This is a genomic window from Nonomuraea sp. NPDC005650, from assembly GCF_040605375.1.
Lineage (GTDB): Bacteria > Actinomycetota > Actinomycetes > Streptosporangiales > Streptosporangiaceae > Nonomuraea.
In genome coordinates, this window is sequence record NZ_JBEXCR010000022.1 from 53,556 (window position 1) to 161,343 (window position 107,788).

Below are 107,788 nucleotides of genomic sequence, written 5' to 3' on the forward strand. Positions count from 1 at the left end.
CGGGCCAATATTCGACGACCCATTCGAGGTTCGCGACCACATTTTTCAGCATGGGATGCCTCCTCAGAATTGCGGGTCGTCGGGGGTGGACACGTTGAATGGAATGAATAGCTCAATCGGGTTCGAGGGTGGTGGCGGGAAGTGTGGGCCTGGCGGGCACACGTGCTGCGCTAAAACCTGCCATTTGCGTTCGCCGAGGATTCGGAATGATGTCCGGTGCCACAGGTACGGGCGGCGCGGTAGTCCGAGGGGCTGCAGGTCGTACGTGAAGTGGCCGGCCTGGATGGCGGCCAGCTCCTGGGCGGCGTCGATCGGTGCCGGGTTGGCGCGCACCCACACGCCCTCGCTGTAGCCGCTGAGGATGGGCCGCCCGCACCGGCGGCAAATCGCGAGCGACACCGGGCTGGAGATCATTTTCCGCCCCCGATGACGGATGACACTTCCGCTCCGGTTGACGCCATTGTGCGGGCGCGCATGCGTACGCGCACACACACGCGTAAGGCGTTAACCGGAGGAAAACTGTCACCCGTCACGATCATGGATCGCCGGGCGGAATCCTGGCTGGTGGGGGGTCGAATCGTGGCAATGACGGATGTGTCACCCGAACCTGTCACGACGATCTTGGTCACCATCCGGGGCCGCCGATCTTGTCGGAGTCGTCCGGCTGCGAGAATCCCGGCCGTGACAGATCCGCGGAAGGCGATGACAGATCCGGGGAGGGCTCGTCGGCCAGGATCGTGATCCCCGTATAGGACCTGGCGGACGCGGATCGGGTCTGCCCAACCCCGTACCTTCTGGCGAGCTCCTGCGTCAGCTTCTTGGCGCTCACCGGAGTCTCGCCCTCCTGGAAGCACCAGCGTTCGTATCCTTCGCGGAGTTTCGTGATCCGGATCTGCACCTGGTCGGACGCGGCCGTGTGGCAGCAGTCCTCAACGAAGCGGGCGACGGTGTCCTGGTCGGCCGCGTAGTTGTCGGTGGCCGCCTTGACGCTGTCCGGCTCTTGGAGGCCGTTGGCGGCGTACTGGGCCGCGCCCTGCACGATCCACGCCATCAGCGCCGGCCCGTGCTCGCTGGCGAGGATGCCTTGCAGGTCGTCCACCATTTTCTCCTCAGGCACCTCATTCAGGAACGGGATCAGGCGGAGCCGCCGCCAGAACGCGCGCCCGCCTGCCCGGACGGCGGGCTGGTGGTTGCCCATCAGCCACAAATGGTGTGACGCCTTGAACGTGAAATGGTCCTCCCTAATAAACCTGGCGGTGATCGTGTCGCCGCCCGTCAACTGCTGCACTTTTTTCTCGTCAAAGCGTGCGTCATCAGATACTTCGGAGCAGACAACCATGCGCATGCCGACGAGGCGGGCCAATTCGGTGGGGTGCTCGGAGTGCGATTTCGCCATCAGGAAATCGGCCGGGGCGGTGGTGGCGTAATCGCCGAGCACGCTCATCAACGATTCGAGAAAGACGCCTTTCCCGTTGCCGCCGGAGCCGATGCAGAACGGCAGCCGATGCTGCGCGACGCTGCCTGTCGCGCTGTAGCCGACGAGGCGTTGCAGGTAGCCGACCAGCTGGTCGTCGCCGCCGAACGTGTCAGCCAGGAACTCCAGCCAGCGAGAAGCGTCGGTGTCCGGGTCGGGCGCGCACGCAGTCATCTTCGTGTGCAGCCTGGACGCGTCCGACGGCAGCAGCTCGCCCGTCTCCAAGTTGATGATGCCGCCCGGCGTGTTCAACTCCATCGCATGCGCGTCCAACTGGTCGAACCCGACCGTGACGCGAACATCGGTTTGTGCCTGGGCGAGGATGGCGCCCGTCCCCAGCGAGGAGAGCGCCTTCTTCTTGTGGGCGATCGCGGCCTTATCCACTTCGGGCAGGCCGCGGGCGATCCTCTTGGCGTACTCGCGTACGAGGCCGCCGCCTTTCGGCTGCCACTCCCAACGCACCCCGGTCCAGGTGATCCACCGGCCGCGCTCGGGCACGAACCTGATCACCTCGCCGAACCGGTCGACCAGCTGGAGTGCGTTGCCGTCGTCGGATTCGGCGTACGTCTTCTCTTCCACCACCTGCAGTGGCGGCGCGGGCGGCCCGTCGGCGTGCAGCTGGTGCACGGTGGCCAGGTTCCCGTCAACGAGCGGCGGCGGGACGGGCGCCGGCGCCGGGACGGTGCGTTCGACGCGCTGCCCGTACCCGGCGGCGGAGAGGGCGCTCGCCGCCGCGCTGTGGTCGTCGCGGTGCTCGACGTGGGCGTAGGCGCCGAACCGGTCGTAGGGCCGTTCAGGCTCGAACTCGGTGCTGGTGCTGAAGACGTACAGGTTGTCGGCGCCGCCCTTGCCGGTGGTGGCCGAGACGCCCATACGCTTCCCTGGACGACACCAGTAGGTGATCCCGGCCGAATCCGTCCACAGGCGTGTCCACCCCCTGGGGACGAGCAGTTCCTCCCACGTGGTGCGCGCGTTGAAGTCGGCGCCGGGTGACACGCCGCCGTCGTCGTCCCAGGCGGGCGCGGGCTGCGAGAACAGGGTCGACGTGGGCGGCGCGGAGGTCTCTCCCGCGGCTGGCATCTGGTCGAAGACGGCCGCCAGGTGGTGGAGGAGGTCGCGCTCCTCGCTGGTGATGGTGGGGATCGTGTCGGGGCTGCCGGCGAGCATGTGCCACGCCCGGCCGGTCTCGTGCGTAGCCCCGGCGGAGGGGGCGAGAACAACCCAGCCGCCCTCCCCGCGCGTCTCAATCAGAACCTTGATTTTGTCGTCGGGGTTATCAGCCAGCTCGGCCGCGGTGGCGGGACGCCGGGCGAGTTTCGTGTTCCCGGCCACGGGGCTGCCGGTGACGCGGTAGAGGATGTGGATGCCTCCGCCGGGAGTCAGCTCCATATATCCGGTGGTGATGCGCTGCCACAGGTCTCCGAGCCCGGACGCGTGCGCCAGCTGGGTGGCGTGTTCGGCAACATGTTCGGCGACGGCCCGGCCTTCGAATTCGAGCATTTCGAGGTTGCCGGAGACGGCGCCGCACACGGTGCCGAGCCCGTCGTATTCGTCGGCCTGGAACCACTCCTGCAGCTGGTCGCGGCTGGGCCTCTCGGCCTGATATCGCTTCCACATGATGGCGGGGCGTTTGCTGCCGTCGGCGGCGGCCGGGAGGACGCACAGGCCGGCCTCGTGGAGTTGGAGGGCCGTCGGCAGCAGCTGGTCGTTCAAGTTCGGCCCCGCTTTCCTTTAATGACTAACTGACTTGATTCAGGTGGAGATGGGTTCGGCCCCGACAGGAGGGAGGGGTCCTGTCGGGGCCGGTCACGGGGGGCCGCCTTACGCGGTGGCGGGCGGGGCGGGCGGCATCTGGGTCATGCCGAGCGCGGCCATGGCCGCCATCGCCTCCGCCTGGTTAGGCACCGCCTGCGGCACCTGGGCGACGGGCGCGGCGGCCGGAACCGGGGCCTGGGGGGCGGCCCACGCGGGCGGGGCGGCCGGAACGCCGGGAGCCTGCGGCAGCGGAGCCGACGCCACCGCGGGAGCGACCGGCGCGGGCGCCGCCACCGGGATGGGCGCGGCGACCGGGACCGCGGCGGGCACGGGCGCCTGGGCAACCGGCACGGCGGTAGGCACCGGCTGCGGAGCCGGGGCGGCGGCGGGCTGGAAGGACGGGAACGGGTTGCCGCCGACGCTGTTCAGGTACTGGGTGGCGTAGGCGGCGTCGTTCTGGTCGAACTCGTTGAGCACGTACGGCGCGGACTGGCCGGGCTTGGCGACACCCCGGGCGAGGCGGCCGAGCACCGGGTCCTGGCCGATGCTCCCCTTCAGGGAGCCGATGAGCACCTTCTGGAAGACGAGCACGTTGGCTTCGGCCTTGGGCCCTTCGGGGTGGGTGAGGATGACGACGTCGGTGACGAGCGGGTCGGCGATGCCGTTGGTGGTGACGACGCCGGAGCGGATGGAGCGCGGGTAGAAGAGGAGGAGGTGGCCGACGTAGTCGGCGATTTTGACGTCGGAGGCGGGGGCGGGCTGGGAGAACGACATGAGGTGAACCTTTCGACTTGGTGTTGCGTTGCCGTGCAGTGACGACGGTACAAGATGAAGCATTATGAAGCAAGACGGTACAGCGATGGGTTTTTGGGGGCCGGTTCAGCGGGGGCGGTGGCCGACGTGCCAGGCCAGGCAGAAGGGGCACCGGTACACGTTCAACCTGGTGTCAACCGCCTTGTTGGCGGCGGCGAGCGCCCGCAGGTGGCCGAGCGCCCGCCGCCGGTTCGGGTGGCGGATTTTGCCGCCGCACATGCGGGCCACATCGTCGTTCACGACGCCCCCGGACAGCCCCTGGAAGCGTCCGTGGAGCCGGGCTGGAACCAGGGGCAGAACGTGCAGTACGCGTCCGAGGCCGGGAACATGCTCCAGGCGGCAGGGTTGTTGGGCGGGTCGAGGTGGGTGAGCGTCGTCATGACGTTGTCGAGGCGGTCCAGCGCGGCCAGGGCGATGGAGCGGTCGTAGGGTTCCGTCCAGACGTGGAGGCCGTCGATGCGGCCACCCCTGGGCAGGAACACCACCGACACGTCGTTGACGTGCTCGCCCGCGTTCTCCTGTCCGAGCCCGTACAGGTGGGCTTGGATCCGGTACTGGTCGCCGGGCCCGTGCTGGCGGTACTTCTTCACCCGGTCGGGGCCGGTGATCTTCCAGTCGATGTTGCAGCCGTGCGCCCGGTCGAACAGATCCGCCGAGCCGTAGATGTTGCCGCGAATGTGCAGCCGCCGTTCGATCACGTACCGTTCGTGGCCGAGCCGCTGGTTCTCGGCGCGGAACGTGTCCTCCATCCAGGCGTGCACGCTGGTGCCGATGATCGACGCCCACGGGTCGCCTTCCGTGTTCACCTCAGGCCAGTCGCACAGCTTGAACGCGAGACGCCTGACGCACGGGGTGCCGATCTCGGAGGGGCCTATCACCCGCTGCAGGGATCGGGGCGCGCGGGCGCCGGCCTGCTTCACCGTGGAGACGACGTTGGTGGCGATAGCAGCGGCCAGCCCGGACAGGGGCGGGGTAGCCCAGCCCGCATCCGGCTGCGTGAAAGCGATCGTCATGCTGTCACCTCGACCGGGGCCAGGCAGCCGCAGTGGAAGGCGCTGCACTGCCTGGTGAACGTCTTGCTCGGCTCCCGCTCACCGAACTTCCGCCCGGTGTGCTCGTTGACGACCAGGTGGCCACACTCGCAGCGCGCTCGAAGGTCGTCCTCGTCGGACCAGAAGTCCCCACGCTTGTCGGCCGAGACGACCGCGTCGACGCTGTAGCCGACGCACTCGCCCTTGTCGTCGAGTCCGCCCTCCTCCATGAGCCGCTCGGCCTCGTCGGCGTTCTCGGCAGTGACGCGGTACTCGAATTCGAGCAGCGCGCGGATGACGAACTCCTGCCCGGCCGTCACGGCCGCTCCTGGAAGGTGGTGACGGCGCCGGGCGCGTTGAGCACGAGGTCGCCGACCGTGGTGACGTTCTCCGGGCTGGCGAGGGTTTCCGAGTGCGGCTGGCCCAGCTTCTCGGCCAGCACGGCGGCGATGAACGCCCGATCGTCCTCGGTCAACCGCCATGTCTGCATCAGCGCCGACCCATCAGGCCGGAACCCAGCCACCGTGATCACGCCGTACGGGGCGTTCATGGGGTACCTCCGTGGGCTTCGTCGTAGGCGGTCTCAACCGCCTTGGGGATGCGGCCGTTGGCCGGGCAGTCGAGGCCCTGCGAGGCGGCCCACGCCCGGATCCCGGGCCGCTTCGTTTTCACCTTCACTCGCCTGGACGCGGGGGCTGCCGGCGGCGTGGGCGCCTGCTCGCCGGTCAGCTCGCAGTACCGGGCCTCCTTGGCGGCGAGCTGCTTCTTCAGCTGGCGGATCTCGGCGGCGAGGGCGGCGGCTTCGCGGGCGTTCGCGAGCCGTTCCGGGATCTCTCTCATGGCGTCACGCACGGTGGCGGCCAGCCTCCTCAGCTGCGGATCGTTGGAGGCTTCCGCCCGGGCGAGGAGTTCGAACGGGAGATGCTGGTCGGCGAGCTCGGCCACCCCGGCGGGGAGGGTGACCGTGTTGCGGCCGGGCTCGTATACGCGGTCCGTGTCCGGGTGCAGCAGCCACCCCTTCTGCCCGCGGGCGAGCGCCGTCACACGCTCGCGCGGCCACGAGGAGGCGTCGGCCGCCTCCTGGGTGGTCATCCCGGCGGCGAGGAGCTTCAGCACGCGGGCCGCATCCGGCGTCACTTCCACCTGCCGAGGAAGTTGAAGGGCCTGCTGGCCTTCTTGGGCGTGTAGTACTTGGCGTAGATGTCGGGGTGGTCGGCCTTGAGCGCCTTACCGTCGAGCTGGCCGCCCGGCTTGTTCTCCTTGTAGGAGCAGGCGGGCTGCCCGGCGACGGTCGGCTCGTCGACGCCGTTGGCGTCGCACCAGTCCTTGATCTTCTGCTGGGCGGCCTCCTTCACCTCCTTCCACGACTTCTCGCTGTCGGCGGCGTGCTTGGCGTAGTCGAGCCAGCCGACCATGTCCGTGGGGAGGTCCGTGTAGATGCGGGGCGGGTCCGGGACGACAACGCCCTGCATGAGCTTCTCGGGGACCTTCCCGGTCCACACGTTGTGGACGTCGTAAGGGGCCACGGTGCACCCGTCCCGGTGGTTCTGGCCGGGGCCGACGTTACAGCCGGGACAGTGCACGCCGTCCACGTGCACCTCCTCCACCCCGCCGCCGCGCCCCGGGATGAGGATGTATTCAGGCTCAGACGTGTTCATGTTGGCAGAGCCTTCACCGTCGGCCACCGTCGAGACGGGGCCGAGCGGCGTTCTGGGGATATCCCCACCCTGTTCGGCAGGGCTGTGGATAACGGCGGCCCGCTCCCGCGCCGGGATGTGGCCGGGCTCGTCGAGGGCGGCCCGCTCCTCGTCCTCGACAAGGTTCCGGAAGCCGATACCGCCCGCCTCGGCCGCGTTCAGGTTGCGCCGGTCGAGCACGTCCTTGGCGCGGGTGACGGCCACGTAGGTGAGCATGGCTTCGCCGCGGTTGAGGCTGCCGTCTTGGTTGTACGGCTCAGACCAGTCCGCGGCCAGGCGCACTGTCGCCCACTCGCGGCCCTTGGCGCGGTGCGCGGTGCTGAGGACGACGTCGGCGTTGTGCTCGTCGACGAGCTGGTCGACGATGCGCAGGATCCGTTCCGGCCCGTGCCCATCCACCAGCTTCACCAACGTTTTCAGGTCGGCGCCGCCGGCGTCGTGCTCGGCGTACTCGCGCACCTCATCCCACGAGCTGAAGGCCATCAGTTCGGGGTGTTCGGTCGGCCTGCCGCGTTGCAGGTCCTGGCAGGCGCGGGCCAGGTTGCGGATGTCGTTGCCGCCGCCGACCAGGGCGGGGCGGAGCCCGGATCCGATGGCGGCCATCGCCTGCCCGATCGCCCCGGCGTTGGTTCGGCACAGGATCGCCTGGCCGGGGTAGACGACGCCCACCTTGGAGTCTTTGGCCGGGTTCCCGGACAGGCGGAGCGGCGCCTTCAGGAGCTGCAACCAGGTGTTGGCCTCGTCGGCGATGGCCTGCCCGAACCGGAACGACTGGGACAGGGCCAGGCGCTGGCCGGTGAACTCCTGCATGGCGTCGACGGCGCCCCGCCACCCGTAGATCGCCTGCGACTGGTCGCCGACCAGGATCCGCTGGGCGGACTGCGCTTCGACGATGCGGGCGATCACCGGATTCGCGTCCTGGGCTTCGTCCAGGAAGACGACGTCGGCGGGCAGTGTCGGCTGGGTGAGAGCCCACATTTTCAGGTAGTGGTCGTGCTCGAACTTGAGCCGTCCGCCACGCTCTTGGAGGTCCTCCCACGCCCGCTCCAGCATGGGCAGCACCTGAGCGCGCAGCTCGTACATGGCGTCTGGGTCGACATCGAGACCGGGAATCGTCGGGATGTGCGAGAAGGCGGGCAGGTCGTCGTCGGAGTAGCAGAAGCGGCGGATCGAGTCAGTGACGATCCGGGCCACCTTGACGCTCGTCAAGGCGTGCTTGCCGAGGTCGACGACGGCCGGGATCTGCAGGAAGCGGGCCACCTCGCGCGCGGGCAGTCGCGGACCGTTGAGCCGGTCCTTGAACTGGTGGCCCACCTGCCGGAAGGCGAGGCTGTGCGCGGTCGAGCACTGGGTGTTGGCCGGGAAGGAAGCGCGGGCGTCCTCCGCGATCGCCTTGTTGTAGGCGAGATACAGGGCGCGGGTGCGCGGTGCGGCGGCGGCCACCATCTTCAACGTGGTCGTCTTACCGGTGCCGGCGCCGGCCTCGATGACGAGCGGCTGGCCGGTGGCGGCGGCGTCGAGGATCGCCTGCTGCTCACTGGTGGGCGGGTGCTCGAACTTCACCGGTGCGGCCGGGGCGGCGGGGGCGGTGTGCACGGGGGGCTGCGGCACCGTGAACAACGGCGCCGCCGCCTCCGCGTACGGGGTGGGCTGCGTGAACAACGTCACTGGAGGCCCTCTCTCAACGTGATGTGCAGGTTGAACAGGGCGAGGGCGTCGGCCTGGTTGAGCGGCCCCTGGAAGTGCTTGTTGATGACCTTTTGCAGCACCTCGTCGGCCCGCCGCACCTGGCCGACGGTCATCCGCGGCTTGAGCGGGTTGAGGAGGCAGTTGGTGGCGCACCAGAACACCTGGCGGCCGTCGACGACCCCGGCGGGCTTCATCGGCTTGTCGATCCCCGGGGCCTCTCCGCACCGGATGCAGGCCCAGCCGTCGATTTGGCGGGCGAGCAGCCGCACCTCCCCGGGCTGCAGGTCGGGCTCGTCGTGCTCGGTCACGATCTATCTCCTTGGCTCGGCGGGTTGGAGGGGCGGCCCCACCCCCGATCGGGGGCCGCCCAACAAGAACGACGGTACAAGATGAAGCATAATGAAGCAATACGGTACATGCATCGTTCTGCTTCACCATGCGACGCGGGCTACCGGCGGTCGGCCGCCATGTTCGCCACCTGCAACCGCTGCACCAGCGCCTCCAGGGCGGCCGCGTGCGCGTGGGCCGCCGCCAGCTCCTCCTCGAAGGTGCGCGGCCGGGCCGGCGCAAACACGGCGTCGGCGCCCTGCTCCAGCTCCAGCGATTCGAGGAGCTGCTGTGTGGCCTGATGCTTGGACTGTTCGGTGCGCAGCAGTTTCAGGTAGTGGTCGCGGTCGGCGACGGCGACGTCCAGCATCTTGTCGGCGGTGACAGCCTGCTCGCGCGCCTCCGTCAGCTCGTCGAGCAGCTGCCTACGGCTGCGGAACCAGTCGACGATCACGGAGCGTCTCCTTGCAGGGGAACGAGGGCCAGGCGGTAGCCGAGCGCCCTGGCCTGGCGGTCGACTTCGGCGAGAGTGGGCATATGGAGGCCGGTCTCGCGCTTGCTGACTGCCTGGGGATTCAGGAACAGGGTCTTCGCGAGCTGGCGCTGGGTGACTTGCTTCTCGCTGCGGATGAAGGCGAGCTGCATCATGATCGGGCGACGCTTCACCGCGCCTCCTCCAGGGGGTCGCCGTATCCGGCGTTGCGCAGCACCACGCATGCGTCCGACAGCAGCAGCCGGATCGGGTAGTCGCGGCCCATTCCGGCGATCCAGTCGTCGCCCCGCAGGTACGCCCACCAGCGGTGCGCGTTGTCGGGGCCGACCCCGTGCCGCTGCAGCACGAGCACGCCGACGGTCGCGCGCGCGTTGGCGCGTTCCTCCTCGGTTTCGGCCATCCACTTGGCCACCTGCTCGTCGGACGGCTGGCGGGTCTGCTGGCCGCCCTTCACCTCCCACACGACGCCGGGACACCCAGTGATGTCACCCAGGTCGTGGGCGCCGGCCAGCGCGCGCCGCTCCGCGTACGGGAAGCCGAGCCGGCGGAGCGTGCGCACGACGGCGGTCTCTGCGGCGGTGCCGATGTCCTTCGGCCGCATCATCTGGCACCTGCCGTGGCGGGCTCGGGGTACTCGTTCCACTCGCGGCCGTCGAGGTCCCGGCCCGCCCGCTTCTTGCCGACCCGTTCCATATAGCAGTTGTCGCAGCCGGGGCTGACCTTCGTGCAGCCGCGGACGGGGTTCCAGGTGGCATCGGTCCATTCGATGCCGGTCTTGTCGGCCATCACCGGGTGTCCTCGCCGGTGTGCTGCTTCTCCAGGTGCCTGATGAGAGACCAGGCGGCGAGGCCGGCCAGGACGACGACGACCCAGGCTGCGACGATGGCCACCCACACCGGGATGGAGGGGGTGGAGGCGGCGACGGCGAGGAAGCAGCACAGGCCGGCGGCGACGAGGCAGATGCCGACCTCCAGCCAGCGCCGCATCCGGGCGGCGTACACGCCGAGCCTGACCGCGGCGAGGGCGACGGCGAACGCGAAGAAGGCGGCCTCGGTCACGACTCCCTCCGCTTCTCCACGTTGAAGACGGCCAGGATGTCGCGAGCCATGTCCTCAGGATCGTTATCCGCGCGAAGGTGCTCCTCGACCGTGTCCATCAAGGCGGACAACAGCTCGGGGTCCGGCTCGACTTCGGCCGCTTCCGCCAATTCCAGGAGGGCGGCGGCGACCATCCTGGCCGTCGTGATCGGCCAGGTGCGGCCCAGGAGGCGGATGCTGCGGCCGTCGCGCTCGACGAGCACCCCGTTGACGGCGGTCCGCTTCTTCTCGTGCAGCTTCGGGTTGTCGCCGAAGTAGACGCGTTCCACGCTGATCGTGCCGTTGTTCATGCCTGCTGCCATTTCTGCTCTTCGTCGCGCGCCCGCGTGGTCTGGGCGTAGGCGTCGTGCTCGGAGGTGATCGTCCCCAGGTGCGCCTCCTGCTGGGGCGGGAGTGTCCCGTCGAAGATGGGCGTCCCGCCGTCGGCCGGGTACGGCTCCCGCCCGGCGGCCGGGTGCGGTTCGCGGGGCCGGACCTGCTCTGGGGCATGCGGCCACGGCTCCGACAGCGGGGCCGGCCACGGGGTGGCGGCGGGCATGAGCGGGTCGGGCATGACCTGGCCGGCCCGCGCGCCCTGCTCGGCCACGCCGAGCAGGTACCGGTACCCGGCCAGGTCGCGCTCCGTCTGCTCGACCAGGTCGCGCAGCTGCTGGACGTGGATATCGCGGATCAAGGGGTGCCTCCTCAGGCGGCGGGGGTGATGACGGTGACCGGGAAATCCGCCGGCCGGTGGTACGGGCGGGCGCGGCCGGTCTCGATGTCGCGCGTGGTGACGACCCAGCACCCGCAGGTGCCGTCCGTGCACTGGTGCATGTCGGCCTCCACCTGCACGACCGGGGCCAGCTCGCCCAGGAGGGCGTGGATGCGGGCGATCCGCACCAGCTGGCCGGGCTGCAGCTCCTGGAAGGTCACCGGGACCTCCTGGCCATGAGGGCGCGCACCTCGGACTCGCGGTAGCGGCGGTGGCCGCCCGGGGTGCGTTCGGCGGTGAGCTTGCCGGCGTTGGCCCAGCGGGTGACGGTGAGCGGGTCGACCCCGGCCATCCGCGCCACCTTGCCGCGGGACAACTTCCGGTCGACCGTGGTGTTCTGGGACATGGGTTCCCCTCCTTTCAGGGGGTTTCAGGCGGAGGCCGCCAGGCGGGCCGCCTCCTGCTTGGCCGCCTTGTTGCGGCGACGGGACTCGGCACCGGCCCGGCCGCGCTCGGACATGACGAGGCTGAGCGCGGTCTCGGCGGCCTTGAGCAGGTCCTGTTCCGTCGCGTACTCGCGCTCCGACCGCAGCCGGGCGATCCAGTAGTCGAGCGATACGGGGGACGCCTGGGTGGCGGCCTGGGTGCGGGCCCGCCGGTCCGTGGTGTTCACCCACGACGTCCTGACCGCCTTGCGGGCGGCGGCGGAGCGGCGCTCCGCGGTCGCCATCACAGCCCCGTCTCGGAGGGCTGGAGGGCGGCCGCGATCTGGGCCTCGGTGAACTCCCAGGCGCCGGTGTGCTTGCAGACGGCCGGATCGGTGCAGACGACACCGCACCGGTGCCGCTTCACACCGGCCAGGCGGCCGTTCTGCATCCATCGGTTGGCGGTGGACCGGCTGATACCGAGCCGGTCGCACGCTTGGGCGAACGTCAAATCCATGAAGCCTCACGTCCATCTGTGAACCATTGCGTCCCAAGACGGTACACACAAGTCGCGCGATGGCGCAATACGGCGCATGAGGTTCCATGGCGGAGCAGTAAGTTTTTACAACCCCTGACTAGGCGGGTTATGAAGCAACATGATTCAATGCGGTACATGACGGACCAGGGACGATCCGAAGGGCCGCCGGGCCGCCCCCTCTGGCTGGCCGCCGAACAACAACGCGCCAAAGAGGGCGTCAGCAAATTCGACTGGGTCGCGCAGATCGGCATCGGTCGACGCTCCTACGACCGCCTCGCCATCCAGGAAAACAAGCCGATCACCCGCACCGTGAAGAAGGTCGCGGCCAGGATCCGCATGTCCTACGAAGACGCCATGCGCCTAGCCAACCTGACACCACCCGACGCCCAGGCCGACTCTGCCGTTGACGTCGTCGTCCAAGGCCGGGCAGGCGTGATCCGCATGCGGGGCCGGGCGGGCGAGATCCATGTCCAGGTGAAGCACTTTCAGCGCCCGCTGGCTGAGCAGCAGCTTGACGCCTTGCGGGAGGCCGGCGAGGAGACCGGGCGGACCCTCGGGGAGGTGCTGGTGCTGACCGGGCTTGCCGAACCGGAAGAGCTCAAGGTGACCCGAGACTCCGCGGGCGTGGATTCCTCGACGGCCATCGGCGGGGAAGACGCCGAAACGGCCCAGAGCCGTCGAGGACCCAGCACCTAGGCGACCTTCTTATGCTCCTGCTCCCTGGCCGCCACCAGTTCGGCGGTAAGGGCGCGCACTGCGACGATCGCCTGCCGGTCCTGGCGTAGGACCTCCCCCGTTTCGGCGACCGCGCTGTGGAGCTCGTCCGCGGCCTGCGAGACCGCGTCGTGCAGCTCGCCGGCGACGACGCGGAGCCGCGCGTCAATGACGAGCATCTTCAGCATGGTGAGGGTGGCGACGGCTGCTAGGAACGATCCAGTGAGGAGCGTCAGGTGCAGCCGGTTGTTGCCGACCTCGGTGACTGCTGATGCGATCGTTGCCGCCCACAGGGCGACGGTGCCGGCGATCGCGATCCGGATGAGGGTGTGTCGTCGGGCCAACGTGTAGTCCTTCCCCCATCGACCTCATCGTCATTGATTCGGTCGGTGCCGTTTTGCAGGGCGGCTGGAGTACTGTACGACGCCTCCCCGCCTGGTGAAAGATGTGTACCGGCCGTCTTGACAGGCGGCGATCTGGTACCGGAGCCATCCGAGCACCACAAATGTTCGAATACGTGCACGAATGCCCACATTCCGGTCAGGCGCTCCGCCTGCTGGGGGACGGAAACCTATCCGAGCGGATAGGCCCTGATTGATCGGGTAGGGCCGGGACTGCACGGGGTCGACCCTCGCGCCACCGGGGTCGCTGTCCCGTGCATGGGTGCCCCGCACGGCGGCCGGCGGCCACCGCCCTGCAGAGGTGAGGCCCCCACCGCCGTGCGGGTGCTCGGGATCCCTCGCCTTGGGCTTGACTCCACCGGACTCCGTATCGTAACGGATCAACGACCGCGAGTCACCCCTTCCGGTGGTGCTTTTCTTCCCATTTGACGCGAGACGGAAGGAAAACACCTATCCCAGGCGTCACAGTTCCGGCCATGACACATCCGTCACAGCCAGGAAACAGGCACCCACCTGCGCAAACGTCCGAAACGTGGCCATGATCGTGACGGATGACAGATTCTCTCCCGTTCACCTGATTGCGTGCGCACGTATACGCGCGCGCACACACGCGTAAGGCGTTAACCGGAGAAAAACTGTCACCCGTCACGATCATGAACTATGGGTGCGCATCCTTGCAGGTCAGGACGCGAATTCAGGCGATGACGGATCCGTCACCGATCCGTCATCGCGGCTTCCCCGCCGCGAGACGGTCGGCCGGCGAGTGGCGGGCGTGAATCTCACGGGCGCGTTCGTCGGCGAGCGCGTCCCCGTAGTGATCGACCATGTCGGCCGTCTTCCAGCCAAGGATGCGTTGCACGGCATCCTTGCTGGCGCCGTCGCGGAGCAGCTGGTGCGTCGCAGTGCCGCGATAGTCGTGCGGTGTGGGCTTCCAGCCGATCCCGGCCAGCTCCGCCCGCCGCGCCAGCATGTCCCGAAGCCCTTCAGACGTGAAATGATGCGTTCCCCGACCCTGGATGCCCAACCACAGCCACGGCGACGTGTGCGCCTTACTGTGGGCGCTCCTGGCGCGCACATAGCGGTCCAGGACCCTGACAGATTCCGCACCGAGGGGCACCCAGTGCTCGTCGCCACCCTTCAGGATGATGCGGATCCGCTTGCCTTTCAGGTCCACATCGTGCGCGTCCGGGTTTCTCGGCGTGTAGCGGGTGTTGGTGATGCCGGTCGCCCGCGGCCCGGCGTCGTACAGGATCGTCAACAACGCCCTATCCCGCCGGTCCTCGAAGCTGTTCGAGCTGGCCGTTGCCAGGATGCGGCGCTGCTCGGCTTCGGTGATGTACCGGCGCACCTTGGCCGGCACCTTCGGCCGGTCACCTTTCAGCACCGGCGACAGGGTGGTGCGTTCGGCGATCTCTGGCGAGCACATCCAGTTCCACCACACCCTGAGGTTGCGGAAGTGCACGTCGGCGGAGGCCGGGCTGGTGCGGTGGATTTCGCGGACGATGAACGCCTGCACGTGCGCCGCCTGGACCCCTTCGGCATCGCAGGGCAAAGAGTTGCTTTCCAGGTATTCGATGAATGCTTTCGCCGTGTCCGTGTAGGAGCGGAACGTCTTCTCGGCGACGTTCTTTGCTCGCAGGGCGAGCTCCCACGAATCCAGGCATACGTTCAGGTGGGCTCCGCGTGGGACGGGGATTGCGCGGCTGGCCGCGCTCGTTCGTCGCCGGGAGCGTCGTTCCGGGTTGAATTCGATGACGTTGTCTGGCACGCGTCAGACCTCTCGGGCTCGGAGCTACGGACGCGCATCTGCCGTCCCGTACCGCGATGCTTCATTCTGCTTCGTCTTGTACCGGCATGGCAACCCTGGGCCTGCGGTCAGACGGGCTAAAAGCACCGTACGACTCTGGTAGAGTCTTCATGTCGCCAGGATCAAGCAGGTCAGGGCGGCGATCGCAAGCGGCCGTAGCTCAATGGATAGAGCATCTGACTACGGATCAGAAGGTTACGGGTTCGACTCCTGTCGGCCGCGCACAGCATCAAGGCCCGCCACCAGGGACATCCTGGAGCGGGCCTTTGCATTTGTCAGGACAATCTCGAGATCTTGCTAACACCCCTGCTAACACGGGTCCTCCCCACTCGCCGATCGCTTCGGCGAAGGTGTCGGCGGCTATGCTTCAGCGGCGCGGAACACGCGGGTGTAGACCTGGAGGGTGATCGAGGGGTCTGCGCGCCCAAGTCGGGCTACAACGCAGATCGGAACACCGCCCGAGGCTGCCGAGCTTCTGGCGAGAGCTTGATTTTCTCGACCGAACTGGACGACAGAATCTCACCGACCTTCTCGGCGTAGTAGAGCCTTCCAAAGTCCGACGTTCGCGTAGTTGACCGTGCACGGGGAGTGTCCGACCATTCCTGCCACCTCCGGCCCTCCGGTCGCGAACAGTCCGGTGACCACCGATGCTCAGACGGCTTGTGCACAGTGCGCTGATGTCGGGCTACGAATTCAGTCTGAGTACCGCCGTCGCCGCACCACAGAAACCGCGCCTGAGATCAGAACTCCCACTATGAACCCGGCGCCGAGGGCCGCCATCGCCGATCGATCGCGAGTCATCTCACGCATGACCGGCTCCGGATTTGTACGGGTTTGAGGATCGCCGATGGATGCCTCAGCGTAGGCCCGATTAAGGATCTGAACGAACCTGCGATCTCTTTTTGTGACATAACGGGCGCCTTGATGAGGTCCAGCTACAGTCCAGTATCTTCGCCCTGGGGCGCCCGCGAACAATTCTCCCGCAAGGGCATGCAACTGCACTTCGGTGATCTTCCCTATCTCGAACATCGAACGCCAGAACGAGACAATCAGATTGGTGTAGAGGTGCTCTCGGTCTCGCTCGTCATCATTGTGGAAGGAGGGGCCCCAGCATGCACGGAGCGCCGGATCGTCAAGAGCCTTGATCAGAAGATCGGTATGAATGGTGCGTTGGGCAAGTTCACGGTTTGCCGCGGCCTCACGGGACTGGAGGACCAAAGAAGCGGCAACACCCACCAGGGCAAGCATCCCGAAGACAGACGCGACACCACCATAGGCCTCCCCTATATCACTAAGCATGGCCCAGCTCTCACGGTCGGTTCGCCCCACGCGTAGAAGTAAAAACGGGGCGCCGAGAAGAATCCCCGCCATGATCGAAATCACGGCAAGGGCAATGAGGAGCCGGCGAGCGAATCGTCTACGTGCAGCGGGGTCACCTGCCATGCCAGATCACCACGATCCAGACTTGTGTACCATCCCGATTCTTGTTTCCATGGATGCCAACACCTATAGCCAGAGGGCAAGATAGATGAGTGCAAGCCCTGCCAGCGTAGACTGGCGCAAAAGTAAGTACTGCCCAAACGGTAGAAACTGCGTAGAGGTCGCGAGCCTCCCAGGAGCGCGGGTTGCCATCCGGAACTCCACGCTGGGCGATCAGAGCCCGATGCTTGACATCCAAGACTGGCACGAGTTCCTGGCGAAGATCGCAGGCCGGGTTGAGGTTGGACACTGAACAACCCAGGCAGTTCTAGAGAGGTGTCAGAGACGGATGAGCGCGGACTTCACGAATGCGACGTGGCAGAGAAGCAAGGCGTGCACTGACGGCACAAGCTGCGTTGAAGTGGCGAAGTCAGGGAACCGGATCGGTATCCGAGATTCCAAGCAAGGTGGCGACCCTGCGCTTGTCGTCAGCGAGCGCGAGTGGCACGAGTTCGTGGCAGGCATAGTGTCCGGTGACTTTCAGTGATCCATTGGGTTTAGATCTAGCCTGTGTGGCTGTACAGCAGCACCACGCAGCAACACCACCTCCCGTGATCACAGTGCACCGAGCCACATCTACCGCGCAAGTCGGCCAAGTCCCCTCCATGAGCGAACTCCCAACTTGCACAGCACAAGGTTGGGAGTTCGAGCTCCGAGCCGCACAGCAGAAAGCCCGGTATCCAGGGGTTCCTGGGAGCGGGCCTTAGTGTTTATCAGGACGATCTCGGGACCTTGCAGCACCGGTCCTTCTCACTCGCCGATCGCTTCCGCGAAGATGTCGGCTGCCGAGGCTTCAGCGGCGCGGATCACGTGCGCGTACACGCGAAGCGTGATCGAGGGGTCGGCGTGGCCAAGCCGGCCCGCGACGACGTGGATCGGAACACCGGCCACAAGCAGGGTCGTGGCGTGGATGTGGCGGAGATCGTGGAGGCGGGCGTGCGGTAGCGGCGTGCGTGGGTTTGCCTGGTTGTAGCGCTTTGTCAGGATCGGGAAGAGCGAGCTGAGCGTGTCGGGGTGAACGGGCTCGCCCCATCCAGTCGTGAACACATGGTCGCCCGTACCGCGCCACTCAGGGCCGAGTTGGAGCTTATCTGCGGCCTGCTGGGAGCGCTGTGCACGGAAGACTTGGACCGTCCGCTCATCGAGGCTCACAACGCGCTTACGGCCGCTCTTTGTGGTGCCCTCGACCCGCTTCCCATCGATGAACGAGGCCGAGCCGCGGATGGTGATCTGCTTGGAGTCGAGATCGACGTCAGACCAGCGAAGGTGCAGCAGTTCGCCTCGGCGGGCACCGGTGTAGGCCGCGACGTGGAAGAAAGGCCAGAGGCGGTGCTCACGAGCAGCGAGGAGGAATGTCTTGAGCTGGTCCGTCGTCCAGACCGTGCCGGGCTCGCTGATCTCACGGCGTGGACGCTTGGCCTTCTCGACAGGACTGGATGACAGGATCTCGTCGACGTTCACGGCATCGCGAAAGGCTTTCCGGAGCACGGCGTGGACGTAGTCGACCGTGCGCGAGGAGAGCGGCCGTCCGTCCTTGCCGCCGCTGGCCCGTAGATCCCGGTACAGCTTCGTGATCGAGGACGCCCGAACGGCCTGCAGTCGCAGGGTGCCGATGTTGGGCTTGATGTACCGGTTGATCATGTGCCGGTAGTCGGCCAGCGTCTTGGGCTTGATCTCGACCGCGTGGGCCTCGATCCACTCGTCGAGATACTCGCGGACCGTGATGGTGTTGCGGTCGACGTACTCGCCACGGTGGGCCTTGACCCGTGCTTCATCGCGAGCGGCCTTGGCATCGTCCTCAGTGACGAAGCCGCCCACCCATCGAGGCTTGCTCTCCCCCGTTTCGGGGTCGCGGACTCTGATCACGTATGACCAGGTGGTGCCGCGCTTCATGACGCCGTCGCGCAGTTTGGGTGTCTTCTTCTTGCGCGGTTGCTCGTCCGGGGTGCCGACGAGTGTCTTGGTCATACGGCGATCTCCTTCCTGGTCAGGTGGGCGATGTAGTCGGTGAGGGCGGAGACGGGGATGCGGCGGGAGCCGTCGATGCGGATGGAGTCGACAGCGCCGGTGGCGAGCAGTTGGTAGAGCTTGCTGCGCGATATGGCCAGGGCTTCAGCTGCCTCGGGGACCGTGAGGAGTAGCCGCGTCATGGGCAGCCCACCGCCAGGGGCGTGTTGGTGATAGCCGCCGCAAGTATCTGGTCACCGACGGATAGGCCTTGTCCGGCGTACTGCCAGTGGGCGATGACCAGGACGGTGTCCTCATCGAAGAGGGGAAGCCGCCCCGTGGTGATCTCCTGGCCGCGCATGTGGTCTTCTCGGGCAGCGCGCAGGGCGCCGAGGGTGGTGGAGTATTGCCGGCTCTTGGTGGAGAAGTGGCCGCGGAAGCCGAGCATGTGGGCCCAGTGGGTGAGCCGGAGGTCGGTCAGGCCGGGGTGGGTGCCCAGGCGCATGCAGGCGGCGATCAGTTGGCGGGCGTGCTCGCGCACAGGTAGTGCGTCCAGGTCGTCGAGAGGTTGGATGCGCCGGTCCAGGGTGCCGACGCATTCGGCGGCCTTGGTGGCGTACTTTGCCACGTAGGCGGCGACAGCTTGTTCGGTCAGTTCGCCGTCCATGGTGATGCGGCGGGCGTCGAGTTGGGTGCCCCAGCGGAAGGTGCGGCTCAGTGGCTTGATCTCCGCTGTGACTGCCGCTGCCGCGTGTTGGACGGCTTGGGCCAGGGCGTCGGCCGTCGCCCAGGCCGGTGGCGGCGAGTCGGGGCCATCCGGCCCGTCGAGACGGATGACGGCGTGGAAGTGGACGACGCCGCGACGCTGGTATTCGGCGACCTTGGCGAAGGCGATGCTGGCCTGTTCGCGCAGGGCCTTGACGGTCAGGCCGTTGAGTCTGGCGAAGCGTCGCCGCAGGGCCAGGGTGAAGCGGCGCCATAGCTCGGGGCTGATGGCGTTGAACAGGACGGAGCCGTCGTAGTCGTAGCACTCGGCGCAGAGCGGCTCACCGAGTCGCGGATCATAGGCGCTGTGCCGGTCGGTGCAGGACATCACCTGCCCGTGCGGGCAAGTCTCGGCGTCACGGCGGGCGTGGCAGGGCAGGACCTTGCCGTTCTTCTCCCGTCGCACGTGCACAGCCCCGAAGGAGGGCGCGGTGAGGGTGACGAACAGGCACGGGTGCGCGCTGACTGTCTCGGGTACGCCCTTGCCACCGACGAGGCCGGCGCGGATGAGCTGGTAGGTGTCGGCGCGGTAGACCTCGGCGCATGCAGGGCAGCGGGTGGCGCGGCGGGTCTTGCACGGCACGCGCAGGACGCCGTCCGGCTCGCGGGTCGTGCTGTAGCGGTGCAGGAGCTGACCGGTGACCTGGTCGTAGTGTTCGACTTTGCCGCGCAGGTGGATGGGCTGGCGACAGCCGCCGGTCCGCTTGATCTGGCAGGCCCAGCGGTCGTAGTTCGGGTCATGGAGCCGGGAGATCATCCCGGCTATGGCGTGTGGGTGGTGCAAGATGGGATCCGTCCTATCCGGATGTGATCTGGAGTGGGATGGCCCCTCACCTGGCGCGGAACTTGGCGGTTGTGTGGCCAGGTGAGGGGATCTCGGCTATGCGCCGTGGTTGTCGATGCCGGTGCCGGTGCAGTCGTGGCAGGTGTTGCCATCTGCGTCGAGGCCGGAGCCGTTGCAGGTGCAGCAGCGGTAGTGAGCGAGCGGGACGGCGGCGAGGATGTGGGGCCAGTCGGCCCAGGGGTCTTCGGTCGTCATGGTCAGTGGCTCTTGCGCGGGGTGATCGTGACGTAGAGGCGATAGTGGCGGGGCCGGTTCCGGTTGGGGAAGGCCCGCGACATGGACGTGACGGTGAAGAGCCGGCGCAGGTGGATCATGCCGAGGGTGATCTCGGCGCGATTCCCTTCGAGGCAGATACGCATGGTGGTGACCTCCTAGAGGTTGTCGATCTTGATGGAGTCGCGGTAGCTGTCTTCGGCGGCGTGGCGGGCGCGGGCGGCGGCGAGGATGGCGGTGAATTCGTAGCGGACCGATCCGAAGGCGATGCTGGTCATGTAGTGGCCGTGAGGCAGGTGGTCGGGGTCGATCTCCGTGCCCAGCAGGGCGGCGACCTTGTCGACCTCGGCGCGCATCTGGTGGTCGGGGCCGTTGGCGGGGAAAGCGCGGATGATGACGGGCGCCACCGAGACCGGGATCGCAGGGTTGGCCTTGAGGAACCCGGCCAGGGCGATGAGTCCGGCGATGAGGGCGTCTCGGTCGTTGCTCATGGTGATGGCCTTTCAGGTGGCTTCCGAGATGGTCCGCAAGGTGCGGAGCAGGTCGGAGGCGAGTTGGTTGGACACGCCCAGGCGGGCGCGAAGCATGTCGCGGGTGATGGGTTTGCCGTGCCTGGCGTTGTGTTCGTCGGCCACCCGACGGGCGTAGTCGACGAGTGCCGGGGACGGTCCTGGTTGTTCGTCCTGGCCGTCCCGGGCTGGGACGAGGGCGGGACGATCAGCGGCGGGGACCACCGCAGGGTCCTCGGGACGAGGACGGGACGGTGAGACGTCTGCCGGGGACGTCTCGGAGACGTCCGGGGACGAGATGGGACGAGAGGCGGACGTCCGGCGTTCGAGCATGGAGATCGCGACGAGGAAAGCGGCTGCCGGGGTTGCTGCGGTGATCCATCCCCAGACGGTCGGGTCGGCTTGTTGCAGGTTTGCGGCCAGGGACAGGACGATGCCGCCGGTCAGGACGAGGACGGGCCAGGAGATCAGGCCGCGCCGCTGGCGGCCGGTTTTCTTGTCGCGTTGGCGTTCGCGGGCGGCCATGACGCAGGTGAGGTCGATGCAGACGGCGATCGCCCAGGCCATCCAACCGGACTGTCCGTGGTCGCTGGCGGTGTCGCGGATGTGGGTGAAGGACCCGGCACCGGCGATGAGGGCCAGGACGAGGACGGGGCCGGTGTCGAGCAGCCAGCGGGCGAGGCGTCGCATCGCGTCAGGCCTCTCTTGGGTCCGGGATGGAGTTGAGGAACTCGGCGAGGTCGGCGTCGCTCACCTGCGACGGGTGGCCGGAGATGACGTCGGCCCAGGCTGGGGTTTGGTCGGCGTAGGCGGTGGCGGCGTGTTCGGCGGCTTGCTCGCTTACGTAGAAGGAGCGGGCGCGGTACCACTGGCCGTCCTGGGAGGCGACGATCGCGACGCCTGGTGTCTCGGCGGGGATGGCGCGCGCCGAACCGAGAGCGGCGGGGTCGAGGTCGCCGAGGGTCATGGTGGCGGTTTCCGGATCGTTGACCCGGTGGCAGATCCGCCCGGAGCACTGGGCACGCAGGGCGGTGACGCCAGGTCCGAGGTCGGAGCCGATGCGTTGGCCGCAGCAGAACAGGTAGATGCCGAACGCGCGCCCGAGCTGGGCGACCCGGAGGAGCGCCGTCGAGGTCTTGGCGATCTCGTCTTTCTCGCTCTTGTCGGCCATTAGGTACAGCTCGGCCAACTCGTCGACCAGGACGACGATGGGCACGGGCCGCTGGTCGTCCGGGAGTTGCCAGATGTTGCGGGCGCCGGCCTCGCGGCAGGTGGCCATGCGGTTGGTCATCAGGGTGACGAGGTCGTCGAGCAGGGCGACGCATTCGGCTCGTGTGGTGCCCAGCGCTGAGAGGCGAGGGCTGTACGGGGTGAACTCCACGCCGCCCTTGAGGTCGAAGCCGACCAGCGCGACCGGTTGCGGAGCGAGCCCTTGGACCAGGGCATTGGCGAGGTTGGACTTGCCGGATTGCGTGGCTCCGGCGTTGATGTAGTGCGGGACGGTCTTGAAGTCGATGGTCCACGGGCCGCCGGTCTCCAGACGGCCCACGATGACCTTGAGCAGTTCGGGCGAGGTGGGCAGAGTTTCGACCCGGACGAGTGGATCGCGGACGGTGGCGGACAGGACGACCCGTCCGGGACGAGGGGACGAGACGCGGATCGCGTGCACGCCCCAGGAGTGGGCGAGCCGTTCCGCGGCGTCGGAGTAGTCGGCGGGGATCTGGCCCTCAAGGGTGTGCAGGGTGACCCGCCAGCCGTACCGGGTGGGCTTGGGCAGCCACATGAACGGCTTGGTGTCCACGGCGATGCGCTGCCACTTGCGCCGGACGCGGACGACGCCGGTTGAGGCGACCAGGCCGGGGACGGTGGTGAACCAGAAGCGCTGCCGCTTCTTGGTCAGGTTGCAGCCGAGGGCGACCTTGCGCCAGGTGGCTCGTACGCTGATCGCGGTCAGCGGAAAGGCGACCACGAGCCAGAACGACGAGTAGTGCCAGCGGCGCCAGGCCCAGAGCCCGGCCACCGAAGCGGCCAGGACTCCGAGCAGCAGGAGGGTGGTGTCAGACACGGAGCGGCTCCGTGTCAGCCGGTAGGAGGGCCGCGGCGCGGTAGGAGATGCCCCACCGGCCGGCGATCTCCCAGACGTAGCCGACCATGCCCGTGGGGTTGACCTGCTGACCGGCACCGATCGGGGGCTCGCCCGAGGTGCCGATCTTGACGAGTTCGATCCGGCCGAACTCGTCTTCCACGGAGACGGTGACCTCGTAGACGGTGTTGCCGTTCTTGTCGGTCTTGATCTCGCCGGTGTCCTTGTTGAGCAGGCGCGGCTTGGGCGCCTTCACGCAGGTGATCACGAGCTTGGTGGTGTCGACAGGGATGGGGATGGTGCGCATGAGAGCTGGTCTCCTTCTGAGGTAATGTTCTAGATACAAAGATACCTAGGTATCTAGCTCTGTAAACCGAGATAGCTAACTTGGCTTGAGATTGCTTACAGGTTGCCCAGAGACCTAGGCACCTAGAACCGCTAAAGTTGAGTCATGGCAACCGCTGACCGGCGCCGGCCGTACCTGAGGATTGCCGAAGACCTCCGGCGCGACATCGCATCAGGCCGGTATGCAGTGGGAGAGCAACTCCCCGTGGCACGCGAGCTGTCCGAACAGTACGGCGTGGCCATGATGACCATCGGCAACGCCCTGGCCGTGCTGCGCGACGAAGGGCTCATCGAGACCCGCCAGGGGTCGGGCAGCTTCGTCACCCGTACCCCCGACGACGTCGACGTCTCCCCCGCCCCCGGAGAGCACAGCGAAGAGTTCCGCATCATCTCCGAGCAGCTGCGCGAGATCCGCCAGCACATGCAGAAGCTGACGGTCAGGCTGGACGAGCTAGACGCTCGGACTCGTCCTGATCAAGCCTAGAAGAGATCCTGATCGCGCGCCGCTGGAGTTCGGCCAGGTCGACCGCGATCTCCGCCAGCTCACGTAGCAAGATCTGTCGTTCGATCTCACTGAGACCCACGTACTACCCTATTCGTGTAGGCAGGACGCCGAAGCGCCCCCGGGTTACCTGACGGGTGGGGAGCCAATGCGCGGATAGGCCCACCGTTGTTGGGATCAGAGCAGCCGCATCACCTTGGCGAGGTTGAGAATCTCGCGCTGACGGTGCAGCCGCCCGCTGTCACGAAGGTCACGCACGATGTTGCGGACCAAGGGACGGTTACGGACGTGCTGAGGAGCGATGCGGTCGGCGCGCAACAGGGCGTCCGCCGCCTCATTGTCCTTCCGGTTCATGTGGTAGCCCGCCGCCGTGCACGTCCAGTAGTGCGCCTGCCGCTCCGACGAAGCGATCTCGGCGATCTCGACGTGTTCGGCCCGGGTGATGACATCGCGAGGCCGGCCCAACTCCATGCTGACCTCGACGGCATGGATGGTCGTGTTGACCCGGTTGAACTGGGTCTGGAAGACGTTGCCGTCCCGCGGGAGGATCTCCGCGACGCGACGAGCCTCCTCAAGGTGGCCTTCCGCCTCTCTCTGATCCCACAGCCGGGAGTACGCCACGGCGGCCCGCAGGTGCAGCGCACCCCACATCGCCTTGATCGTGTCGTCCGTCCCGACATGAGGTTCGATCTGATCGAGCGCCGACAGCGCCGCGCTCTTGGCCGGGTCGAGCTGAGCTTCGTGCAGCCACACCCCGCACAGGTCCCAGCTTGCCGCCGCGATCAGGTCGGGCGAACCGACCCGTTGCGCGGCGACGAGCTCACGCTGTACCGCGGTCCAGCCCAGGTCGTGGTGCCCGAGCAGGTTCGACGACACCCGCGCCATGTGGCACGCCCGCAGCATCAGCGCCTCGGCTCGATCGCGATCGGCCGACGAGCCGCTCGTGATCGCGATCAGGTCGGTAAGAATCCTGGGCAACACCTCGCCCAGCGCGGTGAACTTGGCATCCTGGCGAAGCTGCTCGGCAAGACGAACATTGGCCTCCAGCTCCTGAAGCGTCCGCGGTTCCCCAGGCGCCGACAGCACTACCCCGCTGGGCAGGGAGGCTTGCTGAAGCGCGAGCCGGAGCCCGGGAACGGCGGCGTGCCCGGAGTCGAGTTCGGCTGTCTCGTGCTGGTACGGCTGGCCGGTCAGCTCGGCGACCTCCACCCCGAGCACCTCGGCGAGCTGGCCAACAATGCTCATCCGATCGAGCGGCATGCGACCGTTCTCCACTTTGGACAACCAGGAGACGGACCTGCCGACCTTCTCGGCAAGGGTCGTTTGATCCCAGCCTTTGCGGTGACGAGCCCGCGCGATCCGCTGGCCCTGCGTCACGTACTCTGTTGCCACGTCGCCGCCCCTCCTTCTCGTCGTCTGCTTCGACGATAAGACGGGTGACCTGCGTCACTGGCAGAAAAACTGCCAGTCGGCGGGCATGCGAAACCGCAGGTCAGTCTTCGACCTGCGGAAACATGCCGTCACACGCAATTGCAAATCGTGACGCTACGTGTGCGGGTTGTCAGTTCGGCTCTATCCTCACCTCGCTTCGCCCTGCATGATCTGCCGCCAAAGCCTCTCGGCGTCGCCGACCTTCACCCAAGGGCTCTCGACGACGACCGGAGGCGAGACGGACCGGTCATGCCGACGCACGAACCCCAGCCCACCGGCTCTGCACTCCTCGAAGACCAGAGGCGAGCACTCGCATGTATAGGCCCGAACTCGGACACAAGTCGCACGCCGCTGGACGGGCGACCAATCCACCGGCACTGCATCCGGCCGAGGCAAGGCGGGATGCACACTGTGAAAGTCACCGAACTCCGCCACAGGTTCACCGTCCTCCGTGCCGCGTGAAGGCCCGGGCGTGGTCGGCGAGGCCGACGAAAACCACGGGCGCCGGACAGGCGTTGGTGAGCGAGTAGCCAGCCCTGGCCGCATTGCGCGCCCTCACGGGGCGACCAGCCTGAGGGCCTATGCGGAGCCCCACCCGGAGGGGCCCTGGACCTTCGCTCACCAACACCATGTGTCAAAGCTAGCAAGCCTGTAAGCCCCTGTCTATCCCATGCAGTTCCATGGAGCTGCATGATCCGGAATGAAGGGCCGTGAAACGCCCTCCTACTCTCATACCGTGGCCAGATATGTCGAGCACACACGCACCTGGGAGTTCGACGAGGACCGTTCCCGCTGGGAGCAGATCCTCGAAGTCCTCGTTGTGCGGATCGACTCCGGTGAGTGGGGACCCAAGTTCAAGATTTCCGAGGTCAAACTCATGGAAGAGTTCGGAGTCGCCCGCCCCACCATACGCAAGGCCATGGAACGCCTCAGAGCCGCCGGCAAGGTCTACACGGTCCCTAACCTGGGCAGCTTCGTGAACACTGACCACGAGGCAGGACAAAGTAGCGACACGGACAAGCCCAAGGACGAGCTCTCGGCGGAGTAGGCTCCTGGGGCGTGAGCCAGCGGATCGATCACCACAACGCCCCGGACGCGCCAGCCCCTAACAGCCTCGTTCCCTCCGTGAATGTCGTGGTCACCAACGACGTCGGCGAGGTGTTGCTGATCCGGCGCTCCGACAACGGCAACTGGGCCATCCCCGGCGGCGCCATTGATCTCGGCGAGTCCATCCCGCAGGCAGCCATCCGGGAGACCCTCGAAGAGACCGGGATCGTCTGCGAGATCACGGGCCTGGTCGGTACCTACAGCGACCCCCGCCACGTCATCCACTACACCAGCAACGACGAGGTTCGCCAGGAGTTCTCCATCGTCCTCACCGCGCGGGCCATGAGTGGCCAGCCAACTCCGAGTTCAGAATCGCGAGAAGTGCGCTGGGCACCTCGGCACGAGCTCGACGACTACAGCATGGACCGCTCCATGCGACTAAGGATCGGCCACTACCTCCAAGGCGGCAGCCCGCACATCGGCTGAACCACCCACAGCCAACAGCGCCAGACATCAGCCAGGCGACATAACCACAGTTCAGAGGCGTGGAGACCGATGTCAAGATCGCCTGGATGAGACTTTTCTCTACGGTCTCAAGGGCAGCCCGCCTGCGGCGGGCCGCTTGGTCGCGCGCTCACTGGCCGCGCTGCGGCTCTCCGGCCGGTCGCGGCCAGCAGCGCGCATATTGCCCCGGTAGCGACTGATATGCACGCTAAGCATAGGTCTGCACTGACTCCTACCTGTACTTCCGAGTGCCCCTCATACATCGATATACGGTCGCACCACCAGCCTCCACAGGGCTATTCTAACGTCAGGGTAAAGTTGCCTACGGAGGAGATAATGGCTGACTGGCCAACAGATGACCGGCCACGGCACATCGCGGTTTCGAAGCTCCTGTTCGATCAGTTCAATGCCCGTCTCGGCGATCCGCAGCCCGATCAGCAGGAGACCATACTCGCACTCGCCGATCTTCTCGGGCCACAGCTCCTCCGGCTGGCACAGGATATTCTGATCCACGGCACCGACCGCAGTTCATCTCTGATCGTGACTACGGAAGGCGCACCCGCTGGCAAGTATCGTGTCCTTGAAGGCAACCGACGCCTGCTCGCCATCAAAGCCTTGGTGCGTCCACGAATCGTAGCCGATGTCTTGACCCCAGTGCGCTTCAAGCGTCTCACCGACATGTCCACCCAGTTTCACGACAATCCGATCAGGAAGCTATGGTGCGTCATATATGAGGCCGAAGAAGAGGCTGAGCACTGGATAGAGCTTAGGCATACAGGCGCTAACAATGGTGTCGGTCTAGTCGAATGGAACAGTAACGACCAGGACCGCTGGAAGAGCCGTCACGGAGACCCAACCAATCGAAAGGAAGCTGGACAGGTTCTCGACTTCGTCGACAGGCTCCATCCACCCCTGCCCGACGACAATAGGAAAATCTTCTCAACTCTCCAGAGGATCATTGTTGCTCGCAGCATCAAGGACAAGCTGGGGATTGAGATCAAGTCCCGAATAGTTTATTCATACTTTCCTGGGCCTGAAGTGATGAAAGGCCTGGCCAAGGTAGTGCGGGACCTGCGGAGCGGCCGTATCAAGGTCACAGACGTCTACCATTCGACGCACCGCGACAACTATATCGAGCAGTTTAAGGCGGATGAGCTGCCCGATCCAGCAACTCGGCTGACCGAAACGGTTGTGCTAAGTAAGCTGCCTCTCGGTGATCTCGACACACAGTCGTGCAGCGCCTCAGAAGCGAGCAGCTCTTCTGCTCCCACAGAGAATGACAACGGTGCCAACAGCACCAATGAGTCAGCAGCCGGCGGCAGCAGCGAGCCTGCTGGCGAATATGCCACTAGTACATCCGCCCCATCAGAGAATCCAGGGAACGGGCAGGCTGCCTCTGGCGGCGCGCGAAAGAGCCGCGTCAAACCCCTGAAACCTCGATCCACCACGATCCCAGCTAACTGTTTCCTGTGGATTCAGCAGCCTAGAATCAACGCCATCTATCGAGAGCTTACCGCCCTCGATGTGGATAGCTTCACCAATGCATGTGCGGTCACGCTGCGGGTATTCGTAGAGCTCAGTGTCGACCATCACATAGCCGTGAATAAGATCATGCCAGAGGCAGTCGCAAATAATTTGCCGTTGGCAAAACGCTTGAAGGAGCTAGCACGGTTTCTGCGCACCAATGGTCGAATCGGCGAGCAGCTCGAGAAAGCCATTATCAAAGTCGCGGACGGCACCGGCCTGTTTAGCGCTTCTACAACAACGTTCAACCAGTATGTCCACAATCAGTTCGCGTACCCACAGCCCACCGAACTGAGAACGGCATGGGACGAGCTTGAGCCCTTTATGCTCGCCCTCTGGGTAAGGTAGCATAAAAGTATTACGTGGCGACCGCTATCGACGCGGGAGCCACGTAATGCTTAGCGCCGAGCATCGTTTATACGCTCTTCTGGCACTTTAGAAAGATTTGTAATAATGAGTTCCGTAGCTCCGCGCTTTTCATGACGATTACAATATAGCAGATCGGTCGTATGAAGTCGCGGACTTCCAGCTGGCACCAAATCACTCTCATCCTGATTTGCTTCTTGAGCGGAGGAGCGATACAGGTCGATGATTTCTTGGTGATAGTCGTACGATAGTACCCACGGTGTATGCAAGCCGGTGAGAAGCTTAGCTAGGCGCTCGTGCTCCTTTTGGCCGAACGCCTTGCGATAGAGTCGCTCGCCTTTATCCCAGAAGGGCGGGTCGAAGTAATACAGTCGAGATGACTCTGAGTAGGACTTCTCTACCCATCGGACAGTCGCATGCACGTCGGTACGCCGAACAGCGGCGATCCTCCCGCTGGCGGCCAGTTCTCCAATTTGCCGCAGGCGAAAGACAATCTCATCCTTGTAGAATCGGCAGTCGATCTTGTATTTGCTCTGCTGCTTCTGGCCACCGATAGGTCCCGCCCGTCCTTGCAGGATCCCCGAATAGCTCGTGCGATTCAAAAAAAGGCACGCGTAAGCCTTCTCTCGCAAAGTCTTCCCTGGATCAGCCCTAAGCCGATGCCACTCCTGCAACGTAACCTCTGCCGCTTGTATATCCGAGACCAGTTGTTCCGTGTTGAAGCATGCCTGATGCCAGAAAGCATGCACCAACGGATCCAGGTCCGCCAGAACAACGCGTTCGACGAGACCGGCCGCTAATAGATGTAGCGATACGGCCGCACCCCCCGTGAATGGCTCCACAAACAAATCCAGAGGTGATTTGTCATTCAGCTTCAATAGATCAACAAAGAAGGGGACGAGCTGCCGCTTCCCTCCTGGGTAGCGGAGTGGACTCCACAGGTCGGCATTCCTTGTTGCACGCTTTTGATGTGCTATGGGTTGCAAGTGATAATCACCTAGGGGAATGAGAAGTTGCGCTTCGCTTACGCCTTGCAAGGAGGCCGTGTCCGACATCGTCAAACCTCCTCGCTTTGACTACCAAGACAAACTTGTTAACAAATTCTAGGGGACTGCAGCCTACCCATCTAGGCATATATGCAACGATCTCACAACTTAACACCAGTGATTGAGCTATTTTCACGATCGCGATTTTCCTCGCGGATTCCACCTGTTCCTGGCTTACGCTCGTCCCGCCACGCCGTATTCTTGTATGCCACCCCCGGACTCACATATCTGATGCCACTCACGGTAGCTCATTTGTGCCTGCTGATCTCGATATACTGCCACACCGCCCTGGGCAGCAAGCTATAAGGGGCCCCTACTGCATTGGCTTGACAAGAGCTTGCCGCGCGGCCATAGCGTTGACCGCCAGGCTACGCAGCAACAGCCAGCCGCTTGCTGGCCCAGTACCCTGGGGGCTCCGCCGCCCCCAGACCCCCGCGGGCCGCAGCAGCCGTCGACGCCTAAGCTCGTCGACCGCATCCCGCCGTAGCGTCGACAACTACTGCGGATCGAGCCGGCGGTGTGGGTCAACTTGCTAACGGCAGTGCTAACAACGCCCCTGGACACCGGTATACATGTCTGGAGATCTCTTGCGCCAGAAGGTCCCTGATCAGGCGCTTGTGACAGCAGCAGGCATCCGTGGACGGTCTCGATCTTGCTACGGATCAGAAGGTTACGGGTTCGACTCCTGTCGGCCGCGCACAGCACGAAAGGCCCGTCACCAGCGGAAACACTAGGACGGGCCTTTATCGTTGAGGCGATCCTCCGGTTTCTCCGGCCTCTCGGGAGCCACCAGGCGGAGCTTCCCCAGGAGAGCGCCGGAAATCGCCCCCGTCGCCGCCCGCTCATCACCCTCCAGCAGATGACCATAGACATCCTTCGTCGCTTCAAGCGCCGTTTCGCGGCGGGCTGTGTGACTTGTGTACTGGATCACCCGATCGCGATCTCCCTGAGCAGTTCAGCAAAGATCTCGATCTCGTCCATAGCAGCGCCTGTGAGATCCAATGCTCGAACGGCTCTGCGGGCGTGCAGCGGAGTTCTCCTTTGGGGTTGCGACCTCAGGTGCCAGCGAGGGCGCGGGTGACGGCGATGGCTCGGTCGGCGGTGAATGCCCCCGAGGATCCGAGACAGCGGCGGCTGTGGGGCTCATCGCAGACAATCGCGCCGTTGCTCAGCCCCTGCCAAGTGGCGGGTTCCCAGTAGGCCTGGTTGTCATGAAGGAGAATCTCCGCAATGCGGGCGGGCTCTGGGCTGGTGGTCAATTCGGATAGTGCCGCAGCGACGGTCAGGACAGCGGTGTCGGGGAGGTCGGCGTCACCGAGGGCGGGCAGGAGGATGAGGAGTCGGCTGGCAGCGTCCAGCAGCGCGCCATCACCAGACATGGGTGGCAGGTTGGCGATGGTGATGAGCTCGGGCCAGGACAGACCGGGGCCGATGAAATTTCCTTCTACTGCGGTGAGATGGAGATCGTGGGGCCAATCGGGGTGGGCCAGTACGTAGTCCAGGCCCATGTCGCCGTCCAGGTTCCGGTAGATGATGTGGATATTGCCTGTGCTGCGCAGCGGAACCGTGAAGACAGGCCAATGGTCGTGATCGAACATTCGATCGTGGAGTTCTTCGGCATCGACGATGTCCACCCCGAATGCTTCCTCAATGTCATTGAGCCCGGCTGCTCCGGTCAGCGCGGAGTGGATGGCCCAGAACACCGGATCGCTCAGGAGATAGGAATCCTCGGTGAGGGGGTAGCCCTCGAACCCAGTGATCAGCATGGGGAGGATTCTTCCAGCGGGTCTGCGGGCAACAGGTTGGTTCCGGTTACCGCCCTGGAAGACCTGGACCGTGCGCTCGTCGAGGCTGACAGCACGCTTCCTCGTTTCCCGTCGACGGACGATGCCGAGCCGTAGATGGTGATCTGCTTGCCATCTAGGTCGACGTCAGACCAGCGGAGGTGCAGCAGTTCGCCGCGTCAGGCACCGGCATAGGCCGCAACGTGAAAGAAGGGCCAGAGCCGGTGATCGCGGGTAGCAAGGAGGAATGCCCTGGGCTGTTCAGTGGTCCAGACGGTGCCAGCCTCGCTGATTTCTCGGCGCGGGCGCTTGGCCTTCTCGACCCGGGCTGGACGACAGGATCTGTCGACGTTCACGGCATCTTGGAATGCCTTCCGGAGTACGGCGTGGACGTAGTCGACCGTACGCCAAGACAGAGACCGCCCCTGGTCATGCCATGAGGTCCCGGTACAGCTTCGTGACCGTGGAGGCACGGACGGCTTGCAGCCGCAAAGTGCCGATGGGGGAGCTGATGATGTGCCGGTAGTCGGCCGGCGTCTTGGGTTTGATCTCGATAGCGTGGGCTTCGATCCACTCTTCGAGGTACTCGCGGACAGTCTCGTTCCGTCCGTGATCGTCGTGGTGACCAACGACGCCGGCGAGGTATTGCTGGTCCGCCGCCCCGACAACGGCAACTGGGTCCTACCTGGGCGCGGAGCTGGTCAATGCGGCGTGCTCTTACCTCTGACCGGCAAGAGCCCACTACGGAGACGGTCATCCCCATGACCGTGTCCCGACCGCCTCAGCAGCGCCTCGTCGGCCTCTGGCAGCCAGGAGTGCGGCGGCCGGCGCAGCCAGCGTTCCACGCTTCGGATCTCTGTCACGGCCTGGAGCAGCGCGTCCAGGCCCGGATGCCGCAGGCCCTCGGGGAAGACGAGGTTCTCCAGGGTGAGCGGCACGGGATCGACCAGAGGCCGCACCACGGCGCCCGGGATCCCGCCGATCTTCGCCGTGGCCAGCACGGGCTCTCGGTGCCGTTGCAGGTAGAGGCCCATCTCGTGGGATCCGACCGGCGGCGCGTGTGGCGTGGCCAGCTTGAGCCCGAACTCCTCCGCCAGGCGCTCGCCCAGGTCGGTCCACTCGGTGGTGGCGGGATTGCCCGCCATCGCGTCCAGCGGGAAGCCGGCCAGCACGCCGAGCGGTACCTCCTCCAGCGCGGCCAGCGGATGCCCCTCGGGCACCAGCGCGGCGAGCGGATCTAACCGTACGGGCACCTGGGCCAGCCCCTTGCGCATGTGAGCGGGCAGTCCGGCGAACCGGCCGAACGACGCGTCGAGACGCCCCTCCCGCATGGCGGCGACCCCAGAGGCCAGCCCGCCGTGGAAGCGAGCGAGTATCTCCACTCCTGGCGCCAGCTCCCTGGCCCTGGCCAGTGGCCGCGGCGGCTCGTGCCCCTGCATGTTGACGTCCACGAGCAGCGGCCCCCGGGCGTTGGAGACCTCCGCGACCAGCTCGTCGTGCAGCGCGAGCAGCCGCCTGGCCCCGGACAACAGCCGCGCTCCCGCAGGGGTCAGCTCCACCCGTCGGGTGGACCTGGTGAACAGCGCCTGCCCGAGCTGCTCCTCCAGCCGCCGCACGTCGCGACTGAGCGCCTGCTGGGCCACGTACAGGCGGGCTGCGGCGCGGCCGAAGTGCAGCTCCTCGGCGACCGTCACGAACACCCTGAGCAGCCGGGGATGCAGGTCCACGCGGCAACATTAACAACAGATCCGCGTTAATCCCGGCCTTTCCGGTGTTGGACCCTGCGTCGCGATCTCCATCAGGCTGAACCCATGATCTCCATAAAAGAGCTGCTCAACGGCATGCCGCTATCGCCCGCCCAGATCGGCGTCCTCCTGAGCCTGGTCCACCCGCCGGGGCTAACAGCGCAGACCGTCCCAAGCAGGTCGCCCACGAAGTCGGCGATGAAGAAGCCCAAGCACAGAAAGTTCAGCACTCGCACGACGTAGCGCCAGGACCACGGCGGGGGCCCTGGTGTCGAAGTAGATAAGCATGAACGGATAGATCAAGGCGTCCAGGTTCGACCTGTTGGCCGGCCGTCCACCAGGCCGACGTGCAACGCCAGATCGATACACCGCGATGACGACTACTCAAAGGTCTCCCTGCTGGTCTACATCAGGGGAGTTGCCACCGGATGAGCGGGCCGGCCGAGTGCGCCCCAGGCGGAGATCGTCAGAACCCGGAAAGCCAAGCGGAGGCGCCGGGTGTTGGCTGATCATGGGGTGGAGGGAGGTCTCGTGCGAAGGATGATCGCGTGCCTGTCCATGGTGCTGCTGCTGTCTTCCTGCGACTGGCTCCATCAGGTTTTGCCCGGCGGTTCCCATCGCCTCTCGCCTGACGAGTTCAAGGATCGCGCCAGGGAAGTTGCGGTGCGCTGGCAGGACTCGGCCGACGACCGCGCCTGGCGCAAAGGGTTCATTGCGCTGGAACGGCTCAACCAGCAGGGATGGAACCACGTGGACCGAATCCCGGCCTGGGTGAGCACAAGCTCGGACAATGGCGCTTGGCAGCTGGCCGCCAAGCTGCCTGCGAACTCCCCGGACCGCGCCGACGTGCGATGGCCGGACGGCGAGGTCTCGCAGGTGCCGCTCATCTCGGCGGCGAGCGCGTACGCGGAGTTCAGTAAGCCGGCGGACTTCATCGAAGATGAGTGCCCGGCCGAGGGATGCCGTCCGCTCCGGGTGACCGACGCCAGACTGGGCAGGGTCCCGCTGGAGACCAGTCGCGGCACGATCCAGGCGCCCGCCTGGATGTTCACCGTCGAGGGAGTCGAGCAGAAGCAGGTCCATGTGGCGGTCGCCCCCTCGGCCGTCACCGCTCGTCCCGAACGGATGCAGGGAGGCACCGGAGAGGTGATGGCGTTCGACCTTGTCACCGGCAAGCCGAACGAACTGCTTCTCGAGTACGGCTACGGCGCCTGCGACACCATTCACGGGGCACGCGCTTACGAGACCGACCAACTGGTCGTGGTCGACGTGGACGAGGAGGGCGCCAGCTCCGGGGCGAGGTGCCCAGCCATACTCAAGCTGGACACGATCACCGTCAGGCTCACGCGACCACTCGGCGACCGCCTCGTGCTCGACTCCGGCACGGGGCTGCCGGTGCTGCGAGGACTGCACAGGCGCTGACGGCCCGACGACCGCGTACGGCGCCTGCAGGGATGTGCGGGCTGTACAGCAGCACGTACAGCAACGCCGCCTTACCCGATCGCATGCCGGCTCTTCGCGATCACCACTTGAGCAGGATGGTCGCGCGTCGATCGGACATCCGCCCTTCCCTACGGACCAGAAGATGGGCCCACTCGAAGTACGTTGCTCCTGGAGCGAAGGAGCTGTCTGGGTGTCCCCAACCAGGTCCGGAAGCCGCTAGTGGATGCTTGTTCTCACTTGTAATGAAGTGCTCTGGGCGTAGATGCCGTTCCGGGCCGCAGGGCCTGCGTCGTTGCGCTCCTACCGGCTCGGCGTGAAGGACGAGACGATCAGCCAGATGGCGCCGGCCACGATCATGATCGCGACGGCGACATCCCTCGTCCGGCTGGAGATCAGGCCTTTCAGCTGCCCGCGGATTATGCTTCGTGCCAGGTGAACGGTGCCGACCCAAGAGATCCGTACCTGGGGGTGCCAAGCGGCCAATGTGACGAGAACGGCCGCGAGAAGCAGGCGCCAGCGCACCGAATCGGCGAAAAGCAGCCCGAAGGGGTCACTCTCCCGACTGAGGTACGTCACGATGTCGAGCAGTACGAAGAAAAGAAGAGCCGCTGCGGTCGCGATGCCGACTGTGCGTTTCCACAGGGTTGGAGCGGTGGCTGTCGCGGCCGCTGCCATTGCAACGATGACGACCGGCAGGCCGATCGTGTCAGCGTCACTGGACCACCACGCGAGGCCGTCCCAGGAGGACGCCTCGGCCACGTAGACGGCGCCCAGGAACCTGTCGTATGTGGCCGGAAGGCGGTGGAACATGGCCGCCCATCCTGCCGCGACGGCGGCGCCGGCCCAAAAGATCATCCCGTACTTCCTGCGGGGCAGGGGTGATCGGGCCGCCAGAAACAGCGCTCCCGCGGCCATCGGATACGAGATGATCAGGAGCCAGGGCGGTGCGACCGTGTGTTCCCGCCCGGTGCATGGATCGGGGCCCGGCAGGAGAAACGCGACGACGAGCCCGTACGCGAGCACTGTGGCGATCGCGGCGACGGCCGTGAGCGTGGCTCGGCGTGAGCCGTTCAATACAAGGCCGGCCACGGCGATCGGCAGCAGGAGAACGGCCCAGAACAGCAGCTCTCCCGGCAGGTCGTCCGGCGCGTAAACACCCAGCCCGTACGGACCTGCCAGCGAGTACGGACCCTCCAGCTCGTACGGACCTTCCATCGAATAGGGAGCGGGGGCCGCCGAGGAACAGAACCACCCGACGCTCTGCCTACCGACCCCGAAGGTGGTCAGGATCACCGGTCCGGACGCGGCCACAACCGCACCGAAGCGCAGTAACACCGCCTTCGGGGATGGCGTATACGCCGCGGGATCCTGCATCACGGCACCTTCTCCCGGAAACGATCAATCGGCGTCAGCGTAGTGGATGACCATCGGCTGAGAAGGGCCGCTTTCAGCGGCATGGACACTACCTTCTACGTGGATACACCGATAGAAGCGAGGCCATCATTGCTTCACGCCTGGGTCCAAAGCGCGGGAGGCCCACTGATCGCCGTCCCCAAGTCCGAGCTGAACCGTTGGGAAGGTGTGGATGACAACGACGGTCCCGTAGAGACGTGGGGTGACTACGGCCGCGCCTGTGCCGTCGAGGGCTACATCGGCCTCATTACTGTTGGTGCGCAGCAGGCCCTTGTCCTCGGTGACGAGCCCGCCATGACGACCTACCTGACGGCCGAACGCCTCTTTGTGCGCTGGGCCGCCGCAGACACCGAAGCCGCGCTGGTCGGGGCGGCCAGACGAGCCCTCGTGGGGCAACCGGATTGGGATGATGACGAAGATCTGATCTGGGAGGTACGGGAGGTGGCTGTGCTCTTTGACTCGGCGATTCCTGGCGCTGAGCTGGAGCCTGACGAACGACTGATCCTCGATCTCAATCCTGGTGAGTACAGGGTTCGAGCCACCTATATGAAGGATGAGGACAACGGGATGATTCTCGTCCACCTCCAGCCGACGACCTGAGCCCCGCTAGCACTCCCGCATACGACGTGGCTCATCGTCATGGTCTCCAAGGCGGCTCCCGCCGAGGGGTACGCACGACAGCGCACACCGGTGGATCCGGCGCTGTCCAGCCGTGTGCCGACTACGCGTAGTGGACTGGGTCGAGCCACATAAATGCAATATGCGATGGAAGCGAAGGCTTCCTGGAGGACGTCGATCCCCCACCAGGCGTGCCGTGTCGCGGTCGGGCCGGCCTTGTGGCGGGTGAGTGCGCGAGTGCGGCAGCGGTCTGGTCAGCGTCGGAAGCGCAGAAGACCTCCGCCTTGTCGCGGCGGCGGATTCGGGCGGGCCAACCATTCACGCCCAGGGGCCGGCGCCGTGGAACCGCCAGGTCTGTGACGAGTCCCGTGCTTCTTTCCCTCCCGGGACGGGTCAACCTGGAACGGGGTCCAGGGAGTGTCAGGGGTGGCTGATCGCTGATGAGAGGAGACGGGGTGGATGCTGAGTTCGCGGAGTTCGTACGGCATCGAGGCGAACACCATCTGAAAACGGCGGTCCTGTTAACCGGGGACTGGCATTTGGCCGAGGACCTGGTCCAGACGAGCCTCGGCAAGCTGTACAAGGTCTGGCACCGCCTGGACACCAGCAGCGGGCCGGACGCCTACATGCGCCGCATCCTGGTGAACACCCATCGATCCTGGTGGCGGGCCCGCTGGCGGCGCGAGATCCCGCGCGCCAACCTGCCCGACGGGGCGGGCGCCGCCGACATGGGCGAGGTGGGAGCGCTGGCCGAGGACGTACGTCAGGCGCTGGCGAAGCTCCCGGCCAAGCAGCGTACGGCGCTGGTACTGAGATTCTTCGTGGACCTCCCGGAGGCGGAGGTCGCCGAGCTGATGGGCTGTTCGGCCGGCACGGTCAAGACCCACACGCACCGGGGACTGCGCGCCATGCGGCAGTTGATCCCATCTGACGTGCTGGTCAACCAAATCGAGCAGAAGGGGAGTGGCATCCATTGACGAACCAACACGAGGAGCCTGTCATGAAGGAACAAGAACTCCGCGTACTGCTCTCCAGGGCCACTGAGGACATGCCGGCGAGCGTACGGCTGATGCCGGCGGTGCGGGCGCCCCGACGGAGGCGGGCGCGCGTGCTGGTCCCGGCCATCGCCGGCCTGGGCGTGGCAGCGGTGGTCGGCACGACCGTGCTGAGCCTGCCGGCGAGTCAGCCCTTCGCGCAGGCCGCGATGATCGCCGCGGTCGACACCACCTCCCAGTCCAGCTTCCGCTTCCACGAAACCATCGGGAACAGGAAGTGGGAGGGTGCCGTCGATCCCGTACGCCAAGTGGGTGTCATCACCAACGCGGCGGAGGGGAACGAAACCCGCTTCGTCGGCGACAAGATGTACAGCCGTAACCCCGAGACCGGGACCTGGGCCGCCTATCCGCGCCCCGAGGTGGAGTTGGCCAACGCGTCGCCGGCTGTCGCCCTGATCAAGCTGGGCGCGCTGAACCCCGACCATGCTCTGGAGCGACTGCGCTCAGCCACGGACGTCAAGCGGAGCGGCCCCGCTTCCGGCACGGGGTGGACCGGAAAGCGGTTCACCTTCTCGCTCAAGGATTCGGTCCCGGCGGCTCCGGAGAGCAAGAACGCCGATCTGGAAGGCGTCGTGGACGTGGACGATCAGAACCAGGTCCGCAGGCTGGAAATCATCTTCGAAGACGGACACCGTATCGTCACGGAATTCAGCGACTACGGCACCCCGGTCCAGGTCGAAGCCCCGCCGGCCGACCAGGTCCGGCAGGAACCGTCCGTCAAGGGGGACAAGGGGCTCGCGGGCAAGCCCAAGGAGGGAGACTCCCCGGCCGATGTGAAGAGAGTGTCCCCGGACCAGCTCAAGAAGGAACCGTCCCCGGACGAGGTCACCAAGTAACCGGCCGAAGCGTCCTGACGACCGGCACCCTCCCGGAGCCCCAGGCCCGTTCCCGCCGGGGAGCGGGCCTGGGGCCCATGACGGCCCCGGCGGATTCGAGGGGTTGTCGCAACACGGTGACCGCTTATTGGCGGCGGCCAGCGTAGCGAGCCGAAATGGGTACGCACCTCATAGCCGGAAGCTGGCGTTCCCCCTGAGTTCAGCCAGGCCGGTGGTCGCCGGTGGCGCCGTCGATGAGCTCGCGCAGGATGTCGAGGTGGCCCGCATGCCGTGCCGTGTCCTCGATCATGTGGATCAGCACCCAGCGCATGCTGACCGTCTCGCCTGCCCACGAGGTGCCCGTTTCCTCCAGATCGAGCTCGGCGATTGCCTTGTCGGCGGCATCCCGGGCGCGGCCGTAGAACGCGACGATCCGCTCGATGTCGTCGCCGGGCGGCAGGTCCATGTCCTCCTCCGGCGCGAACCACAGCGGCTCCACCTCCTGCCCGAAAGTCGAACAGAACCATCCATACTCGACGGCCGCCAAGTGCTTGACCATCCCCAGCAGGCTTGTGCCCGACGGCGTCATGGGCCGCCTGGCCTGCTCTTCGTTCACCCCTTCCAGCTTCCACAGCACCGCGTCGCGGTGCCGGTCGAGGCTCGCGTGCAGGCTCTCCTTCTCACCGCCGGTGAGCGGCACCTGTCTGTTCATGGCCAGACCGTAACATCCGCGTTCCCGCACGTTGCCGGTGCTTCGGCGCTCCCGTTCTGAGCCAGGCGCAGGTTGCCAGGAGTCCCGCGAGGCGTTCAGCCGGGGTGTCCCAGTCCAGCGTCTTGCGAGGTCTGGGGTTCAGTTCGGCGACGACGGCGTCGAGGTCCTCGCGGGCGTGGACCGACAGGTTCGTGCCCTTGGGGAAGTACTGGCGCAGCAGGCCATTGGTGTTCTCGTTGGAGCCGCGTTGCCCGGGGCTGGCTGGGTCGCAGGAGTAGACGGGCATGTCGGCGGCGATGGAGAACTCGTGGTGGCGGCCATCTCGCTCGGTCGTTCTGGCTCTGCCGGAAGTCGGTCAACGCTTCAGCGAAGGCGCTGTAGGAAACTAGTCGCTCCTGCCAGAATCTCTCTTCTCGCGCGGCCTGGCGGGCCTGCTTCACCGCACGAGCCTGGAACACGTACGTGACGGTGGCCCCGAGCAACCGCGGTCATCGGCTGTGTGCCACCGCACGGACGGTGGGGCCCATCTGTGCCGGCGACGTGGAGGCATGCAAGGAAATGTCGCCGGCATCCGATTGGATGAAGTTCATGACTGCTCACGATGTGGCCCGTCTGCTGCCCGAGATCCCGCAGCTCCGTGATCTGTGTCGGTCCATGGCGGTGCTGGAGGCGATCCTGAGCCTGGAATGGTCCAACCGCTACCACTCCTTCGACACGGGCTGGGGCCCTGGAGAGGAGATGGCCTCGATGCGCAACGGCTCGGGAGACGAATACTCCATCGTCTTCTCTGCTGCGGGGGCGTACATCCGCGGCTTCGCTCACGAGGCGGTGATGAGCCCCTACGGCAACGACGGGCCGTGGCCGGGGATGCTCGACTCTGTCCCCGAAATCTTCCGCCACTGTGTGCAGGAGCCCGCATTCTGCGACAAGGACGGTACGCCGGTCGTGACCGCTTGCCTGTGGCGTGAGGCCGGTGATGACTGCTGGCGGGTGGGTGAAATCGACTACCCGGACGACGTGAGCGATCCCGATGGGGCGGCAGATCTGTTCGCACGGCTCGTCGATCCGTCTCCGGAGGCGTTCCGGCGGTTCGCAGAGGACTACTACGAGGTACCCGTGGATCTCGATGCGGTACGACACGTCTACGCCCTCCGCCCGCTGACGCAGGTGGTGGTCACCGCGCTGAACGCTGACCTTTCCATAGAGGACCTCGCCGACGACCTTGTGACAGCCCGATATCCGTCCGTTGCCGGCTGAGAAGCTGGGAGGGCCAGCGCGGCTCTTCTCCTGCGCGTGCTTGGAGGCGACAGCGCTGAGGCTCATCGGCAGAGTGCTGTACGTACGGCAACACCGCCTCACGCGATCTCATCGCATCGGCCCATATCCGCCGCCTCAGCAGGGCGGCATGGAGACGTACAAGCTCGCACGTTTGCAGCTTTCGGAGCCTTAGGGCGCAGGTCACAAGCCACGTCCGGCCTATCGGCGATCATGATCGGCGGCTTCACCCGAAGACTGCGGAAGGGCTGTGGATGTACCGAAGCGTCGTTGCCTGTGCGGCCCGCTTCGCGGGAGATCGGGTGGCGTGAGTTGACGGACAGGGTTCAGGCGGAGTGTGACGTGGTCGTCATCTGGCATCGATACCTTGATCGAATATGCGTCGCGGAATGCAGTGCATGTCATCGTGGCCAGGGCTGGGCCTCGGGTTAGAGATCACGGTACGCCGCGCGGTGGCATGGCCGTTCTGGGGGCGATCGGTACAGGAGGCCGCTGCCGGCTCGGTGCCTCACTCCCAGAGCTCCAAGTGCGCTCAGCCCGGAGCGAAGGTCAGCTGCGCAGCAGCTCCGCGAGCGGCTCGCGCACATCCGCGGGGTACAGGTTCAGCTGTTCGAACTCGGCGACCGTCGCCCATCTGAGCTCGAAGGTGTTGTCCGGTCCGTGTTCCGTAGCCTCCTCGCCGGAGAGCATCGGGGCGCCGTTGACGTCACGTATGAGGAAGTAGAAGGCCGGCCGGCCGTTGTGTGAGCTGGCGAAGAGCAGCCGGTCGATCGTCCCGGTGAGAGTCGTCTCCTCGTGGAGTTCACGAACTGCCGCGCTCTCTGGCGACTCGCCATCCTCCACATGGCCTCCGGGAAGAACCGCGTAGTGGTGCCCGGGACACGCCGGCCCTCGCCGGCCTCCGGCGTCGCACATGACGCAGGTGACGCCGGGGGCGCGCCGGAGGAACCGCTTGATGACCAGGACTCGGATACCGTCGACGACCACGGCGACCGCTCGGGGGATCGGCATGAAACGGATCATACGATTCGGTCCGGCGGAATCGGATGAGTTCCGCCGGGCCGTCCGACGAATGGGGTGGGCGTCCTCAAGTTCGTGACGGTCCCCGGGGAGCACGGGTTCGAGCACGCCCCAGGGGGCTGCGTCGGTCCTTACCGTCAGTTGTCGGGTTCCTGTGGGGTGCGAGTACCGTGATGAAGATGGTGCACGAGCGCCTGATCGGAGTTACAGTCGCCCAGTTCGTGCATGAACCCGACATCCCTGAAGTCGTCGATGTGTGGCTTCTCTTCGAATCAGTGACCGTGGGCGTCATGGTTGCCGCCGACTGGTCGTTCCGGATCGAGCCATGCGTACCGGGGCAGAGTTATGTGATGGAGGAGCTTGGCAGTCGCGTCGACGTGATCTCCGCCCCCGACGACGTTCCCTTCGTACGGCACATCGGCGAACGGCTCATACGCGTTGTCGAGCGATTCGGCGGCGGGGTGGATGGCACCGAGCAGGTGGGAGCGGAGTTCGTGTTCGACTCGGGGACTGTGATTGCGGAGAGCTTCGGCGGTGATCTGCTGATGAGCAGAGGCTGACTCAAGGCGAGGGCAAGAGTCTCGACCGGCCCGCGATACGAGCTACCTGTCGGGTATCGGTCCTTCCTGCTCCAGGTTGGGCGCGGCGGCCGGCGTCGCTGTGCAGCAGAGCACGTCCGGCGTGGGACAAGCGCGAGCGGTCGACGTCCCGGCGGCTCATTCAGGCTGCGCCGTCTTACTCGTGAGGTGGGCGGCGGTGCCGATTGTGCGAGGGACCCGATGAGGGCGATGAGTTTGCCGGGTCTGAGCGGCTTGCCGCGGTCGCCGGCCAGCGAGAGCCTGCCGTTCTCCTTCCAGCCCAGGTGAGGCGGGTAGCCGAGCACCTGGGCGAGCGGTGCCCCGACGACGCGAAGGACGGCTCCTGATCCCGTCGCGAATGAAACTTTCAGCGCCCCTCGGCGGCCCGAAATTCATTACCTGGCCACGCGCCCCTTTCTGTGGAGTGACCGAAAACGCCAGAAAAAAATCCACTGATACAAACCCGCCCGGCCGACGAATACCGGACTGCGCGTTTCACGGAGACATGAACGGGTCACGGGGAGAATTCGACATGGGGCACCTCTTCGGCATGCTCAAACGCCGCGCCGACGACAACGCGAGGAAAGTGGTGGACGCCTGTGTCGGCGAGATCGCCGGTTTCCAGGCGATCGAGGCCAGATCGCGGCAGTCGATGATGGAGTTCGCGGTCGTCGTACGGCGCCGGACCGCGGAGCTGGCCGCCTCCGGCGAGCCGCTGCTGGACAGCGACCTGGCCTTCATCGAGTCGGTCGGCGAGCAGCGCGGCACGCAGGGCGTGGCGCCGGGCTGCCAGCGGGGCGCGCTCGCGCTGCACGCCGCGTTCACGCTGCGGGAGATCTCCGAGGCGGCCGGGCCCGGCGATCTGGCCGACACGATGCGCATGATCGACTGGCTGGCCGAGCAGGGTACGGCGGCGCAAGGGGTCTACACCCGCGGCTACCTGCGGGGGTACGAACGGTTCCTGCCGACGGCCTCGCGCGTCCACCTGCTGGCCACCATGGTGCTGCACGACGATCCGATGGCCGGTGAGCTGGCCGGCAGCCTCGGGGTGCCGGTGACCGAGCACTACCTGGTCACGGTGGTGCGGGTGGCCACGGAGCCGTCGACGAAGTGCCGGGAGGAGGTCGTGGGCGCCCTGCTGCAGCGGCATCGCATGCCGTTCGGGTGGCAGGAGCCGGACGAGCTCGTGGCGCTGGTGCCGTACGACGGGACGCGGCCGGAGCACCGGGCGGCGGCCGAGGGGTCCGGGCTGGCGCTGGCGCGGGCGGTCGCCGAGGTCGTGGGGCGGCCGTGCTCGGTCGGCACCGCCCACGGGCGTCGCCGCGCGCTGGTCCAGGCGGCCGCGCTGGCGCGGAAGGTCAGCCGGGCGGCGCCGATCGAACGGGTGCCACGCCGGCCGTACGGGGTGGCCGACGTGTTCGCGGAACTGGGCGCGATGGAGACGCCGCAGGTGGACCAGTGGTTGCGCGAGACGGCGCGGCGGCTCGGCGACGGGCCCGACCTGGTGCCCACGCTGGACGCCTACTACCGCAACGACATGAACCGGCAGCGTACGGCCGAGTCCCTGCACATCCATCCGCGCACGCTCGACTATCGGCTGCGGCGGGTGCGGGAACTGGTCGGGATCGAACCGGGCTCCACGCACGGCGTACGGGTGCTGAGCACAGCCGTCACCCGGCTGCTGGCCGGCGCGTGGAACGAGCACGGCTTTATCTGACCACGCTCATTTCCTTTCCTGGGCGCATTTTGACATTAGTGACAAGCGCCCCTGCGGTGGTTTTCGTGAAGTGACGATGACCGGCGCTCCTGGCTTGGCGAAAGCTTGGCGAAAGCTTGGCGAAAGCTTGGCGAAAGTGTCACTGACAAGGCTCGGCCGGGCCGGAAGAGAAACCCAGCGGGCCACCTACTCATGCTCCCGGAGCGTCCCGATCCCCGCGTACTACATCGACATCGACTGCACGATGTACACCGGGGCGATCAGGATCCTGGTGACCTGCTCCGACGGTTGCCAGTTCGCCAGCCCGATCATCTTCGCCAACAACCGGTTCACGGGGCGCGGCACGTGCGGTCCGCCGTGGACCGTACGTTCCGCCAACGTTGAGACGGTGTTCTGATGGATCAATCCGTTCTCCGAGCCACCCGGGACCACCGGGTGGCTCTCTCATGCTTGAAGCCTCAAGGCGAGAAGGCCCTCCGGGGCGTCGGACTGGACGAAACCGGCACCTGCGAGCTCCTCTCGGAGGGTCTCCCACGTGGGGCGGTAGCCGTGGCCCACGATCTCCTCTTCGCTGACCACCCGGTCACCTTGGGTGACGCGGTAGAGGTAGCGCCCCTTGAACGCCTCTTCGGTCGACTCGACGATCTCGGACGAGACCGTGTAGGTGTGCCGGCCCACCTGGCGCGAGTGCAGCTCCCGCAGCGGACGCGGCGCCGGAGCCCCGCCGCCGCCACGCCAGGTGAAGACGAGGAGGCCACCGGGTTCGAGGTGGGACGCCAGCACCGGCCAGAGTCGCTTGCGGTAGCCGGGCTCCAGCGCGTACATCACGTTGATCATCACGACGGCCTCGACGGGCTCGCCGTCCAGGTCGACGCTCAGCGCGTCGCAGGGCAGCACGGTGACGCGTTCGAGGAGGTCCGGGCGCCCGCTCAGCCGGGAGAGCAGCACCCCTCGCATGCCGGCCGACGGCTCCAGGGCGAAGATCTCGGCCGGTGTCCATTCGGCCAGCGACATGGTGATGAGGCCAGTGCCGGCGCCGATCTCCAGGATGCTCCGGCGTACCCCTTCCAGGACCGGAGGCAGCGTCTCGCGGATGCGCGGGACGTGACTCTCTTCGGCGAGAAGGTCGTAGAACGGGACGGAGAGGAAGTCGCTCATGGTCGCCCACGCTAGCCCGGGCCGGAGGCGGCCCGGCAGGCATCGGGGCATGCCGGGCCACTTGGGAGTCGCGGCGGCTCAGGCCACCTGGTGCTGCTCGGGAGTCGCGGCGGCTCAGGCCACCTGGTGCTGCTCGGCCAGTTCGGTGAGCGTCACGGTGCACAGGCCGCCCCGCTCCGCCTTGACGTCGGTCACCTTGAGCTGCGTGCCCGGGGCGAGGATGAACTCCTCCTCACCGGTGAACGCGGAGAAGCTGCGGATCCCCACGGCCCGTGCGGGGTGCACCTCGAAGAGGGTCCGCTTGCCGCGGCGGCCGAGGAACGCCTGGGCCACGCCGAGTTTCGACGTGCACGAGGACACGCCCCACCACGTCACGGTACGGCCGACGGGGTACTGCGCCCGCAGGTCCAGCGACACCCCGCGCCACAGCGGTTCCTCGCGGACCGGCAGGCGCGACACGGCCGAGAACAGCAGCCGCAGATACCCGAGGTACGGCACGACGCGGGTGCGGTCCGGGTTGCGCAGAGTCGCGTTGATCTGCCGGTAGAACGCCGACTCGCAGGTGTAGAGGTAGAGGGCCGCGATCTCATCGGCGGACAGGCCGGCGGTCGCGCCGCTCGACTGCATCTCACCGAACCGGTACGACTGCTCCACATGCCAGTCGAGCCCCGACAGCAGCTTGGCCACCGGGGTGACGGCCTCGCGGAAGTCCATGAGCGGGGTGGCGAACACACCGGTGATCGCCGGCAGCTCCAGCCCCTCGTCCTTGACGCTGGCGAGCCGTTCGAGGTAGAGCTTGTGCAGCTCCATCGTGGAGGCGATGAACGCCCCCATGCGGTCGGCCGTGTCGGCGTCCGGCCCGCCGCCCTGCGCCGCGCTCTTGTTCCAGCCCTTGCCGGGCAGCCAGTCGATCTCGTCGGCGCCGAGCGCCGCGAGTGCCGCGTTCACGTCGGCGAAATGGCTCCCGTCGCAGAAGATGTCGCCCTGTGCCGCCGGGTTGGGGTGGTCGATGTGCCGTACCTCCACGTCGGGGTACTTCTTCTCGAGCCGGCGTACGACCTCCTTCAGGCTGCGCGCGTGAGCCCCCCACCACGCGAACACCACGCCCCGATCCGCCTCGTCGGCGTTCTGCTTGGCCTTGAGGATCTCCTCGACGAGCTTCTCGACGACCGGTCGCCAGAACGCGGTGTGCTGGTCGGTGCCCATGGCCCCGTCACCGCTGGCGGTGAGCGCCGCGTTCAGGAGCAGCACGCCCTGCGTGAGCATCGCCTGGAACCACTCGGGCGGCTGTACGGTGTCGTGCTGCTTCAGGAGCGCGCGGATGTCGGCGATCGGCGTCTTCTTGGGGATCCCGTGCTTCCACATCGCCGCTGCCTTGATGATGCAGCGGATGGTGATGACCTTGCCGAACTGGCTGTCGGCCCAGTCGTGGAAGGTGTTGTCGAACATGGCGATGCCGGTGGCGCTCTCCGCCCGCGGGTACGGGTTCTGACCGAAGACGACGACCTTCCACTTGTGCGGCGGGTTGGGCTTGAGCGCCTGGAAGGTCAGCTCGCGGACGGGTACGACCTGCGGGCTGCGGTTCGGGCCGATGAACGTGGCCGCGGCCGGCTGGGCCTCGATGACCGGCTTCAGGAGGGGCAGCCAGGGCTCACCGCCGCCGTTGAAGAGGTCGGCCAGGGCCAGCGGGTCATCCGAGGCATTCAGGCCAGGCGAGGCCGGGGCCTCGGAGGCCTCCGAGGGCGGGGTGGGGGTGTCGGCGTCGCGCATCGCGGGCTCCCGGATCGGCGTGGCGTGCCGGTGACGGCACGGGGGACTGAGGTGGGGGAATTGTGCCGCGTGAAGATCCTGGATGTGATGCGTTCGCCTACGTGGAGATCATTCACACATCCCGGGCAAGATCCGGTTTGTCAGTGTGGGGCGGTAGGTTCGTGCCCACTCGAAACGTCCCTCCCCTCGCCTGGAGTAAGTCATGACCGTCAAGCCTGTGAAGCCGCCGCTCAAGGTGACGCTGGTGGACGTCAACGCGAAGGTGGTGCAGGAATGGCTGGCGGCGTTCGCCGACACCCCTGAGGTCGAGATCCACAAGGGCTCGCTCGTCTCCCAGCAGGTCGACGCCTGGGTCAGCCCGACCAACTCCCGCGGGCGGATGGACGGCGGGGTCGACGCGGTCATCAAGCGGCACCTCGGGGCCGGGATCCAGCTGCGCGTCCAGCGGGCGATCCGCGACCGCTTCGAAGGAGCGCTGCCGGTCGGCAGCGCCGTGTGCGTGCCGTCCGGGGCGACCAACCCGAAGTTCCTGATCTCTACGCCGACGATGGAGCTTTCCGCTCAGGACGTGAGCGAGACGCTGAACGTGGCCCTGGCCTGCGCCGCCGCGTTCCAGGCCATTCACATGCAGAACGAGAGGGAGCCGGGCAGCATCGAGTCGGTCGCGCTGGTCGGCATGGGCGCGGCGACGGGCAAGGTGCCGCCGCGGGTGTGCGCCAACCTGATGTGGACCGGCTACACGCTGTTCAACGACTACTCCTTCCACGACTACGACGACCTGCGCAAGACGATCATCGATCAGCTCGACGACATCGACAGCCGCCCCGAGGAGGAGCGGGTCCGGATCAAGCCGCCGTCCGACCAGGCGCGCGGCTGACGCCGCAGGATCAGAGCCGGCGCCGCGCCGCGGGCTGGAGGGCCGGACTGACCCAGCCGTTGTCGGCGGGGTTGACGGTCACCCTGGGCGCCACGATCTCGTCGATACGGTCCAGCACGTCGTCGGACAGCTCGATGTCGGCGGCCGGCAGCTGATACTCGAGGTACTCCATGATCGGCTCCTTCCCGTCCGTCGCCGCCTCCACTGTGCCGTCGCCGTACGACGCGTGGCAGGGCGGGCTGTTCGGGGGTGTGACAGGGCCCCTCACACTGCCCGGTCGCTGATCGCGCTTTAGAGCAGGCCCAGCTCGCCGAGGGGTCTGCGCCAGTAGTCCTCCTCCAGGGACCTGCTCTGGAGGAGGGCCTCGGTGTCGTCGTGGGTGCGGGTGAGGTCGGCGGTGACGTGCAGGATCCGGTTGAAGGTCCGGAACGCCTCGTCGTCACCCGGCTTCATCTGGCAGTGGTGAATGCGCTCGTACCAGTACTTCTGCTCCGCCTCGACCCGGGGAAGGAGCTCGGCGCGGGTGAGGGTGCGTGCTTCCTCGATGGTGAGCCGCTCGAAGCCTGGCATGGACTCATTCTGGCGCGAACGGTCGCGCGGCGTGAAGGCGATTCAGTCCCGGAACGCAGGGCCACGCCTCGACTTCGGCTCACGGCTGACAATCCCGCGAATGCCTAACTGCCTGCACTACTCTTGCCACCGTGAGTAACAGAGTCCTCCGCCGTGTCGGGCGGCGCGGCGCCTCCCTGGCGTTCGTCGGCCTGTTATCTCTGGCCATCGCCGCCTCGCTGGCCTTCGCGCCGGCGAGCCAGCGCGCCACCGCTTCCTACGCCGCGCTGGCCGCCATCGCGCCGTTGGACGTCTGGGCGCTGCTCTGGCTCGCCACCGGCCTGCTGTGCCTGGTGCAGATGTTCCTGCGCTCCGACCGGATGGCCTTCGCCGCCGCCACCGCGCTGGTGCTCCTGTACGGCCTGGTGTTCCTGGTCTCGACGTTCACCGGAGACAATCCGCGTGGCTGGGTGGGGGGTGCGGTGTGGCTGGCGTTCGGCGGCTGGATCACGCTGATCGCCACCTGGCCGGAGACCGTCACGCTGGACCGGATGCCGGGCTCCGGCTCGGCGGTGATCGTCGCCAACGCCGCCGGCATCATCCAGTCGTGGAACCCGCAGGCGGCCAATATGTTCGGCTGGAGCACCGACGAGGCGGTCGGGCGGCCGCTGACGATGCTCATGCCGGTGCGTTTGCGCGGCAAGCACGACATGGGGCTGGCCCGGGTGCGCGCCAACGGCCACTCCGAGCTGTCCGGCCGGATCATCCCGCTGGTCGGCCTGCGTCGCGACGGCACGGAGTTCGCCATCGCGCTGACCGTCAACGCCTGGTACAGCGACGACGGAGTTACGTACACCGGCGTGATACGCCCAGTGGAAGGAGGCCACGCTGACTGACATCCTCGTCCAGGTCGCCATCGGGATCGTCCCGCTCGGCGTCGCCTACCTGGCCTTCCGCTCCGCCACGGACGCGAACAAGAAGACCCAGCAGACCGCCATCCTCCAGGCCGAGCGCCAAGCCGAGTTAGAACGCTCCAAGGTAGACGCCGAGGCCTTCCTCAGAGCGAAGACGATCTACGAGGACGCGCTCAGCCAGATGGAGAAACAGCTGGGCCGGGTGCAGACCCAGGCCAACCAGCTCGGCACCGACCTGGTCAGCGAGCAGAGCACGGCCACGGCGATGCGCGAGCAGATCGGCCAGCTCCAGGCCCAGATCCGGGCGCTCGAACGCACGGTCGTCTCCCTGCGCGCCCAACTCATCGCGGCCGGAATGGCTCCCGTGCCCGCGTCCGAGGCCACCGGCCCCTACACGCGCAGGCGGCTGTTCGGCGACGGATAGCAGGACCTGAGAAACCCATCCCGCGGCCGTAAAGCCCGGCTGGGGCTCCCCCCGCCCCGCTCCCCCCGGCTCAGCGCGACCAGCCCAGCGCGACCGGCTCGCGATCAGAGACCGTGCGCCTCGGCCAGCAGCTCGGCCGAGCGGAGCCAGACCTTCCTGTCGGTGGCCGAGAAGGCGACGATCAGCTCGTCGGCCTGCGCCAGCTCGGCGAACCGAGCCACATAATCCCGGACCTCAGCCGGGTCCCCGACGGCCGAGTACTTGGCCATCTGCACGATCTGCTGCCCAGCCGGAGACCCGAGGATCATGTCCGCCTCCTCCGTCGTGAACGTCCGCCCCCGCCCCAGGAACCTGCTCACCCGCACCCGCTTCGAGGCCAGGAACTCCTCCTGCGCCTCCCCCGTCGTGTCCGCCGCGATCACGTTGAGCGCGGCGATGACGTAGGGCCGGTCGAGCTGCGCCGACGGCTGGAAGTCGCGCCGGTAGAGCGCCACCGCCTCCTCCAGCGCGGCCGGGGCGAAGTGCGAGGCGAACGCGTACGGGAGCCCCAGCGCGGCGGCGAGCTGCGCGCCGAACAGCGAGGAGCCGAGGATGTAGAGCGGCACGTTCGTGCCCTTGCCCGGCGTGGCGTCCACGCCCGGGATCCGGGACTCGCCCGCGAGGTAGCCCTGAAGCTCCAGGACGTCCTGCGGGAACGTGTCGGCGGACGACGGGGTGCGCCGCAGGGCGCGCATGGTCTGCTGGTCGCTGCCGGGCGCCCGGCCGAGGCCCAGGTCGATGCGTCCCGGATGCAGGGATTCGAGGGTGCCGAACTGCTCGGCGATGGTGAGCGGGGCGTGGTTCGGCAGCATGACGCCGCCCGCCCCGAGGCGAATCGTCCGGGTGTGGGCGGCGATGTGGGCGATGAGCACGCTGGTCGCCGAGGAGGCGATGCTGTCCATGTTGTGGTGCTCGGCGTACCAGATCCGGCGGTAGCCCAGCTCCTCGGCCCGCTGGGCCAGGGCGACGCTGGCGGCGAAGCTGTCCGCCGCCGTCTCGCCCTCGCCGATGATCGCCAGATCAAGGATGGACAGCGGCAGAGCCATGAGTACGCGCCTTTCGCCAGAGCGGTTCGACCTGGCTCTGTGCAACAGCCGCGAAGCCGCCCTTATTTCACCGATGGGCCCCTGAGGCGGGCGCGCAGGGGCCCATCGGGTCTCACGAGGCCGTACAGGTCACCGGTGACGGGACGCCGTTCTGGCCGTTCCAGTTGGCGACGAAGCCGAACGTGGTGCTCGCCCCGGCTCCGAGGGCGCCGTTCCAGTTGAGGTTCGTGACGGTGACGGTGCCGCTGCCCGAGAGGTTACCGTTCCAGAGCTGCGTGATCGTCTGCCCGTTCGGGAACGTCCAGCCGACCTTCCAGCCGGCGATCCCGGACGAGCCCGTGTTCTTCACGGTGACCTCACCCTGGAAGCTGCCCGTCCACTGACTCGTGATCTTGTACGTCGCCGCGCAGCCCGCGGGGCCCGTGGTCGGCGTCACAGTCGGTGTCACGGTGGGCGTGACCGTGGGGGTGACGGTGGGAGTGACGGTCGGGCCGACGGTGGGCGGCGGGGCGGCGACGGCCAGGTCGTAGGCGCGCTGCGGCACGAACTGTCCCGCGGTCGCGATGCACCCGTCGGCCTCGCCGGGCGGCTTGACCCACAGGTAGGCGTCGACGGCCGAGTCACCGGTGTTCGTGGTGCTCCAGGTGCCGGTCGCCCGGCCCGCAGGGTCGCACCACTCGCTACCCTGCGGCCCGTTGCCGTTGCGGCTGGTGTCGACGACCGCCTTCAGCCTGGACACACCGGTCGCCGCGATGACGCTCTTCGCGTACGACACCAGGCCGGAGCTGGCGCGGTAGTTGGAGGTGTTGACGGCGATACCGTCGGCGCTGTTGGCCACGTCCGCGCCGGTCAGCCTGGACGCGGCCTCCGAGGCGCCCAGCCAGGCGTCGTGCCCGATGTCGAAATAGACCTTGACCTGCGACGACGTCGCCTTGAATTTCTTCCCGGCGTACGCCATGGACGCCTTGACCTCGGCCTGCTGCGAGGCGTTCATGCAGTTCGACATGATCGCCAGCGCGTCCGGCTCCAGCACGATCGTGGCGGGCCGGCCGCCGAGACCGGCCGCGATCTGGTCGATCCACGCCCGGTAGGACGCGTGGTCCGGCGCGCCGCCCGCGCTCGCGCCGCCGCAGTCGCGGTTCGGCATGTCGTACACGACGACGATCGGGATCTTGCCCGCCGACGCGGCGGCGCCGACGTACGCGTCAACCTGGCCGCGCACGGTGGCCGGGTTGTACGTGGCGAACCACCGGCCCTGGGGCACGGCCGCGATGCGGTCCCTGATCACCGGGGTGCGACTGTCGTTCGGGTTCGCGGCGACCCATTTGGCCGCGTTCGTCTGCGGATCCACGTAGAAAGCGGAGTCGGCGGCCTCGGCGGTGGACGAGGAGAGGACGACGGCCCCCGCCGCGGCCATGGCGGCCGCCGAGAGGAGCACCGCCAGGACGGGCCTTCTGCGAGACATGAAATTCACTCCGTCCGGTATGTGGGAGCGCTCCCACTAGTACCCGGATCGTAGGTAACCGTCAGTGCCCGCTCAAAGACATCCGATCGCTGCCGCCCACATATCCCCAGGCCAGCCCCGTGATGGGGGGTGAAACTTTCAGCGCAGGCAGGACTCGAAGACCGCGGTCAGCCGGTCGACGTCGGCCGGGGTGGGCGCCTCTGGGCCGAGGCGGCGGCGCATGGCGCCGATGCCGAGGAAGACCGCCGTGGCCATGCGGGCCCTGGCATGGGCATCCGCTCCGCCGAGTTGCTCCTCCAGCGGGTCGAGCAGGGCCGTGCGCAGGCGCTCGCGGGCCACGGCCTGGATCTCCGGATCGCCGGCCGACCGTTCGAGGGTGCGCAGGATCGGGCTCTCCGGCGGGTGCTCCATGCGCTCGGCCGCGTATTCAGCCAGCCGCCGCGGCAGGCTCCCGCGGTCGCCTTCGAACAGATCCCTGATCGTCGGCTCGCCGTCCAGGACCGCGCCGAACAGGCCCGCCTTGGAGCCGAAATAGCGGCCGACCAGCGCGATGTTGGCATCCGCGGCGGCGGCGATCATGCGTACGGTCACCCGCTCGTAGCCCTGCTCGCCGAAGAGCGTGCGGGCCGCGCGGAGGATCCGCTCGCGAGTGGCCTCGCGGTCGCGCGGCCTGACCTCAGACACCTGAGCATCCACACCCGCACTCTACTCAACCGACCCCCACTTGCCGCGCGGCTAGTAAACAGGCGTATACTCAATTTTCGTAAAACTTGCAGTTAGGGGATGTGGTGTCTTGGTAGCGCACGCTCAGGCCGCAGCCCCCGCGAAGCGGCAGTACACCCACCGCGAAATCCTCGAGGTCATGTCCGGGCTCATGCTCGCCATGCTCACGTCGATGATCTCGACCTCGGTGGTGGGCACGGCGCTGCCGACGATCGTGGGTGAGCTGGGCGGTCAGGATCAGTACTCATGGGTCGCCTCCGCGACCATGCTGACCATGACGGTGTCCACGCCGTTGTGGGGCAAGCTGTCCGACGTATTCGGGCGGAAACTGCTCTTCCAGAGCGCGCTCGGGCTGTTCGTCGCGGCCTCGCTGGTGGCCGGTCTGTCGCAGAACATGGGGCAGCTCATCGCGGCGCGGGCCGTACAGGGTCTGGGTGTGGGTGGCTTGTCGGCACTCGCGCAGGTGATCCTGGGGGACATCGTGTCCCCTCGCGAACGCGGCCGTTACTCCGGCTACATGGGGGCGGTCTTCGGGATCTCCACCGTCGCGGGGCCGCTGCTCGGCGGGTTCCTGGTGGACACCGACTGGCTCGGCTGGCGCTGGTGCTTCTACGTCGTGGTGCCGTTCGCCCTGGTGTCCTTCATCGTGATCCAGAAGGTGCTGAAGCTGCCGAAGATCAAGCGGAGCACCTCGATCGACATCTGGGGCGCGACGACGATCACGGCGAGCGCGAGCGCGCTCATGCTGCTGCTCACGCTGGGCGGCGTCGAGTTCGAGTGGAACTCGGTCTGGACGTACTTCCTGGCGGCGACCTGCCTGCTGATGCTGGCCCTGGCGGTGCTGTCGGAGCGGACCGCGCGTAACCCGATCCTGCCGCCGCGGCTGTTCCGCAACCGTACGTTCGTGCTCACCGGCCTCGCCTCGCTGTTCGTCGGCATGGCGATGTTCGGCGCGATGATCTACCTACCGCAGTACCTGCAGATCGTCAAGGGCCTCAGCCCCACCGAGTCCGGTCTGATGACGCTGCCCATGGTGGTGGCGCTGTTCCTGGCCGGCGTGATCTCCGGGAAGATCGTCACCCAGACCGGCCGGTGGAAGATCTTCCCGGTCGTGGGCCTGCTGGTCGTGGCGGTCGGGCTGTTCCTGCTGTCCCGGCTGCACGTGGACTCCAGCGAATGGCTCATCGGCCTCGACGTGGCGGTGCTCGGCATCGGGCTCGGCCTGTCCATGCAGATGCTCATCCTGGCCGCCCAGAACGGCTCCGAGCCGCGTGACATGGCCTCGACCACGTCCGGCGTGTCGTTCTTCCGCTCCCTGGGCGGCGCCGTCGGCGTGGCGGCGTTCGGTGCGATCCTGACGAACCGCCTCAAGGACGAGATAGCCGAAATGCTCAGGGCCGCGCACATCGCGCTGCCCGGCGGCTCGAACGTCAAGCTCGGCAGCCCGAGCGCCATCCAGCAGCTCCCCACGCCGATCAAGAACATCGTGCTGGAGGCGTTCACCAGGGGTCTGGAGACCGTCTTCCTGGTTGGCGTGCCCATCGCGCTGATCGGGTTCCTGGCGACGATCTTCCTCAAGGAGCTGCCGCTGCGCGGCGCCACGACGCCGGCCCCGGAGTCGAAGCCGCTGAGCAAGGACGACCTGGTCCTGGCCGGGCTGCTGCTCGAACTGATCGCCCAGCGCGTCGAGCGGACCAACGGCCAGCGGTCCGCCCTGCTCACCGCGGTCGCCAAGATGGCGCCGCCGGACGACCGACCGGAACGCGAGCGGGCCCAGTCGGTCGCCAAGAACGTGCTGCGGCCGACCTCGCGAGCCCTCATCGCGCAGGCCGCGCCCCCGCAGAAAGACCTCGTAACAGGAGGAATCTCACAGTGATTCGCAAGTTCGTGGGCGCCGTCGCGGCCACCCTGGCCGTCCTGGCCGGGCTGTGGCAGATGATCGCCCCCTTCGCCCTGGGCACCCAGCCGGAGGACGCCGACTGGACGAACGCCACCCAGTCGGAGTTCTTCACGGGCCTCGGCGTGGCCGTCGTGGGGCTCATCGGCGCGATCTGCTTCGCGCTGGCCATCTACGAGGAGCTCGTGGTGCGCGGTCTCGTGGTCGTCCGGCAGCGGCAGGCCGAGCCGGAGCCGGAGCCCGTGCCGGCGGCGCCCCAGGCGTCCTCCGCCGAGCTGGCGAGCCTGCTGGCCCCGCTCGTCGAGGCGCTGCGCGAGGACATGAACAACTCAGGTGAGCACCGCCGTAACGGCAAGGCTCCCCTGGTCGGAGTGGAGGACAACCGATGAAGGCCAAGCTGGGCGTCTCCGCCCTCGTCCTGCTGTTCCTCGGTGGCCTGTGGCTGGTCGCCGCGCCGTTCGCGGTCGGCTACCAGGCGAGGGGCGCGGCCTACGTCGACGCGACGGTGAACGATCTGTGGCTCGGCGGCTCGATCGCCGCGATCTCGTTCGTGTCCCTGGTGATCTACGCGGCCGACGCCCTGCGCGAGCTGGCCGGCCGCGGCAAGCACTCCAACGTCTAACCGCGAGAAGTGCCGTGTTCGGCGGTGACACAGACCCCGGACGGGAGCCACTGACCGGCAGGCTCCCGGACGGGCAGTTCGAGATCGGCAAGGACGGCGCCGGCCTGCTCGTGGTGGGCTTCGACGGATCGGGCCCGAGCCGCAACGCGCTCGCGTACGCGGCCGGGCTCGCCCGGCGGGACAACGCGGCGCTGCTCATCGCCTTCGTGGAATCGCTCAACAGCGCCGCGCTGTGGTTCTTCGCCGGCTCGCCGATCATCCCCGACGCGGCGGCCGACCTGACCGAGGACCTGCGCGACGAGCTTCGGGGCGCGGGCGTCCCGTGGCAGTTCGTCAGCGTTCGCGGTGACGCGGCCCGCGAGCTCGAGACGCTGGCCAGCTCATACATGGCCGACGCCATCGTGGTGGGCCGCTCGCGTTCCTCCTGGCACGGCTCGGTGGCGGTCGGGCTGGCGAAACGGGCCCGGCGTACTGTGCTGATAGTGCCTTGAGCTGGTCGGACGTCGCATATGGTGGCGAGATGAAACGTGCTGCCGCCATGGCGTTCGTGGTGCTCGCGTCCGTTTCGTGCGGGACGGGCAAGCCTGCCGCCACGGGTTCCATCCCCAAGGAGACCGCTCCCGCATTCGAGAGCCTCGACTCGCCGTCACCCACCACGGGCGCGCCCGGCTCGGCCGCCCCGCCGGCCTTCAGCGCCAAGATCTCACAGCTCTCCCGCGAGCAGCTGCCGTACTCGTGGCGGGCGGGCTGCCCGGTCCACTACCGCGACCTGCGGCTGGTCACGATGACGTACTGGGGCTTCGACGACAAGCCGCACACCGGTCAGCTGGTGGTGAACAAGGCGGTCACCGGCGACATCGTGACGGTCTTCAAGAAACTGTACGGCTGGCGCTGGCCGATCGAGCGGATGAAGCTGGTCGACGCATACAAGGGCGACGACTTCGACTCCATCGAGGCCAACAACACCTCGGCCTTCAATTGCCGCCAAGCGACCGGATCCACGCATTGGTCCAAGCATGCGTACGGTCAGGCGATAGACGTCAATCCCATCCAGAACCCTTATGTCACCGCAAGCGGTAGCACAGCGCACCAAGCATCCAAAAAGTTCACGAAACGCCCCATGAAGGGAAAGGGAGTAATAAATCCGGGTGACAAGGTAGTAAAGGCCTTCCGTCAGGTCGGCTGGGAGTGGGGCGGCTACTGGTCAGGGGCCAGGGACCTGCAGCATTTCAGCAAGGGCGGAGGCTGAGACAATCCCGCCATGGCGGCTAAGGACGGCGACGGCTGGATCGAGTGCTCCCAGGGCCACCGGCATTGGGGGCTGCACGGCGCCTCCGGGCTGCTCGTCGTGCACCATGACGAGGCCGGCACCCCGTACGTGCTCATGCAGAAGCGCTCCTGGTGGAGCCACCACGGCGGCACCTGGGGGCTGCCGGGAGGGGCGCGCGACAGCCACGAGGACGCCGTCGCCTCCGCGCTGCGGGAGGCCCGCGAGGAGGCCGCGCTCGCCGGCGACGGGCTGCGGGTGCAGGGCGTCTACCGCGACGATCACGGCGGGTGGGCGTTCGAGACGGTGATCGCCGCCTCGCCCGAGCTGCTGGCCGCCGCACCCGCCAACGGCGAGAGCAGCGAGATGCGCTGGCTGCCGCTGCCGCAGGTGCCCGACCGGAAGCTGCATCCCGGCTTCGCCGCCACCTGGGACGAGATCCAGGGGGAGATCAGGCCGGAGACCCTCGTGCTCGACGTGGCCAACATCGTGGGCGCGCGGGCCGAGCACGGCTGGTGGCGCGACCGGCTCGGCGCGGCGACGCGGCTGCTGGAGGCCGTGTCGAGGCTCAGGCTCACGCATCCGGTGCTGGCGCAGTGGTATCCGCGCGTCGTGGCGGTCGTGGAGGGCGCCGCCAGGAGCACGCCGGAGACGACGGGGATCCAGGTGGTCGCGGCCACCGGCAGCGGCGACGACGCGATCGTCGACGTGGTGCGCCGGGCCAAGCCGTGGGAACGCGTGCTCGTCGTCACCGCGGACCGGGCGCTGAAGGAACGCGTCCACGAGCTGGGCGCCGAAACCGTGGGCCCGAAATGGCTGCTCTCGCAGCTCCCCCGGTGACCTCTCCTTACCTCTCCGCGCCGAGCCCTTACCGCTCCGCGCCGAGCACGGCGTCGAAGGCGGCCTTCAGGCCCGTCACGTCGAGCACGCGCTGAAGCACGCCATGCACCCCGACCAGGCGTAACGTACCGGCTTGGGCGGAAACGCGGCGCTGGTGCTCCACGAGCACCCACAGGCCGCTGGAGTCGCAGAACTCCAGCTCCCCCGCGTCGATGTCGACCCGCACGAGCCCTTCGGCGAGCAGTCTGCCCAGGCACTCCTTGAGCTGCGGCGCGGTGAGCTTGTCGAGATCACCGTCGAGGCGGACGAGCGCTGCCGACCCACCGCGCTCCACCTCGACGTTGAGATCCGCCACCTCCTGAACGTACACCGCTGTCACCGCAGCCGCTATCGTGGTTTCCGCACAGGAGGGTTCGCATAGTGGACGAGTGCAGCCGCCTTGAAAGCGGCCAGGTCAGCGATGGCCTCGTGGGTTCGAATCCCACACCCTCCGCTCACTCGCGGCTGCCGGCGAACCCGTCGCCCACACACGCGGCCAGCTGAAGATAGGCGTCCCTGGTCGGCTCCTGCAGCCGGTCGAGGTCGATCTCCGCGCCCTCCTCCAGATGCGGGTCGTACGGCACCCGGATCACCGCGCGGCACCTGGCGGCGAAGTGTGCCTCTAGCTTCTTGATGTCCACCGCCGACTTCGAACGCGGCCGCACGCTGCACAGCACCACGGTCGCGTTCTTCACCAGGTCGCCGTAGTGGTGCGCCTCCAGCCAGTCGAGCGTCGCGGAGGCCGCCCTGGCGCCGTCCACGGACGGGGAGCTGACCAGCACGATCTGGTCGGCCAGCCCGAGCACGCCGCCCATCGCGGAGTGGAGCAGGCCCGTGCCGCAGTCGGTGATGCAGATCGAGTAGAAGTTCTCCAGCACCTGGGAGACGGCCTGGTAGTCGGCGCCGCTGAACGCCTCGGACACCGACGGGTCGCGGTCGGAGGCGAGCACCTCCAGCCGCGAGGGCGCCTGCGACGTGAACGCCCTGATGTCCACGTAGCGCTTGACCTGGTCGCGCTCGTTGAGCAGGTCGCGCACGGTGGCCGAGGTCTCCAGGACGAGCTTGTCGGACAGGGTGCCCCTGTCGGGGTTGGCGTCGATGGCGATGACCCGGTCGCCGCGGACCTGGGCCAGGGTGGCGCCGAGGCCGACCGTGGTCGTGGTCTTGCCCACACCGCCCTTCAGGCTCAGCACGGCCACGCGGTGGTGACCGGCGGTGACCGGGGTGCGGCTCCTGCTCACCAGCTCACGGCGGCGGCGGACCTCCGGGGGCTCGCCCGGCTTGATCCAGCCTCCCGACGCCTTGTAGATCAGGCGGCGCCAGCCCTTGGAGGGGGCGTTACGCCGTCCGCGTAGCAGGGACTCCGGGTCGAGGCTGTCGGCGGTCGGGCGGCCGGTGATCGGCGGCCTGGGCGGGGCGGTGAACACGGGGATCGGGGCAGGGCGGCGACGCCGCTCCGCGGGCGGCGGGATCTCGCGCTCCGCGGGGCGCCATTCGTGCTGCTCGGTCCACTGCGGGCGCTCCTGCTGCTGTGGCGGCTCCGGCTGTGGCGACTCCTGCCGTTCCTGCCGTGGCGGCTCCTGCCGTGGCGGCTCCTGCCGTGGCGGCTCCTCCTGCCGGGCCGGCTCCGACCACGAAGAGCGCTCCTGCTGGGCCGGCTCCGACCACGAGGGGCGCTCCTGCTGCGTCGGCTCCGTCCACGAAGGCCGCTGCTCCTCGCGCCGCTCCTCAGGCTCCGCGGGCTCGACCTTCGACCATGACGGCTCAGCGTCCTTGGCCCACGACAGCTCTGGCTGCTCGTCCTTGGCCCACGACGGCTCCTGCCGCTCCTCCTCCTTCTTCGGCCACAAGGGCTCGGCGCGCTCGCCCGTCGGCCACAGGGGCCGCTCCTCGACCTCGGTCGGCTCGGCCTCCTGCGCGGCGGCCGGCTCAGACCACTTGGGCGGCTGGATCGTCGGGAGGGTGTCCGTCGGCTCCGACCACTTCGGGCGCTCGTTCTTCGGCGAGGTCTCGGCCGCGACCTCGTCGTCCTTCTTCTCGGGCTCCTCCGCCCGCTCCGCCTTGTCCGTCTTGTCCGTCTTGTCCGCGGCGGGCTCGGCCGCCGCGCGGGCGGTCTCCTTCTCCTGCTCCTCGCGGGGCGGCTCAGGGGCGCGCGCCCACTCGGGCACGGACGTCCAGTCCTGCGTCTCCTGCTCCGGCGTCTCGGACGCGGCGAACGACAGCGAGTACGTGTCGGTGTCGTCGGGCCGCGGCAGCGGCTTCAACGGAGCGTGGAACGGGTCGTCGCCGCCCAGCGAGCTCGGCGGGGACGCAGGAGGCTTCGTGGCCGTGCTGGCCGTGCCGAGCCACTCGGCGGCCTCCATCTCACCGTCGGGCAGGTCCTCGGCCGCCGCGGCGCCGTACACGGAGTCGACGGCCGCGCGGAACAGCGGCGGCGTCGGCGTGTCGGGCTGCGTGGGGACCATCCGCCACGGGTCCTGGGGGTACGGCGAGGCGACCGACTCGTCGGCAGCTGCTGTCGGCGCGCTCACAGAGACGGGGGCCTCCTCCGTCTCCTTGATCGCGTCGAGCCACGCCAGCTGCTCCTCGAGCGATTCCTCTCGATCGTGTCTTGCCACCGTGTTCCCCCTCGGGTGGGTCTAAAGGGGCAGCAAATACCTTGCAGATTAACGCCACGGGCAACCCCACAGCTCGGCAACCCACAACTTCTTTGCCCGGCTACCGTAGTTCGCATGCGAGCCATTGAGATCGTCGAGCCGGGCGGACCAGAGGTGCTTCAGTGGCGTGAGGTGCCGGATCCACGGGTCGAGCGGGGAGACGTCCTCATCGACGTGACCGCCTCGGCGGTCAACAGGGCCGATGTCCTGCAGCGACAGGGGTTCTACGCGCCTCCGCCCGGCGCGTCGCCGTACCCGGGGCTGGAGGTCTCCGGCGTGGTGGCCGAGGTCGGCGCGGACGTCGAGCAGTTCAAGCCGGGCGACGAGGTGTGCGCGCTGCTCGCGGGCGGTGGTTACGCTGAGCGCGTAGCGGCCCCGTGGCAACAGGTCATGCCGGTGCCGGACGGCGTGCCGCTGGTGGAGGCCGCGGGCCTGCCGGAGGTGGCGTGCACGGTGTGGTCCAACGTGTTCATGATCGGGCGGCTGCGCAGGGGCGAGACGCTGCTGGTGCACGGCGGGGCCAGCGGGATCGGCACGTTCGCCGTGCAGCTCGCCAAGGCGCTCGGCTCGCGGGTCGCCGCGACCGTCGGCTCGGCGGCCAAGGGCGAGCGGGTCAGGGAGCTGGGCGCGGACGAGGTCGTCAACTACCGCGAGGAAGACTTCGCCGACAAGGTTCAGGCGGACGTCATCCTCGACATCATGGGCGCCAAATACCTGGCAGGAAACGTCCGGGCGCTCCGCACCGGCGGCCGGCTGGTGGTCATCGGGCTGCAGGGCGGCCTCAAGGGCGAGCTCGACCTGGGGGCCCTGCTCGCCAAGCGGGCCTCGGTGCACGCCACGGCGCTCCGCTCACGCCCGGTGGACGAGAAGGGGGCAATTGTCCGTAGTGTTGTGGACAACGTCTGGCCCCTGGTCGGCGCCGGGGCCGTGCGTCCTGTGGTGCACGCGAAACTGCCGATGTCGGACGCCGCCGAAGCCCACCGAATGTTGGATTCGGGGGAGCACGTCGGCAAGATCCTGCTAGTACGGTGAGTGTTATGAGTGCTGAGGACAACAACACCCCTCACATCGTGGTGGTGGGTCCTGACTTCCAAGGTCAGGGCGATAACGGCGAAGAGGATCGTTCGGTCACCAACCTGGTCGAGCAGCCCGCCAAGGTGATGCGCATCGGCAGCATGATCCGGCAGCTCCTCGACGAGGTCAGGGCCGCACCTCTCGACGAGGCCAGCCGCAAGCGGCTGAAGGACATCCACGCGTCCTCCATCAAGGAGCTCGAGGACGGCCTGGCCCCCGAGCTGGTCGATGAGCTGGAGCGGCTGTCCCTCCCCTTCACGGAGGAGAACGGCGCGCCGCCGAGCGAGGCCGAGCTGCGCATCGCGCACGCCCAGTTGGTCGGCTGGCTCGAAGGGTTGTTCCACGGCATCCAGACCACGCTGTTCGCGCAGCAGATGGCCGCCCGTGCCCAGTTGGAGCAGATGCGCAGGGCGCTGCCCGGCGTGCCGCAGGGTGACGACCAGCACCGGCCGCCCGGCGGTTCCGGCCCCTACCTGTAACGGCGCGGGCGCCTGCTACGGATGGCCGCCGGCCGCGGCTATCCGTAGAACCGCTCGATCACCTGAGCGACGCCGTCGTCGTCGTTCGCCGCGGTCACGTGGTCGACCGCCGCGAGCACGTCCGGGTGCGCGTTGGCGACCGCGTACGACGTGCCTGCCCAGCTCAGCATGGGCAGGTCGTTCGGCATGTCACCGAACGCGAGCACCTCGGCCGGCTTGATCTCGTGCTGCCCGGCGAGCGCCGCCAGCGCCGTGGCCTTCGTCACACCCTGTGCGCTCATCTCGATCAGGCCCCGGCGGCTGGAGTGGGTCGCGGTCACCAGATGCCCCACCAGCCCCTCCACGGTGGCCTGCAGCGCGTCCGCGTCCATCCCGGGGTGGAGGGCGAGGAGCTTGGCGCATGGACGTGCGGTCACGGAGTCGACGCGTGCCGTTAGGGCCCCCCTGTCCAAGCCGCCCAGGAGGAATTCCGACTCATGCGCAAAACCCGCTTCATACTCGACCGAAAATGCGAGATCGGACACGTTCGCTCTTAGCTGATCCACGACTTCCTGGAGTACATCGACCGCGATGAGGTGAGATTCCACTATCTGTTCGGTATGGAGGTCGTAGATCAGTGCTCCGTTCGCACAGATAGCGAGTCCACGGTGACGTACAGCACCCGCGACCCCGCCCATCCACCGGGGCGGGCGCCCCGTCACGAACACGAGCACGGCGCCGGATTCCTCGACTTTGCCGAAGGCTGCCAGCGTGCGGGGAGACACGGTTCCGTCACTACGCAACGCGGTGCCGTCGAGGTCGGTGGCCACAAGGCGGGGTGTGGGAAGGCTCTGCATAACAGGTTCCAGTTTGCCCGGTGATGCCGTCTGACAGAAATCTTCGTTGGTACGGGAACACCAACGCGCCAGAATGGTGTTAGATGTGATGGCGTTGTATTAGCTGATCCCGTAGTGAAAACCAGCATGACTTTGTCTGAGCCACCCCGGGTGCTTGCTGTACGACACACCGGGACCCACGAGGTGTGGGTCCCATAGATTCACATCCTGAGGGAGAGCTTTTATGGCTCAGGGAACCGTCAAGTGGTTCAACGCCGAGAAGGGCTTCGGCTTCATCGCCCCGGACGGCGGTGCGCCGGACGTGTTCGTGCACTTCTCCGAGATTCAAGGCAGTGGCTACCGCAGCCTTGAAGACGGCCAGCGCGTCGAGTTCGAGATCACGCAGGGGCAGAAGGGCCCGCAGGCCTCCCAGGTCCGCGCCATCTGACCTTGTAGCAGCGAGACAGGCCGGGGTTCGCTTCCAGCGGGCCTCGGTCTTTTGCTTGTTCCGGGTTGGTCACGGCCGCGAACCTTCTGGGGTTCGCGGCCATCCACCCCTACATGAGGTACGCCTGGTTATGTCACCCCGTGACCGTTGCCGGGGTGTTCGTGCTCTTGATCAACGACCACCTGCTCAAACAGGCCTGGCCCGGGTTCGTCACGGGCAAGCTCAGTGACGTCGCGGGACTGGTCGTCGCCCCCGCGCTGGTGGCCCTGCTCTTCTGGCGGCGGGCCGACCTGGCGGCCACCGTACTGACCGGGGTGCTCTTCACGCTCGTGAAGGCCACGGAGACGGGCGCCGAGCTGGCCTCCCATGCCTGGACCCTCGTGGCGGGCCCATCGCGCGTCCTGGCCGATCCCACGGACCTCCTCGCCCTGCCCGCGCTCGCCCTGGCCTGGTGGATACGCCGCCGCAGCCTGGAGTCGGACTCCACGCGCTGGCGCGTGACGGTCACCATGCCATTGGCCGTGCTCGCCGTGGCAGCCACATCGGCCGCGCCCACGCCCACCGCCGACTCGGTCAGGGTGGACGGGGACCGGATCATCGTCCACGTACGGGACGACGCCTCTCAGATCTCCGAGGACGGCGGGGTCACCTGGTCGGACGACCCAGGCCCGAAGGAGGAGAACAGGCCGCTGCAGAGCGCCGCCTGCGTCCCCATGCAGGCGACGCGGTGCTACCGGGTGGTGCCCAACCGGATGGCCGTCGAGCAGTCCGACGACGGCGGCAAGACCTGGGGCCCGTCGTGGGCTCTTACCGGTGACGACCGCGAGCGGTTCGCCCGGCGGTATCAGTACGGGACCGACCGATACTCGATGGCGCTGGCCGTGCAGGCCCGCCCGGGCGGGCACGTCGTGGTCGTCGCGAACGGCCTGGACGGCATCCTGGTCCGCGACGTGTCCGGTGCGTGGCGGCGCGTGGGCTGGCCCAGTTCGCCTGGGTACGGGTCGGTGGACCTGTCACCGGAGAGCAACGTGGCGATCTTCCTGGCCGCGTGCATGCTGTTCGGCGGCGCCGGGGCGGGGCTGCGCCGGCTCAGCGGCGCCTACCTGGGCTCCGCGGCGGTCGCGTCACTGGGCGTGTTCGCCGTGCTCACCGGCTGGTCCACGGGGTTCGAGCCGGTGCTGATGCTCCTCGGCATGATCACCGTCCTGGTGAGCGCCGTCGCGTGCCTCGCGCTGGCCGGGGCCGGCCGGGCGCGGCCCATGCCCGCCGCCGTCGGGGTGCTGGCCGCGCCGCTCGTGTACCTGTGCGTCTACACGCCCTTCTACGGCTGGTCGCACGGCACCCCGGACTCGTACGGGGTCGCCGTCGCCCTGGCCGCGCTGCTGACCGCCCTGGTGGTGCTCGGGGGCGCCGCACTCATCAGGCACGACGCCCGCCGCGCCTACTTGGACGGCTCCAGCACGTCGAGGCCCACGTAGGGCCGCAGCGCCTTGGGAACCACCACGGAGCCGTCGGCCTGCTGGTGGTTCTCCAGGATCGCCACGATCCACCGGGTCGTGGCGAGCGTGCCGTTGAGCGTGGCCAGGTGCTGCGGCTTGCCGTCCTTGTCGCGGTAGCGGACGGCGAGCCGGCGGGCCTGGAACTCCGTGCAGTTGGAGGTCGAGGTCAGCTCGCGGTAACGGCCCTGGGTCGGGATCCACGCCTCGCAGTCGAACTTGCGGGCGGCCGACATGCCGAGGTCTCCCGCCGCCGTGTCGATGATCCGGTAGGGGACCTCGATCTTGGCCAACATCTCCTTCTCCCAGGCGAGCAGGCGCAGGTGCTCCTCGTGGGCGTCCTCGGGACGCACGTACGAGAACATCTCGACCTTGTCGAACTGGTGGACCCGGATGATGCCCCTGGTGTCCTTGCCGTACGAGCCGGCCTCGCGGCGGAAGCACGACGACCAGCCCGCGTAGCGCAGCGGCAGGTCGCCGCCGTCGAGGATCTCCTGGGCGTGGTATCCGGCCAGCGCGACCTCCGAGGTGCCGACGAGGTAGAGGTCGTCCTCGGGGAGGCGGTAGATCTCCTTGTCGTGGGCCACGTGGAAGCCGGTGCCCTGCATGGTCTCCGGCTTGACGAGCACCGGCGTGATCATCGGGGTGAACCCGGCCTCGATGGCCTGCTGCATGGCCATGTTGAGCAGGCCGAGCTGCAGGCGGGCGCCGACGCCCTTGAGGAAGAAGAAGCGCGAGCCGGACACCTTGGCGCCCCGCTCCATGTCGATGGCGCCGAGCGCCTCGCCGAGCTCCAGATGGTCCTTGGGCTCGAAGTCGAACTGGCGCGGCTCGCCGGACGTCTCGAGGACCACGTAGTCGTCCTCGCCGCCCTCCGGCGCGCCTGCCTCGACGATGTTGGGCACCGTCTGAACGACGTCGTCGAGCTCGCCCGTCAGCTTCTCCGCCTCGGCCTCGGCGGCCTTGACCTGGCTCGCGAGGTCCTTGGCCCGCTGGAGCAGCGCGGCCTTCTCCTCGCCCTGCGCCTTGGAGACCGACTTGCCCATGCTCTTCTGCTCGGCGCGCAGAGACTCGAACGAGGTCAGCGCGGATCGGCGGCGCTCGTCCAGGTCGAGCAGCGTGTCGACGACGGAGTCGTCCTCACCGCGGGCACGCTGCGACGCCCGTAGCCGGTCGGGATCCTCACGAAGGGTACGCAGGTCAATCACAAGCCAAAGGCTACCGGCGCGCGGCAGCAGCCCGCCCCCGTATTACCGCGTACACGCGGACACGATCGGCCGTCGCCTCAGACCTGGCCCGCCCGGACGCGTGCGAGCCAGTCGCCCGCCTCGGCGAACTCGGAGTCGGAGGTGCCCCGCTTGATCTGCGGCGCGATCCCGTCGGCGCGCGGGTAGCTGCCCAGGAACCGCACCTCGCCGCAGACGCGGTGGAGCCCGGAGATGGCCTCCCCGACCCGCGCGTCGGCCACGTGCCCCTCGAAGTCGAAGTGGAAGAAATAGCGCCCGATGCCGTCACCGGTCGGCCGCGACTCGATGCGCGTCAGGTTGACCCCGCGCACCGAGAACTCCGTCAGCATCTCCAGCAGCGCGCCCGGGTGGTCGTCGGCGAGGAAGACCACCAGCGTGGTGCGGTCGGAGCCGGTCGGCTCGGGCAGCGGGCCGCCGGGGCGGCTCACCCGTACGAACCTGGTCACCGTGTCGGACCTGTCGCCGATGTCGGTGGCCAGCTCCACCAGCCCGTAGTGCTCGCCGGCGATGCGGGCGGCGATGGCGGCGTCGTACGGCGAGCCGGGCAGCGAGACCTCCTGGGCCGCCGCCGCGGTCGACGGCGCGGCCACCACGACGGCGTCGGGCAGCTCACGTGCGATGAAGGCGCGGCACTGGGTGATGGCCGCGGGATGCGTGTAGACCCGCTTGATGTGGGGGATCTCGGTGCCGGGCCGGGCCAGCAGCGAGAACTGCACCGGCAGCAGCAGCTCGGCCGTGATCAGCAGCGGCTCGCCCCACGCGAACTCGTCGAGCGTCGTGGTGATCGCGCCCTCGATGGAGTTTTCGAGCGGCACGACGGCGCCGTCGGCCTCGCCGCTGCGGGCGGCGTTGAGCGCGGCGGGCACGGTGGCGCAGGGCAGGCGCTCGGCCGTCGGGTCGAGGAGCCGCAGGGCCTCTTCGGTGAAGGTGCCTTCCGGTCCGAGATAGGCGAGTCTGGGCATGCATCCAGAGTATCCGCAGGTGGACGCCACCGCGCCCCTTTCGCCCAGGGACGCGCCCGCGCTACAGCGGTCCCGAGGCCCGGGAGAGGATCATCGGCCCGAGCCCGAGCCTGGCCGCGCGCACCGCCTCCTCCTCTTCTGGCGACAGCGGCTCGCGCCCTTTCCCGCCCACCACGGGCCGCACGTACGTACGGGTCTCGCTGCGCCCGTTGATCGAGGTCAGCACGATGCCGTCGCCCAGCCCGTTGATCATCGCCACCGAGAACGACAGCCTTCCCGTCATCTCGGAGAGCGCGTCGTACCGGCAGACGGCCACGTCCCTGATGGCCCTGAGATCGCCCATGCCCTCGCTGGTCTGGCGGGAGAGCATCCGCTGGCAGTCCTCCACCGCCGCCCTGGCCTGGCGGAGCGACAGATACCCGATGAATACGCCGCTGACCCCGGCGACGACACCCACGACGACCCATGTGGTAACGAGCACGGCACAGAGGGTAATGGTTCCGTCATGCGATCTGACGCCGTTTCGGCAACCAGGCCACCAACAACCACACGAGCACCAGCGCCCCCAGCCCGTACCCGTTCTGGACGATCTTCCCCAGCACCGGGCTGACCCCCGGGATTTCGGCCGCCTTCAACGAGACGCCCCACCAGGGGATCGGCACCACGTAATAGAGCCACACCCCCGCCGCCACCCGCAGCCTGACCGGATCGCGCCCGTCGCCCACGATCGCGCCGAGCACCACGACCACCCAGGCGAGGTGGTGGATCCAGGCGACGGGCGAGAGCAGCACGGCCATCAGCCCGACGAGGGCGACCGCGGTGAGCTGGTCGTTGGCTTTGTACGCGTCCCGCGCGCCGCGGAACCCGTACCACGCCACCACGGCCACGATCACCAGCCAGATCGCGGACGTCGCCGTCTCGGGCAGGTAGAGCCGGATCAGCATGCCGCGGATCGACTGGTTCGTGGTGGCCGCGTTCGCGCCGAGGCGGTTGGGGTCGAGCAGCGCCGAGAACCAGAACTGGAACGCGTCCCGCGGGATCACCGCGAACGGCAGCAGCGTGAGCACCGCCGTCGTGAACGCCGCCATGAAGAACGTCCGCCACTGCCGCGTGATGAGCAGATAGATCAGGAAGACGCCCGGTGTGAGCTTCACGGCCGTGGCCAGCCCGATCAGGAACCCCCGCGGCCACCATGGCCGCTTGACCACGCAGTCGGCCAGGCACAACGCCACCAGCAGGATGTCCACCTGCCCGAACCGCACCTGGTCCCTGATCGGCATCAGATACACGCAGGCCACCATGAGCGCCGCGAACGCCCAGGGCACGTACTTCCTGAGCGCCTGCCTGAACGACAGCCACACCGTCACGGCCAGCGCCGCGAATATCCCGGCCGTCCACACCCACTGGGCCGTCCCCCACGACATCTCGGCCAGCGCCACGGCCAGCATCGCCGCGACGGGCGGGTACGTGAACGGCAACAGCTGCGGGGCGGGTGTGAAATAGTCGTACACCGGCCGGCCCTCGAGCAGCATCTGGCCCCCGGTACGGTAAACGTCCAGGTCAACCAGCCGTTGGTCGTCCGGATTGGTGAGCCACATGACCACCAGGGGCGCCGCGGCCGCCGCGACCACGAGCACCACGACCGCCCACGCCCACCACTGCCGCCGTACCACCCGCACCTCGCCACTTGTCACGATGTGGCACGTTACCGTGGCTGTTGTTGATCGAGGGCAAACAATGGGGGTCCGTACATGCCGAACGCCACGCCCACCCGGGACGGCGCCCACCACGTACCCCCCACCCCTCCACCACCACCTCACCCCACCGCCCCACCACTTCCCGCACCCCCCACCACCACGCCGTCAGCCCAGCACCCCACCACGCTGACACCGGAGCCCACCACCACGCGGAGACCCGAACCCACCACCGCACCGACGCCCGAGCCCGCCACCGTGCTGGCACCCGAACCCGCCCCAACCGCGCCGATGCCGAAGCTCGCCTCCACCACTCCGACGCCAATGCACACCACGACCACCCACGCCGCAGCCGCCCTCACGCCAGCGCACGCCCCGACCACCGCGCTGACGCCAGCCCTCGGCCCGCCCCGCGCCCCCCGCACCTTCGGCACACTTGCCTTCGGTCCGACCTTCGGCCCACGCCGCGCCCTCGGCACGCTTGCCTTCAGCCCGCGCCGCACCCTCGGCACTCCTCGCGCCCTCGGCACGCTTACGGTCGGACCGCGCCGTGCCCCCCGCGCCCACGGCTCACTTGCCTTCAATCCGACCCTCGGTCCGCGCCGCGCCGTCCGCGCCCTCGGCACGCTTGCCCCCAGCCCGCCCCGCACCCTTGGCACGCTTGCCCTCGGGCCGCGCCGCGCCTCCCGTACCGTCCGCGCCCTCGGCACGCTTGCCCTCAGCCTGACCCTCGGCTTGGCCGCCGCAGCGTGCCTCCCCCCGCCCCCGGCCGCCGCCGCGACGCCGCCGGGCAACCCCGGCCCGCTCGCCAGAGCAGCCGGAGGACCCTCGACCACTGCGCTATGGCAGCCCACCCAAGGGATCGGTCAGGGCCATGTAGCCCTCATCGGCGTGCCCGGCCTCGAGTGGAGCGACCTCCACCCCTCCCGCACCCCCAACCTGTGGGCACTCATCAGCCAGGGAGCCTCCGCCTCCCTCTCCACGCGAGCCGTCCCACCCCCCGATCGCGGCATCACCTGCCCCACAACGGGTTGGCTGACCATCTCAGCAGGCCAACGAGCCGGCACGGCGGGCAAGGGTTGCCTCCAACCCCCCACCCCCCAGCTCACCGGGAAAACAGCCAAGATCCCGAACTGGCCCGCCCTGGCCGCGTACCAGTCCGAAACCGGGTTCGACGCCCAGCTCGGCACCCTGGGCCAGCTGGTGACGGACAACGGCGGCAAGGTCGCCGCCATAGGCCCAGGCGCCGCACTCGCCGGAGCCGACAGGTCCGGAAATATCGCCAAATACGCCCCCACTCTCGACGCCGCCGGCGACCTGACCCCGTACAACCTGATCATCATGGAGGCCGCCGACCTGGCCACCGCCTGGACCGGGCAGCCCCTGGACGAGTACGGCGTCCCCGCCTCCCTGCCGACCGCGGCCCGCCAGGCAGCCGCCACCAGGGCGGACCAGCAGATCGGCGCCCTGATCGCCAAACTGCCCCCCAACACCACCACCCTCGTGGCAGGCATCTCGGACGTGTCCACGATCGCCCACCTCCACGTGGCGATCGCCAAGGGCCCGTCACCGAGCGGCCGGCCGTACGACCACGGCTACCTCACGGCCACCTCCACTCGCCAGGACGCCCTGGTCACGATCACCGACCTCACCGCCACCGCCATTCAACTCCTGGGCCTCCCCGCCCCACGCCAGGTGGTCGGCCGCCCCTGGCAACCCAACGGCCCAACCGCCGCCACCCCGGCCGAGACGGTGGCTGAACTGGCGGACGGCGATCTGGCCAGCCAGGTGCTCCGGGAGGTACGCGGCCCGTTCTTCGCCGTACTCGTGACGGTCCAGCTCCTCTTCTACGCCTTCGCCGCCCTGGCCCTCCGCCGCCGCCGCTCCACCCCATCCCCCCGCCCCACCGCCGACCACCCCCAAACCCCCTCACATCACGGCACCAAGCCCTCCCCTCTCACCACAAACCGCACCACCCCATCCGTGACCGCAACCCTCAACACCCCCGAAGACACCACCCCACCCACCACCAACCCCCTCAAAACCGCCGAAGAAGCCGCGGAAGGTGCCATCACGCCCCCCGCCACCGACACCGCGAACACCACCAAAGACCGCACCCCACCCACCACCGGCGCCCCCGAACTCCCCGAACACACCACCGCCCCCACTTCCCCGGGCACAGAGCCCCCCTCCGCCAAGCTCCCGCCAGCCGAGCCCTCGTCCACCGAGCCCTCGTCCACCGAGCAAGAAGGCACGTCACCCCTCGGCGACGCCCCGGCCGGTGATTTCGCGAGCGCCTCCAAGCTCCTCAAAGCCGTCCAGATCGTCGCGGTGATCAGCGGGGCCATCCCCGTCTCCACCTTCCTGGCCCAGCTGGTGCCCTGGTGGACCTTGCCCGTGCCGATGCTGTCGGTGATCGTGACGATCGTGGCCATCGCCGGGCTGATCACCGCCCTGGCCTTCGCCGGTCCGTGGCGAGCTCACGTGCTGGGCCCGCTCACCGTGGTCGCCGCCGTCACCTCCCTCGCACTCCTCATCGACGTCATGACCGGCTCCAAGCTCCAGGTGAACGCGGTAACCGGCTACGAGCCCGTCACCGGGGGCCGCTTCTACGGCTTCAGCAACATCGCCTTCGCCGTCTACGCCACCGGCACCATCCTCGGACTCGCGGGCGTGGCCCAGTGGTTGCTCGGCAGGGGTGTCTCCAGGGTCGTGGTCGTGGCGATGTGCGCCTTGTACGGGGGACTCGCGGTCTTCGCGGACGGGTGGCCTTCGTGGGGAGCGGACTTCGGCGGTGTGCCGGCGTTCGTGATCGGCCTGGCGGTCTTCCTCATTCTGCTTTCCGGCAAACGCGTATCGGTGCTGAGGCTCCTGCTCGTCGGCCTGGTGGGGGCCGTATTCGTGGGCGCCCTCTCGGTGTTCGACTGGCTGCGCCCCGACGCCCAGCGCACCCACCTGGGCAACTTCGTCCAGCAGATCATCGACGGCCAGGCGTGGACCGTCGTCGGCCGCAAGTTCAGCGCCATGATCGGCGTAACCGTCGGGAACTGGTCACTGACCCTCCTCTCGCTGGTCGCGCTGGCCTTCTTGTTCCTGGTGCTCGACCGCCCCTCGCGTTGGGGCGCCTCCGCGCTCGGCCAGGCCTACCGCCTGACCCCCGCCCTCCGATCCGGCCTCTTCGGCGCCCTCACCTGCGCCTTCGTCGGCTTCCTCATGAACGACTCCGGCATCGCCATCCCCGCCATGGCCCTGACGGTGGCCGTTCCGCTGACTCTGGCCGCCTGCGTCCGCGCCCTCCAACTCACCACCCCCAGCTGACACCAACGACCCCCTCAGCACCGCGCCGTCTTCCCCAACCTCGAAGCCTTGCTGCGCCTGGGCGGCGCGGTCCTGGTCGAAGCCCACGACGAATGGCAGGTCACCGACCGCCACTACCTGTCCGAAAGCTCCATGGCCCTGCTCACCCCACCCGACACCGACCAGCAGGAGGTGAGCGCACGCCGAACTGACGACGGGCATAGTCAAGCCAGCAGAGCCTCACGCGAGAGCCGGGCTACACCACTCCGCGGGGCATGACCAAGCCCGCCTGGCCGACGCCGACGATCAGCGTTCGCCCTGTAATTCGCCATGCCGAGCCGGTGTCGATAGCAGGCGTTCGCGTCTGGCCGTTCGCCACGCCCATACGACCAATGCCACCGTCAGGGCCAGCAGCACCCACGCAAGCTGCGGCCGGACCACTGTTCTGAGCCATTCGAGGTCTTCTGGCTGCCCGTTCACTCTGGCCGGGAGGTAGGCCAGCGACAGGACCAGCAGGTGGGCGACCACGAACCCGTCCACTGCGGAGGCCGCCACCAGCGCCAGCAATCCGAGGGCCAGGCCGTCGTACCAGGGCAGGATGTACGGCGTTGCGAACAGGTAGGCGACCACCAGCCCGGCCGCCACGACCGGCGCCTCGAGCCCGCCGTTGCCGTGTGACGCCGTCCAGCGACTCGCCCAGCGTCCTGCGCCGCTGCTCGTCCCACTTGCCAGGTCGTTGTCCGTTCCGCGTCCTACGCCGTTGCTCGTCTCACTTCCCGAGTCGTTGGTCGTTCCGCGTTCTGGGTCGTTAGTCGACTGGCTTGTTGCTCGATCGCTCACACTGCTCGACGGTGCGGGGCTCGTTGCGGCGGTTGTGGGGTGGCCAGGTCCGTTCGGTGGGATAGGGGTTGCCTCGTTGGCTGGTGGGGAGGCGGGGCGGCGGGAGCGGGAGGCTAGGCGGAGTAGGGCCCAGGCGATGAGGGCGAGCACCAGGATTGAGCCGATCTGGATCTCTCCTCGGTAAGCGCTGCCGGTGCCCACGATGGACTGGAGCCAGCCCTGGACGAGCTTCCAGAACGAGGCGTGGGAGATCGACTTGCTGGTACGCGTCATCGGGGCGATGGCTTCAGGGCCGACGATCGCGTACCCGATGACCACTACGGCGAGTGCGCAGGCCGCCATGAGGGCCAGGCGGGCGGGGCGGCGGCGCAGCTCCCAGGCGGGACCGAGGGCGACCAGGCCGGAGTTGACCTTGATCGCCACTCCCAGCCCGAGCAGGACGCCGGAGCCTGTGGGACGGCTTCTGGCCAGGAGGGCGGCGACCATGCAGGCGATGGCGAGGGTGTCCACGTGCATTCCTGCCACCAGTTGGTAGAGCAGCAGGGGGTTGGCCGTCCACAGGAGTGCGGCGCGCAGGCGTCTGGCCGGGTCGTCTCTGGTGAAACGGTCGATGAGCAGGGCCGTCACTATGAACGCGGCGGCGTTGAACAGGGCCAGCACGAATATCGTCAGGCGGAGCGAGTCGCCGCCGATCCAGCTCGCCACCGCTTGCACGGCCGTGGCCACCGGGCCGTACACGCTCGGCTCCTCGCGCCATGGGTCCTCGACCGCGTCCGCGATGGGGTCGCCCGGCAGGTCGACCGCGCCGTGGGTGTACGGGCTGAGGCCCAGCGTGACCATGCGGCCGTAGGCGGCGTAGTTGAGGTGGTCTCCGGAGCCGGACGGTGGAAGGAACGCCAGGATCGCGGCGGCCGCACATCCGATCAGGACGAGGAGGCGGGCGCTCGGCAGTGGCCGGCGCCTGCTGCTCGGCGCAGCTGTTGGCGACCCATTCGTCTTCGGCGGCCGTGCTGAACCATCTGCCCGTGCCGCATCTGCCTGTGCCGCATCTGCCCGTGCCGCGCCTGTATCCGTCTCCGTTGTAGCCGCCCGTGTTGCATCCGCCCCCGGCAGTCCCGGCCGTTGCGCATCTGCCCCCAGCGCTCCCGGCCGTGGCACGTCCGTGGGTGCCCGATCTCCCCCTTGCGCATCTGACCGCGTTTCGTCGGGCTGTGGGGACGGGGTGTCCGCCGAGCTGGTGGGGGGTGGGGCCTGGGGGGTGGCTGTGGGTGGGTGGGGGTGCTTTGGGGGGCGGGTCAGGGCGAGGGCGGTCAGGAGGCCCAGGCCGCCGAGGATGATCGCGGCGGCGGCGAGGGCGATCACCAGGTATGGGTTGGGGTGGACGTCGAGAGAGTACGGCGGCTGCCAGCTCGGGCCGGTCAGCGCAGGCACCATGGGCGATGGGCCGAGGAGGCCTATGGTGATCGTCAGCAGGATCGAGGCGCCGATCGCCGCCGTGGCCAGCCCGGCGAGCCGACCCCGTGCCTTTTCGTGCCGCTTCTCCGAAGTCACCGGGAAATTCCAGCACACTCGTGGGGTGGCTTCGGCCGGGCGGGAGGTTCCTGTGGATAACGGGATCGGGCTGGGGGTTCTGTGGACGGGGCGGCGAACGGGTGGGGCGCGGGTCCGGCCTGCCGACGCGAGGCGGGCCCGGGGGACGCGTCGCCGGCCTCGGCCGCTGCCCTCGGGTGAGGAGGGAAGCGGCCTCATGGCCGTTGCCAGGTGTGGAGATGGTCAGCGGTTGGGGCGGATTTTATGGAGGTTTTGGGCGATAAGCGGCTCTCTCGTGGCGAGGGCGAGCGCCACGTCCCGGAGTTGTATCGCTCGATGGAGCTGGGCCCGCCAGTCCGTGCCCGTGGCGCGGTGGGCCATGTCGACCTCGACCTCAACGATCCGGTACCCCTTGTGGAGCAGGTCGATCGTCAGCGCCGTCTCCACCCCGAACCCATGCGCCAGCGGACGGGCCGCCTCGAAGGCCGCTCTGGTGATGCAGCGCTGACCGTTGAGCGGTTGGGCCGGGTTGAAGCCGGTGGCCCGGCGGATGCCTTCCTTCGACAGGCGTACGACCAGGCCGTGTCCGCCCAGCTTGACCCTGGTCGTGAAGACCGCGATGGTCATGTCGGCCTTGCCCGCGCGTACGGGCTCGATGAGGGGTGCGGCGGCGTGAGCCGTCTCGCCCAGGTCGGCGTCGAGGAAGAGCAGGTGGCGGGGGTTGGCGTCCTCGTCGAGAAGACGGACGGCCTCCGCTCCGGTCTCCATCGCGGCGGCCTTGCCCCTGTTGCGGCTGTGGCGCACCACCCTGGCGCCGGCCGCGCGTGCCACCCTGCCGGTCTGGTCCCTCGAACCGTCGTCCACGACCACGACCAGGTCGACGCCGGGCAGGGCCGCGGCGGCCTTGACGGTGGCCGCGATGCGGTCGGCTTCGTTGGCGGCCGGGATGATGACCGCTGTGTCGCCGCTGCTGCTCACCGAGCGTCACCTCCGCACACGACGCTTTCGATTCTCCTAGGTCGAGTCGGTCGAGCACCGGGATCGGCGTCGGGACCGTGGCCCGGGACTCGACTCAGGTCGTTATTGCCACCGTAGCCGACGCTCCGGTCATGAGCGGCGGTACCGCCCCGCCCGTCATCAGGCGGTCGAGGCGGCTGCGATGTGCCGCGCGGGGCCGCATGCATCACGATCTCGTGCTGCGTCGCGGGCACGACCTCACGCATCTCCTTCCTGTGAAGGGAGGCGTTCGGTGACCGATGCTGCGTCGTGGCCAGAGGCTGGAGGGTTGCCGTCCTCCGCGTCTCCTGCGCGGGCCGGGGTGCTGCCGAGCCCCATGCCCTGTGCGCGGGCCTGAGCGTTGCCGCCCTGGCCGTAGCCATCCTGGCCGTCCCGTGTTCCGGCCGCAGCGCCGCCGTCCTGCATGTCGCATGCGCCGGTCGCGGCGCTGCGGGCGCGCAGGACGTCTCGGCAGGTCGCGGTGCCGGCGTACTGCGCAAGGCATTGTCAGAGCACAGCGCCGACGTCCCGCGTGACGCGTCCTCAGGGCGCGGTGCGGGTGGCCGGTGTGGTGCATGCGCGAGTAGCGGCGCCGCTGTGCAGCGGGCCGCCCCTGCGGCCGGGGTCGAGGTGACCCCGTTCAGTACGTCCCCGGATCCGAGCACGGATCCCGTCATGACCCCTCGGTTATGAGGAACTCCTGCGGCACCTCGTCGTACACGGTGAACACCGAGTCGAGCCCGGTGACCTGCAGGATCTTGCGGACGGCGGGACGTGGAGCGGCCACGTCGAGCGCCCCTCCCTGCTCCTTCATCCGCTTGAGCGCTGAGAGCAGCACGTTCATCCCCGTGGAGTCGCAGAAATCCACGGCGGACATGTCGATGACCACTCGGCTGGGCCCCTCCTGCAGCAGCCGAGTGAACTCGGACTGCAGGTGAGGTGCCGTATAGAGGTCGATTTCTCCGGTGATGGCAACGAGTGCGCACCCGGCATGTGATCGAGTCGAGACCTTGAGCTCCACATGGGCAGGCTAGCGGCGCGAAGGCTTCCGGTCACGTTGTCACGCCGATAGGGCAACCACAGGTTTTTGTCCTCCGTTTGGGCTCCATGGAAACGGAGAGTACGCGAAGCTTGACAGCGTGACACCGGACACAGCACGGCTTCATGGTGAAGGAGGGGCTGGGGCACGACAGACGGGTCCCGCGACGATGAAAGCAGAGAAACCTGAAGACCCTCAGCGTCAAGGGCTCCGGGAGCGCCTGGAGAGCATCCTGATCCGCACGGAGAAGGCCACGTCATGGCATGAAGAAGCAGAACGCCTCCGCAGCCTGGTGAACCGCGAAGGCTATGTCCCCATCCGCACCAGGCTCGCGATCGAGGACCTCGACTTTCTGGGCGGTGCCCGCGCTGATCTGCTCAGGTTCCTGGAGCTCGGGCTGAGGTTGCTCGATCTTCACCAGCCGAGGGACGCGGGGGGCATCACCAGCGACGCCGCCCATCCGATCCTGCGGTGCCGGAGCTGCATGTGGCGCTGGCCGTGCCCGACATTTCGCGCGATGTCGGAGTCGTTCGGCGGCTCAAGGGACACGACGGAGCCGGGACTCCCCGAAAGCGCCTGAGCGGCACGCCACCGCCACACCCGCCACATCCAACAGGAGCGTCCGAGCCGCCGTACCAAGAACGAGCCCCGTACCAAGAGCGAGCCCCGTACCAAGAGCGAGCCGCCGTACGAAAACGAGCCGCCTGCCAAGAGCGAGCCGCCGTGCCAAGAACGAGCCCGGTATCAAGAGCGAGCGCCGTACCGAGAACGAGCCGGTACCAAGAGCGAGCGCCGTACCAGGCTCGAGCGCCGCCGCCGGGAGCGGTCAGCTGCCGACCAGGGGAAGCCGGATCTCGAACCGGCACCCCGGCCCGTCGTTGACCACCCCGATCACCCCGTCGTGCGCCTCCACGATGCCTTGCGCGATGGCCAGCCCGAGGCCGGCCCCGCCGTCGGCGGTGGGGGTGCGAGCGGCCTCCCCCCGGAAGGCGACCTCGAACACCCGGGGCAGGTCCTCCTCGGGAATCCCGCCACAACAGTCCGCGACCGACAGGCAGGCCATCCCCTCCTCGTCCACCCCGGCCCGCAGCATCACGGTCCGGTCCGACGGCGTATGCCGGATGGCGTTGACCACGAGGTTCCGCAGGGCCCGCCCCAACGCCCCCGCGTCGGCCTCCACCGGCAGGGACGCCGCCGCCTCCGCCGTGAGGAGCACCCCCTTGGCCCTGGCGAGCGGCTCGGCGCCGGCCACGGTGTCGGCCACGAGGTCCGCCAGCCCGATGCGCGAACGCGACAGCCGCAGCGCCCCCGCGTGGATCCGCGACAGCTCGAACAGGTCGTCCACCATCGCCGAGAGCCGCTCCACCTCCAGCTTGATCTGCCCGTGGTAGCGCGCGACCGTCGCCGGATCCGACACCACCCCGTCCTCCAGGGCCTCGACCATGGCCCGCATCCCGGCCAGCGGCGTACGGAGATCGTGGCTCACCCAGGCGACGAGCTCCCGCCGCGCCCCTTCGAGGGCCCGCTCCCGCGCGTACGCCTCCTCCAGGGTGTTCGCGATGGTCTGGAGCTCGGCCGGCAGCCCCCGCGGCGCGGTGAACGGCACGGCGCGTACGGCGTCCACCAGCCGCCTGCTCTCCGCGACCACCCGTCTGGCCAGCACGAACGCCACCCCGAGCCCCACCAGCCCGCCCACGGCCACCACGCTCAGCACGAAGTCCTTGACGGCCCCCTCGATGATCATCTTCATGATGATCGCCACGACCCCGGCCAGCGTGGCCGCCACGGCGACCACCACGACCACGGCCATCATCACCCCGATGGACCTGGTACGCAGCCGCCACATCACCCCGATGCCCAGCAGCGCGACCACGAGCCCGAGCCCGGCCGCCACCGCCACGACCATGGGCAGATCACCGGGCTGCGGCATCAGGAACCGCCCTCCATCGGCTCGTACCGGTATCCGACCCCCCACACCGTGACGATCCTCCGCGGCTCGGTCGGATCGGGCTCGATCTTCTCCCGCAGCCGCCTGACGTGCACGGTCACGGTGGACGAGTCGCCGAACGACCACCCCCACACCTGGTTCAGCAGCGCGGAGCGGCTGAAGGCCTGCCGCGGATTGCGCATGAGGTGGGCCAGCAGATCGAACTCCCGCGCCGTCAGCATCACCTCGTCCCCCCGCAGCCGGGCCTCGTGAGCCCCCACGTCCACCACCAGATCCCCGTCGCGCAGCACCCCGGTGCCGCCGGTGACGGACGCCCCCCGCGCCCGCCGCAGCACCGACTGCACGCGCAGCGCGAGCTCGCGCGGGCTGAACGGCTTGGTCACGTAGTCGTCGGCCCCCGTCTCCAGCCCGACCACCCGGTCGATCTCCTCGCCGAGCGCGGTCAGCATGATCACCGGTACGGGCCAGCGCTCCCTGAGCTTCCTGCACACCTGCAGCCCGTCGATCTTGGGCAGCATCAGGTCCAGCACCATGAGGTCGGGCGGGTTGGCCAGCGCCCTGCGCAGCGCCTCCGCCCCGTCGCCGACGCATTCGACCTCGTGACCGTCGCGCTCCAGATAGCGCGCGACGACCTCGGAAACGGTCGGATCATCATCGACGACCAGGATGCGCGTGTTCACGTCTTCACGGTACGACCGAGTGACGCCTGAGCGTCATGTACGTCATTGCTTCGTAAGCCTCGCGGATCACCCCCGGAGGACGTACGGTGGCTCCATGGGTAGAGTCGTGATGCTCGTGCTGGGGACCCTGCTGGGTCTCTTCGTGCTGTTCAATTTCCTGCTGCCGATGCTGGCCGGCCTGATCAAGATTGCTCTGGTCATCGGGGTGATCGCTCTGCTCGTGTTCGTCGCGGTCGCCGTGGTGGGCAAGTCCTCCCGATCGCATTGACGTTCTTCCTGTTCGACCCGTGGCTGGTCGGGATCACCATGGTGGCGATCCTGCTGCTGGCCACGTGGGCGGCCACGTTGCTGCCCATCCTCAGTGGGGAGCCGCCGAGCTTTCCGCTGAGTTACGCGCGCCGCATGGCCTTCCAGCGGCAGCGCGACCCGGACGCGGCCGGACGCTCGCGCCCAAGAGCCCCCTAGAGACGCCCCGCTTCACCGTCAAGCGGGGCTCCTCGCATGAGTGAGCCCTTTTCCCCGTCTCACTCCAAGTAGGGCTCATGATCGATTCTCTTGTCACGTTCGTCATCGGCATGTCCGGGGGCAGCGCCGCGCTCGGCATCGTCCTGTTCACCCTGGCCGTACGACTCCTGCTGCTGCCCCTGAACGTACGCCAGTCGCGCACCATGAAGATCCGCGAGCGACTCGCCCCCAAGCTGCGCGAGCTGCAGAAGCGGCACGCGCGCAACCCCGAGCGCCTGGCCAAGGAGGCCTCCGCGCTCTACGCCGGGGAAGGCAGCTCGCCGTTCGCCGGGATCCTGCCGATGCTGGCCCAGTTCCCGTTCATGTGGCTGATGTTCCGGGTGGCCACGCATCCGACCGCGCTGGCCGGGCAGACCCTTTTCGGCGCCCCGCTGGGCCAGCAGGTGGCCGGAGTTGTGGCCAATTTCGGTCTGGTCAGTGCGCCGGTTTTGGTCTTTGTTGTGATCATTGCGCTGGTCGCGGTGGTGGCGTGGTTCTCCGCCAAGAACATCAAGGTGACCGAGGACCAGCCGGACTGGCTGAAGAGGGTCCTCCCGTGGATGCCGTACGGCTCCGTGCTGGCCGCGCTGGTGCTGCCGCTCGCGGCCGGGCTCTACCTGCTCGTGTCCATGGCGTGGGCCACGACCGAGCGGGCGGTGCTGGCTAGCCGGCCTCTCTGAGGGCTGTGACCTGCCCGTTCAGCGACGCACGAGGAGCGGGCAGGATGGCCCACACCGTGGTCGTGTCACCGTCGTGCCGGACCCCCCAGCTCTCCGCCACGTACTCCACGATGCCGAGCCCCCGGCCCCCGAGCGACGACAGGGTCGGGCGGCCCGCCCGCGGCTCGGTCGCCGCGCCCCCGTCGCTCACCGCCACCTCGATGTGATCGTCACTCCGCAGCCACGCCACTCTCACCATCCCCGACGGAAGCGGGTGCGCGTGCCTCAGCGCGTTGCTCAGCAGCTCGCTCACCACGAGCACCGCGTCGTCGATCGCGGCCGTGAAAACCCCGCTGTCCTGCAGCTCAGTGCTCAGGCGCTGGCGGGCAACGGCGACGCTGGACGGCGCGTACGGCAGCAGCACCACGCTTGACACACCCACCTCCCCGTTCCCTGTGCCCCCCGCGGGAACACTCCCCGGTACGACCGAAATGCCCCGTTACTCGATCCCAGAAACCGCATCTCGATCACAGCTTGTACACATTGGACGATAGATCAGCTCAACTGTGACCACCTCGTTACCGCCTCGGTGTGTCGGATCCGATAGGGGAAACTAAGCCCGAAAAGCGCCTCGCAGTTCGAGACGCATCCGCGTGCCGCCTCCGGGTCTCGGATGGGCGCTCACGTCTCCGCCTTGTGCTCTGGCGAGGCTGCGGACTATGTAGAGTCCGAGCCCCACTCCACCAAACCGTCTCCGGTCGCCGCTGTCTACCTGAACAAACCTCTCAAAGATCCGCTCCCGGTCAGTCGGGGCGATACCCAACCCCTCATCGTCGACGACCACGACGACGACGTCGTCGGCCTCGGACCACGCCTCCACGCTGATCAACCCGCCCTTGGGCGAGTACTTGAACGCGTTCTCCAGCAACTGCCCCAGCACGATCTCCGTGGCCAGCGCGTCCCCCAGCACGTTCGGCAGCCCGTCCGGGATGACCACCTCGACCCGGTGCTTGTCCGACAGCGCGGGCAGCCCGAGCGTGGCCGTGTCGATCCGCTCGGCCAGGTCGAACTCCTCGATCCGCACCTTCAGCTCGTCAGCCCCCGCCCTGGCCCCGAGCAGCAGGTGGTCCATGAGCTCGCCCAGCGACCTGGAGCGCTCGGCGATCGTGTGCACGGCCGAGCGGCGTTCGGGGTCGCTCATCTTGTCCCAGCGCCTGTCCAGCGTGCTGGCGAACCCGCGCACGATCGTGATCGGCGTGCGCAGCTCATGGCTGGTCGTGGCCAGGAACAGGTCCTTGGCCTCCTCCAGCTCCTTGGCCGTGGTCACGTCGCGGAAGTCGATGACCACCTCGCCGGTCTCGTCGATCTGCGCGCTCACGACGTCCAGCCACCGCCCGTTCTCCATCTGGAACGTGACCTTCTCGCCCGGCTTGGGCAGGGGGAACGGCGGCGGCCCGCCGATGACCGCCTCGGCCGGGAACGCGGTGAGCTCGGCGGCGGCCGGGTTCCAGCGGACGACCCGCCCCGATCCGTCGAGCACGGCGATGCCGTCGGCGCTGGCGTCGAAGACGGCCTGCTCGTGCGCCCGCTGCCGCACCGCCTCCTGGTAGGCCACCGCGTTGCCGACGGCGATGCCCGCGTGGCCGGCCAGCAGCTCCAGCAGCTCCAGTTCGAGGTGTCCCGGTGTGCTCTGGGCGAACAGCGCGTACAGGGCCCCGTACGGGCGCCCGCCGACGGCCGCCAGGCCCAGCGCGATCGTGTGCAGCCCGTTCAGCCGGGCCCACACCAGGTCCTCCAGCCCGTTCGACTCCAGCATGACGGTCTTGCCGGTGCGTAAGAGCTTGTCGACGAGGCTCGTGCGCAGGTCGCTGGTGGTGCCCCTGATGGCCGCCGGCAACTGGTACGTGCTGACCAGCCGCAACCGCTCGCCCTCGATCAGCACGAACCCGCCCGCGTCCGCCCCGGTGAGCTCCGTGAGGCTGGCCGAGATCCGGTCGAGCACGGCCGACAGCTCCAGCTCGGAGTTGATGTCGCCGACCACGTCGGTGAGCCGGCGCACCAGCCTGGCCCGCCGCGCCATGCGGTCCCTGGCCACCGCGTCGGCCCGCGCGAGGTGGTGCACGCAGACGTACCCGGCCACGGAGCTGCCCAGGCGCAGCGCGCTGATGTCCACGCGCACGTCGAGCAGGGTCCCGTCGCCGCGTAAACGTTTGGTGCGGACCGAGACCTGGCCGCCGGTGCGCACGCGTTCGAGCACGGCGTTGTGCTCGGCGGTCAGCTCGCTCGGCACGATCGGCGCCCGGCGCCCGAGCATCTCCTCCGCCGTCCACCCGAACAGCCGCTCGGCCGCCTCGTTCCAGACCAGTACGCTCTGATCCCGGTCGACGACCACGACGGCGTTGGGCGAACCGGCGAGGGCAGCACGAGCGATCTCGTCGTCACTACCGGCCCATTCGTCCCCCACTCCTCCATAGTGCACGTGGCGTGGTGAGTGCGTCGGGCGATCCGTCCGATACGCTGCGGGCACGGTGATTCTCGGCGGGTGGGGAGGGTGGTGGCATGTCGAGCGGCGATATCGATGCCCTGTTGCGCGTGACCTCCAGCACCTATCGAGGTGAGACGCATCCTGACATCGCGTTCGGCACCTATGACGGGGCCGTCGGCAGGCTGGTGCTCGCGGTGACCGGCAAGGGTGTCGCGGCGTGCAGCTTCGAGCCGGAAAACGCCGTGTTCGAGCTGGTCACGAGGCATGTGGGCTCGTTCATCGGGCCGGACCCGCGCCGGCTCGACCCGGTGCGCAGAGAGTTGGACGCCTACTTCTCCGGCCGCCTGCGCGCGTTCAGCACGCCCGTCGACCTCGCGCTGGCGACGTCTTTCGCCCGTACGGTGCTGCAGAAGACGATCGCGGTCCCCTACGGCACCACCACGACGCTGGAGGCGATCGGCGCGAGCATCGGCCGGCCGCGCGCGCTGCGGGCGATCGGCAACGCGCTGGCCTCCAACCCGGTGTGCGTGATCGTGCCGTGCCACCGGGTGGTGCGCGAGGACGGCGCGCTCGGCGACTACGCGGGCGGCGCGACGGCCAAGCAGCACCTGCTCAACGTCGAAAAGCGCGCGTCGACCAGCCGATCAGCAGGGTGACCAGCGCGGCGACGATGGCCGCACCGAGCGCCCCGTTCATCCACGGCTGCCGGGTGAAGCCGATGGCCTCGCGGGCCGACTGCCAGAAGGCCCCCCACGCCGTGTCCGGGGGCGTGGCGGTCGCCAGCCAGTACGCCACGAAGCCGAGGGCCCACGGCACCAGCCTCGACCAGCGTGAGGGCGCGTCCTCCGCGGTGTTCCAGCCGCGCGAGCCGCCCAGCACGAAGTAGTCCACGGCCAGCACCGCGAACATCGGCACGAAGATCGCCCCGATCACGCCCAGGAACGCCCCGTAGGAGTTGACGTCCACGACCAGGGCGATCGCGACGCTCAGCACGCCGATGGCGACGGAGAAGACGCGCCGGTCCACCCGCGGCATCAGGTTCTGCAGCGAGACCGTGGTGGAGTAGACGTTGGCGAACGACTGGTCCGTCTCGCGCAGCACCAGGATCGCGAAGAACAGCGCGCCCAGCGGCACCGCCACGAACGGGCCGAACACCGACGTCGGATCGGCCGCCACGTTGTCCGCCCCCGCCAGGGCCACCGCGAACACGCCCAGGCCCAGGCAGGCCACCTGGGCCAGCGTGTAGCCGCCGACCACGCCGGTGAACGCGGCCCTGCTCGACCTGGAGTGCCGGGCGAAGTCGGCCGCCATCGGCACCCACGACACCGACAGCGCGATCACGTAGTCCACGGCCGGGGCGAACGCCGTCCAGGACCCGCCGGTGTGCGCGGGCGCGCTGGTCAGGAAGTGCCAGGCGAACCACACCATCGACACGACCACGCCGATGGTGACGTACCGCCGCAGCAGCCTGATGGACCCGAGCGGCCAGATCGTGAGCGCCGTGGTCAGCACCCCCGCCGCGACCACCCACACCTGGTACGGCACGGCGCCGAAGATCGCGCTGGCCGCCTTGGCGATCACCCACAGCTCGAACGCGGCCCAGCCGAGCATCTGGACGATGTTCAGCACCGTGGGGACGTACGAGATCTTTGCCCCGAACAGGCCCCGCAGCAGCACCATCGCGGGCTGCCCCGTCTGGGTGCCGGGCACGGCGGACAGGCCCACCATGGCGGTGCCGATCAGGCTGCCGACCACGGTCGCCAGGAGCGCGGCGGCCAGGCTGAGGGGAGCGTTGCCCAAGGGGTTGAGCAGGAGGGACGCCCCGGAGAAGCCCAGGAGGCTGACTCCGAGGTTCGCCCAGAGCGCGCCCTGGTCGAGCACGCCCAGGGTCTTCGGCGGCCTGCCTTCAAGAGTCAGCGGAACTTCGTCGACGACATGCGTCATCGCGCACTCCCTACGCCGGCATTACCCGGACAGGTTCAGGCGGTCGGCAGCGGATCTATGGCTGCCCTCTCAGCCCGGCGAAACCCCGAGCTCCCGCGACAATCTGCAGTTGGCGCCCTCATCATGCCTTAGTGGCGGCGAAACCGCCACAGTGGGGCCTTCACCAAGGTTTCACGCCACGAACGGCTGCTGCCCGGTCTCGCTGACCATCGGAAGGCGCGCGAACTCCCACGACTGCATGCCGCCGCCGACGTTGACGGCGTCGCGCCCGAGCTGGTTGAGCCAGGCCGCGACCTGCAGGGACCGGCCGCCCACCCGGCAGACGACGTAGACCGTGCGGTCGCCGGGCACCTCCTCGACCCGCCCTTGAATCTGCGTCATGGGGATGTGCACGGCCTCAGGGGCGTGCCCCGCGACCCATTCGTCCTGCTCACGGACGTCGAGCAGGTAAGCGTCTGCGGGAACGGCACTGGCCTCGATCTCAGGAACGGTCATGACTCCATCATCTCGCGCCTGGCGTCGTAGGCCGCACGCGCCTCGGCGATCTCCTCCTGGTGCGCCTCCGTCCAGGTGACCAGCGACTTGATGGTCTCGTGCAGCGTGCGGCCGAGCGGCGTGAGCGCGTAGTCCACCCTGGGCGGCACGACGGGGTGGACCGTGCGGCTGACGAGGCCGTCGCGTTCGAGCTGGCGCAGGGTCACGCTGAGCATGCGCTGGCTGACGCCGTCGATCTCGCGGCGGAGCTGGGTGAAGCGCAGGCTCTGGCAGTCGAGCAGGGCGATCACGAGCAGCGACCACTTGTCCGCGATGCGGTCGAGGATCTGGCGCACCTCGCAGTCCTCGCGGGTGTCCCACTGCCGCACGTCGTAGTCGTCGAGCGGGTCCAAAGGGCCCTCGCAGTTCATTTGAGAAGGCGGGACAGGCGGCGGTCGGCGAGGGGCTTGCCGCCGGTCTGGCAGGTGGGGCAGTACTGCAGCGAGGAGTCCGCGAAGGACACCTCCCGGATCGTGTCGCCGCAGACGTCGCACGGCTGCCCGGCGCGGTTGTGGACCCGCAGTCCCGACTTCTTCTCCGCCTTGAGGTCCTTGGCCGCCAGCCCGTGCGCCCGCTCCACGGCCTCCCCCAGGGTGGTGACGATGGCCTCGTGCAGGTCGGCGATCTGCGCGTCCGTCAGCGTGGCCGCGATCTTGAACGGGGACATCTTCGCCGCGTGGAGCACCTCGTCCGAGTACGCGTTGCCGATGCCGGCGATGATCTTCTGGTCGCGCAGCAGCCCCTTGATCTGGGTGCGGCTGCCGCCCAGGATGCCTTTGAGCGCGTCGACGGTGAAGGACTCGTCGAGGGGGTCGGGGCCGAGGGCGGCGACGCCGGGGATCTCGTCCGGATTTTTCGTGACATAGGCGGCCAGGCGCTTCTGCGTCCCCGCCTCCGTCAGCTCGAACCCGGGCGCCAGTCCCTCCTCGTCGGGCGCCAGCCGGACGCGTACGGCGAGCGGGCCCTTGCCCGGTCGCACGGGCTTGGCCCCCGACAGGTCGTCGCGCCAGCGCAGCCACCCCGCGCGGGCCAGGTGGATGACCAGGTGGAGGCCGTCGCAGTCGAGGTCGAGGAACTTTCCGTGCCTCGCCACGCCGGTGATGGTCAGCCCGCCGAGCGCGGTCACGGGCGGGTCGAACGTCTTGAGCGCCTGGATGGCCACCACGTCGACCCCCAGCACCGTGCGGCCCACGGCCCGCTCGCGCAGGAAGTGGGTGAGCGACTCCACTTCGGGTAGTTCCGGCATGCCACCAGGGTACGTGCGCGCCCCGACCATCCACAGCCTGTGGACGGCTACGGCACGCTCCAGAAGGCCAGCTCGTGCGCCATCCCCTCGGCGAACAGCGCCTCGGCCCGCGCCGGATCCGGACCGGCCTCGTCGATCATCTGCGCGATCCGCTCGGTGAGCGCCGCGAACCCGGGATCGGCGTACGTGTCCACCCAAGCCCGATATCTCGGCTCAACAGGCGGATTCTCCGCCAATATCCGCCCAAGACTCGAATATCCCCACATGCAGGGATAGAGCGCGGCCAGCCCCTCCCCATAGGACGCCGCCGACTCCAGCAGGAACGTCGTGTACGCCGCGCACGCCGGCCCCTTCACCGCCCCCTCCAGATCGGCGCCGAACCCCGCCGACAGCGACCTGTGCAGGCTCAGCTCGTCGTGGTACGTGGTGTGCGCCAGGTCCACCAGGTCACCCAGATGCCCGGCGGGCGCCTGCCAGGCCAGCCGCGCGAACACCCGTACGTAGTCGAGCAGGAACAGGTAGTCCTGCTCCAGCCACGACCTGAACACCGGCTCGGGCAGGTCGCCACGTGCGATGCCGGCCACGGTGGGATGGTCGAGCTGCGCCCGGAGCAGCGGGCGGCCGATGGCGTGCAACTTCTCCGAGATGGTCATGGCTGGGAGGTTAGTGTCGAAGCATGACTGTGACGATCGCCGAGGAACTGCTCCTGCTCGCCTACAACGACGAGAAGGGCACGCAGCTCGTCTCCGGGACCCAGCTCGACCCCGCCCTCGCCGGCGCGATCCTCGCCGAGCTGGCCGTCAACGACCGGGTGGAGCTGTCGGACAAGAAGGTGACGGTCAAGGACCCGTCCCCGCTCGGCGATCCTGAGCTGGACGCCACGCTGGCCCGCATCGCCGGGGAGGGCAAGGAGCGCAAGCCCGCCTGGTGGGTCCAGCGGCTGCAGTCGGGCAAGCTTCGCACGCGCCTGCTCACCAGGCTGGCGGAGTCGGGCGTGCTGACCGAGCAGCGCGGCAAGGTGCTGGGCATCTTCCCCACCACGCGCTGGCCCGAGGCGAACCCCGACGTGGAGGCCGAGGTCAGGGACCGGGTGATCAGCGCGCTGGCGGGCGCCGACCCCGACGCCCGCACGGCCGTCCTGATCGCCATCGCGCACGCGGCCAAGCTCGACCGCAAGGCCTTCCCCGAGGCGAGCAGGCAGCGCGTCAAGGAGATCGCGGAGGGCGCCTGGACGGCCGACGCGGTCGCGCAGACCATCGCCGCCATCAACGGGGCCATGATCGCGGCGATCACCGCATCGACCGTCGCCGCGACGACCGCCGGCTCCGGCTGAGCAGCGCTAGTTGTTGCCGGTGTCGAGGACGTCCTTGGGCACCGGCTTGTCCTCCTTCAGCGCGTTGAAGAGGGCCAGCGCCTTGGGCCGGTCCGACTTGATCGCCTCGCCGCCGTCCGCGAGCCGCTCGGTGCCGCCGAACGGGACCACCGTCGTCACGGGGCTGTCGCCCATCGCCAGCCCCAGCGACAGCAGACTGAACGCGCCCGTGCCCCCGTCGACCGCGACCGCGTCGGTGGCGCTCATCGCCAGCGGGATCGAGGTGAACGGGTTGATCAGCACTCCGGGGCTGGCCGCCTTCTTCACGACCGCGCCCAGGAACTGCCGCTGCCGCTTGGTCCGCTCGAAGTCGGGCAGCGCGCCGCCCTTTCGGGTCCGCACGTATCCCAGGGCCTGGGCGCCGGTGAGCACCTGGGTGCCCTTCTTCAGCTTGAGCCCGGCCTTGGGGTCGTCGACGGCGGCCCGCACGTTGATCTCGACGCCGCCGATGGCGTCGACGATGTCGACGAACCCGGCGAACCCGATCTCCATGTAGTGGTCGACGTGCACGCCCGTGACCGTCTCAACGGTCTTGACCAGGAGCTGCGGCCCGCCGTTGTAGGCGGCGTTGAGCTTGTCGCGCTTCCTGCCCGGGATGTCGACGGCCAGGTCGCGCGGCAGGCTGACCAGCGTCGGCTTGTCGCCGCTGTCGGAGATGTGCAGCAGCATCATCGAGTCCGTACGCTGCCCGACCGCCTGGCCCGTGCGCAGCTTCTTGCGCTCGGCGGCCGACAGGCCCTTGCGGCTGTCGGAGCCGACGAGCAGCCAGTTGGTGCCGGGGGTGTCGGCGACCCGGCCCGGATAGTCGTCGAGCACGCCCTCGATGCCGTTGATCCTGGAGTTGATCCAGATGAACATGCCCACGCCCGCCACCAGCAGCACGACCAGGAACCCGGCGACGATCTTCAGGATGGTCCCGCCGGACACCCGCCTGCGGGGCCTGGCCGGGTCGGAGGGCTCGCGCCCCGGCCGGAGCGGCTTCATCGGGCTGCCGCCGGAGCGCGCCTTGCCGTACACGCGTGAGCGCCCCTGGCGCGGCTCCTCCGGGCCGGACCCGGGAGAGGCGGCGCCTGACCCCGGCTCGGGGTACTGCGAGGCCGCAGGGAGCTTGTGCGTCGGCGCACCCGGCCCCCCAGCCGGCCCTCCGGCCGGCGCGGACGGGACCTGGTGGGCCGGTGCACCCCCGGCGCGCAGGCCGTCACCCGGCCTCGGTGGCAGCGGGCGGCCGTCGCCTGGCGAGCGCATGGCCCGCGTCCGGTCGTCCTCAGACACTTCGCCTTCTTCCCTTCGGTTTGTCATAAACGCTACGTCGAACCCCCCAGCAGTGAAGACACTCGGCCAAGGTTTTCCCAGGGAAAAGTACTCAGAACCAGCGAATAGTCACCGAGGAAACATAGATGCCAACCGCATCGTTACGGTTATGGACGACCTCTATCGAAGGGAAGATCGTGTCCGCTCCGGACCCGTGGAGTCTTTGCCCGTGCGCCAGCACGGGTTCCTCTGAGAGCTCACCATGGTGAGCGCCTATCTGGGCCTGCTGGCCCTCATCCTCCTCACGGCGGCGACCGGCTACTTCGTCGCCCAGGAGTTCGCCTTCGTGGCCGCCGACCGCGCCCTCCTGCGCGAGCAGGCCGCGGCGGGGGATCCTGCCGCCGAAAAGGCGCTCCAGGTCACATCCCGCCTCTCGTTCATGCTCTCCGGCGCCCAGCTCGGCATCACCGTGACCGCGCTGCTGGTCGGCTTCCTGGCCGAGCCCGCGATCGCCACGATCGTACGACCATGGCTGGCGGACACCGGACTGTCCGACACCATGATCACCGGACTCTCGGTCGCCATCGGCGTCTTCGTGGCGACCGTCGTCCAGATGGTCCTGGGCGAGCTCGCGCCCAAGAACCTGGGCATCGCCAGACCTGAGCCGGTGGCCAAGTTCCTGGCGGGCTCGACGCTGGCCTACCTGGCGACGGTGGGCCCGGTGGTCAAGCTGTTCGACTCGGCGGCGACGGGCCTGCTCAGGCGCTTGGGCATCGAGCCGGTGGAGGAGGTGGAGCACGGCGCGACGCCGGAGGAGCTCTCCCGCATCATCGAGGAGTCGACCATGGCGGGCGAACTCCCGCCCAGACTCTCCGACCTGCTGGAACGGGCCCTGGAGTTCGGTGACCGCACGGCTGAGGAGATCATGGTCCCGCGCCCGCGCGTGGTGGTGCTGCGCTCCGAGCAGCCCGTCTCGGACCTGATCGAGATCATGCGCAGCTGCGGCCACTCCCGCTACCCGGTGCTCAACGAGGACGGCGACGTCATAGGCGTGACGGGCGTGAGAGAACTCCTCGCGTCAGGTCTGCAGGACGGCCGGATATCGGACGTCACCCGCCCGGCCCTGCTGGTCCCGGACTCGGTCCCGCTCCCCGCCGTGCTCGACCGGATGCGCGTGGCCAAGGACGACATCGCCTGCGTCATCGACGAGTACGGCGGCCTGGCCGGCGTGATCACGGTGGAGGACCTGGCCGAAGAGCTGGTCGGCGAGCTGGTCGACGAGAACGACCCGGAGCCGGCCGGCGTGGTGGAGCACCCGGGCGGCATCTGGGAGGTCCCGGGCCGGCTGCGGCTGGACGAGGTCGAGCGCGCCACGGGCGTCGCGCTCCCCGAGAGCGACGACTACGACACCCTCGCGGGCCTCGTGCTGGCCAAGCTGGGCAGGATGCCGGACGAGGGCGACACGGTGACGGTGCCGATCGAGCATGACACCGACCCCTTCGCAGAGGACGAGGACGAGCAGGAACACCTGGCAGAGCTGACAGTGATATCCCTCAACCGCAGAGTGCCCGAGTGGGTCCGCGTGGCCCCCGTCCAGCACGCGGAGGCGGCACGATGACCATGCTCCTCATCAGCCTCGCGCTGCTGGCCTTCAACGCGCTGTTCGTGGCCGCGGAGTTCGCCTTCGTCTCGGCCCGGCGCCACCGCCTGGAGGAGATCGCCTCCCGCAACAACCGCCTGATCAGGCTGACGGCCAGGTCGGCGGTCGGGGGCACCAAGCAGCTGTCCCTCATGCTGGCCGGCGCCCAGCTGGGCATCACGCTGTGCACCCTGGGCCTCGGCCAGGTGACGGAGCCGGCCATCGAGCACGCCCTGGAGCCGGTCTTCGGCATGCTCGGCGTACCGGAGGGCCTGCGCCTGCCCATCGCGCTGACGATCGCCCTGGCCCTGGTGACCTTCCTCCACATGGTGGTGGGCGAGATGGCGCCGAAGTCGTGGGCCCTGACCCACCCGGAACGCTCGGCCCTGCTGCTGACCGTCCCCTTCCGGGCCTTCACCTGGGTGATGCGCCCGCTCCTGTCGACCCTGAACGGCCTGACCAACCTCATCCTGCGCCTGTTCGGCGTCCAGCCCAAGGACGAGCTGGTCACGACCAGAACGCCCCGCCAGCTGGCCATGCTGGTGGGTGAGTCAGGCCGCATGGGCCTCCTGGACCGCGACGAGCACGACCTCCTGACCCGCGCCCTGCGCCTGGACGACGAAGGCATAGAACGCCTCATGGTCCCGATCGACAAGGCGGTGATGGTCTCGCCGACGGCGAACGCGACCGAGATCAGAGAGGCGGCAGCCAAGAGCGGCCACCTGAGACTCCTGGTGGGCACCCCGGCCGACGTAAGAGGCGCGCTCCACGCGAGAGACGCCCTCCTGCAGCCCACGAGCAAGGCAGAGGACCTGTGCCGCCCGTTGCCGAAGCTCCCCTGCATCACCCAGGTCCCTGAGGCGGTGACAGCCCTCCAGGAGGCCCGAGCCCACCTGACCCTGGTGACAGCTCAGGCAGGCGACGTGATCGGCATGGTGAGCCTCACAGACCTCCTGGGCGAACTCCTGGACACCAGAACCCTCGCAGCTGTGACGTAAAACACACCGACAAGCCAGACGAAAGCAGCCTGCAACCAAACGGGCGTACCGTCAAAACACGGCACGCCCGTTACCAACAGGTTCCTGAAAAGAGAGACCGACCCTCTTGCGATCCAGCAAACACTTCGCCAATGTGGGTCTGCCATGAGACACCAAAGCCAGCGTGATGATGGAGGGTCTGGGAGCGAGCTCCCAGACAGGGGGGTCCCGGGGGACCTCCCCCGGAAAGCGCTGGGGGTCCGGGGGTTATCCCCCGGAGGAAATGACGAGGGGACCCGAGGGAGCAAGTCTGAAAGACTTGCGACCAGGAGTCCCCAGTCACCGAGTGGGCGAGGAGGGATTTGAACCCTCACGTCCTTTCGGACACACGGACCTGAACCGTGCGCGTCTGCCGTTCCGCCACCCGCCCTTGTGGGTGCGGAAAGAACACTAGCACGGAACAGCCACTGGTACTGAACCCGGATACGATCGCATAAGACACGGGAGCGGAGGAGCTGGGCGCGACAGCTGACGAGCGCCAGGGACGCCGTGACGTGGAACGAGCGGGAACCGGGCGCCGGACGCGTCTGGGGGCCGCGATCATATGCACGGAGGAAGGGAGGTACCCGGTGGGAGTCCTTCAGCGCTTCGAGCGAAGGCTCGAAGGCTTGGTTGAGGGGGCCTTTGCGCGGGCGTTCAAATCTGACCTTCAGCCGGTCGAGGTCGCCAGCGCGGTTCAGCGGGAGATGGATGAGCGTGCGGCGATCGTCGCTCAGGGTCGAACGCTCGTGCCCAACGACTTCGTGGTTGAGCTGTCCACGACCGACAGCGAACGGCTTGAGGTCTACGCCGACAGCATCAGCCACGAGCTGGCCAACCTCGCCAGGGAGTACGCCAAGGAACAGGGCTACTCCTTTGTGGGACCGGTCCGGGTCCGCTTCGAGACCGCCGGCGATCTGGCTGTGGGGCTGTTCCGCATCAGATCCGGCGTCATCCGTGGCGCGACGGTCGAGCAGGACGAGATTCGCCAGCCGGCGAGCGACCTGCCTCCGTCGAGGCCAGGCGCGTTCAACGGGCGGCCGAGGCTGCTCGTCTCCACCCAGGACGACCCGCAGGGCGACCGCTCCTACGAGCTCACCACTCCGGTGACCTTGCTCGGCAGGGGCACCGACTGCGATCTTCGTCTGGTCGATCCGGGTGTCTCGCGACACCACGCGGAGTTGCGGGTCGAGGGCCAGATGGTGGCCCTCGTCGATCTCGGGTCCACCAACGGCACTTTCGTCAACGGCCAGCCGGTACGCAGGATCGAGCTCCAGAACGGCACGCGAGTGACGTTGGGGCGCACGACTCTGGTGTTCCGGCGCGATTAGGGGTAGACAAGCGGTCCATGTCCGAGCTCACGCTGCTGCTGATCCGGCTCGCCTTCCTGGCGGTGCTGTGGTTCTTCGTCATTGCCGCAGTCGGCGTGATCCGGACTGACTTGTTCGGTTCACGCACTGCTCCCGCGGGCCCACGCAAAGGCGTGAAACCCGCCAAACCCGTGGCGAAACCCAAGAGCAAAAAGGGCGAGCCACGCCAGCTCATCGTTACCGGTGGCCCCTTGCAGGGCACCACCATTAATCTCACGGAGACGCCCATCACCATTGGCCGGGCCAATGACGCCACGCTGGTAGTCACCGACGACTACGCTTCCAGCCGGCATGCCCGGCTCTTTCCCCAGGACGGTCAATGGATCGTGGAAGATCTTGGGTCCACCAACGGCACGTATCTCGACCGCTCGAAAGTCACCCGCCCGACCCCGGTGCCGCTCGGTGTTCCGATCCGCGTCGGCAAAACAGTCATTGAATTGCGCAAATGACCATCGCACTCCGCTACGCCGCCCGCTCGGACGTCGGCCTCCTCCGCGAAGGGAACGAGGACTCGGCGTACGCTAGCGGCCGCCTGCTCGCCGTCGCAGACGGTATGGGCGGGCACGCACACGGTGAGGTGGCGAGCTCAGTCGCCATCGCCGCCATGGCCTCTCTGGAAGAGGCCCAACAGGGGGGTGACCTGCTCAACACCATCGAGGCAGCGGTACGCGACGCCAATCGCAAGCTGCACGAAATGGTGGGGCGGGATCCCAGCCTCAAAGGCATGGGCACGACTCTGACGGCCATGCTCTGGCACGGCACCCAGGTCGCCCTGGTGCACGTCGGCGACTCGCGCGCCTACCTGCTCAGGCGTGGGGAGCTCTACCAGATCACCCATGACCACACGCTGGTGCAGCAGCTCGTCGACGACGGGCGCATCACGCCGGAAGAGGCGGCCACGCATCCGCAGCGCTCGATCCTGCTGCGCGCGCTCGACGGCAGCGGTGAGGTCGATCCCGACCTGACCCTGCGCGAGGCGCAGGTGGGCGACCGCTATCTGCTGTGTTCCGACGGCCTGTCCGGTGTGGTGAGCGCGGAGACGCTGCACGCCACGCTCACCAACATCGACGACCCGGAAGAGGTCGTGCGCCAGCTCATCGACCTGGCGAACCGCGGTGGCGGGCCCGACAACATCACGTGCGTGCTGGCCGACGTGCTGGACCTCACCGATGGGCAGCAGGTGCCCGCAGAAGCCGCCGTGGTCGGCGCCGCGGGCATGAACCGGCTGCACCCCAACCCTCAGGAGACCCAGCCGGGGCGAGCCCACGCGGTGACCGCGCCCCAGCCGGTGCTCACGGACGACGATTTCGATGAGCCGGTCGCCGAGGCGCCCCGGCGCAAACGTCGTCGTATGTGGCCCGTGCTGGTCACCGTGTTCGGAATAGGCGTCGTCGCCATCGGCGTCGGCGGCTATTTTGGATATCAGTGGACCCAGGACCAGTTCTTCGTCGGCGCTAGGGGCGACGAGGTGGTCGTGTTCCGGGGGATCCAGCGAGAGCTGGGTCCCTTCCAGCTCTTCGAGGTCTCCAAAGCCACGGGCCGGCAGCTCTCCAAGCTGTCCGACGCCGACCAGGCGCTGATCAAGGGCGGCATTCCGGTCACCACCGTCGACGAAGGCATGACGAAGATCAACGCGTTGAAGTTCGCCCAGGAGGACGACAAGGACAGCGACACCCCCGCCACGACCGCCAGCTCGTCGCCCTCGCCATCCGTGAGCGCGACCAAGACGAAGCAACGGTAAATGAGCGAAGTCGCAGAATCCCCCGTCCCCATGCCGGCCAAGCGCCGCGTGGCCCAGCTCGTCATGCTGGCCCTCGCGGTGCTGATCATCATGGGCGCCTACGCCAACGTGGGTCTGGCCATGACGGGCGCGGTCCCCGTGGGCATGCTGACGTACGGTCTGAGCCTGGGCGGCCTGATGCTGGCCGCCTATCTGGTGCTCGCCAAGTTCGCCCCGTGGGCCGATCCCCTGATCCTGCCACTGGTGACGCTGGTCAACGGCCTCGGCCTGGTGATGATCTACCGGCTCTCCGTCTCCGACTCGAGCCTGCCGTCCGCCAAGCTCGCCTCACCCAACTCCCAGCTGCTGTGGACGTTCATCGGCATCGTGCTGTTCAGCCTCACCCTGATCTTCCTGCGCGACCACCGTGTCCTGCAGCGGCTGACCTACACCGCGGGCGCCGTGGGCCTGTTCCTGCTGGTCTCGCCGTTGATCCCGTTCCTCGGCCAGGAGATCAACGGCGCTCGCATCTGGATCGGCATCCCCGGCCTGGGCCAGCTCCAGCCGGCCGAGTTCGCCAAGCTCGCGCTGGTCATCTTCTTCGCCGGCTACCTGGTGGCCAAGCGGGACGTGCTCGCCCTCGCCGGGCGCCGGCTGCTGTTCATCGATCTGCCGCGGGCCCGTGACCTCGGTCCGGTGCTCATCACCTGGGGCGTCAGCCTGGGCATCCTGGTGATGCAGAAGGACCTGGGCTCCTCGCTGCTCCTGTTCGGCACGTTCATCGCGATGCTCTACGTCGCCACCCAGCGCGTCTCCTGGGTCATCATCGGCATCTTCCTCTTCGCGGGCGGCGCGATCCTGGCCGGCACGATCTTCGAGCACGTCCACCAGCGCTTCGTGGTCTTCCTCAATCCCGGCGACCCCGAGCTGTTCCGCGCGGTCGGCGGCAGCGAGCAGCTCATGCAGGGTCTGTTCGCCATGGGCTCCGGCGGCATCCTCGGCACCGGGCTCGGCCAGGGGCACCCCGAGCTCATCCCGCTGGCCTTCTCCGACTTCATCTTCAGCGCCACCGGCGAGGAGATCGGCCTGACCGGCCTGATGGCGTTGCTCATGATCTACGCCCTGCTGGTCGAGCGCGGCCTGCGCACCTCGCTGGCGGCCCGCGACCCGTTCTCCAAGCTGCTGGCGGGCGGCCTGTCGTTCATCCTCGCCTGGCAGGTCTTCATCATCGTCGGCGGTGTGACGAACCTCATCCCCCTGACCGGCCTAGTCACCCCGTTCATGTCCCAGGGTGGCTCGGCGTTGCTGGCTAACTGGATCCTTATCGCGCTATTGGTACGCATGTCAGACACAGCGCGGCGGCCTCCGCCCCAGGCGATCCAGAACGAAGGACTGACGCAGGTGTTCCAGCGATGAACAGCACTCTGAAGCGCGTAGCCGTGGCCTGCCTGGCCATGTTCGCGCTCCTGATGATCAACGTGAACTACCTGCAGGCCGTGAAAGCGGAGGGCCTGCGCGGCGACGCCCGCAACACCCGCAACTTCTACGACCGCTACGCCATCGAGCGCGGCCGCATCACGGCGGGCGGCAAGGTGCTCGCGCAGTCCGTCGAGACCAAGGACCCCCGGTTCAAGTTCACCAGGGAATACCCCGAGGCCAAGCTCTACGCGCACGTCACCGGCTTCTTCTCGCCCGAGAGCGAGAGCGCCATCGAGAGGTCTGAGAACCAGCTGCTCGACGGTTCCAGTGCCGACCTGCTGCTACGGCGGAGCATCGACCTGTTCACCGGCGAGCCGACCAAGGGCGCCAACGTCGATCTCACGATCAACCCCAAGGCGCAGAAGGCGGCCTACGACGCCCTGCGGCAGAGCGGCAAGCGCGGCGCGCTCGTGGCGCTCGACCCGAAGACAGGCGGGATCCTGGCGATGGTCTCGCTGCCCACCTACGACCCGACGGAGCTGTCCAGCACCGACAAGGGCAAGGTCTTCCCCCGCTACGAGGAGCTGGCCAAGCAGAAGGACCAGCCGCTGCTCAACCGTACGATCGCGCAGACCTACCCGCCCGGCTCGACGTTCAAGGTCGTGACCATGGCGGCCTACCTCGAGAACAACTCCTCGGCCGGCCCGCAGACCACCGTGGACGCGCCGCAGCGGCTGCCCCTGCCCAACACGAACATCAGCCTGCCCAACTACGGCGGCGCGGCCTGCGGCTCCGGCTCGGTCACGCTGACGTTCGCGCTGGAGAAGTCCTGCAACACGCCGTTCGGCAAGATCGGCATGGAGCTGGGCTACGACAAGATGAAGGAGCAGACCGAGAAGTTCGGCATGGGCCAGCCGCTCGCCGTGCCGATGTCGGTCACCGGCAGCGACTTCGGCCCGGAAGAGGACAAGGCGGCCCTGGCCATGGCCTCCATCGGGCAGCGCAGCAACCGCATGACGCCGCTGCAGATGGCCATGATCGCCGCGGGCATCGCCAACGACGGCAAGGTGATGAAGCCGTACCTGGTCAACAAGATCACCGACGCCAAGGGTGACACGATCACGCAGGCCGAGCCCGACGAGCTGTCGGAAGCGGTCAGCTCCGAGACGGCGGGCAAGCTCCGTGAGATGATGGTCAGCGTCGTCCAGAACGGCACCGCAAACCTGGCGCAGGTCCCAGGCGTCCAAGTAGCGGGCAAGACGGGCACCGCGGAGACGGCCGACGGCCAACCACCGCATGCCTGGTTCATCTCCTTCGCGCCTGCCGAGAACCCGAAGGTGGCCCTGGCGGTCATCGTCGAATCCGGTGCTGCCAACGTCGGCGCGGAGGCGACCGGCGGCCACACCGCCGCGCCGATCGCAAAGGCCGTGCTGGAGGCGGTGCTGAACAAGTGAGTAACGGTAACCTGCTGGGTCATGCGGCTCCGTAACCGCTACCTCCTGATCTCCCGCATCGCCACGGGCGGTATGGGTGAGGTCTGGCGCGCCCGTGACGAGCTGCTCGGGCGCGAGGTGGCGGTGAAGATCCTGCGTAGTCACATCTACGCCGATCCCACCTTCCGCGAGCGGTTCAGGAACGAGGCGCGCATCACGGCGGCCCTGGCCGACCCGGGAGTGGCGCAGATCTTCGACTACGGCGAGCAGAGCGACCTCGCCTATCTCGTGATGGAGCTGGTGCACGGCGAGCCGCTGTCGGCCATCCTGGCGCGCAACGGCGCCATCGGGCCCGAGGTGACGCTCGACGTGGTCAACCAGACGGCCAAGGCGCTGCACGCGGCGCACACCTCCGGGATCATCCACCGCGACATCAAGCCGGGAAACCTGCTGGTCACCCCCGAGGGGACCATCAAGGTCACGGACTTCGGCATCGCGCGGGCCCTGGAGGCTGCTCCGGTCACGCAGACGGGCACCGTGCTGGGCACCGCCCAGTACGTCAGCCCCGAGCAGGCCCAGGGATTCCCGCTCACTCCCTCGACCGACCTCTACTCGCTGGGCGTGGTGGCCTACGAGTGCCTGGCCGGGCGCACGCCGTTCCGCGGCGACAGCCAGGTGGCGATCGCGCTGCAGCACCTCAACGAGAACCCGCCGCCCCTCGGGGTGGACGTGCCCACGCCGGTGCGCGAGCTGGTCATGTCGCTGCTGTCCAAGGACCCCGCGCGGCGCCCGGCCACGGCGCTGGAGGTCGCCGACCGGGCTTTCATGCTGCGCGAGTCGCTGGCCAGCGCCGATCAGGGCGCCGACCTCAGCATGCTCACCGACCCGGGAGGCTTCCGGGTACGCGAGCCGGCCCCGGAGGACGAGCAGGAGACGGACCACCTCCACTCGGCCACCACGCCGCAGGCGCCGACCAGGGGAAAGCGCCACAGGAGGACGCTGGCCCTCGTCGCCACCGCGGGCTGCGCGGCCGCGGTGGGGCTCAGCGCCATCACGTTCGCCGACCGGGAGCCCTCGCTGCCCACGCCTGAGGTGGCCGAGCCGACCAAGTCGGCGGCGAGGACGCCGGATCGGGTAACTCCCACGCCCACGAAGAGGCGCACCAAGCGGCCTTCCGTGGTTCCGGTGAAGTCACCGAGGCCGATACCCTCGCGGTCAGCTACGGTAAGCAAGTCGGCTACTCCCACCAAGAAGCCGACACCGAAGCCGACCCCGACCACCCGTACCCCTACACCCACACCGACCCCAACGCCCACCACTACACCCAAAACTCCGACACCTACCGCCTCGCCGGACCCGGGTGATACAAACCCGCCCAAGGAGGAGACGTGATGCGCTATGGGGTCGATGATGGACACCGGCGGCCCCCCGAGCAGGCCGGTACCCAAGATGAACGGTAAGGGACAGTGCAGGAAATGACTCAGCCTCGGCTACTCGGAGGTCGCTACGAGCTCGACGGTGTCGTCGGGCGCGGCGGCATGGCCGAGGTGTATCGTGCCCGAGACATCCGGCTGGACCGCATAGTCGCGATCAAAACCCTCCGGTCCGACCTGGCGCGCGATCACACCTTCCAGGCCCGATTCCGCCGCGAGGCACAATCCGCGGCCTCTCTGAACCACCCGGCCGTCGTCGCGGTCTACGACACCGGCGAAGACGGTACCGAAGGCACCCCCGTGCCGTACATCGTGATGGAGTACGTCGACGGCCGGACGCTGCGCGACCTGCTGCGCCAGGACCGGCGGCTGCTGCCGGAGCGCGCGGTCGAGCTGGTCGACGGCATCCTGCGGGCGCTCGACTACAGCCACCGCGGCGGCATCGTGCACCGTGACATCAAGCCGGCCAACGTGATGATCACGCGCGCCGGCGACGTCAAGGTGATGGACTTCGGCATCGCGCGCGCGATGGCCGACTCCGCGGCCACGATGACGCAGACGGCGCAGGTGATCGGCACCGCCCAATACCTGTCTCCCGAACAGGCGCGGGGCGAGCGGGTCGACGCGCGCAGCGACATCTACTCCACCGGTTGCCTGCTCTACGAGCTGCTGACCGGGCAGCCACCGTTCACCGGCGACTCTCCCGTCGCGATCGCCTACCAGCACGTGCGCGAGGAGCCGATCCCGCCGTCGCAGATCGACCGCGAGATCCCCCCGTGGGCCGACGCGATCGTGCTCAAGGCCATGGCCAAGGACCCGGCCCACCGCTACCAGAGCGCGGGCGAGATGCGGGCCGACATCCAGCGGGCGATGTCCGGGATGCCGACCGACGCCCAGACGATGGCCATGAACGGCAACTTCAACCAGGGCACGCGGATGATGACCGCGACCCAGGCGGGGCAGGGCCCGGCCACGCAGCGCACCACCGCGGTCCCCCCGTACGAGTACGGCGACGGTGACGGCGGCGGCGGCGGCGGACGTGGCGGACGGCGCAGGGCGAGCGGCGGCGGGAACAACGGTGTCAAGACCGCGCTGTGGATCATCGTCCCGCTGCTGATCATCGGTGCGTTCGTCGGGGTCGGCTACTCGGTGTTCGGGTCGAAGAACACGCCGACCGACACGCAGGTCGCGATCCCGTCGCTGGCCAGCCAGGAGCGCGCGTACGCGGAAGAGCAGCTCAAGAACCTCGGGCTCACCGTCCAGGTGGTCCAGGAAAACAGCGACGACGTCGACAAGGGCAGCGTCATCAAGACGGACCCCGCCGAGAACACCAAGGTCGACAAGGGCTCCACGGTCAAGCTGGTCGTGTCGAAGGGCCCGGAGAAGGTCAAGGTGCCCGACGGCCTCATCGGCCTGTCGCAGGCCGACGCCATGAAGGCGCTGGAGGAAGCGGGCCTGCGCGGCACGGTCAAGACCAAGGTCTCCAGCAGGAAACAGGGCACGGTCATCGACACCAGCCCCAAGGCCGGCGAGGAGATCGAGAAGAGCGGCGCGGTCACCCTCTTCGTGCCCAAGGAGCTCGGTGAGGTGCCCAGCGTGATCGGGCTCACCGAGGCGGACGCCAAGGCCGCGCTCAAGGCCTCCGGCTTCAAGACCAGGGTCGTTCCGCAGCCGAACGAGCAGCCCGAGGGCACGGTCATCCAGCAGAACCCGGCTGAGGGCGCCAAGCTGGCACCGAACACGACGATCACGATCGTGGTGTCCACGGGTCCCGGCCTGGACACCAGCAACCCGGAGCCCACCACGGACGTTCCGACGGACACGCCGACGGACGACCAGACGGACTTCCCGTCCCAGGACGACCCGCCGACCGACGACAACCCGATCGGCGACGACGGGCTCGGAGGCACCGGCAACTGAGGCATGAAGAAGGGCCGCCCGTTCGCGGGCGGCCCTTCTTCATGCCGTCGCTGACTTTTCGTGCCGTCGCTGACACGAGAACGCCCCCGCCGCTCGGGGGCAACGGCGGGGACGTTCACTTGGTAGTCGCTCGCCGGGGGACATTTGTTACAAGATTCCTCGCAGCCAATTCTGGAGCAGCCGATGGCCGTGCTCGGACAGCACGGACTCGGGGTGGAACTGGATGCCCTCGATGGGCGCCTCGCGGTGGCGCAGGCCCATGATGACGCCGTCGCCGGTGCGGGCGGTCACGTCGAGCACCTCGGGGACGGTCTCGGGCAGCACGGCGAGCGAGTGGTAGCGGGTCATCCGCACGGGCGAGGGCAGCGCCTCGAACACGCCCTTGCCGTCGTGGGTGACGGGGCTGGTCATGCCGTGGACGAGCTCGGGCGCGCGGGACACGGTGGCGCCGTACGCGACGGCGATGGCCTGGTGGCCGAGGCAGACGCCGAGCAGCGGCCGGCGGCTCTCGGCCGCGTGGTGGACCAGGGGCACGCTCACCCCGGCCGCCTCCGGGGTGCCGGGGCCCGGGCTGATGAGGACGCCGTCGAAGCCGTCGGCGTCGCTCACGCGTACGTCGTCGCGCGGCCGTACGGCGCAGTCTGCGCCCAGCTCGCGCAGGTACTGGACGATGGTGTGGACGAAGCTGTCGTGGTTGTCCACGACCAGCACGCGGCTCATTTCCTCACGCTCACCTCGTCGAGCGTCACCATGGGCTCGAGTAGCGGAAATACGACATACCAGAGTACGGCCACCGCGGCGGCGGCCAGCACGGCGGCCGTCAGGACCTTGGCCGGCACGGTGCCGGGCAGCCTGCGCCAGAGCCAGGCGTACATGTCACTCCCCGTCCTTGAACACGTCCTTGAGCACGCCGTAGACGATCAGGCGCTCGGCGGCCGAGTATTCGGGGTGACAGGTGGACAAGGTGATGAAAGCCCGGAGGGGCCGGATGTCGGGCTTGCCGGGCACAGGGGCGAACACGTCCACCTCGTCGGGCTTCACGACGTCCTGGGAGGTCACCCGGTAGGTGTACCGGGTGCCGCCGGCCTCCACGACGATCTCGTCGTCGCGTTCGAGCTCGTCGATCCGGTTGAACGGGGCCGCGTACGTGGTGCGGTGCCCCGACACCACGAAGTTGCCGACCTGGCCCGGCATGGCGCTGTCCGGGTAGTGCCCCGGGCCCTTCTTCAGGTGCTCGGCGTCCACACCCTCGACCACGGCGTACTCGTAGTCGGGGCCCAGCTTGGGGATCCGCAGCAGCGCCATGGGCTTGCCCGGCTCGGGTTTGGCCGTCCTGCGCACCGCCAGCTCGCGCTGGAGCAGGCGCTGCTGGCTCTGGGTGTACGCACCGGTGCCCCAGAGCAGGTACGCGCAGAAAAGCATCATGATCAGGCCCGCGGTGATGCTCGTCTCCCCCACGGCCCGCAGCGTGGCCCGCATGCGATCAGCGTATTCGGGTCAGATGCGACAACCAGGGATCGCCATGTCCCGCGCGTGGCGGCTATCCTTGACCACACTTCAACTAGGCTTAACGAAGAGCCTGTGGACGATCCGGATGCCCAGGCCCTCAGCAGGAGTTACCAGTGCCCAAGTCCAATGCTCGCAAGAAGGCGGTCTACACTCCGCCGCAGAGATCGCAGCAGGTCAAGGTCAGCCCGCGCTGGTTGGCGCCCACGATGGTCGCGGCGTGGATCATCGGCATCCTGTGGATCGCGATCTACTACGTCGCACCACGGGCGCCCTTCTTCAGCGACCTCCAGAACTGGAACCTGCTGATCGGGTTTGTTTTCATCATCTTCGGGGTGGTTCTTTCCACCCGCTGGCGTTAGTTTTTTCCACAGTCTTTTCCACAGCCTGGGGAAGTCAGCCCGTGCTCATGATGGCCGACACCTTGACCATCACGAGCACGGCGAGCACAGCCAACGCTCCCACGATCGCCAGCACCTGCCACAGGGTCCTGTTGTTCTTGGGGGCGTAGGCCAGCGCTCCCGCCAGCACCGACCCCGTGATCAGGCCGCCGATGTGACCCGTCCAGCTGATGCCGGGCACGATGAAGGTGATCGCGAGGTTGATCGCGATGAGCGCGGCGATGCCGCGTACGTCCAGGTTGAGCTTGCGCCCGACCACGAACACGGCGCCGAACAGGCCGAAGATGGCCCCTGACGCGCCGACCGTGGTCTGGTTGAGCGAGTCGACCCACATGCTCAGCGCCGAGCCGCCGAGCGCGCTGACGAGGTAGATCGCGATAAAGCGGACGTGGCCGAAGGCGCGCTCGAGGTAGGGGCCGACGACGTAGAGCGCCCAGCAGTTGAACAGGATGTGGAAAAGTCCGCCGTGGACGAACGCCGCGCTGATCAGCCGGTAGTACTCGTCGAACACGGCCACCCGCCCCGGCCACATCGCCAGCTCGGCGGTGACGCGTTCGCCGGTGAGGTATTGGGCGCCGAAGACCAGGACGTTGATGACCAGGATGGTGTAGGTCACGATCGGCGTGCGTACGACGCTTCCGCCGAACGTGGACCTGGCCTGGCGCAGGCCCTTGTTGCCGTCGGCCACGCACTCGGGGCACTGGAAGCCCACGGCGGCGTCGCGCATGCAGTCAGGGCAGATGGGGCGCTCGCACCGCTGGCAGCGGACCCAGGTCTCCTTGTCGGGGTGCCGGTAGCACGTGGGCACCGCCTCAGCAGGCTGCTCGGGGTGCGGGGGCGGGCTGGGCGGCTGGCTGGTCATGACCGAAGCCTATGGCTTACGCGCCGTACCCGCGTGTCCCCACCCATCGCCCCCAGCCCGCCGTGGACGTGATGCGCCCTGGGGTGGCGTCATCCGGCGGTGGACGGCTCACAGGCGCGTTCAGGGCGCTGTGGCGGCGGTGTGGGTGCCTGGCGCTCGCGCTCGGTCCACAGAGCGGCCGGCGTGGGCGCCCGTGACGCACCGCACCGGCGCGGGCAAGGCGCGAGGCCCGTACCGCGCTGGTGAAGGCAAAGGCGCGAGGCCCGTGCCCCGCTGGTGAAGGCAAAGGCCTGAGGCCCGTACCGCGCTGGTGAAGGCAAAGGCATGAGGCCCGTGCCCGCTAGTAGAAGCAAGGCGCGGGGCCCGTGCCGCGCCCGGTGAGGGCGCGGGAGTGAGGGCCGCCCCAGGGCCCGGGGTGGGATGGGGCGGGGGTGGTCAGGCGGGGACGCGGTCGATGGTGACCGACTCCAGGACGACGTCCTCCGCCGGGCGGTCCCGGCGGTCAGTCTGGGTCTTGGCGATGGCGTCCACGACGTCCTGGCCCTCGACCACCTCACCGAAGATCGTGTGCCGGCCGTTCAGGTGCGGCGTCGGCACGACCGTGATGAAGAACTGCGACCCGTTGGTCCCCTTGCCGAACTGGATGCCCGCGTTGGCCATGGCCAGCAGGTACGGGCGGTTGAAGTACAGCTCCGGATGGATCTCGTCGTCGAACTCGTAGCCCGGGCCGCCGATGCCCTGGCCGAGCGGGTCACCGCCCTGGATCATGAATCCGGAGATCACCCGGTGGAAGATCGTCCCGTCGTAGTAGCGTTCGGTGCTCTTCTCACCCGTGCCCGGGTGCGTCCACTCGCGCGAGCCCTCTGCGAGCTCGACGAAGTTACGCACCGTTTTCGGGGCTCTGTTGGGGAAGAGCTCCACCTTGATATTTCCACGGTTGGTCTGCAGGTTTGCGATCAGCTTCTCAGCCACGAGACAGCCGCCCCCTCTATGCGCAGGGTTGGTTCTGTGATGTTTTGAGGATTATGGCCGGTAGGCCTCCACAGGCCATCCTCCCACGACCCGCCATGATTGAGCCGCCTTGTCCAGGGAAGGTCAGGCTCGGGGCCCCAAGGACAGGGGAGGTTGTCGTGTCCCTGACAATGAGAAGACGCCGCGTGGTCATAGAGGTACCCACCACGTGGACGGGCCGAATGAAGGCCCAGGCCGCGCGAACCGGCCACCGGATGGCGCCCATGGCGGACCAGGCCAAGATGGTCGCCGCCCAGCGCTTCGAGGACGCCCGCTACTGGGCGGCGCCACGGCTGCATTCAGCGGCGCACGGGTTCGAGGATCAGGTCGCTCCCAGGGTCAGCTCGATGCTGACCTCGGCGGCCAGGAGGATCGACCCCACGCCCACGCGGTCTCGGCGATGGCCGACGCTCGTTCTGCTGACCGGCCTCGCGGTGGGGGCGATCGGCTACATGTTCTACCGCCGCAACGCGCAGCAGTGGACCGAGCACATGAAGGACTCCGCCTCAGATGCGTCACGCTGGGTCAGCGAGAAAGCCGACAGGACCGCCGAATCGGCGGACCGGATGGCGGGACGGATGTCCGACAAGGCAGATGAGGCATCTCGCAAGATGTCCTGATCCGGCACTGCCGGAAGGGAAGCGCGTCCTCGGGTGAGCCCGAGGGCGCGCTTCTCGTTTACGAGGTTCGCGGCAACCCGTTGACGGGATACCAAGCGCTTGCTACAAAGCCGGACATGGCGCTGTCTCCCTTAGACGACTACCCCGTCCACCAGGCCGCGCAGGTCATGCGGCACGTCGCCACCTCCGACCGCAACTTCTACGACCGCTACTACTTCAACTGCCACCCCGGCACCGACGAGCTCATGCTGATCGTCGGCCTCGGCCAGTACCCCAACCTGGGGGTGACCGACGCCTTCGCCTGCGTACGCCACGCGGACCTGCACCGCGTCGTACGGGCCTCCCGCGAGCTGGGCCCCGACCGGATGAACACCGAGATCGGCCCGTTCCGCGTCGAGGTGCTCGAAGGGCTCAAACGCCTCCGGGTGGTCCTGGAGCCGAACGAGCATGGCCTGTCCTTCGACCTCCTCTGGGAGGGCACGATCCCGGCGACACTGGAGCCGCGGCACTTCCTGCGATGGCAGGAGCGGGTCATGTTCGACTCGGTACGCCTGGCGCAGACAGGGCGCTGGTCCGGAAATATCAGGATCGGCGAGGAGGACATACCAGTCACACCCGACCGCTGGCAGGGCACCAGAGACCGATCCTGGGGCATCAGGCCGGTCGGCGAGCCCGAGCCGCCCGGCATCCAGACCAAGAACCCGGGCACGTTCTACTGGCTCTACACGCCCATGCAGTTCGACGACCACGCCATCCTCTGCATCGTCCAAGAGGACGAGCGCGGCCGCCGGATGCTGGAGGAGGCCGTACGCGTCTGGTCCGACGGCCGCGAGGAGGAATACCTCGGCAGACCGGAGTACCGCCCGGTCTACGCCCCCGGCACCCGCGACGTCGTCGAGGCCACGATCACCTTCTCGCCTCCCGGCGGCAAGCCGTTCGACGTGCGCTGCACCCCGATCCTGCCGGTTCACCTCATGGTCGGCACCGGGTACGGCCTGGAGCCGGACTGGAAGCACGGGATGTACCAGGGCGAGGGGCCGGTCGTGCAGGGCGTGACGTACCGGCTGCCCGACGACGCCGCCAGGATGTGGGGCATGGTGGACGCCGTCGGGCGCTTCGAGTACGACGGGCTCGTCGGCCACGGCCTGTACGAGTACTGGGCGCTCGGACCGCACCCGTCCTTCCCGGAGTGACCGAAGTGACCGGAGATGATCCGGGGTGACGGTGGAGAGGTTCTAGTCGGCCTTCTCGCAGACGATCTTCACCGTCTTGGTGAAGGCGGGCGGCTCACCCGTCGGCGCGTCCCCGGGCTTCGCCGGCTGGGCGGGGACGGCCTGCACGCCCTCAGGAAGCTCCCCGTCCGGAATGGGCGCGGTCGTCAGCACCGGGGCCTCGCCGTTCTCCGGGACGCGCATGGTCGCCACCGGGGCCTCGCCGTCCTGCGGGACGGGCACCGCCTTCGCCAGGCCCAGCGCCGGGACCTCCCCGTCGGGAAGGACGTCGACCTTCAGCTTGCCGTCGGGCTTGGTCACCCGCACCTTGCCGTCACCCGTGGCGATCTTGCCGGGAACCCCCGGCACGGCCTCGGCGATCTGGACGGTCGCGCCGTCGGCCGTCTTGCAGGTCACCTTCGCGCCGGCGGTGCCCGGGGCCTCGTCGGCCAGGGCGGAGCCGGTCAGGCCGGTGACGGCGATTACGGCGACCGCACCGAGCAGCGCGAGACGTCGCTTGAACATGGGTTCTCCTCACTGGGATCGGTCGAACGCCTCCGAGACTGGACCGGCGCACCTGAAGTGATCCTGAAGAGGCCCTAAATGATCTTCAGGTTGGCTTTAGGTGACCTGAGGCACTCTGGTCGGTGTGCGAGTGCTACTGGTGGAGGACGAGGAGCGGCTGGCCGACCTGGTGAAGGGCGGGCTGGCGGGCGAGGGCTTCGCCGTGGACGTGGCCCATGACGGGCGTGACGGCCTGTGGATGGCCACCGAGAACACGTACGACGTGATCGTCCTGGATGTGATGCTGCCCAGGATGAACGGCTACGCGGTCTGCGCCAAGCTGCGCGAGGCGGGCGACTGGACGCCGATCATGATGCTGACAGCCAAGGACGGCATCTACGACGAGGCCGAGGCGCTCGACAACGGGGCCGACGACTACCTGGCCAAGCCGTTCTCGTACGTGGTGCTGCTGGCCAGGTTACGGGCGCTGGTGCGGCGGGGCGGGCGGGAGCGGCCCGTGTCGATCACCGTGGGCGACCTGGTGGTCGACCCGGCGGCCCTGAAGTGCCGCAGGGGCGAGGTGGAGATCGGGTTGACGCCCAAGGAGTTCGCGGTGCTGCACGCGCTGGCGCGCCGGGCCGGCGAAGTGGTCTCCAAGAGCGAGCTGCTGGCCCAGGCCTGGGACTTCTCCTACGACGGCGACCCGAACATCGTCGAGGTCTACATCAGCGCCCTGCGCCGCAAGATCGACGTGCCCTTCGGGAAAACGACGCTCATGACGGTCCGCGGCGCCGGCTACCGGTTGGAGGCGACATGAGCCCACTGCGGATCCCCCACGGCCTGCGGCCCGCTCTCGTGCAGCTGTCGTCCGTGCGGCTGCGGGCGACCGCCGCCGCGACCCTGGTGGTGGCGCTCGCCCTGGGCCTGGCGGCGCTGGCGCTGGTGGCGGTGCTGCGCGGCACGCTGCAGAGCAACGTGGACGCCGAGGCCACCAGGAAGGCCGTGGCCGCGGCACCGTACGCGGAGACGCTGGACCTCGTACGCGCCACCCCACTCTCGCCCGAGCTGAGGGCGACCACGGAGGTGCCCGCCGAGACCTCGGACACCGCGAAAAGCACCACGAAAGACACTGCTAAAGACACTGCGATAGGCACCGCGAAGCAG

Annotated in this window: 125 protein-coding genes, 3 tRNA genes, 3 pseudogenes and 1 riboswitch (2 of these 132 only partly in view); of the genes and pseudogenes, 53 read left to right on the forward strand and 78 right to left on the reverse strand. The window is 68.1% G+C overall.

From position 1 onward, the window contains the following. From ABZS69_RS34380 to ABZS69_RS34485, 22 genes are all read right to left on the reverse strand, one after another. Window positions 1-52, reverse strand: the 5' portion of a protein-coding gene (locus tag ABZS69_RS34380) for a hypothetical protein (RefSeq protein ID WP_355379547.1). It extends 617 nt beyond the left edge of the window; 52 of the gene's 669 nt are visible here — the first part of the coding sequence; it begins with the start codon at window positions 50-52; the stop codon falls past the left edge of the window. A gap of 11 nt (window positions 53-63) precedes the next feature. After that, window positions 64-414, reverse strand: a complete 351-nt coding sequence (locus ABZS69_RS34385; RefSeq protein WP_355379548.1) for a hypothetical protein — start codon at window positions 412-414, stop codon at window positions 64-66. A 211-nt stretch (window positions 415-625) separates the two neighbouring features. Further along, window positions 626-3,187: a phage/plasmid primase, P4 family gene (locus ABZS69_RS34390; RefSeq protein ID WP_355379549.1), complete on the reverse strand. Its 2,562-nt coding sequence runs from the start codon at window positions 3,185-3,187 to the stop codon at window positions 626-628. 108 nt (window positions 3,188-3,295) lie between these two features. Further along, window positions 3,296-4,003, reverse strand: coding sequence for a hypothetical protein (locus ABZS69_RS34395; RefSeq protein WP_355379550.1), 708 nt, complete (start codon window positions 4,001-4,003; stop codon window positions 3,296-3,298). A gap of 105 nt (window positions 4,004-4,108) precedes the next feature. Beyond that, complete coding sequence (locus ABZS69_RS34400) at window positions 4,109-4,282, reverse strand: hypothetical protein (protein WP_355379551.1); 174 nt, start codon at window positions 4,280-4,282, stop codon at window positions 4,109-4,111. After that, window positions 4,279-5,055, reverse strand: a complete 777-nt coding sequence (locus ABZS69_RS34405) for a hypothetical protein (protein ID WP_355379552.1) — start codon at window positions 5,053-5,055, stop codon at window positions 4,279-4,281. Before ABZS69_RS34405 ends, ABZS69_RS34400 begins: the two co-directional genes overlap by 4 nt. Next, a complete protein-coding gene (locus tag ABZS69_RS34410; RefSeq protein ID WP_355379553.1) occupies window positions 5,052-5,393 on the reverse strand; it encodes a hypothetical protein in 342 nt (113 codons plus the stop codon). Before ABZS69_RS34410 ends, ABZS69_RS34405 begins: the two co-directional genes overlap by 4 nt. Beyond that, window positions 5,390-5,623: a hypothetical protein gene (locus ABZS69_RS34415; protein WP_355379554.1), complete on the reverse strand. Its 234-nt coding sequence runs from the start codon at window positions 5,621-5,623 to the stop codon at window positions 5,390-5,392. The genes ABZS69_RS34410 and ABZS69_RS34415 overlap by 4 nt, the downstream gene beginning before the upstream one ends. Continuing rightward, window positions 5,620-6,216, reverse strand: coding sequence for a histone-like nucleoid-structuring protein Lsr2 (locus tag ABZS69_RS34420; RefSeq protein WP_355379555.1), 597 nt, complete (start codon window positions 6,214-6,216; stop codon window positions 5,620-5,622). Before ABZS69_RS34420 ends, ABZS69_RS34415 begins: the two co-directional genes overlap by 4 nt. Beyond that, complete coding sequence (locus ABZS69_RS34425) at window positions 6,207-8,438, reverse strand: UvrD-helicase domain-containing protein (RefSeq protein WP_355379556.1); 2,232 nt, start codon at window positions 8,436-8,438, stop codon at window positions 6,207-6,209. The genes ABZS69_RS34420 and ABZS69_RS34425 overlap by 10 nt, the downstream gene beginning before the upstream one ends. Beyond that, window positions 8,435-8,767, reverse strand: a complete 333-nt coding sequence (locus ABZS69_RS34430; RefSeq protein ID WP_355379557.1) for a hypothetical protein — start codon at window positions 8,765-8,767, stop codon at window positions 8,435-8,437. The genes ABZS69_RS34425 and ABZS69_RS34430 overlap by 4 nt, the downstream gene beginning before the upstream one ends. Window positions 8,768-8,907: 140 nt before the next feature. Continuing rightward, window positions 8,908-9,240, reverse strand: a complete 333-nt coding sequence (locus ABZS69_RS34435) for a hypothetical protein (protein ID WP_355379558.1) — start codon at window positions 9,238-9,240, stop codon at window positions 8,908-8,910. Next, window positions 9,237-9,452: a helix-turn-helix transcriptional regulator gene (locus ABZS69_RS34440; RefSeq protein WP_355379560.1), complete on the reverse strand. Its 216-nt coding sequence runs from the start codon at window positions 9,450-9,452 to the stop codon at window positions 9,237-9,239. The genes ABZS69_RS34435 and ABZS69_RS34440 overlap by 4 nt, the downstream gene beginning before the upstream one ends. Then, window positions 9,449-9,883: a hypothetical protein gene (locus ABZS69_RS34445; RefSeq protein WP_355379561.1), complete on the reverse strand. Its 435-nt coding sequence runs from the start codon at window positions 9,881-9,883 to the stop codon at window positions 9,449-9,451. The genes ABZS69_RS34440 and ABZS69_RS34445 overlap by 4 nt, the downstream gene beginning before the upstream one ends. Next, complete coding sequence (locus ABZS69_RS34450) at window positions 9,880-10,065, reverse strand: DUF5131 family protein (RefSeq protein ID WP_355379562.1); 186 nt, start codon at window positions 10,063-10,065, stop codon at window positions 9,880-9,882. The genes ABZS69_RS34445 and ABZS69_RS34450 overlap by 4 nt, the downstream gene beginning before the upstream one ends. Beyond that, on the reverse strand, window positions 10,065-10,337 hold the full coding sequence (locus tag ABZS69_RS34455; protein ID WP_355379563.1) for a hypothetical protein: 273 nt from the start codon (window positions 10,335-10,337) through the stop codon (window positions 10,065-10,067). The genes ABZS69_RS34450 and ABZS69_RS34455 overlap by 1 nt, the downstream gene beginning before the upstream one ends. Continuing rightward, on the reverse strand, window positions 10,334-10,678 hold the full coding sequence (locus ABZS69_RS34460; RefSeq protein ID WP_355379564.1) for a hypothetical protein: 345 nt from the start codon (window positions 10,676-10,678) through the stop codon (window positions 10,334-10,336). The genes ABZS69_RS34455 and ABZS69_RS34460 overlap by 4 nt, the downstream gene beginning before the upstream one ends. After that, complete coding sequence (locus tag ABZS69_RS34465; protein ID WP_355379565.1) at window positions 10,663-11,049, reverse strand: hypothetical protein; 387 nt, start codon at window positions 11,047-11,049, stop codon at window positions 10,663-10,665. The genes ABZS69_RS34460 and ABZS69_RS34465 overlap by 16 nt, the downstream gene beginning before the upstream one ends. An 11-nt stretch (window positions 11,050-11,060) precedes the next feature. Then, a complete protein-coding gene (locus tag ABZS69_RS34470) occupies window positions 11,061-11,288 on the reverse strand; it encodes a hypothetical protein (protein ID WP_355379566.1) in 228 nt (75 codons plus the stop codon). Beyond that, window positions 11,285-11,473: a helix-turn-helix domain-containing protein gene (locus tag ABZS69_RS34475; protein WP_355379567.1), complete on the reverse strand. Its 189-nt coding sequence runs from the start codon at window positions 11,471-11,473 to the stop codon at window positions 11,285-11,287. The genes ABZS69_RS34470 and ABZS69_RS34475 overlap by 4 nt, the downstream gene beginning before the upstream one ends. A 24-nt stretch (window positions 11,474-11,497) precedes the next feature. Next, window positions 11,498-11,797 carry a hypothetical protein gene (locus tag ABZS69_RS34480; RefSeq protein WP_355379568.1) on the reverse strand — a complete coding sequence of 100 codons (300 nt, stop codon included), beginning with the start codon at window positions 11,795-11,797 and terminating at the stop codon, window positions 11,498-11,500. Continuing rightward, entirely contained in the window at window positions 11,797-12,009 is a 213-nt protein-coding gene (locus ABZS69_RS34485; RefSeq protein ID WP_355379569.1) for a helix-turn-helix domain-containing protein, read from the reverse strand. Before ABZS69_RS34485 ends, ABZS69_RS34480 begins: the two co-directional genes overlap by 1 nt. A 156-nt stretch (window positions 12,010-12,165) precedes the next feature. On the opposite strand from ABZS69_RS34485, the gene ABZS69_RS34490 reads away from it, so the two are divergent. Beyond that, entirely contained in the window at window positions 12,166-12,726 is a 561-nt protein-coding gene (locus tag ABZS69_RS34490) for a hypothetical protein (RefSeq protein ID WP_355379570.1), read from the forward strand. Here the strand turns inward: ABZS69_RS34490 and ABZS69_RS34495 are convergent. Further along, window positions 12,723-13,088 carry a hypothetical protein gene (locus ABZS69_RS34495; RefSeq protein WP_355379571.1) on the reverse strand — a complete coding sequence of 122 codons (366 nt, stop codon included), beginning with the start codon at window positions 13,086-13,088 and terminating at the stop codon, window positions 12,723-12,725. The genes ABZS69_RS34490 and ABZS69_RS34495 overlap by 4 nt on opposite strands. Before the next feature lie 781 nt (window positions 13,089-13,869). Next, a complete protein-coding gene (locus tag ABZS69_RS34500; protein WP_355379572.1) occupies window positions 13,870-14,913 on the reverse strand; it encodes a tyrosine-type recombinase/integrase in 1,044 nt (347 codons plus the stop codon). 188 nt (window positions 14,914-15,101) lie between these two features. Between ABZS69_RS34500 and ABZS69_RS34505 the strand changes: the two genes are divergently transcribed. Further along, a tRNA-Arg gene (locus ABZS69_RS34505) sits at window positions 15,102-15,174 on the forward strand. 471 nt (window positions 15,175-15,645) lie between these two features. Here ABZS69_RS34505 and ABZS69_RS34510 read toward each other — a convergent pair. Then, entirely contained in the window at window positions 15,646-16,395 is a 750-nt protein-coding gene (locus ABZS69_RS34510) for a DUF6082 family protein (protein ID WP_355379573.1), read from the reverse strand. Window positions 16,396-16,480: 85 nt separating this feature from the next. Between ABZS69_RS34510 and ABZS69_RS34515 the strand changes: the two genes are divergently transcribed. Further along, on the forward strand, window positions 16,481-16,684 hold the full coding sequence (locus ABZS69_RS34515) for a DUF397 domain-containing protein (RefSeq protein WP_355379574.1): 204 nt from the start codon (window positions 16,481-16,483) through the stop codon (window positions 16,682-16,684). Between the two features lie 36 nt (window positions 16,685-16,720). Next, window positions 16,721-16,918, forward strand: coding sequence for a DUF397 domain-containing protein (locus ABZS69_RS34520; protein WP_355379575.1), 198 nt, complete (start codon window positions 16,721-16,723; stop codon window positions 16,916-16,918). Window positions 16,919-17,181: 263 nt separating this feature from the next. Here the strand turns inward: ABZS69_RS34520 and ABZS69_RS34525 are convergent, their stop codons facing one another. The 9 genes from ABZS69_RS34525 to ABZS69_RS34565 all read right to left on the reverse strand — a co-directional run bounded on the left by ABZS69_RS34525 (window position 17,182) and on the right by ABZS69_RS34565 (window position 23,099). Continuing rightward, window positions 17,182-18,399 carry a site-specific integrase gene (locus ABZS69_RS34525; protein ID WP_355379576.1) on the reverse strand — a complete coding sequence of 406 codons (1,218 nt, stop codon included), beginning with the start codon at window positions 18,397-18,399 and terminating at the stop codon, window positions 17,182-17,184. After that, entirely contained in the window at window positions 18,396-18,581 is a 186-nt protein-coding gene (locus tag ABZS69_RS34530; RefSeq protein ID WP_355379577.1) for a helix-turn-helix domain-containing protein, read from the reverse strand. Before ABZS69_RS34530 ends, ABZS69_RS34525 begins: the two co-directional genes overlap by 4 nt. After that, window positions 18,578-19,900 (reverse strand): replication initiator, encoded by a 1,323-nt coding sequence (locus ABZS69_RS34535; RefSeq protein WP_355379578.1) that lies wholly within the window; start codon window positions 19,898-19,900, stop codon window positions 18,578-18,580. Before ABZS69_RS34535 ends, ABZS69_RS34530 begins: the two co-directional genes overlap by 4 nt. Window positions 19,901-20,023: 123 nt before the next feature. Next, a complete protein-coding gene (locus tag ABZS69_RS34540) occupies window positions 20,024-20,182 on the reverse strand; it encodes a hypothetical protein (RefSeq protein ID WP_355379579.1) in 159 nt (52 codons plus the stop codon). Window positions 20,183-20,184: 2 nt separating this feature from the next. Beyond that, a complete protein-coding gene (locus tag ABZS69_RS34545) occupies window positions 20,185-20,346 on the reverse strand; it encodes a hypothetical protein (protein ID WP_355379580.1) in 162 nt (53 codons plus the stop codon). Between the two features lie 12 nt (window positions 20,347-20,358). Beyond that, window positions 20,359-20,691 (reverse strand): hypothetical protein, encoded by a 333-nt coding sequence (locus ABZS69_RS34550; RefSeq protein WP_355379581.1) that lies wholly within the window; start codon window positions 20,689-20,691, stop codon window positions 20,359-20,361. A 12-nt stretch (window positions 20,692-20,703) separates the two neighbouring features. Then, window positions 20,704-21,399, reverse strand: coding sequence for a DUF2637 domain-containing protein (locus tag ABZS69_RS34555; RefSeq protein ID WP_355379582.1), 696 nt, complete (start codon window positions 21,397-21,399; stop codon window positions 20,704-20,706). Between the two features lie 4 nt (window positions 21,400-21,403). Next, window positions 21,404-22,774: an FtsK/SpoIIIE domain-containing protein gene (locus tag ABZS69_RS34560; protein WP_355379583.1), complete on the reverse strand. Its 1,371-nt coding sequence runs from the start codon at window positions 22,772-22,774 to the stop codon at window positions 21,404-21,406. Beyond that, window positions 22,767-23,099, reverse strand: a complete 333-nt coding sequence (locus ABZS69_RS34565; protein WP_355379584.1) for a hypothetical protein — start codon at window positions 23,097-23,099, stop codon at window positions 22,767-22,769. The genes ABZS69_RS34560 and ABZS69_RS34565 overlap by 8 nt, the downstream gene beginning before the upstream one ends. A 144-nt stretch (window positions 23,100-23,243) precedes the next feature. Between ABZS69_RS34565 and ABZS69_RS34570 the strand changes: the two genes are divergently transcribed. Continuing rightward, the gene (locus ABZS69_RS34570; protein WP_355379586.1) at window positions 23,244-23,621 is read left to right on the forward strand and encodes a winged helix-turn-helix domain-containing protein; all 378 of its coding nucleotides are present in this window, start codon (window positions 23,244-23,246) and stop codon (window positions 23,619-23,621) included. Between the two features lie 195 nt (window positions 23,622-23,816). On the opposite strand, the gene ABZS69_RS34575 is transcribed toward ABZS69_RS34570, so the two are convergent. Next, the gene (locus ABZS69_RS34575) at window positions 23,817-25,031 is read right to left on the reverse strand and encodes a helix-turn-helix transcriptional regulator (protein WP_355379587.1); all 1,215 of its coding nucleotides are present in this window, start codon (window positions 25,029-25,031) and stop codon (window positions 23,817-23,819) included. Window positions 25,032-25,806: 775 nt separating this feature from the next. On the opposite strand from ABZS69_RS34575, the gene ABZS69_RS34580 reads away from it, so the two are divergent. The 3 genes from ABZS69_RS34580 (at window position 25,807) to ABZS69_RS34590 (ending at window position 28,493) form a co-directional block, all read left to right on the forward strand. After that, window positions 25,807-26,118 carry a winged helix-turn-helix domain-containing protein gene (locus ABZS69_RS34580; RefSeq protein WP_355379588.1) on the forward strand — a complete coding sequence of 104 codons (312 nt, stop codon included), beginning with the start codon at window positions 25,807-25,809 and terminating at the stop codon, window positions 26,116-26,118. Between the two features lie 11 nt (window positions 26,119-26,129). Further along, the gene (locus ABZS69_RS34585; RefSeq protein ID WP_355379589.1) at window positions 26,130-26,603 is read left to right on the forward strand and encodes an NUDIX domain-containing protein; all 474 of its coding nucleotides are present in this window, start codon (window positions 26,130-26,132) and stop codon (window positions 26,601-26,603) included. A 354-nt stretch (window positions 26,604-26,957) separates the two neighbouring features. Beyond that, window positions 26,958-28,493, forward strand: a complete 1,536-nt coding sequence (locus tag ABZS69_RS34590) for a hypothetical protein (RefSeq protein ID WP_355379590.1) — start codon at window positions 26,958-26,960, stop codon at window positions 28,491-28,493. A gap of 50 nt (window positions 28,494-28,543) precedes the next feature. On the opposite strand, the gene ABZS69_RS34595 is transcribed toward ABZS69_RS34590, so the two are convergent. The 4 genes from ABZS69_RS34595 to ABZS69_RS34610 all read right to left on the reverse strand — a co-directional run bounded on the left by ABZS69_RS34595 (window position 28,544) and on the right by ABZS69_RS34610 (window position 31,911). Continuing rightward, the gene (locus ABZS69_RS34595) at window positions 28,544-29,566 is read right to left on the reverse strand and encodes a DNA adenine methylase (RefSeq protein WP_355379591.1); all 1,023 of its coding nucleotides are present in this window, start codon (window positions 29,564-29,566) and stop codon (window positions 28,544-28,546) included. 721 nt (window positions 29,567-30,287) lie between these two features. Beyond that, window positions 30,288-30,488 carry a hypothetical protein gene (locus tag ABZS69_RS34600; RefSeq protein WP_355379592.1) on the reverse strand — a complete coding sequence of 67 codons (201 nt, stop codon included), beginning with the start codon at window positions 30,486-30,488 and terminating at the stop codon, window positions 30,288-30,290. Window positions 30,489-30,612: 124 nt separating this feature from the next. Further along, window positions 30,613-31,323 carry a hypothetical protein gene (locus tag ABZS69_RS34605; protein ID WP_355379593.1) on the reverse strand — a complete coding sequence of 237 codons (711 nt, stop codon included), beginning with the start codon at window positions 31,321-31,323 and terminating at the stop codon, window positions 30,613-30,615. Window positions 31,324-31,770: 447 nt separating this feature from the next. Then, window positions 31,771-31,911, reverse strand: a complete 141-nt coding sequence (locus ABZS69_RS34610) for a hypothetical protein (protein WP_355379729.1) — start codon at window positions 31,909-31,911, stop codon at window positions 31,771-31,773. Here ABZS69_RS34610 and ABZS69_RS34615 point away from each other — a divergent pair. After that, window positions 31,900-32,031: pseudogene (locus ABZS69_RS34615) on the forward strand (NUDIX domain-containing protein); the annotation flags it as partial. The gene ABZS69_RS34610 and the pseudogene ABZS69_RS34615 sit on opposite strands and share 12 nt — an antisense overlap. Before the next feature lie 11 nt (window positions 32,032-32,042). Here the strand turns inward: ABZS69_RS34615 and ABZS69_RS34620 are convergent. Then, window positions 32,043-33,068 (reverse strand): LysR family transcriptional regulator, encoded by a 1,026-nt coding sequence (locus ABZS69_RS34620; protein WP_355379594.1) that lies wholly within the window; start codon window positions 33,066-33,068, stop codon window positions 32,043-32,045. 549 nt (window positions 33,069-33,617) lie between these two features. Here ABZS69_RS34620 and ABZS69_RS34625 point away from each other — a divergent pair. After that, complete coding sequence (locus ABZS69_RS34625) at window positions 33,618-34,508, forward strand: hypothetical protein (protein ID WP_355379595.1); 891 nt, start codon at window positions 33,618-33,620, stop codon at window positions 34,506-34,508. A 321-nt stretch (window positions 34,509-34,829) separates the two neighbouring features. Here ABZS69_RS34625 and ABZS69_RS34630 read toward each other — a convergent pair whose 3' ends face one another. After that, window positions 34,830-35,903: a hypothetical protein gene (locus ABZS69_RS34630; RefSeq protein WP_355379596.1), complete on the reverse strand. Its 1,074-nt coding sequence runs from the start codon at window positions 35,901-35,903 to the stop codon at window positions 34,830-34,832. 81 nt (window positions 35,904-35,984) lie between these two features. On the opposite strand from ABZS69_RS34630, the gene ABZS69_RS34635 reads away from it, so the two are divergent. From ABZS69_RS34635 to ABZS69_RS34645, 3 genes are all read left to right on the forward strand, one after another. Then, window positions 35,985-36,542 carry an Imm21 family immunity protein gene (locus ABZS69_RS34635; RefSeq protein WP_355379597.1) on the forward strand — a complete coding sequence of 186 codons (558 nt, stop codon included), beginning with the start codon at window positions 35,985-35,987 and terminating at the stop codon, window positions 36,540-36,542. A 473-nt stretch (window positions 36,543-37,015) separates the two neighbouring features. Then, window positions 37,016-37,537: a SigE family RNA polymerase sigma factor gene (locus ABZS69_RS34640; protein WP_355379598.1), complete on the forward strand. Its 522-nt coding sequence runs from the start codon at window positions 37,016-37,018 to the stop codon at window positions 37,535-37,537. 23 nt (window positions 37,538-37,560) lie between these two features. Beyond that, entirely contained in the window at window positions 37,561-38,451 is an 891-nt protein-coding gene (locus tag ABZS69_RS34645) for a hypothetical protein (RefSeq protein WP_355379599.1), read from the forward strand. A gap of 199 nt (window positions 38,452-38,650) precedes the next feature. Here ABZS69_RS34645 and ABZS69_RS34650 read toward each other — a convergent pair whose 3' ends face one another. After that, entirely contained in the window at window positions 38,651-39,142 is a 492-nt protein-coding gene (locus tag ABZS69_RS34650) for a DinB family protein (RefSeq protein WP_355379601.1), read from the reverse strand. A gap of 91 nt (window positions 39,143-39,233) precedes the next feature. Further along, a pseudogene (locus ABZS69_RS34655) lies at window positions 39,234-39,446 on the reverse strand (IS30 family transposase); the annotation flags it as partial. Window positions 39,447-39,721: 275 nt separating this feature from the next. On the opposite strand from ABZS69_RS34655, the gene ABZS69_RS34660 reads away from it, so the two are divergent. Further along, the gene (locus ABZS69_RS34660) at window positions 39,722-40,399 is read left to right on the forward strand and encodes a hypothetical protein (protein WP_355379602.1); all 678 of its coding nucleotides are present in this window, start codon (window positions 39,722-39,724) and stop codon (window positions 40,397-40,399) included. A 567-nt stretch (window positions 40,400-40,966) separates the two neighbouring features. On the opposite strand, the gene ABZS69_RS34665 is transcribed toward ABZS69_RS34660, so the two are convergent. Then, on the reverse strand, window positions 40,967-41,428 hold the full coding sequence (locus ABZS69_RS34665) for an NUDIX domain-containing protein (RefSeq protein ID WP_355379603.1): 462 nt from the start codon (window positions 41,426-41,428) through the stop codon (window positions 40,967-40,969). Between the two features lie 182 nt (window positions 41,429-41,610). Between ABZS69_RS34665 and ABZS69_RS34670 the strand changes: the two genes are divergently transcribed. The 3 genes from ABZS69_RS34670 to ABZS69_RS34680 all read left to right on the forward strand — a co-directional run bounded on the left by ABZS69_RS34670 (window position 41,611) and on the right by ABZS69_RS34680 (window position 44,129). Further along, window positions 41,611-41,997, forward strand: coding sequence for a hypothetical protein (locus ABZS69_RS34670; protein WP_355379730.1), 387 nt, complete (start codon window positions 41,611-41,613; stop codon window positions 41,995-41,997). Between the two features lie 550 nt (window positions 41,998-42,547). After that, window positions 42,548-43,732 carry a helix-turn-helix domain-containing protein gene (locus ABZS69_RS34675; RefSeq protein ID WP_355379604.1) on the forward strand — a complete coding sequence of 395 codons (1,185 nt, stop codon included), beginning with the start codon at window positions 42,548-42,550 and terminating at the stop codon, window positions 43,730-43,732. Window positions 43,733-43,868: 136 nt separating this feature from the next. After that, the gene (locus ABZS69_RS34680; RefSeq protein WP_355379605.1) at window positions 43,869-44,129 is read left to right on the forward strand and encodes a hypothetical protein; all 261 of its coding nucleotides are present in this window, start codon (window positions 43,869-43,871) and stop codon (window positions 44,127-44,129) included. A 47-nt stretch (window positions 44,130-44,176) separates the two neighbouring features. On the opposite strand, the gene ABZS69_RS34685 is transcribed toward ABZS69_RS34680, so the two are convergent. Beyond that, window positions 44,177-44,890, reverse strand: a complete 714-nt coding sequence (locus ABZS69_RS34685) for a class I SAM-dependent methyltransferase (protein WP_355379606.1) — start codon at window positions 44,888-44,890, stop codon at window positions 44,177-44,179. Window positions 44,891-45,004: 114 nt separating this feature from the next. Beyond that, window positions 45,005-46,660, reverse strand: a complete 1,656-nt coding sequence (locus ABZS69_RS34690; RefSeq protein ID WP_355379607.1) for an ADP-ribosyltransferase domain-containing protein — start codon at window positions 46,658-46,660, stop codon at window positions 45,005-45,007. 202 nt (window positions 46,661-46,862) lie between these two features. Here ABZS69_RS34690 and ABZS69_RS34695 point away from each other — a divergent pair, with 202 nt between their 5' ends. Then, the gene (locus tag ABZS69_RS34695; protein ID WP_355379608.1) at window positions 46,863-47,537 is read left to right on the forward strand and encodes a macro domain-containing protein; all 675 of its coding nucleotides are present in this window, start codon (window positions 46,863-46,865) and stop codon (window positions 47,535-47,537) included. Window positions 47,538-47,547: 10 nt separating this feature from the next. Here ABZS69_RS34695 and ABZS69_RS34700 read toward each other — a convergent pair whose 3' ends face one another. Together ABZS69_RS34700 and ABZS69_RS34705 are read right to left on the reverse strand one after the other, a co-directional pair. Further along, window positions 47,548-47,709 carry a hypothetical protein gene (locus ABZS69_RS34700; RefSeq protein ID WP_355379609.1) on the reverse strand — a complete coding sequence of 54 codons (162 nt, stop codon included), beginning with the start codon at window positions 47,707-47,709 and terminating at the stop codon, window positions 47,548-47,550. Between the two features lie 119 nt (window positions 47,710-47,828). Then, window positions 47,829-48,107 (reverse strand): hypothetical protein, encoded by a 279-nt coding sequence (locus tag ABZS69_RS34705; RefSeq protein ID WP_355379610.1) that lies wholly within the window; start codon window positions 48,105-48,107, stop codon window positions 47,829-47,831. Window positions 48,108-48,238: 131 nt separating this feature from the next. Between ABZS69_RS34705 and ABZS69_RS34710 the strand changes: the two genes are divergently transcribed. Both ABZS69_RS34710 and ABZS69_RS34715 read left to right on the forward strand, forming a co-directional pair. Further along, window positions 48,239-48,982: a PAS domain S-box protein gene (locus ABZS69_RS34710; RefSeq protein ID WP_355379612.1), complete on the forward strand. Its 744-nt coding sequence runs from the start codon at window positions 48,239-48,241 to the stop codon at window positions 48,980-48,982. Window positions 48,983-49,181: 199 nt separating this feature from the next. Continuing rightward, on the forward strand, window positions 49,182-49,424 hold the full coding sequence (locus ABZS69_RS34715; RefSeq protein WP_355379613.1) for a hypothetical protein: 243 nt from the start codon (window positions 49,182-49,184) through the stop codon (window positions 49,422-49,424). 104 nt (window positions 49,425-49,528) lie between these two features. Here ABZS69_RS34715 and ABZS69_RS34720 read toward each other — a convergent pair whose 3' ends face one another. The 3 genes from ABZS69_RS34720 to ABZS69_RS34730 all read right to left on the reverse strand — a co-directional run bounded on the left by ABZS69_RS34720 (window position 49,529) and on the right by ABZS69_RS34730 (window position 52,658). Beyond that, complete coding sequence (locus ABZS69_RS34720; protein ID WP_355379614.1) at window positions 49,529-50,509, reverse strand: LLM class flavin-dependent oxidoreductase; 981 nt, start codon at window positions 50,507-50,509, stop codon at window positions 49,529-49,531. Window positions 50,510-50,621: 112 nt separating this feature from the next. Beyond that, window positions 50,622-51,974, reverse strand: a complete 1,353-nt coding sequence (locus tag ABZS69_RS34725; RefSeq protein WP_355379616.1) for a glycoside hydrolase family 6 protein — start codon at window positions 51,972-51,974, stop codon at window positions 50,622-50,624. A 138-nt stretch (window positions 51,975-52,112) separates the two neighbouring features. Next, on the reverse strand, window positions 52,113-52,658 hold the full coding sequence (locus ABZS69_RS34730) for a TetR family transcriptional regulator (RefSeq protein ID WP_355379617.1): 546 nt from the start codon (window positions 52,656-52,658) through the stop codon (window positions 52,113-52,115). Window positions 52,659-52,767: 109 nt separating this feature from the next. On the opposite strand from ABZS69_RS34730, the gene ABZS69_RS34735 reads away from it, so the two are divergent. The 6 genes from ABZS69_RS34735 to ABZS69_RS34760 are packed head-to-tail and all read left to right on the forward strand — an operon-like array spanning window position 52,768 to window position 57,323. After that, window positions 52,768-54,573, forward strand: a complete 1,806-nt coding sequence (locus ABZS69_RS34735; protein WP_355379618.1) for an MDR family MFS transporter — start codon at window positions 52,768-52,770, stop codon at window positions 54,571-54,573. Further along, entirely contained in the window at window positions 54,570-54,983 is a 414-nt protein-coding gene (locus ABZS69_RS34740; RefSeq protein ID WP_355379619.1) for a hypothetical protein, read from the forward strand. Before ABZS69_RS34735 ends, ABZS69_RS34740 begins: the two co-directional genes overlap by 4 nt. Then, a complete protein-coding gene (locus ABZS69_RS34745) occupies window positions 54,980-55,216 on the forward strand; it encodes a hypothetical protein (RefSeq protein ID WP_355379620.1) in 237 nt (78 codons plus the stop codon). Before ABZS69_RS34740 ends, ABZS69_RS34745 begins: the two co-directional genes overlap by 4 nt. A 14-nt stretch (window positions 55,217-55,230) precedes the next feature. Next, a complete protein-coding gene (locus ABZS69_RS34750; RefSeq protein ID WP_355379621.1) occupies window positions 55,231-55,707 on the forward strand; it encodes a universal stress protein in 477 nt (158 codons plus the stop codon). A 29-nt stretch (window positions 55,708-55,736) separates the two neighbouring features. Beyond that, window positions 55,737-56,465, forward strand: a complete 729-nt coding sequence (locus ABZS69_RS34755) for a M15 family metallopeptidase (protein ID WP_355379622.1) — start codon at window positions 55,737-55,739, stop codon at window positions 56,463-56,465. 12 nt (window positions 56,466-56,477) lie between these two features. Further along, window positions 56,478-57,323 (forward strand): NUDIX domain-containing protein, encoded by an 846-nt coding sequence (locus tag ABZS69_RS34760; protein ID WP_355379623.1) that lies wholly within the window; start codon window positions 56,478-56,480, stop codon window positions 57,321-57,323. Window positions 57,324-57,351: 28 nt separating this feature from the next. On the opposite strand, the gene ABZS69_RS34765 is transcribed toward ABZS69_RS34760, so the two are convergent. Continuing rightward, on the reverse strand, window positions 57,352-57,693 hold the full coding sequence (locus tag ABZS69_RS34765; protein ID WP_355379624.1) for an STAS domain-containing protein: 342 nt from the start codon (window positions 57,691-57,693) through the stop codon (window positions 57,352-57,354). A 36-nt stretch (window positions 57,694-57,729) separates the two neighbouring features. Between ABZS69_RS34765 and ABZS69_RS34770 the strand changes: the two genes are divergently transcribed. Next, window positions 57,730-57,816, forward strand: a tRNA-Ser gene (locus ABZS69_RS34770). A 1-nt stretch (window position 57,817) separates the two neighbouring features. Here the strand turns inward: ABZS69_RS34770 and ABZS69_RS34775 are convergent. After that, window positions 57,818-59,980: an AAA family ATPase gene (locus ABZS69_RS34775; protein WP_355379625.1), complete on the reverse strand. Its 2,163-nt coding sequence runs from the start codon at window positions 59,978-59,980 to the stop codon at window positions 57,818-57,820. Between the two features lie 114 nt (window positions 59,981-60,094). Here ABZS69_RS34775 and ABZS69_RS34780 point away from each other — a divergent pair, with 114 nt between their 5' ends. After that, window positions 60,095-61,051 (forward strand): NAD(P)H-quinone oxidoreductase, encoded by a 957-nt coding sequence (locus tag ABZS69_RS34780; protein ID WP_355379626.1) that lies wholly within the window; start codon window positions 60,095-60,097, stop codon window positions 61,049-61,051. 5 nt (window positions 61,052-61,056) lie between these two features. Continuing rightward, window positions 61,057-61,572 (forward strand): bacterial proteasome activator family protein, encoded by a 516-nt coding sequence (locus ABZS69_RS34785; RefSeq protein WP_355379627.1) that lies wholly within the window; start codon window positions 61,057-61,059, stop codon window positions 61,570-61,572. Between the two features lie 38 nt (window positions 61,573-61,610). Here the strand turns inward: ABZS69_RS34785 and ABZS69_RS34790 are convergent, their stop codons facing one another. Continuing rightward, a complete protein-coding gene (locus ABZS69_RS34790) occupies window positions 61,611-62,381 on the reverse strand; it encodes an HAD family hydrolase (RefSeq protein ID WP_355379628.1) in 771 nt (256 codons plus the stop codon). Window positions 62,382-62,631: 250 nt separating this feature from the next. On the opposite strand from ABZS69_RS34790, the gene ABZS69_RS34795 reads away from it, so the two are divergent. Both ABZS69_RS34795 and ABZS69_RS34800 read left to right on the forward strand, forming a co-directional pair. Continuing rightward, window positions 62,632-62,835, forward strand: coding sequence for a cold-shock protein (locus ABZS69_RS34795; protein ID WP_093173019.1), 204 nt, complete (start codon window positions 62,632-62,634; stop codon window positions 62,833-62,835). Window positions 62,836-62,975: 140 nt separating this feature from the next. Beyond that, window positions 62,976-64,313 (forward strand): hypothetical protein, encoded by a 1,338-nt coding sequence (locus ABZS69_RS34800; protein WP_355379629.1) that lies wholly within the window; start codon window positions 62,976-62,978, stop codon window positions 64,311-64,313. On the opposite strand, the gene serS is transcribed toward ABZS69_RS34800, so the two are convergent. From serS to ABZS69_RS34820, 4 genes are all read right to left on the reverse strand, one after another. Beyond that, complete coding sequence (serS, locus tag ABZS69_RS34805; RefSeq protein WP_355379630.1) at window positions 64,277-65,539, reverse strand: serine--tRNA ligase; 1,263 nt, start codon at window positions 65,537-65,539, stop codon at window positions 64,277-64,279. The two genes, ABZS69_RS34800 and serS, sit on opposite strands and share 37 nt — an antisense overlap. A gap of 77 nt (window positions 65,540-65,616) precedes the next feature. Next, a complete protein-coding gene (gene pheA, locus ABZS69_RS34810) occupies window positions 65,617-66,540 on the reverse strand; it encodes a prephenate dehydratase (RefSeq protein WP_355379631.1) in 924 nt (307 codons plus the stop codon). Between the two features lie 61 nt (window positions 66,541-66,601). Further along, window positions 66,602-67,021, reverse strand: a complete 420-nt coding sequence (locus tag ABZS69_RS34815; RefSeq protein ID WP_355379632.1) for a DUF4446 family protein — start codon at window positions 67,019-67,021, stop codon at window positions 66,602-66,604. Window positions 67,022-67,043: 22 nt separating this feature from the next. Next, window positions 67,044-68,234: a glycosyltransferase 87 family protein gene (locus ABZS69_RS34820; protein ID WP_355379633.1), complete on the reverse strand. Its 1,191-nt coding sequence runs from the start codon at window positions 68,232-68,234 to the stop codon at window positions 67,044-67,046. 891 nt (window positions 68,235-69,125) lie between these two features. Between ABZS69_RS34820 and ABZS69_RS34825 the strand changes: the two genes are divergently transcribed. After that, the gene (locus ABZS69_RS34825; RefSeq protein ID WP_355379634.1) at window positions 69,126-71,552 is read left to right on the forward strand and encodes a hypothetical protein; all 2,427 of its coding nucleotides are present in this window, start codon (window positions 69,126-69,128) and stop codon (window positions 71,550-71,552) included. Window positions 71,553-71,579: 27 nt separating this feature from the next. After that, window positions 71,580-71,810: pseudogene (locus ABZS69_RS34830) on the forward strand (hypothetical protein); the annotation flags it as partial. 27 nt (window positions 71,811-71,837) lie between these two features. Here ABZS69_RS34830 and mptB read toward each other — a convergent pair. The 3 genes from mptB to ABZS69_RS34845 form a co-directional block, all read right to left on the reverse strand. Continuing rightward, window positions 71,838-74,120, reverse strand: coding sequence for a polyprenol phosphomannose-dependent alpha 1,6 mannosyltransferase MptB (gene mptB, locus ABZS69_RS34835; RefSeq protein WP_355379635.1), 2,283 nt, complete (start codon window positions 74,118-74,120; stop codon window positions 71,838-71,840). A gap of 24 nt (window positions 74,121-74,144) precedes the next feature. Further along, window positions 74,145-74,879 (reverse strand): glycosyltransferase, encoded by a 735-nt coding sequence (locus ABZS69_RS34840; RefSeq protein ID WP_355379636.1) that lies wholly within the window; start codon window positions 74,877-74,879, stop codon window positions 74,145-74,147. A gap of 691 nt (window positions 74,880-75,570) precedes the next feature. Beyond that, complete coding sequence (locus tag ABZS69_RS34845; RefSeq protein WP_185069723.1) at window positions 75,571-75,918, reverse strand: STAS domain-containing protein; 348 nt, start codon at window positions 75,916-75,918, stop codon at window positions 75,571-75,573. Window positions 75,919-76,036: 118 nt separating this feature from the next. Between ABZS69_RS34845 and ABZS69_RS34850 the strand changes: the two genes are divergently transcribed. Continuing rightward, complete coding sequence (locus ABZS69_RS34850) at window positions 76,037-76,516, forward strand: hypothetical protein (RefSeq protein ID WP_355379637.1); 480 nt, start codon at window positions 76,037-76,039, stop codon at window positions 76,514-76,516. A gap of 246 nt (window positions 76,517-76,762) precedes the next feature. Here ABZS69_RS34850 and ABZS69_RS34855 read toward each other — a convergent pair whose 3' ends face one another. Together ABZS69_RS34855 and ABZS69_RS34860 are read right to left on the reverse strand one after the other, a co-directional pair. Further along, complete coding sequence (locus ABZS69_RS34855; RefSeq protein ID WP_355379638.1) at window positions 76,763-77,866, reverse strand: HAMP domain-containing sensor histidine kinase; 1,104 nt, start codon at window positions 77,864-77,866, stop codon at window positions 76,763-76,765. Next, the gene (locus ABZS69_RS34860) at window positions 77,866-78,564 is read right to left on the reverse strand and encodes a response regulator transcription factor (RefSeq protein ID WP_355379640.1); all 699 of its coding nucleotides are present in this window, start codon (window positions 78,562-78,564) and stop codon (window positions 77,866-77,868) included. Before ABZS69_RS34860 ends, ABZS69_RS34855 begins: the two co-directional genes overlap by 1 nt. Window positions 78,565-78,658: 94 nt before the next feature. On the opposite strand from ABZS69_RS34860, the gene ABZS69_RS34865 reads away from it, so the two are divergent. The 3 genes from ABZS69_RS34865 (at window position 78,659) to yidC (ending at window position 79,748) form a co-directional block, all read left to right on the forward strand. Further along, window positions 78,659-78,832, forward strand: coding sequence for a hypothetical protein (locus ABZS69_RS34865; RefSeq protein ID WP_355379641.1), 174 nt, complete (start codon window positions 78,659-78,661; stop codon window positions 78,830-78,832). Further along, the gene (locus tag ABZS69_RS34870; RefSeq protein ID WP_355379642.1) at window positions 78,829-79,029 is read left to right on the forward strand and encodes a DUF6412 domain-containing protein; all 201 of its coding nucleotides are present in this window, start codon (window positions 78,829-78,831) and stop codon (window positions 79,027-79,029) included. Before ABZS69_RS34865 ends, ABZS69_RS34870 begins: the two co-directional genes overlap by 4 nt. Window positions 79,030-79,106: 77 nt before the next feature. Continuing rightward, window positions 79,107-79,748 (forward strand): membrane protein insertase YidC, encoded by a 642-nt coding sequence (gene yidC, locus ABZS69_RS34875; protein WP_355379643.1) that lies wholly within the window; start codon window positions 79,107-79,109, stop codon window positions 79,746-79,748. Here the strand turns inward: yidC and ABZS69_RS34880 are convergent. Both ABZS69_RS34880 and ABZS69_RS34885 read right to left on the reverse strand, forming a co-directional pair. Beyond that, window positions 79,732-80,163, reverse strand: a complete 432-nt coding sequence (locus tag ABZS69_RS34880) for an ATP-binding protein (RefSeq protein ID WP_355379644.1) — start codon at window positions 80,161-80,163, stop codon at window positions 79,732-79,734. The genes yidC and ABZS69_RS34880 overlap by 17 nt on opposite strands. A gap of 177 nt (window positions 80,164-80,340) precedes the next feature. Further along, window positions 80,341-82,191, reverse strand: coding sequence for a PAS domain-containing sensor histidine kinase (locus tag ABZS69_RS34885; protein WP_355379645.1), 1,851 nt, complete (start codon window positions 82,189-82,191; stop codon window positions 80,341-80,343). A 95-nt stretch (window positions 82,192-82,286) separates the two neighbouring features. On the opposite strand from ABZS69_RS34885, the gene ABZS69_RS34890 reads away from it, so the two are divergent. Beyond that, entirely contained in the window at window positions 82,287-82,868 is a 582-nt protein-coding gene (locus ABZS69_RS34890; RefSeq protein ID WP_355379646.1) for a methylated-DNA--[protein]-cysteine S-methyltransferase, read from the forward strand. Here ABZS69_RS34890 and ABZS69_RS34895 read toward each other — a convergent pair. The 5 genes from ABZS69_RS34895 to ABZS69_RS34915 form a co-directional block, all read right to left on the reverse strand. Beyond that, on the reverse strand, window positions 82,825-84,156 hold the full coding sequence (locus tag ABZS69_RS34895) for a cytosine permease (protein ID WP_355379647.1): 1,332 nt from the start codon (window positions 84,154-84,156) through the stop codon (window positions 82,825-82,827). The genes ABZS69_RS34890 and ABZS69_RS34895 overlap by 44 nt on opposite strands. Continuing rightward, window positions 84,146-84,263, reverse strand: a riboswitch (TPP riboswitch). (Overlaps the previous gene by 11 nt.) A 64-nt stretch (window positions 84,264-84,327) precedes the next feature. Beyond that, window positions 84,328-84,651: a rhodanese-like domain-containing protein gene (locus ABZS69_RS34900; protein WP_355379648.1), complete on the reverse strand. Its 324-nt coding sequence runs from the start codon at window positions 84,649-84,651 to the stop codon at window positions 84,328-84,330. Beyond that, window positions 84,648-85,061: a helix-turn-helix domain-containing protein gene (locus ABZS69_RS34905; protein WP_355379649.1), complete on the reverse strand. Its 414-nt coding sequence runs from the start codon at window positions 85,059-85,061 to the stop codon at window positions 84,648-84,650. The genes ABZS69_RS34900 and ABZS69_RS34905 overlap by 4 nt, the downstream gene beginning before the upstream one ends. After that, window positions 85,058-85,936, reverse strand: coding sequence for a DNA-formamidopyrimidine glycosylase family protein (locus tag ABZS69_RS34910; protein WP_355379650.1), 879 nt, complete (start codon window positions 85,934-85,936; stop codon window positions 85,058-85,060). The genes ABZS69_RS34905 and ABZS69_RS34910 overlap by 4 nt, the downstream gene beginning before the upstream one ends. Before the next feature lie 47 nt (window positions 85,937-85,983). Further along, the gene (locus ABZS69_RS34915; protein WP_355379651.1) at window positions 85,984-86,589 is read right to left on the reverse strand and encodes a TenA family protein; all 606 of its coding nucleotides are present in this window, start codon (window positions 86,587-86,589) and stop codon (window positions 85,984-85,986) included. 23 nt (window positions 86,590-86,612) lie between these two features. Here ABZS69_RS34915 and ABZS69_RS34920 point away from each other — a divergent pair, with 23 nt between their 5' ends. After that, window positions 86,613-87,269 carry a GPP34 family phosphoprotein gene (locus tag ABZS69_RS34920; protein WP_355379652.1) on the forward strand — a complete coding sequence of 219 codons (657 nt, stop codon included), beginning with the start codon at window positions 86,613-86,615 and terminating at the stop codon, window positions 87,267-87,269. 6 nt (window positions 87,270-87,275) lie between these two features. Here ABZS69_RS34920 and ABZS69_RS34925 read toward each other — a convergent pair whose 3' ends face one another. After that, window positions 87,276-88,580 carry an LCP family protein gene (locus tag ABZS69_RS34925; RefSeq protein ID WP_355379653.1) on the reverse strand — a complete coding sequence of 435 codons (1,305 nt, stop codon included), beginning with the start codon at window positions 88,578-88,580 and terminating at the stop codon, window positions 87,276-87,278. 241 nt (window positions 88,581-88,821) lie between these two features. Here ABZS69_RS34925 and ABZS69_RS34930 point away from each other — a divergent pair, with 241 nt between their 5' ends. Together ABZS69_RS34930 and ABZS69_RS34935 are read left to right on the forward strand one after the other, a co-directional pair. Further along, window positions 88,822-90,177 carry a hemolysin family protein gene (locus ABZS69_RS34930; RefSeq protein ID WP_355379655.1) on the forward strand — a complete coding sequence of 452 codons (1,356 nt, stop codon included), beginning with the start codon at window positions 88,822-88,824 and terminating at the stop codon, window positions 90,175-90,177. Next, window positions 90,174-91,196, forward strand: a complete 1,023-nt coding sequence (locus tag ABZS69_RS34935) for a hemolysin family protein (protein ID WP_355379656.1) — start codon at window positions 90,174-90,176, stop codon at window positions 91,194-91,196. The genes ABZS69_RS34930 and ABZS69_RS34935 overlap by 4 nt, the downstream gene beginning before the upstream one ends. A gap of 326 nt (window positions 91,197-91,522) precedes the next feature. On the opposite strand, the gene ABZS69_RS34940 is transcribed toward ABZS69_RS34935, so the two are convergent. After that, window positions 91,523-91,605: transfer RNA gene (locus ABZS69_RS34940), tRNA-Leu, on the reverse strand. 199 nt (window positions 91,606-91,804) lie between these two features. Between ABZS69_RS34940 and ABZS69_RS34945 the strand changes: the two genes are divergently transcribed. The 7 genes from ABZS69_RS34945 to pknB all read left to right on the forward strand — a co-directional run bounded on the left by ABZS69_RS34945 (window position 91,805) and on the right by pknB (window position 100,509). Next, window positions 91,805-92,545, forward strand: coding sequence for a DUF3662 and FHA domain-containing protein (locus ABZS69_RS34945; protein ID WP_355379657.1), 741 nt, complete (start codon window positions 91,805-91,807; stop codon window positions 92,543-92,545). A 17-nt stretch (window positions 92,546-92,562) separates the two neighbouring features. Then, complete coding sequence (locus tag ABZS69_RS34950; RefSeq protein WP_355379658.1) at window positions 92,563-93,033, forward strand: FHA domain-containing protein; 471 nt, start codon at window positions 92,563-92,565, stop codon at window positions 93,031-93,033. After that, window positions 93,030-94,325: a Stp1/IreP family PP2C-type Ser/Thr phosphatase gene (locus ABZS69_RS34955; protein ID WP_355379659.1), complete on the forward strand. Its 1,296-nt coding sequence runs from the start codon at window positions 93,030-93,032 to the stop codon at window positions 94,323-94,325. Before ABZS69_RS34950 ends, ABZS69_RS34955 begins: the two co-directional genes overlap by 4 nt. Continuing rightward, entirely contained in the window at window positions 94,326-95,720 is a 1,395-nt protein-coding gene (locus tag ABZS69_RS34960) for an FtsW/RodA/SpoVE family cell cycle protein (protein ID WP_355379660.1), read from the forward strand. Then, window positions 95,717-97,177, forward strand: a complete 1,461-nt coding sequence (locus ABZS69_RS34965) for a penicillin-binding protein 2 (RefSeq protein ID WP_355379661.1) — start codon at window positions 95,717-95,719, stop codon at window positions 97,175-97,177. Before ABZS69_RS34960 ends, ABZS69_RS34965 begins: the two co-directional genes overlap by 4 nt. Before the next feature lie 21 nt (window positions 97,178-97,198). Continuing rightward, entirely contained in the window at window positions 97,199-98,548 is a 1,350-nt protein-coding gene (locus ABZS69_RS34970; RefSeq protein WP_355379662.1) for a serine/threonine-protein kinase, read from the forward strand. An 83-nt stretch (window positions 98,549-98,631) separates the two neighbouring features. Next, a complete protein-coding gene (gene pknB, locus ABZS69_RS34975; RefSeq protein ID WP_355379663.1) occupies window positions 98,632-100,509 on the forward strand; it encodes a Stk1 family PASTA domain-containing Ser/Thr kinase in 1,878 nt (625 codons plus the stop codon). 147 nt (window positions 100,510-100,656) lie between these two features. On the opposite strand, the gene ABZS69_RS34980 is transcribed toward pknB, so the two are convergent. Genes ABZS69_RS34980 through ABZS69_RS34990 form a run of 3 tightly spaced genes read right to left on the reverse strand, consistent with a single transcriptional unit; the run spans window position 100,657 to window position 101,988 of the window. Next, a complete protein-coding gene (locus ABZS69_RS34980) occupies window positions 100,657-101,229 on the reverse strand; it encodes a gamma-glutamyl-gamma-aminobutyrate hydrolase family protein (RefSeq protein WP_355379664.1) in 573 nt (190 codons plus the stop codon). Next, window positions 101,226-101,384, reverse strand: coding sequence for a hypothetical protein (locus tag ABZS69_RS34985; RefSeq protein ID WP_355379665.1), 159 nt, complete (start codon window positions 101,382-101,384; stop codon window positions 101,226-101,228). Before ABZS69_RS34985 ends, ABZS69_RS34980 begins: the two co-directional genes overlap by 4 nt. A gap of 1 nt (window position 101,385) precedes the next feature. After that, window positions 101,386-101,988 (reverse strand): class E sortase, encoded by a 603-nt coding sequence (locus ABZS69_RS34990; protein WP_355379666.1) that lies wholly within the window; start codon window positions 101,986-101,988, stop codon window positions 101,386-101,388. Window positions 101,989-102,131: 143 nt separating this feature from the next. Here ABZS69_RS34990 and ABZS69_RS34995 point away from each other — a divergent pair, with 143 nt between their 5' ends. Beyond that, window positions 102,132-102,377 (forward strand): cell division protein CrgA, encoded by a 246-nt coding sequence (locus ABZS69_RS34995; RefSeq protein ID WP_355379667.1) that lies wholly within the window; start codon window positions 102,132-102,134, stop codon window positions 102,375-102,377. A 34-nt stretch (window positions 102,378-102,411) separates the two neighbouring features. Here the strand turns inward: ABZS69_RS34995 and ABZS69_RS35000 are convergent, their stop codons facing one another. After that, window positions 102,412-103,278: a rhomboid family intramembrane serine protease gene (locus tag ABZS69_RS35000; protein WP_355379668.1), complete on the reverse strand. Its 867-nt coding sequence runs from the start codon at window positions 103,276-103,278 to the stop codon at window positions 102,412-102,414. A gap of 435 nt (window positions 103,279-103,713) precedes the next feature. Then, on the reverse strand, window positions 103,714-104,250 hold the full coding sequence (locus ABZS69_RS35005) for a peptidylprolyl isomerase (RefSeq protein ID WP_355379669.1): 537 nt from the start codon (window positions 104,248-104,250) through the stop codon (window positions 103,714-103,716). A 185-nt stretch (window positions 104,251-104,435) separates the two neighbouring features. On the opposite strand from ABZS69_RS35005, the gene ABZS69_RS35010 reads away from it, so the two are divergent. Both ABZS69_RS35010 and ABZS69_RS35015 read left to right on the forward strand, forming a co-directional pair. Next, complete coding sequence (locus ABZS69_RS35010; RefSeq protein ID WP_355379670.1) at window positions 104,436-104,909, forward strand: YtxH domain-containing protein; 474 nt, start codon at window positions 104,436-104,438, stop codon at window positions 104,907-104,909. A gap of 116 nt (window positions 104,910-105,025) precedes the next feature. Next, window positions 105,026-106,102, forward strand: a complete 1,077-nt coding sequence (locus tag ABZS69_RS35015; protein WP_355379671.1) for a hypothetical protein — start codon at window positions 105,026-105,028, stop codon at window positions 106,100-106,102. Window positions 106,103-106,144: 42 nt separating this feature from the next. On the opposite strand, the gene ABZS69_RS35020 is transcribed toward ABZS69_RS35015, so the two are convergent. Beyond that, window positions 106,145-106,645 carry a hypothetical protein gene (locus ABZS69_RS35020; protein ID WP_355379672.1) on the reverse strand — a complete coding sequence of 167 codons (501 nt, stop codon included), beginning with the start codon at window positions 106,643-106,645 and terminating at the stop codon, window positions 106,145-106,147. Between the two features lie 124 nt (window positions 106,646-106,769). Between ABZS69_RS35020 and ABZS69_RS35025 the strand changes: the two genes are divergently transcribed. Then, window positions 106,770-107,441, forward strand: a complete 672-nt coding sequence (locus tag ABZS69_RS35025) for a response regulator transcription factor (protein WP_355379673.1) — start codon at window positions 106,770-106,772, stop codon at window positions 107,439-107,441. Then, on the forward strand, window positions 107,438-107,788 hold the start of the coding sequence (locus tag ABZS69_RS35030; protein WP_355379674.1) for an ATP-binding protein. The gene runs 1,116 nt beyond the window's last position; the window shows 351 of its 1,467 coding nt (coding positions 1-351); it begins with the start codon at window positions 107,438-107,440; its stop codon lies beyond the right edge, outside the window. Before ABZS69_RS35025 ends, ABZS69_RS35030 begins: the two co-directional genes overlap by 4 nt.

Bases quoted from the DNA above. Each gene is read 5' to 3' on its own strand.
- ABZS69_RS34675 (WP_355379604.1), top strand. From the start codon at position 42,548: ATGGGGCACCTCTTCGGCATGCTCAAACGCCGCGCCGACGACAACGCG.
- ABZS69_RS34650 (WP_355379601.1), bottom strand. From the start codon at position 39,142: ATGAACAGACAGGTGCCGCTCACCGGCGGTGAGAAGGAGAGCCTGCAC.
- yidC (WP_355379643.1), top strand. From the start codon at position 79,107: ATGATCGATTCTCTTGTCACGTTCGTCATCGGCATGTCCGGGGGCAGC.
- ABZS69_RS34970 (WP_355379662.1), top strand. From the start codon at position 97,199: ATGCGGCTCCGTAACCGCTACCTCCTGATCTCCCGCATCGCCACGGGC.
- ABZS69_RS34590 (WP_355379590.1), top strand. From the start codon at position 26,958: ATGGCTGACTGGCCAACAGATGACCGGCCACGGCACATCGCGGTTTCG.
- ABZS69_RS34510 (WP_355379573.1), bottom strand. From the start codon at position 16,395: ATGGCAGGTGACCCCGCTGCACGTAGACGATTCGCTCGCCGGCTCCTC.
- ABZS69_RS34910 (WP_355379650.1), bottom strand. From the start codon at position 85,936: ATGCCGGAACTACCCGAAGTGGAGTCGCTCACCCACTTCCTGCGCGAG.
- ABZS69_RS34515 (WP_355379574.1), top strand. From the start codon at position 16,481: ATGAGTGCAAGCCCTGCCAGCGTAGACTGGCGCAAAAGTAAGTACTGC.
- ABZS69_RS34485 (WP_355379569.1), bottom strand. From the start codon at position 12,009: ATGGATTTGACGTTCGCCCAAGCGTGCGACCGGCTCGGTATCAGCCGG.
- ABZS69_RS34480 (WP_355379568.1), bottom strand. From the start codon at position 11,797: ATGGCGACCGCGGAGCGCCGCTCCGCCGCCGCCCGCAAGGCGGTCAGG.
- ABZS69_RS34690 (WP_355379607.1), bottom strand. From the start codon at position 46,660: ATGCGCGACGCCGACACCCCCACCCCGCCCTCGGAGGCCTCCGAGGCC.
- ABZS69_RS34665 (WP_355379603.1), bottom strand. From the start codon at position 41,428: ATGCCGATCCCCCGAGCGGTCGCCGTGGTCGTCGACGGTATCCGAGTC.
- ABZS69_RS34865 (WP_355379641.1), top strand. From the start codon at position 78,659: ATGGGTAGAGTCGTGATGCTCGTGCTGGGGACCCTGCTGGGTCTCTTC.
- ABZS69_RS34490 (WP_355379570.1), top strand. From the start codon at position 12,166: ATGACGGACCAGGGACGATCCGAAGGGCCGCCGGGCCGCCCCCTCTGG.
- mptB (WP_355379635.1), bottom strand. From the start codon at position 74,120: ATGAGGCCGCTTCCCTCCTCACCCGAGGGCAGCGGCCGAGGCCGGCGA.
- ABZS69_RS34930 (WP_355379655.1), top strand. From the start codon at position 88,822: ATGGTGAGCGCCTATCTGGGCCTGCTGGCCCTCATCCTCCTCACGGCG.
- ABZS69_RS34565 (WP_355379584.1), bottom strand. From the start codon at position 23,099: ATGCGCACCATCCCCATCCCTGTCGACACCACCAAGCTCGTGATCACC.
- ABZS69_RS34445 (WP_355379561.1), bottom strand. From the start codon at position 9,883: ATGATGCGGCCGAAGGACATCGGCACCGCCGCAGAGACCGCCGTCGTG.
- ABZS69_RS34460 (WP_355379564.1), bottom strand. From the start codon at position 10,678: ATGGCAGCAGGCATGAACAACGGCACGATCAGCGTGGAACGCGTCTAC.
- ABZS69_RS34895 (WP_355379647.1), bottom strand. From the start codon at position 84,156: ATGACGCATGTCGTCGACGAAGTTCCGCTGACTCTTGAAGGCAGGCCG.
- ABZS69_RS34415 (WP_355379554.1), bottom strand. From the start codon at position 5,623: ATGAACGCCCCGTACGGCGTGATCACGGTGGCTGGGTTCCGGCCTGAT.
- ABZS69_RS34685 (WP_355379606.1), bottom strand. From the start codon at position 44,890: ATGAGCGACTTCCTCTCCGTCCCGTTCTACGACCTTCTCGCCGAAGAG.
- pknB (WP_355379663.1), top strand. From the start codon at position 98,632: ATGACTCAGCCTCGGCTACTCGGAGGTCGCTACGAGCTCGACGGTGTC.
- ABZS69_RS34760 (WP_355379623.1), top strand. From the start codon at position 56,478: ATGGCGGCTAAGGACGGCGACGGCTGGATCGAGTGCTCCCAGGGCCAC.
- ABZS69_RS34660 (WP_355379602.1), top strand. From the start codon at position 39,722: ATGAAGTTCATGACTGCTCACGATGTGGCCCGTCTGCTGCCCGAGATC.
- ABZS69_RS34450 (WP_355379562.1), bottom strand. From the start codon at position 10,065: ATGGCCGACAAGACCGGCATCGAATGGACCGATGCCACCTGGAACCCC.
- ABZS69_RS35020 (WP_355379672.1), bottom strand. From the start codon at position 106,645: ATGTTCAAGCGACGTCTCGCGCTGCTCGGTGCGGTCGCCGTAATCGCC.
- ABZS69_RS34980 (WP_355379664.1), bottom strand. From the start codon at position 101,229: ATGAGCCGCGTGCTGGTCGTGGACAACCACGACAGCTTCGTCCACACC.
- ABZS69_RS34555 (WP_355379582.1), bottom strand. From the start codon at position 21,399: ATGCGACGCCTCGCCCGCTGGCTGCTCGACACCGGCCCCGTCCTCGTC.
- ABZS69_RS34540 (WP_355379579.1), bottom strand. From the start codon at position 20,182: ATGACGACCGAAGACCCCTGGGCCGACTGGCCCCACATCCTCGCCGCC.
- ABZS69_RS34630 (WP_355379596.1), bottom strand. From the start codon at position 35,903: ATGCAGGATCCCGCGGCGTATACGCCATCCCCGAAGGCGGTGTTACTG.
- ABZS69_RS34525 (WP_355379576.1), bottom strand. From the start codon at position 18,399: ATGACCAAGACACTCGTCGGCACCCCGGACGAGCAACCGCGCAAGAAG.
- ABZS69_RS34725 (WP_355379616.1), bottom strand. From the start codon at position 51,974: ATGTCTCGCAGAAGGCCCGTCCTGGCGGTGCTCCTCTCGGCGGCCGCC.
- ABZS69_RS34960 (WP_355379660.1), top strand. From the start codon at position 94,326: ATGAGCGAAGTCGCAGAATCCCCCGTCCCCATGCCGGCCAAGCGCCGC.
- ABZS69_RS34905 (WP_355379649.1), bottom strand. From the start codon at position 85,061: ATGAACTGCGAGGGCCCTTTGGACCCGCTCGACGACTACGACGTGCGG.
- ABZS69_RS34645 (WP_355379599.1), top strand. From the start codon at position 37,561: ATGAAGGAACAAGAACTCCGCGTACTGCTCTCCAGGGCCACTGAGGAC.
- ABZS69_RS34385 (WP_355379548.1), bottom strand. From the start codon at position 414: ATGATCTCCAGCCCGGTGTCGCTCGCGATTTGCCGCCGGTGCGGGCGG.
- ABZS69_RS35015 (WP_355379671.1), top strand. From the start codon at position 105,026: ATGGCGCTGTCTCCCTTAGACGACTACCCCGTCCACCAGGCCGCGCAG.
- ABZS69_RS34950 (WP_355379658.1), top strand. From the start codon at position 92,563: ATGTCCGAGCTCACGCTGCTGCTGATCCGGCTCGCCTTCCTGGCGGTG.
- ABZS69_RS34695 (WP_355379608.1), top strand. From the start codon at position 46,863: ATGACCGTCAAGCCTGTGAAGCCGCCGCTCAAGGTGACGCTGGTGGAC.
- ABZS69_RS34520 (WP_355379575.1), top strand. From the start codon at position 16,721: ATGAGCGCGGACTTCACGAATGCGACGTGGCAGAGAAGCAAGGCGTGC.
- ABZS69_RS34595 (WP_355379591.1), bottom strand. From the start codon at position 29,566: ATGTCGGACACGGCCTCCTTGCAAGGCGTAAGCGAAGCGCAACTTCTC.
- ABZS69_RS34715 (WP_355379613.1), top strand. From the start codon at position 49,182: ATGGAGAAACAGCTGGGCCGGGTGCAGACCCAGGCCAACCAGCTCGGC.
- ABZS69_RS34530 (WP_355379577.1), bottom strand. From the start codon at position 18,581: ATGACGCGGCTACTCCTCACGGTCCCCGAGGCAGCTGAAGCCCTGGCC.
- ABZS69_RS34955 (WP_355379659.1), top strand. From the start codon at position 93,030: ATGACCATCGCACTCCGCTACGCCGCCCGCTCGGACGTCGGCCTCCTC.
- ABZS69_RS34535 (WP_355379578.1), bottom strand. From the start codon at position 19,900: ATGATCTCCCGGCTCCATGACCCGAACTACGACCGCTGGGCCTGCCAG.
- ABZS69_RS34475 (WP_355379567.1), bottom strand. From the start codon at position 11,473: ATGTCCCAGAACACCACGGTCGACCGGAAGTTGTCCCGCGGCAAGGTG.
- ABZS69_RS34985 (WP_355379665.1), bottom strand. From the start codon at position 101,384: ATGTACGCCTGGCTCTGGCGCAGGCTGCCCGGCACCGTGCCGGCCAAG.
- ABZS69_RS34915 (WP_355379651.1), bottom strand. From the start codon at position 86,589: ATGACCATCTCGGAGAAGTTGCACGCCATCGGCCGCCCGCTGCTCCGG.
- ABZS69_RS34855 (WP_355379638.1), bottom strand. From the start codon at position 77,866: ATGCCGCAGCCCGGTGATCTGCCCATGGTCGTGGCGGTGGCGGCCGGG.
- ABZS69_RS34570 (WP_355379586.1), top strand. From the start codon at position 23,244: ATGGCAACCGCTGACCGGCGCCGGCCGTACCTGAGGATTGCCGAAGAC.
- ABZS69_RS34635 (WP_355379597.1), top strand. From the start codon at position 35,985: ATGGACACTACCTTCTACGTGGATACACCGATAGAAGCGAGGCCATCA.
- ABZS69_RS34745 (WP_355379620.1), top strand. From the start codon at position 54,980: ATGAAGGCCAAGCTGGGCGTCTCCGCCCTCGTCCTGCTGTTCCTCGGT.
- ABZS69_RS34720 (WP_355379614.1), bottom strand. From the start codon at position 50,509: ATGGCTCTGCCGCTGTCCATCCTTGATCTGGCGATCATCGGCGAGGGC.
- ABZS69_RS34965 (WP_355379661.1), top strand. From the start codon at position 95,717: ATGAACAGCACTCTGAAGCGCGTAGCCGTGGCCTGCCTGGCCATGTTC.
- ABZS69_RS34795 (WP_093173019.1), top strand. From the start codon at position 62,632: ATGGCTCAGGGAACCGTCAAGTGGTTCAACGCCGAGAAGGGCTTCGGC.
- ABZS69_RS34890 (WP_355379646.1), top strand. From the start codon at position 82,287: ATGTCGAGCGGCGATATCGATGCCCTGTTGCGCGTGACCTCCAGCACC.
- ABZS69_RS34670 (WP_355379730.1), top strand. From the start codon at position 41,611: ATGAAGATGGTGCACGAGCGCCTGATCGGAGTTACAGTCGCCCAGTTC.
- ABZS69_RS35000 (WP_355379668.1), bottom strand. From the start codon at position 103,278: ATGACCAGCCAGCCGCCCAGCCCGCCCCCGCACCCCGAGCAGCCTGCT.
- ABZS69_RS34780 (WP_355379626.1), top strand. From the start codon at position 60,095: ATGCGAGCCATTGAGATCGTCGAGCCGGGCGGACCAGAGGTGCTTCAG.
- ABZS69_RS34920 (WP_355379652.1), top strand. From the start codon at position 86,613: ATGACTGTGACGATCGCCGAGGAACTGCTCCTGCTCGCCTACAACGAC.
- ABZS69_RS34395 (WP_355379550.1), bottom strand. From the start codon at position 4,003: ATGTCGTTCTCCCAGCCCGCCCCCGCCTCCGACGTCAAAATCGCCGAC.
- ABZS69_RS34935 (WP_355379656.1), top strand. From the start codon at position 90,174: ATGACCATGCTCCTCATCAGCCTCGCGCTGCTGGCCTTCAACGCGCTG.
- ABZS69_RS34900 (WP_355379648.1), bottom strand. From the start codon at position 84,651: ATGACCGTTCCTGAGATCGAGGCCAGTGCCGTTCCCGCAGACGCTTAC.
- ABZS69_RS34785 (WP_355379627.1), top strand. From the start codon at position 61,057: ATGAGTGCTGAGGACAACAACACCCCTCACATCGTGGTGGTGGGTCCT.
- ABZS69_RS34545 (WP_355379580.1), bottom strand. From the start codon at position 20,346: ATGCGTATCTGCCTCGAAGGGAATCGCGCCGAGATCACCCTCGGCATG.
- ABZS69_RS34705 (WP_355379610.1), bottom strand. From the start codon at position 48,107: ATGCCAGGCTTCGAGCGGCTCACCATCGAGGAAGCACGCACCCTCACC.
- ABZS69_RS34405 (WP_355379552.1), bottom strand. From the start codon at position 5,055: ATGACGATCGCTTTCACGCAGCCGGATGCGGGCTGGGCTACCCCGCCC.
- pheA (WP_355379631.1), bottom strand. From the start codon at position 66,540: ATGCCCAGACTCGCCTATCTCGGACCGGAAGGCACCTTCACCGAAGAG.
- ABZS69_RS34550 (WP_355379581.1), bottom strand. From the start codon at position 20,691: ATGAGCAACGACCGAGACGCCCTCATCGCCGGACTCATCGCCCTGGCC.
- ABZS69_RS34700 (WP_355379609.1), bottom strand. From the start codon at position 47,709: ATGGAGTACCTCGAGTATCAGCTGCCGGCCGCCGACATCGAGCTGTCC.
- ABZS69_RS34990 (WP_355379666.1), bottom strand. From the start codon at position 101,988: ATGCGGGCCACGCTGCGGGCCGTGGGGGAGACGAGCATCACCGCGGGC.
- ABZS69_RS34755 (WP_355379622.1), top strand. From the start codon at position 55,737: ATGAAACGTGCTGCCGCCATGGCGTTCGTGGTGCTCGCGTCCGTTTCG.
- ABZS69_RS34605 (WP_355379593.1), bottom strand. From the start codon at position 31,323: ATGCTGATCACTGGGTTCGAGGGCTACCCCCTCACCGAGGATTCCTAT.